Raw genomic sequence first — 114,434 nt, 5'->3', positions numbered from 1 at the left:
TTGCACCCAGTGGCAGGCAGAGGAGGATTGCAATGTTCTTCTTTCAGGAGGGCTTCACCTATCGAAATTTCCTGCTGGACGTCCTCACCATATTCTTCTTCATCGTGTGGTTCTGGCTACTCATTACTGTCGCTTCCGATCTATTCCGACGCCACGACATTTCGGGCTGGGTCAAGGCAATATGGGTGATAGGATGGATAATATTTCCATTCATTTTCATGCTTGCATACCTGATCTTTCAGGGAAGAGGCATGGCGGAGCGTAACATGCAACAAGCTCGGCAGGCGCGCGACGAACTCAGGAGCGCAGTTGGCTTCAGCGCCGCAGATGAAATCGAAAAGCTCGGTCGGCTGAAACAGGCAGGGTCGATCAGCGACGCTGAATTTACACGGCTGCGCGCTCGGCTCGTACAGTAATGCTGCTCGGCCCTTCCTCGCGCTGATATCCTTGCTGTGCTGCGCGCAGCCCCTGTGGCTTGGTCGGCGATCATCGTGATCGCGGTTGACATGCGACTCACACCGGCAGCTTCAACTCCATCAGATCTTTCGCCACCACGATGCGGCCGGAAAAATTCTTCTTCACGTCTTCGGTCCAATTCTCGTCAGTGACCAGCGGGTCGTCCCCGGGGACGAAATGGCTCATCACCAGCACCTTCACTCCCGCAGCCGCCGCGATGCGGCCGACGTCCTCGGTCGTGGTGTGGCTCTCGAGCAGATGCTTCTTCAGCGTTGCTCCGTTCTTCGTCTTCGCGACCAGGCGATCGACGGCAGGCAGATACATGCATTCATGCACCAGCACGTCGGCGCCCCTGGCGAATTCGGCGAGCTGCGGATTGTAGGCGGTATCGCTGGAGAACACGATGGTGCCGTCGGGCGTCTCGAATTTGTAGGCAAAATTGTCGACGATCGGGGGATGCGGCGTGCGGAAGGCCGTGACCGTCACGTCGGATGTTTTCAACACCACACCGTCGTCGCTGATATCTTTCGCGATCAGCAATTTGCGCGGATCGGGCCGGCCTTCATCCTCGATCCGGGTCTCGACGTCGAACTTGTTCAGCTCCCAAAACGCCTTTGTCATCGCCTCGATCCCCCTCGGGCCAAACGAATGGATCGGCGTGGACAGGCCGGCGGCCCAGGCATTGTAGAAGAGATTGCCGTATTCGAGATTGTGATCGGAATGATGGTGGGTGATGAAGATGTATTTGATGGAAGGGATTGGCACGCCCGCATTCACGAGCTGACGGCTTACGCCCATGCCGCAATCGATGACAAACGGCGTGTCGTTGACCACAATGAGGTTGGCAGGATTTGAAGCGCCAACGCCGACGCGCGGGCCGCCTTTGGTGCCCAGAAAGACGATCCGCGTCCGAGGCTTTGTGGCCTGCGCCAGCACAGCCGGTGCGGCAAGTGCGGCGGCGCCGACCAGCGCCAGTTTCAGCGTATTCCGGCGATCGATCATCGATACCTCCCTCGGCCTTTTCTTTAGACTAGCGCGCGTCCGATTTCCGAATCTAGCGGCCTCGCAGCACGCCGTCGAGGATGGGCAGGCCGGCGATGACGGCGGCGGCGATCAGGGCGTAGCAGATGGCGCGGAAGACGCGTTCGCTGGCCTTGCCGAACAGGGAGGCGCCGAACCATACGCCGATGGCGTAGACCGGCCCGACCACGAGCGAGAACTTGATGGAATCGGCGGTGATCAGGCCGGTGAAGAAATAGCTCACGACGGAAAAGAAATCCGAGGCGCCGAAGAACAGCACGATGTTGGCGCGCGCCACCGTGAAACTGATCGGGCGCCCAAGCCAGTAGCCGACGATCGGCGGGCCGCCGGTTTGCGCGAGCCCACTGCAGAAGCCGGAGACGCCGCCGATGCCGATTGAAAGCGCAGCGTGGTCCTTGCCGCGGTAGCGCCAGCCCGACAGCAACAGCACCATCAGCGCAGCGACGAAGCCGGAAATGATCCAGCGCGTGGTCACGGGATCGAGCACGCTGAGAAAATACGTGCCGATTGGCACGCCGACGAGTGCACCGAGTACCATGATCGCGGTGGCCTTGCGGTCGGCGTGCTTCCACGCATTCGGAACCAGCGGCATCGCCGCAACGAAATCGATGATCAGCAGTAGCGCTGCGACCAGGCGGGGCGCGGCGATGCTGCTCGCCAGCGGCATGAAGATCAGCGCGGAGCCGAAACCGGAAAAGCCGCGCGCCGTTCCCGAGACGAAGGCGATGGCACAGATTGCCAGCGCAACGTTGAGGCTGACGTCCGAAGAGATGAGACCGAACGGGCTCATCCCCGGAGAGTGCCGCCGGTCTTCTTCGTGACGTCAGTGACGATCTTGGCTGCCACCGCGTCGATCTCCTGGTCGGTCAGCGTCTTCTCGCGCGGCTGAATGGTGACCGCGATCGCAATCGACTTCTTGTCGTCGTCCATGCCCTTGCCCTCATAGACGTCGAACACGGTGACCTCTGTGATCAGCTTCTTGTCCGCGGCCAGCGCGGCGCGGACGATATCGCCCGCCTTGACGCTGCGGTCGACGATGAAGGCGAAGTCGCGCGACACCGGCTGGAACGCGGAGAGTTCGAGCGCGGGCTTGGCGCGGGTCGGCTTGCGCTTGGCCTCGGGGATGCGGTCGAGGATCACCTCGAACGCGATCATCGGGCCATCGGCGCCGAGCGCCTCCAGCGCGCGCGGATGCAACTCGCCGAAATGACCGAGCACGTTCTGCGGGCCCATCTGGATCGTGCCGGAACGGCCGGGATGCAGCCAGGCCGGGCCGCCGGGCACAATCTGCACCGCCTGCACCGGCGCGCCGGCCGCTGCCAGCACGGCAAAGGCGTCGGCCTTGGCATCGAACGCGTCAGCGGTGGCCGAGCCGGACCAGCTCCGCCCCAGGCCTTCCAACGAGGCGAAGCCGTGGCGCACGCCGGAAGCGGCAACGAACTGGTCTTCCGGCCTGTCGCCCTTGAACACCTGGCCGACCTCGAACAGCGCCACGTCAGGATAGCCGCGGTTGATGTTCGCCTGCGCCGCTGCGACCAGGCCGGGCAAGAGGCTCGGCCGCATGTCCGAGAGGTCGGATGCAATCGGGTTGGCAAGCGCCAGCTCGGCCTGACCACCGCCGAACAATTCCGCCGCGGGTTTTGAGATGAACGACCAGGTTACCGCCTCCACCATGCCCCGCGCGGCCAGCGCGCGCTTGGCGCGGCGGGTGCGGAGCTGGATAGAGGTGAGCACCGGCTTGCGAGGTTCCTCGCCACGATCGAACGGAGTCATCGGCACCTTGTCGACGCCGACGATGCGGACGATCTCCTCGACGATGTCGGCCTTGCCATGCACATCGGTGCGCCAGGACGGCACTGCGATCTTCACCACCGGGCCGGTGCCCGCGACCATGAAGCCGAGATGGGTGAGAATGCGCTTCGTCTCGACCAGCGAGACTTCGATTCCCGCGAGGCGCTTGACCTCGGTCAGCGGGAAATCGATCACGCGGTCGTCGCCGTAGCGATTGCCGACGACGATGCTTTCCGACGGCGCGCCGCCGCACAATTCCATCACTATCTTGGTCGCCAGCTCGAGACCAGGAACCATGAAGGCCGGGTCGACGCCGCGCTCGAAGCGATAGCGCGCATCCGAATTGATGCCGAGCTTGCGCCCGGTCTGCGCGATGTTGATCTCGTTCCACAGCGCCGATTCGATCAGTACGTCGGTGGTGTTCTCGTCGCAGCCGGAGGCCTCACCGCCCATGATGCCCGCGAGCGATTCGACGCCGGCGTCATCGGCAATGACGCACATCGAGGAATCGAGTGTGTAGGTGCGGCCGTCGAGCGCGAGCAGGGTCTCGCCGTCGCGGGCGCGGCGCACCACCAGATTGCCCTTCACCTTCCTGGCGTCAAACACGTGCAGGGGACGCGCACGGTCGAAGGTCATGAAGTTGGTGATATCGACCAGCGCATTGATCGGCCGCAGCCCGATCGAAGCCAGGCGCTTCTGCAGCCATTCCGGCGATGGGCCGTTCTTCACGCCGCGCACCAGCCGCAGCGCGAAACCCGGGCAGAGCGAGGCGTCTTCCACCGTCACCGTGACAGGCGAGGGGAATTCACCCTTGATCGGCTTGATCGCGGGGTCGATGAGCTTGCCCATGTCGGCAGCGGAAAGATCGCGCGCGATCCCGTGCACGCCGGTGCAATCCTGCCGGTTCGGCGTCAGGTTGATCTCGATTGTCGGATCGCCGAGCCCGGCCCATTCGGCATAGCCCTGGCCGACGGGTGCGTCGGCGGGCAATTCGATGATGCCGTCATGATCGTCGGAGATCTCGAGCTCGGCCGCCGAACACAGCATGCCGCGGCTTTCGACGCCCCTGATCGTGCCGACGCCGAGCGTGATGTTCTTGCCGGGAATGAAGGTGCCGGGGGCTGAGAACACGCTGATCAGGCCTGTTCGCGCATTCGGCGCGCCGCAGACCACCTGCACCGGCGCAGCACCGTTGCCGGTGTCGACCATGCAGACCCGCAGACGATCGGCATTCGGATGCTGCTCGGCCGAGATCACCCGCGCAATGGTGAACGGCGCCAGCGCCTTCGCCTTGTCCTCGATGTTCTCGACCTCGAGCCCGATCATGGTGAGCTTGTCGGCGAGCTTTTCCAGGGGCTCGTCGGTGTCGAGATGTTCCTTCAGCCAGGAAAGGGTGAATTTCATGATGCCAACCTGTGATCGCGAAAAACCTCAACCAGACGAAAACGCTCGCACATCAGCATCATGTCTTCGCTGAATTTGCCCTGCCGACCGAAATAGCGGCGGTGCGCGTCCCGCCAATATTGCAGGCTGCGGTCACCTTCACCTTCTTCGTAGGCAAACGCTGCGTCGACCTCGCCAAAACGGCGATAGGTCACCTCGGTTGTTTCGATGACGCAAGCCGGTTCGCCGCGGCCGTCGAGCACGATCCAGCGTTCGCCTGATGTCGAGGTGTTCGGCTCGTCTTCAGTGCTGCAGGTCGCGGTCTTGATGCCTTTCATGACGAGTTCGAGCAATTCGTCGGCAAGCCCGGGGCCGTCGCCAAAGGCGAACGCGCGCAAGCTCCGATATTGCTCGGGCACAGCACTCAGATTCACGTACTCAGCCCTCCCGCGAGCGTCGGGAGATCGAGCGGCTTGAAGCCGTAGTGGCTGAGCCAGCGGACGTCGCTGTCGAACAATTGGCGGAGGTCGCTCATGCCGTATTTCAGCATCGCGATGCGGTCGATGCCCATGCCCCAGGCAAAACCCTGGTAGACGTCGGGGTCGAGGCCGCAGGCGCGCAGCACGTTCGGGTGCACCATGCCGCAGCCCAAAATCTCCAGCCAGTCCTCGCCCTCGCCGAAGCGGATCTCGCCCTTGTCGCGGCGGCACTGGATGTCGACTTCCAGCGACGGCTCGGTGAATGGGAAGAACGACGGCCGGAAGCGCATGTTGATGTGGTCGACCTCGAAGAACGCCTTGCAGAACTCGTGCAGGATCCATTTGAGGTGGCCGAGATGCGACTCCTTGTCGATCACGAGCCCCTCGACCTGGTGGAATTGCGGCGTGTGGGTCGCGTCCGAATCGATGCGATAGGTGCGGCCGGGACAGATCACGCGGATCGGCGGCTTCTGCGTCAGCATCGTGCGCACCTGCACCGGCGAGGTGTGGGTCCGCAACAGCATGCGCGAGCCATCCTCCTTCGGATTGAAGAAGAAGGTGTCGTGCATCTCGCGCGCGGGATGGCCGATCGGGAAGTTCAACTTGGTGAAGTTGTAGTCGTCGGTCTCTATGTCGGGACCTTCGGCGACCGAAAATCCCATGTCGGCGAAGATCGCCGTCAGCTCGTCCCAGACCTGGCTGAGCGGATGGATGCGGCCCGCTTCCGCCGGCGCCTCGCGCAGCGGCAGTGTGACGTCGATGGTCTCAGAGGCAAGCCGGGCATCGAGCGCGGCGGCCTTCAGCACCTCGCGGCGCTCGGCGAGCGCCTGAGTGACCTTGTCCTTGGCAAGGTTGATCGCCGCGCCTTGTGTCTTGCGCTCCTCGGGCGACATCTTGCCAAGGGTGGCAAGCAGCGCCGAGACTGAGCCTTTCTTGCCGAGGGCGGCGACACGCACGGCTTCCAGCGCCGCTTCGTCGCCGGCGTTGGTAATGTCAGCGAGGATTTGCGATTCGAGTTGGGCTAGGTCGGTCATGGCAATCCCTTTTGGCCAGGATACCAAGCCGGCGCTCCCAGCCCGCATGCCCGGACCTAGCCGGGCATGACAATTTCCAGAAACTTCGCAGAAAAGCGACGATGGTTTAGGCCGCGAGCGCGGCCTTGGCCTTCTCGGCGATCGCCTGGAACGCCGCCGGCTCGTGGATCGCGAGATCCGACAGCACCTTGCGGTCGACAACGACGCCCGACTTGGAGAGGCCGTCGATAAAGCGGCTGTAGGTCATGCCGAACGGGCGGACGGCGGCGTTGAGGCGCTGGATCCAGAGCGCGCGGAAGGTCCGCTTCTTGCGCTTGCGGTCGCGGAACGCATATTGGCCGGCCTTCTCGACCGCCTGCTTGGCGACGCGGATGGTGTTCTTGCGGCGGCCGTAATAGCCCTTGGCGGCCTTGTAGACTTTCTTGTGCTTGGCGTGGGCGGTCACACCGCGTTTGACGCGAGACATGACTTAAATCCTTAGATTTCTGAAGTGGTGACGGGGGCCGCGCGGACCGCGGCGAGGTTCAAGCGGCTCGGCTCAAGCGTTCGGCAAGAAGTACTTCTTGATGTTGTCGCCGTCGGTCTTGAACAGCACGCGGGTGCCGCGGAGCTGGCGGATCTGCTTGTTGGTCCGCTTGATCATGCCGTGGCGTTTGCCGCGCTGGGCGTGCATCACCTTGCCGGTACCGGTCACTTTGAAGCGCTTTTTGGCGCCCGATTTGGTCTTCAGCTTGGGCATTTGGCTCTCCTTAAGTGCCAGCACGAAACCGCCCCGCGAGGGGCGCCGGCCGGCTAAAATGCTCGTTAGAGCGTTGAATGTGCTCAGGTTTTTCGCAAATGAAACAACCCGCACAGAACGTCGCCACGGCAGCCCTTGATCAGCCGGGCGGCGAAGGTTGCGCTTATGGCAGAGTAGGGGCGAATTGGCAATCCCGGAACCGCTGCGGGACGCCTGCATCGCTTGGCGACAGACCCGGGTTGCGCTGCGCTCCACCCGGGCTACGGGCTGAACGGAAACGCCCGCCGGATCGGTCCGGCGGGCGTTTTCTTTCACCGATCGAAAATTCGCCTCAGCGCGGCGCCAGCACCATCACGACCTGGCGGCCTTCGAACTTCGCGTCCTGCTCGACCTTGGCGTATTGCGCGACGTCGGCCTTGACCTTGTCCAACAGTTTGGTGCCGATTTCCTGGTGCGCCATTTCACGACCGCGGTAGCGCAAGGTGATCTTGACCTTGTCGCCCTCCTCAAAGAAGCGCTGCATCGCGCGCATCTTCACGTCGTAGTCGTGATCGTCGATCATCGGACGGAGCTTGATCTCCTTGATCTCGACGATCTTCTGTTTCTTGCGGGCTTCGGCGGCTTTCTTCTGCGCAGAATATTTGTACTTCCCGTAGTCCATGATCTTGCAGACCGGGGGACTCGTATTCGGCGAAATCTCGACCAGGTCCATACCGGCTTCCATGGCCATCTTGATGGCCACCATGGTTTCCACGGTGCCTATATTGGTACCGTTCTGGTCGATTAGCTGGATCTGCGCGTTGCGGATTTCATCGTTGGTGCGCGGCCCGTCTTTGGCGACAGCGGGCGGGGCTCTATTGGGACGGCGAATGGGTAACTCTCCAAAGTTGTGAAGGAAGGCGATATTTTGAAGCAATACTTGGCAACGGGCAAGCGTGCTCGCAAGTTGCATCCCAAAACCGTCAAATGCGCGGCATTTAGGTCACGCGACAGAGCAGATATTTGGTGAGCGGATACTCTACAAGGAGAGATATGTTCCCTGCTCACGGTTTGCCCGTGTCTATCGAAAACGCACTGATGAGAATGACGATCCCATGACCAGTCCCGCGACTATCGACCAGGAACCAGAGTTCATCGAGGTAGGGAACGGCGCCGAAAGCCGCCGCATTGCGGTGCGTGCGCGCGGAGGTCGCAGCCTTGCGGGCGGTCCTGAGCGTAGTCCTGGGCTGTTCTGGCTCGGCGGCTTCAATTCCGACATGAAGGGCACCAAGGCGGTCGCGCTCGACGCGTGGGCCATGGAACAGGAACGCGCCCTTGTCCGGTTCGATTATTCCGGCCATGGCGAATCCGGCGGCAAGTTCATCGACGGCACCATTGGACGCTGGCTCGAGGAGAGTGTCGCGGTGTTCGCGCAGTTCTGCAGCGGGCCGCAGGTCGTGATCGGCTCCTCGATGGGCGGCTGGATGGCGCTGCTGCTGGCGCGCGAGCTTGCCAGGCGTGCCGACATCAGCGCCTCGCTCGCGGGGATGGTACTGATCGCGCCGGCGCCGGATTTCACCGAAGAGCTGATGTGGAAGGGCTTTTCGCCGGAAATCCGTGCCGAGATCGAGACCAAGGGCGTCTGGCTGCGGCCGTCGCAATATGGCGATAGCCCCTATCCGATCACGCGGGCGCTGATCGAGGAGGGACGCAATCATTTGTTACTCGGGGCCAAGATCGATGTCGGCTGCCCGGTGCGCATCCTGCAGGGCGCGCAGGATCCCGACGTGCCCTGGCAACACGCGTTCACGCTGGCGCATCGGCTGCCGAGCGAGGACGTGGTGCTGACCATGATCCAGGACGGCGACCACCGCCTGTCGCGCCCGCAGGACATCGCCCGCATCATCGCCGCAGTGAAGGAGATGGGGTGAGCGGCCACTCACGCTGTCATCATCCGCGAAGGCGGATGATCCAGTACGCCGCGGCCCATCGATGTATCACGACCGCTGTGGAATACTGGATGCCCCCGCCTGCGCGGGGCATGACAGAAAGAGTGGGGAGAAACGCCATGGAAACAACGTGCTTGCTCCGCGCCTTCTGCGATGCTGTCGAACAGCGGAAGGGCGCTGCATTCGCTGATTTGTTCACGGACGACGGCGTCTATCACGACGTGTTCTATGGCGCGTTCACGGGGCATGCCGCGATCGCTGACATGATCCATGACGTCTTCTATCGCACCGCGACCGATTTCCGCTGGGACATGCATGACCCCGTCAGCGACGGCCGTATGCTGTACGCGCGCTATACGTTCAGCTACCGCTCGACGCTGCCGGAGGCTGGTGGCGCGCGGGCGATGTTCGAGGGCGTTGCGATCATGACCCTTCGCGATGGCCGCATCGCGGAATATCACGAGGTCGCCAACACCGCCCCGGCCTTCCTCGATATGCACTTTGTGCCAGAGCGAATCGCAAAGATCGTCGCCAAGCAGGGCGCCGAGCTGAAGGCGCGCCCCGAGATGGCGCGGCATCTCGCCAACTGAGGCCGTCATTCCGGGGCGCGCGTTAGCGCGAGCCCGGAATCCATCAGGCCGCGGGGTAAGTGGTGAAATGGATTCCGGGCTCGATGCTGCGCATCGCCCCGGAATGACAAGGGGTGAGGACGTTGCGCTGCTCAAGCCGGCGCCGACTTGCGCGCCTGTGGCCGCGTGTTGCCGGCATGAGAGCGCCAGCTCGCGATTTCCGCAAGCTCCGCTTCCGGCCGCTTCACGACCGTCTGACGCCGCCCGAGATAGATATTGCCGCCATCGCCCTCGATGGTGATCCAGTCGCCCGCCAGGACGGGCGACTTGCCGAGCGAGGCGCGTTCGGCCGCCGCGTCGATCATCATGTCGGCGCATCCGACGATGCACGGCTTGCCCATCTGCCGCGCGACCAGCGCGGCATGGGCCGTGCGGGCGCCGACGGCGGTGACGATGCCGGCCGCCACCGCAAAGCCGGCGACATCGGCCGTACTGGTGTCCGGGCGCATCAGGATCACGGGGTCGCCGGCGGAAGCAAGCCGCTGCGCGCTTTCGGAATCGAAGGCGGCGCGCCCCACAGCAATGCCGCCGGAGGCGCCGATGCCGGTGACGACCGGATCCTCCACTGTTGCCAGCGAGACTTCGACCAGCGAGGCGAGGTCGACATCGGCGATGCGGCTGAGCCCCTCCTTCGGCGTGATCAGTCCCTCATGCACGAGGTCGATCGCGATTCTGAGTGCAGCGCGCGGCGTGCGCTTGGCGGAGCGCGTCTGCAGGATCCACAATTTGCCATCCTCGACGGTGAACTCGACGTCCTGGACGTCAGCGAATTCCCGCTCCAGCCGCTTCAGGATGTCGCCGAGCTCGCTCGTGAGCCTCGGCAGCGCGCGGGCGATCGTCGCCTCATTGTCCGGCGTGCGTCGGCCGGACACGACGTCCTCTCCCTGCGCGTCGAGCACCAGGTCGATCATCGGCCGCGCTGTGCCGTTCGAAGGGTCGCGCGAGAAGGCAACGCCCGCGCCCGAAGCGAGCCCGCCATTGCCGAACACCATGGCCTGCACCGTCACGGCAGTGCCCTTCAAATCTTCGAGGTTCTGCAGCCGGCGATAGGTCTGCGCGCGCTCGCTCATCCAGGATTGATAGACGGCGCGCGCCGCGCGTTCGAGCTGCGCTTCCGCATCCTCGAGCCAGCCGTCGTCGCGATCCTCGATCAACGCCTGCTCATCGGCGGCGAGCCGTTCGATCGCCTCGCTGTCGAGCTCGCGGTCGGTCGCAACGCCTTCTTGCGCGGTGAGCTCGGCGATCCGCGCCGCGAATGGCGCAAGGTCGAAGCCGAGCACGGTCTCGGCAAAGCTCTCCAGGAAACGCCGGCGGCAATCCCATGCCAATCGCGGCCGGCCGGTGGCGCGGATCAGGCCGTGCACCGCACGCGAGGTGCAGCCGACATTGAGCACCGTCTCCAGCATCCCGGGCATCGATCGCGCAGCACCGGAGCGCACCGAGACCAATAGCGGATGCCGGTGATCGCCGAAACGCTTGCCGGTGACGCTTTCGAGGAACGCGATGCCTTCCTTCAGCCCGTCGCGCAGCCGCCCGTCCGCGTGCGCGTGCTTGTCGGTGAGGTCAGCGCAGAGTTTGACGGGCAGCACGAAGGCCGGCGGCACCGGCAGGCCGAGCGCCGCCATCCGCGCGAGGTTCGCAGCCTTGGCGCCGATCTCCTCAGTCGGGTGACAGGCGGTCTCGTCGCCGCCGATACGGACGATTTGCATTGTTGCCTCCCCTTCACGCCGCCAGATCGATCATGATGTGCCGCCGCAACAAGTGCCCGAAGCCGGCGAGGCGGTCGGTCGAGCGCTCCACGGCGCGGGCGAGTTCGAGTGTGGACAGCGAGGTCGCGACATCGTGGCCGCCGGTGAACACCAGCGTGGTGATGGTGCGTTCGCATGTGTCGGCGGCGTGCTCGGCGTCGACCAGGCGGACGACGGCAGCGAGCGCATCCTCGGAATCGGCGCGGCGGCCCTCCGGCACTTCGATCGCAGCGGCAAGCCCGCTGGCGGCGGCTTCGGTCGCGGTGATGGCGACCGCGCAGAGTTCGGCGAGCGCCGACACCAGCGACTTGTCGAGGTAGGCAGGCGTAAGCGAGGCGATGAAGGCGGCCTGTTCGAGTTCATCGACGGCTTCTTCGGCGCGGTCGATCAACTGCCCGATGACGGGGCGCGCATCGAGACGGGTGACTTCGCGCCGCGCCTCGAAGGCGAGGCGATCCGCCTTCTGCTCGATATGGCTTGCGCGCGCGGCGAGCGCCTTGCCGTCGGCGGTCTGGTTGGCCTGTAGCGTGGCGACATAACGGGAGATGGCGGCGACGAGGTCATGCGCCAGCCCGACCTGACGCAGCACCATCGCCAGCAGCGCGCTCTCGACCCGCTCCAGCCGCCGCACCAGATCGGCCTCGATCTGGTCACGCACCATCCTGACCGATTGGCCGGCGAGCAGCGCCTCGGTCGAAAGCCGCAGCACGGTCTTGAGGAAATCGATCGCGGCCGCGCGACCGAGCGCCTGGTCGAGCCGCTCACCGAAACCGATGCGGTTCGGCGCGGCATTGCGCACGGCGCCGCCGAGCAGTTCATTGCCGCCGAGTTCGAGGAAGGCGCGGTGGCCGATCCGGTGCCGCGCCGCCCATTCCAGGATCCGCGCGGCGTCGTCCTTGGCGACCCAGCTCCGCAGCAATTTCCGCGCCTTGTTCCAGTCGATCAGGAACACCAGCGCGGCGCCCACCGCGGCCAGGAAATCGTTGCGGTCCGCGGCGCTTTCGCCTTCGAACTGGCCGGTGACGAGGAAGAAGGCGCTGTCCTCGCCAAGGCCATCAGCCGAGTGGCGGTCGAGCCCGCTCCACTTCGCCTCGAACTTGTCGAACAGCGAGATGAAGAATTTCGCGCGCGCCAGATGCACGTCGCTGTAGGTGACGGTGACCGCGTTCTTCCTGACCGCAATCACCAGGACATGCGCGTCGGTGGTGCCGATGTCGTTCTGGATCAGGAGCCGGCCGTCGGACCGCGTCGCCATGGTGTCGAGGCCGGGATGATCGAATTTGAGGCCGCGCGTCTCGTTCAGGCCCTTCATGAAGCTTTCGACCGGCGCGCGGTCCTCGCTGTGCAGGCCGAACACATGGGCGCCGGCAAGAACCTCTTCCGAGCAGCCGGCGGCGAGCTTGTTGAGCGCCTTGTGCAATTCCATCACCAGCCGGTGCAGGCTGGCGCCGGAGTCCTCGCCGACACCGGTCAGCCGTGCGATCCGCGCGAGTTCGATCTCGCTGGATGCATCGAGCAGGCCGGCGGCGCGGATCGAATCGAGCCGTGCATTCGCCTTCTCGCCGTCCGCAGCACTGCCCGTATTCACCGCGCGGATCATGGTCGCGATGTCGTCCTGGATCTCCTTCATCAGCTTTGCGAGCGCGGGTGCACTGAGACGGCTGTCGCCGATCATGTGCGCGCCGCCGACCAAGGAGGCGATGGCCGCCGGCGCGATCCCTGCGGCATGGCTCTCCACGGCAAGCTCGTTGATCGGGTGATCGGGCTGGCGCGCATGTTCGGCGGCGGCCTGCAGCGCGCTCAAGCGGACTTTGATGCGATCGTTGGCGGCGAGGCCTTCGGCCACGAGCGACGGCAAGAGAATATCGGCCTGACCGAGTTCTCTAATGATCTGTGCTTTCATGACACCACCGGGCGCGAGACATCACTACCGTCTCTATGCCTCGCGTCCGCGGCCGTCTCCTTGCGCTAGATCATTCATATGGTTGTCATGTTCGATCTGATGCGACCGCCACATCTTCTCTCGCAGCGGGATTGCTGTTGACCCTCATGGTGAGGAGGCGCGCGAGCGCCGTCTCCGGACGATGCTTCGCATCGCCGGGAGAACCATGAGGCCCGCCGGTGGCCTCATCCTTCGAGACGCGCTTCGCGCTCCTCAGGATGAGGGTTTGGCAACGGGGAAGATGCGCGCCACTCTTCGCGCACGCTGTCATCAGTCTCCGCGCCAAGTGCCTCTGCGGCTCGTGCCGCAAACGTTTCAGGCGCCATCAGTTGCGACAAGGCCCAGACGGCTGCGCCGCGCACCAGCGGGCTTGCGTCGTCGAGCAGGCGCTCGGCCTCGCCGGCCAAAGCGGCATCGTCGGAGTTGCCGATCGCGATCAGAACGTTGCGGACAAAGCGGTTACGGCCGATGCGCTTGACCGGCGATTTCGAAAACAGCGCGCGGAACGCCGCATCGTCGAGCCGCACGAGATCGGCAAGCACTGGGGCGCGCAATTCCTCGCGCGCTGCGAGCTTTGCTTCACGTCCGGCTTGCGCGAACTTGTTCCACGGGCACACCGCGAGGCAATCGTCGCAGCCATAGATGCGGTTGCCGATCGCTTTGCGGAATTCGCGCGGGATCGGGCCCTTGCTCTCGATAGTGAGATAGGAGATGCAGCGCCGCGCATCGAGCTTGTAGGGCGCGGGAAATGCCGCGGTCGGGCAGATGTCCTGGCAGGCGGTGCAGGAGCCGCAATGATCGATGTCGGCGGAATCGCGCGGCAGCTCGCTTGCGGTGAAGATCGCGCCGAGGAACAGCCATGAGCCGAAGTCGCGCGACACCAGGTTGGTGTGCTTGCCCTGCCAGCCGAGACCGGCGGCTTGCGCGAGCGGCTTTTCCATCACGGCTGCGGTGTCGATGAACACCTTCACGTCATCGCCGCTGGCCGCGACCAGCCATCGCGCCAGCGTCTTCAGCCGCTTCTTGATCACGTCGTGATAATCATCGCCCTGCGCGTAGGCGGAGATCGCGCCGCGCTCGCGGTGCTTCAGGATATCGAGCGGATTCTGGTCCGGCCCGTAATTGACGCCGAGTATGATGATCGAGCGCACGCCGGGCCAGAGCACGCGCGGATCGCTGCGGCGCTCAGGATGCGCCGCAAGCCAATCCATGTCGCCATGGCCGCCCAAGTCGAGGAACTCGCGGAAATATTTGGCCGCGCCGCCGATCGCGCCGGGATCGGTCACGCCGATGCAGTCGAAACCGAGCGCGCGGGCTTCGTGTTCGAGCGCGGATTTGAGATCGGCCGGTGAAAGCTTGGGCTGTGGGGTCAGAAGTCGAGGTCCACATAGGTCCGCGACGCCGGCACGCCCGCCAGCCACTCGCTGAGCAGCGGGCGGAACGACGGGCGGGATTTCACCCGCGCGTACCACGCCTTTGCTGCGTCGTCCTCGCTCCATGGCACGTCGCCCAGATAGTCGATCGCCGAAAGATGCGCCGCGGCGGCGAGATCCGCGTAAGTGAGCCGGTCGCCGGCGAGATAGTTCCGCGTCCGCGCCAGCCAGCCGATATAGGTCAGATGATAGCGCACATTGGCCTTGCCCGCGCGCAGCACCTCCGCATTCGGGGCGCCTCCGCCGTCTTCCTCGCTCATGAAGCGCTTGTAGATGCGCTCGGTCACCAGCGGATTGGAGGCCTCCTCGAAGAACTTGTCGTTGAACCACGACATCAGCCGGCGCACCTCGACGCGTTCGGCCATCGAGGTCGGCATCAGGCGCCGGTCGCCGGCATTCAGCCCATGCGCCTCGTCGAGATATTCGGCGATCACGCCGACACCGGGAACCGGCGGGAAACCCTCGGCGATCAAGGTCGGCGTCGTTGCCGCCGGATTGAGCGCCAGATAGGCCTCGCGACGTTCCCAGACCCGTTCCTCCACCAGCCGCAGATCGAGCCCGTATTCGCCAAGCACCAGGCGAATGAAACGGGAATGCGGACAGAACGGATGATGAAACAGCGTGTACATGAAGTCCTTCAGCAGTTCACGGCCTGATCGTGTCGAAGCCGCGGCAGATCAGGGACACTAATTCACGATGCGATTAGATGAAATCGGATCATGGTCCCATGTCTTTGTTTGAGCATGATCTTTTTGCAGAACCGGTCTGCCACTTCTCCGGATCATGCTCTAGCCAATCAGACGAATCAGGCAACCCATGTTTGGCGTTTTTAGCGATTGCAGCAAAACGGGGAATAGGCGAGAAGGACCCCGATTTCTCCAGCAAAAGCAGGCCACATCATGATGACCGATACGTTGCGGGCGGTGATTCTGGGCATAATCGAAGGCGTCACGGAGTTCCTGCCCGTTTCATCGACCGGACATCTCCTGCTGGCGGAACGATTCTTCGGGCTGGGCGAAGGCCCCTTCTGGGATAGCTTCACCGTGCTGATCCAGCTCGGCGCGATCCTTGCCATCGTCGGACTCTATTTCGGCAAATTGTGGCGGGTCGCGCTCGGCATGTTCTCCAATGCCGATGACCGGCGCTTCGTCATCGGCGTGCTGGTCGCGTTCCTGCCGGCCGTCATCGTCGGCCTCATTGCCGGCAAATACATCAAGACCGTTCTGTTCAATCCGTGGGTCGTGTGCTTCTCGCTGATCGTCGGCGGCGCCATCCTGCTGTGGGTCGATCAGCTCGAGCTCAAGCCGCGCGAACATGACGCGACGAGATTCCCGCTGCTGATGTACCTTTGGATCGGCATCGCGCAGTGCATGGCGATGATCCCGGGCGTGTCGCGCTCCGGCGCCTCGATCGTCGCGGCAATGCTGCTCGGCTCCGACAAGCGCGCGGCGGCGGAGTTCTCATTCTTCCTGGCGATCCCGACCATGATCGGCGCCTTCGCCTATGATTTCTACAAGAACCGCGCCGAGATGACGACGGACAATCTATGGATCGTCGCGATCGGATTCGTGGTCTCGCTCATCACCGCTGTGGTCGTGGTGAAGACCTTTCTCTCCTATGTCACCCGCCACGGCTTCACGCTGTTCGCGTGGTGGCGCGTGATCGTCGGCACGCTCGGCCTGATCGCGCTGGCGCTGGGAAGGTAAGGGGCAGGCGGCGGCCGTACGATCTCTCTCTCCGCTTGCTCGGTTCCGCCTCTCCCCTTGTGGGAGAGGCCGGAGCGCATGCAGCGAAGCGGAATGCGATCCGGGTGAGGGGTTTCTCTCAAGGGCCACCGTACTCGCGGAGAGAAACCCCTCACCCGGATTTCCCGCTGGCGCGCGAAATCCGGCCTCTCCCGCAAGGGGAGAGGCGGGAGGTTGCGGCCCGAGCGTCGCGCCGCATCGAGATTTGCGGTTATGCGTGGCGGATCAAGCCTGGGACGGCGGACGATACGCGTTCTTGCGCTCGAATTGGCCGGCCGGGCGGAAGCGCCAGAGATATTGCGGGGCGATTGCTTCCAGCGAATCGGGCGTGATGCCGAGCCCCTCGAAGGTGAGGCCGGCGGCCTTGGCCGCGTCCGATACCACATTGTCCTTGCGCAACAGCTCGACCTGATCCGCCGTGAGCTTCAGCGCGCCCGGTGCGAATTGCAGGAACGCGGCCAGGATCTTGGCGAGGCCGAACGGCAGCGAGACCAGCGCGCGGTCGCGGTCGGTGATATCAAGGATCGTCTCCATGATCTCGCGCATGGTCAGCACTTCCGGGCCGCCCAATTCGTAGGTCGCGCCGGGCTTGGTCTGGCCGTCGACGGCATCGGCCACCGCGGTGGCGACGTCGCCGACAAAGGCGGGCTGCATCTTGGTCAGGCCGCCGCCGACCAGCAGGATCGCCGGCGACATCCGGGCCATCCCCGCGAAACGGTTGGTGAATTGATCCTCCGGCCCGAACACCAGCGACGGGCGCAGGATGGTGGCCGATGGCGAGGCCGCCAGCACCGCCGCTTCACCGGCCGCCTTGGCGCGGGCATAGGCGGAAGCCGAATCGGCGTCGGCGCCGATCGCCGAGACATGCACCACCCGCGCGCCTTCCGCGCTTGCGGCCGCGGCCACCGCCTCGGCGCCCTTGGCCTGGACCGCCTCGAAGGACTGCTCGCCGCTTTCGGTGAGGATGCCGACCAGGTTAACGGCGACGTGCGAATCACGCATCGCGGCGGCCACCGAGGCCGGGTAGCGCAGATTGGCCTGGACGGCGTGGATCTGGCCGACCTTGCCGAGCGGCTGCAGGTGCCCGGCCAGTTCCGGCCGCCGGACGGCGACACGAACGCGGTAATCCCGCTTGCACAGCGCCCGGACCACGTGCCGCCCCAGGAAGCCCGATCCGCCGAAAACCGTGACGAGCGTTTCCAGGTTCGATGCCATGGGTCAGTTCCTGCGGGTCGAAATAGGTGCGATTTGGGGCCTGTTCAGCTGGATGTCGCGATACGCCATCGCGGTCACCCTGTACAGACTATTTGAGTTTCCAATCGTCTATTTGACAAGCGCGCGACCGGTCCTTACTAACCCCGCCACGTGCCCAGGTGGTGGAATTGGTAGACGCGCTGGCTTCAGGTGCCAGTGGCCTCACGGCCGTGAAGGTTCGAGTCCTTTCCTGGGCACCACCCCCCCTTTATCCCAATGGTAAAATTGCTGGTTTGAGCCGCGGAGCCCGTAGCCCGGGTGCAGCGGAACGCGCAACCCGGGACATCTGCGTCCGCGTTCGCAGCGGCCCCGGGTTACGCTGCGCTTCACCCGGGCTACGGTGCTGAGCGGGCCTCCGCACCGCCGCCGAGATGCGCTCGAAAGAACCGAGCACGGTGGGAGGAAGGCGTAGTGGCCGGCCGGCACCACGTGAATCTCGGGCTTGCCTGGCAGGCTGGCGGCGGCATGGATTGAATTCAATTTGCCATCGCTGCGAGACGTTTCTTAAACGTACTGCCTCTACGTTCGCAGGGCAGCGGGAAGCCTCATGACGTGGTTGTTTGTCAGTGCCTGTATTGCAGTCGCGATTTGGTTCGCGAGAAGGGGTCGTCAAAAGGCTGCTGAGCGCGCCGCAGCCGGACTGTTACGCTCGCCGCTGTATTGGACGGCAAGCCTCCTCACGTTCACCCTTCTGGGGCTCGTGATGTACATGGCCCATATTCACCAGCAAGGTCCGATCCCAACCTTCTTCTGGGCCATCGTCGTCCTACTCTTCGCGACCATTCTGCTTATGCGCCGTGCTTTGAAATGGCGTCATCCTATCTGACCTGAGCCGCCCAAACTCGGCGTTCTTCTTGACCTCGGCGTTGTTCGAGGCGCGGCTGGCGCGGTCGACGTTTCGGATCAGCGCGTGGGTGTCGCGGTCGTAGGCAGTCGGCGACCAATACTGCTCGATCTGGACGTTCGGTGGAACGTGCAGGCGATAGGTCTTTGACCCTAGCCCGGGCTCGAATATGCATTTTTGTGCCAGCGTCCATAGGTCAGCGGCGGTGACATTTTTCTCACGTGCCACCTGTGGTAGATTACCATTGCATCCTTGACGGTGCGGACTGAATTTCCGGGACGTGCCGGCGGCAGTCGCTGATCTGTGTCGGGAAGTGGGAATGTCGGAGTCGGGTATCGAGCGCACGGGGCGGCCGACCGATCTCGCTGCCAGCGACATGATCTGGATTCCCGGCGCTACTTTCCGGATGGGCTCCGACAATCATTATCCCGAAGAGGCGCCCAGCCATCGGGTGAGCGTGGACGGCTTCTGGATCGACCGCACGCCGGTGACCAACGGCGCGTTCAAGGCGTATGTCAACGCGACCGGGTACGTCACCACGGCGGAGATTGCACCGAACCCAAAAGATTATCCCGGTGCCCTGCCGAAGATGATCTATGCCGGCTCGCTGGTGTTCTCACCGCCGCGTCGCGTACACGATCTGCGCGACTGGAGCCAGTGGTGGACGTTCATGAAGGGCGCCAACTGGCGGCGACCGTACGGACCTGGAAGCAACATCAAGGACCTGGACGACCATCCAGTGGTGCACGTTTCGTACGCGGACGTGCTCGCCTACGCGAAATGGATAGGCAAGCAGCTTCCCACCGAATCCGAATGGGAGCTTGCCGCGCGCGGCGGTCTGGATGGTGAGGAGTTCGCCTGGGGCAACACGCTGACGCCTGACGGCCGGCACATGGCCAACACCTGGCAAGGCGACTTCCCGGTCCAGAACATCTGCGAAGACGGCTTCCAGCGCACCTCGCCCGTCACGGCATTTCCGCCGAACGGCTACGGCGTCTACGACATGATCGGCAATGTCTGGGAATGGACCGCCGACTGGTGGTCGGCCCGGCACGAAGCCGATAGCGCAAAGCCTTGCTGCGTTCCACACAATCCGCGCGGCAGCCCGGAGCGCACGAGCTTTGATCCAGGTCAACCGAACATCCGCATTCCCCGCAAAGTCTTGAAGGGCGGCTCGCATCTGTGCGCGCCGAACTATTGCCGCCGCTATCGGCCCGCTGCCCGGCATGCCGAACCGGTCGACACGTCGACGAGCCATGTCGGTTTCAGGTGCGTAGTCAGAAATGGGAGTGAACGATGAACTCGGACAAGAAGCAGTCGTTTCTCGATCGCCGCAACTTGCTCTTGAGCGGGACGGCGCTGGTCGCCGCGACGCTGACCTCCGAGGCGCTTGGCCAGGACCAAAAGTCCGCGGCGCCGGCTCCCGCCGCATCGCCACTGCCCGGCGACCGCAAGCCAAACATTCTCGTTATCTTCGGTGACGATATCGGCATAGCGAATATCAGCGCCTATTCCGGCGGTCTCATGGGCTATGAAACGCCCAATATCGACCGGATCGCCCGCGAGGGGATCAGATTCCTTCATTACTATGGCGAACAGTCCTGCACCGCAGGTCGAGCGGCCTTCCTGACCGGGCAGCATGGAATCCGGACCGGACTGACGAAGGTTGGATATCCCGGGGCTCCGATGGGAATGAGCCAGCTTGATCCTTCAGCAGGCGGCCTGCTCAAGCATCTCGGTTACGCGACCGGGCAATTTGGCAAGAATCACGTCGGCGATCGCAACGAAACCTTGCCGACCGTGAATGGCTTCGACGAGTTCTTCGGCAATCTCTACCACCTCAACGCCGAGGAAGAGCCCGAGCTGCCCGACTATCCGAAGGATCCTGCCTACCGCGCCAAATTCGGACCCCGCGGCGTGTTGAGGTGCAGGGCAACTGACCGCGACGATCCGACCGTCGATCCGCGCTTCGGAAGGATCGGCAAGCAGACGATCGAGGATACCGGCGCGCTCACCAAGAAGCGAATGGAGACCATCGACGACGAGACCTCGGCGGCGGCGATCGATTTCATGAAGCGCCAGCAATCAGCAGGGCGGCCCTTCTTCTGCTGGTTCAATTCCACACGCATGCATTTGCGAACGCATGTGCGCGACAGCCATCGCGGGCGCTACGCGCACGGCGACAGCGAGTATGTCGACGGCATGATCGAGCATGACGACACGATCGGGGTCCTGCTCCGCGCGCTCGACGACATGGGCATCGCGAACAACACGATCGTCGTCTACACCAGCGACAATGGACCTCACATGAACACCTGGCCGGATGGCGCCATGACCTGGTTCCGTTCGGAAAAGAACACCAATTGGGAAGGCGCGTTCCGCGTGCCCTGCCTGGTTCGCTGGCCCGGCGTGATCAAGCCCGGAACGGTCACCAACGAGCTCATGAGCCACAACGACTGGATACCGACGCTGTGCGCGATCGCGGGAGAACCCGACATCGTCAACAAGCTGAAAGCCGGCTACACCGCCAACGGCATCGACTACAAGGTGCATCTCGACGGCTACGACCAATCGCAATTCCTCCGCAACGTGAGCGGGACTGCGGCAAACAACAACGGGGTCAAGAGCGCCCGCGACAAATTCTTCTACGCCGACGACGATGGTCTGCTCGTTGCCCTTCGAAAGGGCGACTACAAATATGTCTATGCCGAGCAACGTGCTCCGGGACAGATGCAGGTCTGGGCCGAGCCTTTCACGAAATTGCGCCTGCAGAAGATCTACAACCTGTTCCAGGATCCGTTCGAGCGGGCCGACATCACCTCCAACACCTACTGGGACTGGAATCTCAATCACGTCGGCGCGATCTACGGCGCGATGGACGATGTTTCTCAGTTCATGGTCACATTCAAGGAGTTTCCGCCGCGTTCGTTTCCGCCGAGCTTCGTGCCGACAACGATCATGGAAGACGCAATCGCTGACCTGAAGGCGGCGAGGAGACGAGGTACGGTTGGTACGGGCAACTAGAGCATGATGGCTGCCAATCAACGGCCACGCTTGGCTTGCGCCGAATATTCCGCAAGACGCCGCCACTTCGCGGCGGAATATTGCCGATTGTACTGTGCCACGCCCCAGCCGGCTGCTCCGTCCAGGAAGCCCAGGCGCAGAACGTAGACCTTCAGGAAGGCGGCCAAGCCATGCAAAGGCGCAGCGAACGGGCCTGCGCGGCGGCCGCGGGCATTCATCTGCTCGGCTGCGGCTCGGGAATAGCGGTCGATCTTGTCCTGGGCGTCGGACCAGGATTCGATTGAATCATGCTCGATGGTGACATCGATCCGCTTGATGGGGCCGTCGACGATCAGCCCCTCGTGGACCAGGTCGTCGGAAAATCGGGCCTGTCCGCGCTGGAACAGGCGAACGACATAGTCGGAAGACCAACCTCCGAATCTCAGCGCCTTGCCGCAGAAACGCGATCGCCGGAGCGTCTGGTAGGCGGCAGGTGCGTCCGCCGCGTTGATGGCGCTCCTGATCTGGTCGCCAAATTCCGGCTCGATCCATTCGTCGGCATCAAGCGACAGGACCCAGTCGCCTCGCGCGAGCGCGAGCGCGCGGCTCTTCTGCGGCCCGTATCCCAGCCAATCCGATGTCACCACGACACGTGCGCCGCTTGCGCGGGCGATCTCCACCGTTCGATCCGTGCTGCCGCTGTCGACCACGATGATCTCGTCCGCATCAACCGAACGCAGGCACCGCGCAATGCAGTGCTCTTCGTTCTTGGTGATCACGATCAGGGACAGGCTCGGCATGCGTCATCCCGCAGATGGCTCGGCCTGCGCGGATGCGGCCACCGCGCCACCATTCGTTGTTGGCTTGATCCAGAGGATATCGGTCTGGTCTTCGATGCGACGCAGATCCTTGAGCTCAACCCGGGCAGCCTTGGACGACTTGCCTACGAGCTGATGGGGGACAAATCCGGCTCCGAGCAGCCGATCGATCATCCCCTCGACCGACAGATCGCCGTCGCGGCTCAATTGAGGAGAGTATTCCGTGATGACGACATCGGCGCGCTCGAGCGCCTTCACCGCACCCGCCAGAACCGCGGGCTCAAAGCCTTCCACATCAATCTTCATCAACAAAATTCTGTCCTGCGCCAGCCCAAGGGCTCCGAGCGCGGAATCGACGTCGGTCAACGGGACCACGCGTGAGCCCAGGCCATAGTTCTTGATCAGCGAGTGGCGCCCATTGTTGGACCTTTTGTAACGGTGCAAATGCGCATGCCCGACGGTGGCGCCAACCGCGCAAGGATAGACGACAACCTTGTCGATGTCGTTGATCGTGAGATTGCGATCGAGCAGCCAGGCATTGGTCGCATCCGGTTCAAACGCGACCACGGTGGTGACGGAGGCATGTTGAGCGGCATGCACCGCATGCCAGCCGAGATTGGCGCCGACGTCGACAACGATGCCCTTCGGTTGATCTTGCAGATATGCGCCGATCCAGTCGGTCAATTGCGGTTCAAACCGGCCATATTTCGCGATGTGACGGCCGATGACGTCGCGGCACTGGACGATGAAGCGCAGCTTCGACCCCGCCGCATAGGTCTGGAACGACGTGCCTTGCGGCATCATCCAGGCGAGCAGGAGCTTCATCGATTGGAGTGGTCTAGGTATTCGGGGCATCTAGTCGTTTCTCTCGACGTCGCGACCTCTTCGGGAGGAGATCGTCCGTACAGAGCGGGTAAGCCAAAGTCCAGATGCCGCCAAACGCTTCATCGCCGGCTTCCTGGGCGGGGCAGCTCAGGGGATGTCGGTCCTGCGGAACACGCTGAACTGGAACGACTGCTCCGTGCCCCATGGCGTCGCATGCCGATGCTGCCGCCGATCGGTGAGCTCGAACGCAGGGCCCAGGATCCGGCCGAGGCCCTCCGGGTCGTAGCGCACGACAGGCAATCCGCTGCAGCGTTCCGGTCCGTCCAGCGCGAAGGTGGCGATGATCGCGTGACCTCCGACCTTCAACGCCTGCTTCAAGCGCTTCGCATAGGCAGTGCGGTCGTTCTCCACGGTCAGGAAGTGGAACGTGGCACGATCATGCCAGATGTCGTAGGTCCTTGTCGGCACCCACGTCGTTACGTCATCGACGATCCAATCGACCTTTGCAGCACGGTTCCCAAGACGGGTTCTGGCAATCTGCAGCGAAGCTTCGGATATATCGAGCACGGTAACATCCTCGAAGCCGTTCTCGATGAGGTTATCGACCAAACGTGAAGCACCGCCGCCGATGTCTATGATAGGGGAGGCGCGCGTCGCTCCGACCTGCATGATCAATTCAATTGATGGAGCTGGGCTCTCCTGAAACCAGCTAACTTCGTTCTCGGCCTTTTTGGTATAGACGTCTTGCCAATGGGCGTGTCGATCCTCGCTCTGCATGGGTTTGCTCCGCCGATCCAAGGTTCACGACAGGGCTGTTCCCCCCACCCTCGACCACAAGCATACCTCCACACCATCAGTGTTTACTCCGGCAGCCCTCCTGCGTGAAGCGCGGCGACAGAAACGGCTGGCTCGCGCGTCTTACAGAAAGTCTGTAGCCCGGGTGGAGCGGAGCGCAACCCGGGACATTTGCGCAAGTGGTTGGAACGGCCCCGGGTTACGCTGGCGCTTCACCCGGGCTACGCCCCCAAAGGGATGGCCGGCGGGCTCTCGTCGGTACTGGCTGCGGGCACCGAGGAACTCCGCAAAACCATGGCAAATAGCTCGTTTTATTGCGGTTTGTGGCTGTTCTAGCGCTCGCCTCCTCGCGCTTTGGAGGCTAGTGTCGCGCCTCGAATCGAACTTTTTTGACCTGAGGCACGCTTTCATGACCATCCGCCTGCACCGCGGCGATTTGCCGGATCTGTCCCGCTACAAGGATGCCGTTGCGATCGACACCGAGACCATGGGGCTCAATCCGCATCGCGACCGGCTCTGCGTGGTGCAGATGTCCAATGGCGACGGCACGGCCGACGTCGTGCAGGTGCCGATGGCATCAGCCGATGCGCCGAACCTGAAGGCGCTGCTCGCCAATCCGAACATCCTGAAGATCTTCCACTTCGCGCGGTTCGATCTTGCGGCGCTCTACAATGCCTATGGCGTGATGCCGACGCCGGTCTACTGCACCAAGATCGCTTCCCGCCTCAGCCGCACCTATACCGACCGCCACGGACTGAAGGACTTGGTGCGCGAGGTGCTCAATATCGAACTGTCGAAGCAGCAACAATCGAGCGACTGGGGCGCGCCGGCGCTGAGCGAGGCGCAGCTTGCCTATGCTGCGTCCGACGTGCTGCATCTGCATGCGCTGCGCGAGAAGCTCGATGCGATGCTGGCGCGCGAGGGCCGCACCGAACTGGCGAAAGCCTGTTTCGAATTCCTGCCCACCCGCGCCCGGCTCGATCTCGGCGGCTGGGAAGCCGAAGACATTTTTGCGCATTCCTGAACCTGTCCGAGGCCGGCGCGGACGCCCGAAAGGCGTTCGTCCGCCCCGTTTCGGTCACACTCGTAACGCGAGTGTGCGGCGGCCGCGACGCGACGTCCCGGCTGCGCAATCCGGCGGTCCCGGGTAGAATGATGTAAGCTTTTGCCAGACTTCGCGCCCTTGGAGCAGCGGTGAATTCGATCCAGAGCCCAGCCTATCTAGCCGGCCTCGAGGCGCGCTTTGCCGCCGCCGAGCGCCACAGCCGGATGGTGCGGATCCTGCGCATCGCGGTCCCCGCGGCGGTGGTCCTGTCATTGCTCGCGATCGTCGGGGTGTCGGTCTTCAATCCGTTCCGCATGTTGTTGCCGAAGCTGCCGGTCGACATCGGCAACCTGGTCGTCTCCGGCACCAAGATCACGATGGAATCGCCGCATCTCGCAGGCTTCTCCACCGACCAGCGCCCGTACGAGCTCTGGGCCAAGGCGGCGATCCAGGACCTCACCGACCCCGATCACGTCGAGCTCCAGACCCTGCGCGCAAAGATGCTGATGGAAGACCGCTCCACGATGACCATGGATGCGCGCACCGGCTTCTACGACAGCAAGCAGCAGCTCCTCGACCTGCGCAAGGACATCTTCCTGCAAACGTCGACCGGCTATGAGGCCAAGCTTTCGCAAGCCTTTGTCGATATCAACAAGGGCACGGTGACGTCGGACGAGCATGTCGACGTCAAATTGCTGAACGGCACGCTGACCGCCGACAAGCTCCGGATCTACAACAACGGCGGGGTCGTGCGCTTCGAAGGCAATGTCGTGATGAATTTGATCATGGATAATCCGCCGGCGCAGGCCGAAGCGGAGCCGGCGCCCGCACCTGCACCGCCACCGCCGCAGAAGACGCGCTCGGGCTCAAGCAAATCCGCCAACACGAAATGATCTTCATGAAGCAGTTTTCTTCGCGCGGTGTTGCAGCGGCGGCCTTCGTACTCGCGATGATCGCGCCGGGTTCGGTGCGCGCGCAGAGCGCAGTCTCCGGCGTGCCCAACGCCATGCAGGGCTTTACCCAGAATCGTGACCAGCCGATCCAGATCGAGGCGGCGGCGCTCGAGATGCGCGACAAGAAAAAGGAAGCGACATTCTCGGGCAATGTGAAGGTGGTACAGGGCGACACCACGATGACGTCGAAGACGCTGGTCGTGTTCTATGAATCGAATTCGGGACAGGGCCAAGGCACGCCGCCGCCATCGAACGCCAAAAGCGCAAAATCGGCGCCGATGCAGTCGGCCCAGCCGGGGCCGGGTGGCAGCTCCTCGATCAAGCGGCTGGAGGCCAAGGGCAACGTCGTGGTCACCCAGAAGGATCAGGTCGTCACCGGGGAGACCGCGATCTTCGACACCAAAGCCAATCTCATCACCATGCTCGGCGGCGTCGTGCTGACGCAGTGCAAGAACGTGCTGCGCGGCGACAGGCTGCTGGTGGACATGACGACCGGCGTCTCGCGTGTGGAATCCGACGGCGGCAGGGTGCAGGCGCTGATCCAGCAAGGACAGGGCGGGCAGGGCGGCGGTGGCCAGGGGGGCTGCCCGCCGCAGCCCGGCAGCCCGTCGCCTTCCAGTAAGTCGAAATAAATCAATAGCTTACTGAATATCTTGAGGCGGCGAGGTTGAAGCCGGCGGGGCGAGACTGTATCTAGGCGATGATCCGGAAAAATGGGAACCGGTTTTCCGAACAGAGAGTGGACGTCCGGTGGTGGAACGCGCCTGGGGGTGGGCGAGCGGTTCCGCAGGACAAGGGCATCCACGCATTCAAGGTTCGCGAGCTAATCGATTAGCCCGCGGGCGTAGTCCCCGGGGACACCGTGAAAGGCTGGCGAAGCGGGATGGTGGACATATTCGGCATGTTCCGAAGGCGCCCTGCGAAACGCAGTTCCGGCTTCGCGCGTTCGCGTGAGGACATCACCGCGCTCGACGATTCCTTTGGCGAGATGCTGACAAGCTCCGTCCGGGATACGCCGCCGGGGGCGCGTGCCGCCCCGATGCCTGGCGTGGAACTGCCACATCCGCAACCGGTGCCCGAGCCGCCCAGGGAGGAGAGGCCGCGCCCCCGCGCCGCCAAGCCAGCCAAGACGTCCGCCAAGACCAACGGCGCCAGCGCCCCGCGCCTGATCCGGCGCCCGGGCTATCTGGCTGTGCATAGCGTGGAAAAGAGCTTTGGCAGCCGCCAGGTCGTGCGCGGGGTCAGCATCTATGTGCGCCGCGGCGAGGCGGTCGGCCTGCTCGGCCCCAACGGCGCCGGCAAGACCACGGTGTTCTACATGATTACCGGGCTGATCAAGGCCGATCGCGGCGCCATCGAGCTGGATGGCCATGACGTGACGAAACTGCCGATGTATCAGCGCGCCCGCCTCGGCATCGGCTATCTTCCGCAGGAAGCCTCGATCTTCCGCGGATTGTCGGTCGAGCAGAACATCCGCGCGGTGCTCGAAGTGGTCGAGCCTTCAAGGAAGAAGCGCGAGGCGGAACTCGATGCGCTGCTCGACGAATTCAACATTACGCGGTTGCGAAAGACACCATCGATCGCGCTATCCGGCGGCGAGCGCCGCCGCGTCGAGATCGCCCGCGCACTGGCGACGCGGCCCAATTACATGCTGCTCGACGAGCCATTCGCCGGCATCGACCCGATCGCGGTCGGGGACATCCAGGATCTGGTCCGTCACCTGACCAATCGCGGTATCGGGGTGCTTATTACCGACCACAATGTGCGGGAGACGCTCGGCCTGACCGACCGCGCCTACATCGTTTACGCCGGGGAAATCTTGACGGAAGGCAGCCCGGATGAGATCGTCAACAATCCGGATGTCCGCCGGCTTTACCTTGGCGAAGAATTCCGCCTCTAGCCCTTTTTCCGATCCGTCAAGCCGTGTACATCGGCCTTGGACTAGGCTAAGCAAGAATCGAGCCAACTTCTTTATTGGACCGTTCTTGCCTCCATGGCACTGACCCAGAGATTAGAGTTCCGCCAGTCGCAGTCGCTGGTGATGACGCCGCAGTTGATGCAGGCGATCAAGCTGTTGCAACTGTCCAATCTGGACCTCTCGGCCTTCGTGGAGGAGGAGCTGGAACGGAACCCATTGCTGGATCGCGCCAGCGATGGGCCGGAACCGCCGGTGGCGGGCGAGCCCGCCACGGAGCGGCAGGAGTTTTCCGAGGCTGATGGTTCCAGCTACGGCGACGAAGCCGGTGGCGAGGCGGCGAGTTCCGCCGACGGCTTCGAGCCGAGCCAGGAGGAATGGCTGAACCGCGATCTCGGCAGCCGCGCCGAGATCGAGCAGACGCTCGATACCGGCCTCGAAAACGTCTTCTCCGAAGAGCCGGCGGAGGCTGCCGAACGCGCCGCGAAAGACGCGGCTCCGACCTCCTATACCGAATGGGGCGGCGGCGCCTCGAGCGATGAGGACTACAATCTCGAAGCCTTTGTCGCCGCCGAGCTGACGCTGGCCGACCATCTCGCCGAGCAGCTTGCGGTCGCCTTTACCTCACCGTCCCAGCGTATGATCGGGCAATATCTGATCGACCTCGTCGATGAGGCCGGCTACCTGCCGCCGGATCTCGGACAGGCAGCGGAGCGGCTCGGTGCGCCGCAGCACGAGGTCGATGCAGTGCTCTCGGTGCTGCAGAAATTCGATCCCCCCGGCGTCTGCGCGCGAAACTTGAGCGAGTGCCTGGCGATCCAGCTCCGCGAGCTCGATCGCTACGACCCGGCGATGCAGGCCCTGGTCGAACATCTCGATCTCCTCGCCAAGCGCGATATCGCATCCCTGCGGAAGCTGTGCGGCGTCGACGACGAAGACATCACCGACATGATCGGCGAGATCCGCCGGCTCGATCCGAAGCCGGGCCTGAAGTTCGGCTCGTCGCGGACGCAAACCATGGTGCCGGACGTCTATGTGCGGCCGGGGCCTGATGGCGGCTGGCATGTCGAACTCAATAGCGACACGTTGCCGCGTGTCCTGGTGAACCAGACCTATTATACCGAATTGTCAAAGACGATCCGGAAGGACGGCGACAAGTCCTACTTCACGGATTGCCTGCAGAACGCGACCTGGCTGGTGCGCGCCCTTGATCAGCGCGCCCGCACGATCCTCAAGGTCGCAACCGAGATCGTGCGCCAGCAGGACGGCTTCTTCACCTACGGCGTGGCGCACTTGCGGCCGCTTAATCTCAAAGCCGTGGCGGATGCGATCCAGATGCACGAATCGACGGTGTCGCGTGTGACCGCCAACAAATATATGGCGACCAATCGCGGCACTTTCGAACTCAAGTACTTCTTCACGGCATCGATCGCCTCCGCCGACGGCGGCGAGGCGCATTCGGCCGAAGCCGTCCGTCATCACATCAAGCAGTTGATCGACGCCGAATCGCCGTCCGCGATCCTCTCTGACGATACGATCGTGGAACGATTGCGCGCGTCGGGCATTGATATCGCCCGCCGCACCGTCGCGAAGTATCGCGAAGCGATGCGAATTCCTTCCTCGGTGCAGCGCCGCCGCGACAAACAGAGCATGCTTGGACACGCCCTTTCAGCACCTGCTTCCTCTCCAGACCGGTCGCGCGATACCGCACCGGTGTAATTGCGTTCGCGTTAAATCGCGCTAGTCTTGGTACCCCTCCGAAGCGATCGGGGGTTTCATAAGGCATAGAGGCACGCAATGACCCTTCGAATCTCGGGAAAGAGCATCTCAATCGGCGAGGCGCTTCGCGCACGCGTGAACGAGCGCACCGATGAGGTTCTGAAGAAGTATTTCGACGGCAACTATTCCGGCCATATCACGCTGAGCAAGGACGGCTTCGGCTTCCGCACCGACTGTGCGCTGCACCTGGATTCCGGGATCACGCTGGAAGCGGATTCGAACGCCCCCGACGCCTATGCCAGCGCCGACGCCGCGCTCCTGATGATCGAGAAGCGCCTGCGCCGCTATAAGAGCCGGCTGAAGGACCGCTCGGCCCGCAAGGCCTACGCGGCCTCCGCCGCCCTTGCCGAGCTCAACGGCGTTCCCCTGGATGCGCCAAGCTACGTGATCGAGGCTCCGGCGGAGGGCGAAGGGGAATTCACCGAATACAGTCCCGTGATCATCGCCGAGGCGACCACCTCGCTGAAGCGGCTGTCGGTCAGCGAGGCGGTGCTGGAATTGGACCTGACCGGCGCAGCCTGCCTGGTCTTCCAGCACGGTGGTAGCGGCCGTGTGAACATTATTTACCGCCGCGCGGACGGCAATGTGGGCTGGGTCGATCCCCCCGTGGTTAATCCATAATGGTTATGCCGTTCCGCATTGACGTGCCCTCTGGCCGTCCCTATGGTCCGCGGCCCTTAAGCATAGGCTCAAGGGAACTGGCCGGCAGGAGTTGGCACGGCTCATGCCTTGGAGTAGAAGCCGCCCGATCGGGATCTGGGCCAAAAAGCCGCTTCCCGATTCATCTTCTTGACGCCTGCGCCTGACAACCTATTTCGCAACTTGACGGTTCACTTCACCCTCGGAACGCCCCATGACGATTACCGATCTGGTCGCACCCGAGGCGATTCTCCCGGCGTTGAAAGTCATCAGCAAGAAGCAGGCGCTGCAGGAGCTCGCCGCGCGGGCCGCAACTCTTACGGGGCAGAACGAACGTTCGATCTTCGAGGTATTGCTGCAGCGCGAGAAACTGGGCACCACCGCGGTCGGTTACGGCGTCGCCATTCCCCACGGTAAATTGCCGAAATTGGAAAAGCTGTTCGGCCTGTTCGCGCGCCTGGAGCGCCCGATCGATTTCGAGGCGATGGATGGCCAGCCGGTCGACCTCATCTTCCTCCTGCTTGCCCCCGAAGGCGCCGGCGCCGACCACCTCAAGGCCCTGGCGCGCATCGCCCGCCTGCTACGCGACCAGGACGTCGCCAAGAAGCTGCGTGCTTCCCGCGACGCGCAGGCGATCTACTCGGTACTCGCACTGCCGCCGGCAAGCGCGGCTTAGTCGCTAGCTGCGAAGCGCATACCCGCTTTGGCGGCATTTCGTCGCTCGTGATACAATTGCTGCATGACAAGAACTGAAGCATTGAGGAAGCTGCGAAGCCAGGCGGACGCCATCAAGGCGCTGGGAGCGACGTCGCTCTACCTGTTTGGTTCGACGGCTCGCAACAAAGCCAATGCGAAAAGCGACGTCGACCTGTTTATCGACTACGATCCTCGGGGCCGCTTTAACGCCCTGGATTTGGTGGCCGCCAAGCGGCTACTCGAGGAGAGCCTTGGCGTCGAAGTCGATTTAACCACCCGCAAGGGACTCCATCCGCTCATCCGAAAACAGATCGAAGCCGAGGCGACGCGGGTTTTCTAGATGCCCACGCGCTCCCCTTTGCTGCGGATCCACGACATGCTCGAAAGCATCCGCGGCATCGAGAAGGCGCTGGCCGGAAAAACGATTCGCGATTACGAGCGCTCGTGGTTGCTGCGCTCTGCGGTTGAACGTGGAATAGAGATTATCTCCGAAGCCAGCCGCCATCTCGGCAATGATTTGAAGGCCCAGCACAAGGACGTGCGTTGGAAGGATATCGCCGGCATCGGCAATATTCTGCGGCATGATTACCAGCGGGTTGATGCTGCAATCATCTGGAAAGCCGTCAAAGACGATCTACCGCCGCTCAAGGCGGCGCTGCTTGAGCTCCGGGGGGCCTTGAAATGATGCGGGGGGCGGGTTTGAAAAAAACGCGGGCAGCCCTCGTTGGAGGACATGCCCGCGCATCGAATTCGCTGTAGCGCGTTCAACCAGCCCGCGTCAGGCTGACCGGCGTCAGTGGACGCTGACGGCCTGTAGCTCGTTGCTCCAGGCGTTGGCGACCGCGGCTTCCCGGCTATCGGTCAGCATCATCGGCGTGCCGTCGGCGGCATGGAGCGCGAAGAGTTTGAGGCCCGGCGCAATCTTGGGCGCCTGGGGAAAGAGATCCGGTACATCCTCGGAACGGACCTGCTTCACATAGGCGATATGACCCTCGCCCAGATGGGCCAGCGCCTCCGGTGAGACGCTATCGCGTTCTAACGTCGTACTCACTTCACTCATGGTCTCGACTCCTTTGTCGATTAAGCGGTCGAGTCCGCTCCTCGTTCCATTATTCGTGCTCATTGATCGCGATTGTCTTAATGACCCTTTCAGGTTCCGGCCTGGCCAGGTCGACCGACAACAGCCCGTTCTTCAGATCCGCGCCCAGAACCTGCATCCCCTCCGCCAGCACGAAAGTGCGCTGGAAGTGGCGTGCGGCAATGCCGCGATGGATGTATTGTCGAGCCTTGTCCTCCTGCTGGCGGCCCCGAATCACGAGCTGGTTTTCCTCAACCGTTACATCGAGTTGGTCGCGGGTAAACCCCGCCACCGCCAGCGTGATGCGCAGGCGTTCGGGCTGGCCGTTGGACCGGTCACACCGCTCGATGTTGTATGGAGGATAGCCGTCGGCGCCTTTCACGACGCGATCGAGCGCACGCTCGATTTCGTCGAATCCCAAAAGGAACGGACTGGACAACGTTGGAACACGAGACATCCCAAAGCCCTCTCGAAGCGACTTTGAGGGGCCCTTGCGGCGCCCCATGCAACCGAATAGGCGTCTTGCCCTCGGTCATGAACGAATATGGGGGCGATTCGCGGAGGGTTCAAGCACCTCTGGAATCAGGACTAATCCGCTCGTTGCCAGCCCAAACGCGGTCGTCCCCGGGCATTGCCACCGGGTCCGCGCGAAGCGCGGCCGATGACAGGGTCCGCGATGAACCGGAATCCATTTCTCCGCCACGGTATGCAGCCCGATGGATTCCGGGTTCCCGCTGCGCGGGCCCCGGAATGACGGCGAGGGAGGGCGTCCAAGCCTCAGCCGATTCGCTTCCGGCCATCGGCGGTGAACAGGTGCAATTTGTCGCGGGGGGCGACCGCCCGGATCCGCTGGCCGATGGCGGGGCCGGTCGCGCCGGGAACCCGGACGATGACCTCGCCCGGCGGCAGTTCGCCGGGGTTGGCGGCCACGCCCTGTTCCTCACGCTGGCGGGTGCCGTAGACGAAGGTCTCGGCGCCGACATGCTCGATCGCCTCCACGGTGAGGCCAAGCGCGACGCCGCCGGGGACCGATTCGTTCGCGATCACGAAGTCTTCGGGCCGGATCCCGAGAATGCCGGCCTCGCTGGCACTGATATCGCCGGCGAGCTGCGACCTGAGTTCATCGGAAGCCAGCGGCATCAGGTTCATCGGCGGCGCGCCGATGAAGGCGGCGACGAAGGTGGTCGCCGGCTTCTTGTAGATTTCAAGGGGATTGCCGATCTGCTCGACCAGGCCGCCATTCATCACGACGAGGATATCGGCGAGCGTCATCGCCTCAAGCTGATCGTGGGTGACGTAGATCGAGGTCGTGTTCAGCCGGCGCTGCAATTTGCGGATCTCGACTCGCATCGCGATGCGCAGCTTGGCGTCGAGGTTCGACAGCGGCTCGTCGAACAGGAACACTTTCGGCTGCCGCACGATCGCGCGCCCCATCGCGACGCGCTGTCGCTGGCCGCCGGAGAGCTGCCGCGGCTTGCGGTCGAGCATCGCGGCAAGCTCGAGGATGCGCGCGGCTTCCTCGACGCGCGTCCTGATCTCCGCCTCCGGCATGCGGCGGTTGCGCAGGCCGTAGGCCATGTTGTTGTAGACGCTCATATGCGGATAGAGCGCGTAGTTCTGGAACACCATGGCAATGTCGCGATCGGCGGGCTCGACCTGGTTGACCAGGCGGCCGCCGATGTCGATCTCGCCGCCGGTGATGGTCTCCAGCCCCGCCACCATGCGCAGCAGCGTCGACTTGCCGCAGCCGGACGGGCCGACCAGCACGCAGAACTGGCCGTCGCCGACCTCGAAATCGATGCCCTTGATCGCTTCGAAACCGCCCGGATAGGTCTTGCGGACGTTGCGGAGGGTGACGTTAGCCATGTCGAGCTCCGCGGACGCGAATAGCGAGTAGGGGGAGGCGGGCGAATAGCGAGTAGCGAATAGCGAATAGGAAAGCGAAGGTCGTCAGCTTGCGCGTGCCTCCATTCGCTACTCGCCATTCGCTATTCGCCACTAGCTCCCTCACTTTTCCGTCTCCACCAGTCCGCGCACGAACAGCTTCTGCATCACCACGACCACGAGCACCGGCGGCAACATCGCGAGCACGGCGGTGGCCATCACCACCGGCCATTCGGTCAGTGCATCGGTGGTGGTGATCATCTTGCGGATGCCGATCTGGATCGTCTGCATGTCGTCGCGCGTGGTGATCAACAGCGGCCAGAGATACTGATTCCAGCCGAGGATGAAGAGGATGACGAACAGCGCCGCCATGTTGGTGCGCGACAGCGGCAACAGCGTATCCCAGAAGAACCGCAACGGCCCTGCGCCGTCGATGCGCGACGCCTCGAGCAGCTCCTCGGGGACGGTCATGAAGAACTGGCGGAACAGCAGGGTCGCGGTGGCGGATGCGATCAACGGCAGCGCGAGACCGGCATAGCTGTCGAGCAGGTGCAAGTCGGCGACGGTCTTGTAGGTCGGATAGATCCGCACCTCGACCGGCAGCATCAGCGTGATGAAGATCAGCCAGAACATCGCCATCCGGAACGGAAAGCGGAAATAGACGATCGCATAGGCCGAGATGATCGAGATCGCGATCTTGCCGAATGCGATCAACAGCGCCATCACCAGCGAGTTGAGCAGCATGGTGCCGACCGGCTCGCGGGTCGAGCCGCTCGTGCCGACGAAAATGGTCTGGTAGTAGGTCTGAAGGAAATGTCCGCCCGGCAGGAGCGACATCTGGCCGTTGGCGATAACGGCATTTTCCTGGGTGGACGCAACGATGGCGAGATAGACCGGAAACGCGACGATTGCGATGCCGATCCACAGGATCGCATGCGCGACGTAGCGCTGGATGCCTTCCTGCTCGACCATCAGTAGGTCACCTTGCGCTCGACGAAGCGGAACTGCACCGCTGTCAGTCCGATGACCATGATCATCAGGATCACCGATTGCGCTGCCGAGCTGCCGAGGTTGCCGCCGAGCAGGCCGTCGACATAGACCTTGTACACCATCGTCTCGGTGGCCTTTGCCGGTCCGCCGCGCGTCATCGTGTCGATGATGCCGAACGTGTCGAAGAAGGCGTAGACGATGTTGATGACCAGAAGGAAGAAGATGGTCGGCGACAGCAGCGGGAACGTCACCGTCCAGAACCGGCGCATCGGGCGTGCCCCGTCAATCGCGGCCGCCTCGAACACGCTTCTCGGAATGCTCTGCAGGCCCGCGAGGAAGAACAGGAAATTGTAGGAAATCTGCTTCCAGGCGGCGGCGAGAATGATCAGGAGCGCGGCCTGGTTGCCGTCGAGCAGCGGATTCCAGTCGATGCCCATGCCGCGCAGTCCGCGCGCCAGGATCCCGAGCGAGGGGTGCAGCATGAACACCCAGAGTACGCCGACCACCGGCGGGGCGACGGCATAGGGCCAGATCAGGAGCGTGCGATACAGCGTGCCGCCGCGCAGCGGCTTGTCGGCCATGACAGCCAGCAGCAGCGCAAACGACAGCGACGAGAACGCGATGGCGAAGGAGAACACGAAGGTCCTGACGATCGCCGCCCAATAATCCGGCTGGCTCAGGATGTCCTGGTAGTTCTCGAACCAGACGAAACTGGTCGAGAGCCCGAACGCATCCTGAAGCAGGAAGGATTGCAGCACCGCCTGCGCGGCCGGCCAATAGAAGAAGATCAGGACGATCGCGAGCTGCGGCGCGACCAGCGCAAAAGGCAACAGCTTGGACTGGAAAACCGCCTGCTTCTGCATGACACCCCAAGCGAGGCAGGCCGCATCATGCGGGCCGCCCGATCATCCCCTCAGCGCGTAATTGTAGCCCGGATGGAGCGCAAGCGTAATCCGGGTAGTCGATCCGCGGCGAAACTCTCCGGATTACGCTTCGCTCCATCCGGGCTACGTGGTGTGCGTGCGACGCGAGATCTCAGCGTACAGCGGTTTTTTCAAACTGCCGGAGCATCTGGTTGCCGCGCTCGACGGCGGCATCGAGCGCCTGTTTGGCGGTCTTCTTGCCGGCCAGCGCCTGCTCGATCTCTTCGGCCCAGATGTCGCGGAGCTGCACCATGTTGCCAAGGCGCAGGCCGCGCGAGTTCTCGGTCGGCTCCTTGTTGGTGAGCTCCTTCAGCGGGGTCTCCAGATAAGGCTGATCCTTGTAGAAGCCTTCCGCCTTCGCTTTCTCGTAGGCCGCCTTGGTGATCGGGAGATAACCGGAGGCCTTGTGGATCCCGACCTGGCGGTCGGTGTCGGAGAGGAAGGCCAGGAACTTGGCGACGCCCTTGTATTCCTCGGCCGTCTTGCCACCCATCACCCACAGCGAGGCGCCGCCGATGATCGAATTCTGCGGCGCGCCCTTGGCGTCGCGATAGTAGGGCATCGGCGCGTTGGTCCAGTTGAACTTGGCCTGCGACTTCACATTGCCGAAGAACGCCGACGAGGTCAGGAAGATCGGGCACTCGCCCGAAGTGAAGCGGCCTTCGCCGGTGTTGGTGCGGCCGGAATAGTCGTAGGTCTTGTCCTTCTGCAGCTCGATCAGATTTTCGAGATGCTTGACCTGCAGCGGTCCGTTGAACTGCAGCACGGTGTCAAAGCCGTCGAGCCCGTTGGCCTTGCTGGCCAGCGGCACGTTGTGCCAGGCCGAGAGCTGCTCGAGATTGACCCAGGTCGCCCAGGCGTTGGAGAAACCGCAATTGCTGTAGCCCGCGGCCTTCAGTTTTTTCGCTGCGTCGAACACGTCCGGCCAGGTCTTCGGAATCTCGGCGATATCAGCCTTCTTCAAGGCGTCGAGATTGACCCACATCACCGTCGAGGACGAGTTGAAGGGGAAGGACAGCATCTCGCCTTTCGAAGTTGAGTAGTAGCCGGTGATCGCAGGCAGGTAGCTGCTCGGATCGAATTTCTCGCCGGCCTCCTGCATCAGCTTGTAGACCGGCTTGATCGCGCCGGTTGCCGCCATCATGGTGGCGGTGCCGACCTCGAAGACCTGCATGATGTGGGGCGCGTTGCCGGCGCGGAACGCGGCAATGCCGGCGTTCATCGTATCAGCATAGCCGCCCTTGTAGGTCGGAACGACCTTGTACTCGCTCTGCGATGCATTGAAGTCATTGGCGAGCTTGACCACGACATCGTTGTTGCCGCCGGTCATGGCGTGCCACCACTGGATCTCGGTCACCGCAAATGCCGGCGAAGCGCCGAATGCCAGTGCGACCGCGATTGCTGCTGCAGCGCCGAATTGTCGAAAAGCCATCAAAACCCCTCCCGTTAAGCCGCCATCTCCGTCGGTTGCGCTAGCAGCGCGGAATGACGTGCAAATGACCTATAAGCGAAGATCATGGCGCCGGGGAAGCGGGAGCCGGCGACGGATAAGGCAGAAAGAGCGACCCGGCGAAGGGCAAGCGACCCGTTGCCGCAGCCGCACGTAGCCCGGATGGAGCGAAGCGCAATCCGGGACCTTTACAGCAAGGCGTGAATTTTCCCGGATTGCGCTGCGCTCCATCCGGGCTACGAAGCTGATCTGAACCGATCAGCGCTTCCGCTCGGGCCCGCAGACCACGCCCTTGCCGACCAGCGCCTCGACTTCCGCTTGCGAGTAGCCGAACTCGCCGAGCACCTCAGTGGCGTGCTGGCTGAACTTTGGCGGGGTGCGGCGCAGGCTGGGTTTGGTGCGTTCCAGCCGGATCGGCGAGGCGACGCCCTTGTACCAATCCTTCTCGATGATATCGCCGCGGTAGATCGTGTGCAGGTTGGTCAGTGCCTGGTCGATCTTCTGCACCGGCCCCGCCGGCAGGCCGGCGGCGAGCAGGCGGTTGCACAGCGGCTCGGCCTCAAACTGGCTGAACACCGCGGCAAGCTCCGCGCGCAGCGCGTCGCGGTTGGCGATGCGGTCCTTGTTGCGGGCAAAGCGCGGGTCGGTGCCGAGCTCGGGCTTGCCGATCTCCTTACACAATTTGCGGAAGGTGCCGTCATTGCCGACGCCGATGAAGATGTTGTCGGTCTTGGTCGGGAAGATCGCGTAAGGAACGAGGTTGGGATGCTCGTTGCCGGTGAGACCAGGCGGCTTGCCGTGCATGAAGTAGTTGGCCGTGTGCGGATGCATGATCGCAAGGCCGGTCTCGTACAGCGTGGTCTCGAGGAACTGGCCGAGGCCGGAGCGCTGCCGCTCCGACAGCGCCATCAGGATGCCGATCGTCGCATAGAGCCCGGTGGTGATGTCGACCAGCGGCACGCCGATCCGCATCGGGCCGCTTTCCGGCGAGCCGGTGGCGGCGATCATGCCGGTCATGGCCTGGATGATCGCGTCATAGCCGGGATTGCCGCCGCGCGGGCCGTCGGCGCCGAAGCCGGAGATCCGGCAATGTACCAGCCGCGGAAATTTCGCGCGCAGCACGTCGTTGCCGATGCCCCATTTGTCGAGCGTGCCCGGCTTGAAATTCTCGATCAGGACGTCGGCGCCTTCGAGCAGCTTCATCAGCACCGCACGGCCGCCTTCGGAGGCGAGGTCGAGCCCGATCGAGCGCTTGTTGCGGTTGATGCCGACGAAATAGGCCGCATCCTCCTCATGAAAGGGAGGGCCCCAGTCGCGCACTTCGTCGCCGGCGGGGGGCTCGACCTTGATCACGTCGGCGCCGTGGTCGGCGAGAATCTGGGTGCAATAGGGGCCGCCGAGCACGCGCGTCAAATCGATCACGCGCAGGCCGGCCATCGCGCCTGCGACCGCTTCTGAACTCATGGGAAACCTTCGCTCAAGTCAAACAGATGGAGGGTTTGTCCAGAGCTAGCGGTCTTCGAACGCGGCGGCAATGCCTTATCGCGCGTGGGGGCATGCCGTCACTGATCGCAACGCGAATAGCCCGCCGCAAAAAATCAGCGGGCTATTCCGCCATACAGATTACACCACGTTCAGGCGTACATCGACATTGCCGCGCGTGGCGTTGGAATAGGGACACACCTGGTGGGCCTTTTCCACCAGCGCCTCTGCATCCGCGCGCGAGAGCCCGGGCAGGGAGACGTCGAGCGCGATATCGAGGCCGAAGCCGCCTTCGGAGCGCGGTCCGATGCCGACCGTCGAGGTCACCGCAGCGTCGGCGGGCACCTTCGGGCCGCCCTGCGAGGCCACGAACTTCATCGCGCCGATGAAGCAGGCGGCGTAGCCGGCCGCAAAGAGCTGTTCGGGGTTGTTGCCGGCGCCGCCGCCACCGCCAAGCTCCTTCGGGGTGGTGAGCTTGACGTCGAGCGCACCATCAAGCGTCGCGGAATGGCCGTCGCGGCCGCCAGTGGCCTTGGCGCTGGTCTTGTAGAGCACGTTCACGGACATGGGGTGTCTCCCTCATCAATGGTTTCGACGCCGTTTATATTGCGGACAACTAGATTGCGCACAATATAAAACACATGGCCTCACATTTAATTGTTCGCAATTGAATGTGCGGCGGCACCGGCCCACAATGAACCCAGATTCTGACGAGGCTGAGAAATGGCACGGAAACAGTTGGCGGTCGCGGACCAGCCGCTACGGCTCGACAATCAAATCTGCTTTGCGATCTATTCGGCCGCGCACGCGTTCAACCGCGTCTACAAGCCGCTATTGGACCGGCTGCGCCTGACCTATCCGCAATACCTGGTGATGCTGGTGCTGTGGGAGAAGGATGGCGTTCCGGTCAAGGATATCGGCGAGCGGCTATTCCTGGATTCCGGCACGCTGACGCCGCTGCTCAAGCGGTTGGAAGCCGCGCAGCTCATCAAGCGCACACGCAGCAAGGAAGACGAGCGGCAGGTGCTGATCGCACTCACGCCGCAAGGGCAGGCGCTGAAGGAGAAGGCGAGAGCGGTGCCGCAACAGGTCCTGGCGGCCGCTGCCTGCTCGGTCCCGGAACTATCGGCGATGAAGAACGAGATCGTGGCGCTGCGGGACAGGCTGAATGCGGCGGTGGCGGAGTGAGGGGGGATCAGAGGCGCTTCTTGGCGAACGCGCGGCCGGAATGGGATTTGAGATATTTCTCAAACGCGAGCGCTTTGTATTTATCGGGGAAGGCACAGTACCAGATCAGTTGCCATGGCTTGAACTTGGCGGTGTGCGCGGATCTGCCGGCATTGTGTTCCGGAAAGCGTCGTTTCAAATCCGCAGTGGCACCGATGTACTCCTGGTCCGGAAAGTTGATGCTGCGGATGATGTAGACGTACCACATCGATGTCTACTAGCAGATAGCACCAGCGAAGTTCTCGGCAGCCCGTCTTCGCCCGTTGGGCTTCGCCGGGCACCACGCTTCGCCCTTCGAGCTCCGCGCGGCTGCGCCACGCGTAGCCCGAAGGGCGAAGCGTGGTGGAGCCAGGCGGGATCGAACCGCCGACCTCTTGCATGCCATGCAAGCGCTCTCCCAGCTGAGCTATGGCCCCTTAAGGGATCGCGAGCCGCATCCGACTCGCGGGGAAAGACCCAGAACACAGTTCTGGATCGATCTCAAGTCTCTTCATCGCCTCCGACGTCGCCAATGATGTCGGTGACGTCCTCATCGCCCTCTTCTTCGTCGGCGATGAAGGTGGAATCATCGTCATCATCGTCTTCGAGGGTCTCGTCGATCTCGATATCGTCCTCGGATTCGGGAACGACCGCCTTGACCTTGCCGGTGTTCTCCTCGGCATCGGCCTCCTCGAGCGAGACCAATTCTTCGGCCTCCGCGGGCTCCGGCGTATCGGCAGCGGCGGTGGCCGCAGCGGCGCTGGCGCCTCGAGTAGCGCGCGGCGGCGCCACGGGGGCGATCGGCACGACTTCGCCGGTGTAAGGCGAGATAACCGGGTTCTTGTTCAGATCATAGAACTTCTTGCCCGTGGTCGGGCAAATGCGTTTGGTTCCGAGGTCGGACTTGGCCACGTGGTGATCCCAGGAATTTTCTGAAAAGCGGTGCTTCACTTGGCTAGTTGAGGGGCCGCTGTCAATAGCGGTTTGCGCGCATTTACTCCCGGGTGACGCCGGGGGTTCGATATGTTACCTGCCGCGCCGCGAGAGGACGTGATCTTGGCCCATTCCGACCACCAGAACCCCGAAAAGACCCCCTCCAAGGCCCCCCTGGAGGCCCGCGCGAGCGGTCCCCTGAGCGGCAAGGCCCGCGTCCCCGGCGACAAGTCGATCTCCCACCGGGCCCTGATCCTGGGTGCGCTGGCGGTCGGCCAAAGCCGGATTTCCGGGCTGCTCGAGGGCGAAGATGTGCTCAATACCGCCAAATCGATGCGGGCGCTGGGGGCCGAGGTCGAGCGTACCGGCCCGTTTGCCTGGTCGGTCCGGGGCGTTGGCGTCGGGGGCTTCGCGGAGCCCGCCGGGCCGCTCGATTTTGGCAATTCCGGCACCGGCTGCCGGCTGGTGATGGGAGCGGTTGCGGGCTGTCCGATCACGGCGACCTTTGACGGCGATGCCTCGCTGCGCTCGCGGCCGATGCGGCGGATCCTCGATCCCTTGGAACTGATGGGCGCCAGGGCGGGCGAGATGAGGGAAGGCGGCCGCCTGCCGCTGACGCTGCATGGCGCTCGCAACCCGTTGCCGATCGTCTACAAGACCCCCGTCGCTTCGGCCCAGATCAAGTCCGCGGTGCTGCTGGCGGGACTGGCGGCGCCGGGTGTCACCACAGTGATTGAGCAGGAAGCCAGCCGCGATCACACCGAGCTGATGCTGAAGCATTTTGGCGCACAGCTTACCTCGAGCAAGGAAGGCAGCCACGGCCGCCGGATCGCGCTGACCGGCCAGGGCGAACTGCACGGCGCCGATGTCGTCGTTCCCGCCGATCCCTCCTCGGCGTCGTTCCCGGTCGTGGCGGCGCTGGTCGTTGGCGGCTCCGATATCGTGCTGCCTGACGTCATGACCAATCCGCTGCGCACCGGGCTGTTCACGACGCTGCGCGAGATGGGCGCCTTGATCGAAGAGGATGAGTTGCGCATGGACGGCGGCGAGCCGATGGCGCGGTTGCGCGTGCGCGCTTCCAAATTGCGCGGGGTCGAGGTGCCGCCGGAACGCGCGCCGGCGATGATCGACGAATATCTGGTGCTGGCGGTGGCGGCCGCTTACGCCGAGGGCACCACCATCATGCGCGGCCTGCAGGAATTGCGCGTCAAGGAATCCGATCGCCTCGAAGCCACCGCCGACATGTTGCGTGTCAACGGCGTCAAGGTCGAGATCTCAGGCGACGATTTGATCGTCGAGGGCAAGGGCCATGTGCCCGGCGGCGGCGTGGTCGCCACCCACATGGATCATCGCATCGCGATGTCGGCCCTGGTGATGGGGCTCGCCGCCGACCGGCCGGTGACGATCGACGACACCGCCTTCATCGCCACCAGTTTCCCGGATTTCATTCCGATGATGCGCTCGCTTGGCGCGGAGTTTTCATGAGGCTGACGCTATGGCGGCAGCCCAGCATAAGCCGTGAGGGAGTGGCCGATGCCCCCAAATACCCTCGCTGATGCCGTCGACAGCATTCAGGCTGGTGCGCGGCAGGACGATGTCCTGGCCGAGTTTGTCGATACGTTCGACCTGGCAAGCACCGATGAGCTTCGCTATGCGTCGATTGAACGCGAGCCTAAATTGACCGGTGACGCGAAGCTCGATGCGTTGATTGGTGCGATTGCCGAATATCTCGCCAAGCAACGCAGGCTTGGGCGGGTTCCCGGCTGGGTCTGCGATCCGGCGCGCCGGTTGAAGACACCCTGGTTCACCTCGGCGGACGCTTCGGACGCGATGCGCGAATATCTCACCTTCAGCAGCCCGGGCGAGTTTGCCTCGCGCAATATCTTCACCGAGGAGCGACCGTTGCGGCGCGCCCGCGGTCCTCACTCCACGACTTAGATAGGGCACCATGATCATCGCTATCGATGGACCGGCCGCATCCGGCAAGGGTACGCTGGGAAAACGGCTCGCTGCGCATTATGGCTACCGCCATCTCGACACCGGGGTGATCTATCGCGCGGTGGCAAAGGCGCTGCTCGATGCCGGCGCCGACCTCACCGATGAAGCGCGCGCGATCAAGGCGGCGATGGAGCTCGACCCTGAGAAGTTCGGCCATCCCGAGCTGAAGACGCAACGGATCGGCGATGCCGCTTCCGTGGTATCAGCAATACCCAAGGTGCGCGAGGCGCTGGTCAATTTCCAGCGCCAGTTCGCCGCCGATCCGCCTGGCGTGGTCCTTGACGGCCGCGATATCGGGACCGTGATCTGCCCGAATGCCGATGTGAAGATCTTTGTCGTCGCCGATCCGCGTGTGCGGGCCCGGCGGCGGACGCTGGAGGCCCGCGCGCGCGGCGAGGACGCCGATGAGGCAGCGGTGCTGGCCGATATTCTCAAGCGCGATGAGCGTGACAAGAATCGCGCGGTGGCCCCACTAAAGCCGGCGCCCGATGCGCATACGCTGGACAATTCCAATCTCGATATCGAGGCCGGCGTGCGCGCCGCGATCGACATCGTCGAGGCGGTGCGCGCGGCGCGCGGGCTGGCCTAGATTGTTGTTTGACGCGTTTTCTTCACGCGAACCGGTACCCACTTCGCTCGAAAACGCTACCTAACGCGTCGAGGATTCCTGGTCAGCCAGGCCGGAGAAAGACTGTGCAGCCGAAAAGGTCCGCATCGACGCTGCCGCGCCAGGCATTGCGGCGATGGCATGGCCGAGTGCGAACGCGGCAACGACGGCCAGGGCGATCAGGCTTTTCATGGTCGTTCCCCCTGTCTCTTGGGTGGGCCCCACTATGCGCGGGCTCACTTAAGCCCGGGTTCCACCACAAGCCCTGCCAGATGCCTTTCGCGCAACACGGTCAACAATTGTTCAAATGCAGTCCGGCATTGTTAAGGCTTGTGTCAGCCTTAGAGCCCCGCAAATCGGGCATTTCTGGCTTGCCGAAAATAGCGGTGGATATTATATCAGCAGCGTCCGTGCCGCCATCGACTATGTCGGGGCCGCCCGAGCGGGCCGGCAGCGGGGTATGAGCCCCGGCCGATATTGGAGGAGCGCCCGCTCCATCGGTTCTTGACGTCGATCTTTCGTTTCCGGGCTCGGACATCTACGTCACGTGCATTCTTTCGCAAAACCGGTTTTCCACTTTTGCGGAATGCGCGCCATCAACGTATCGAACATGTGGCTTGCTGCCGGCCCGCTTTTGCGCCCTCGCGCAAGGAGCGGTCGTCAGGATTTGCGGACCTGACACCACATGCGCGGTGCGCCCTTAACCCGAACGGCCGGCAAGACACCCGCATCTGGAGAACATATGGCTTCGAATACTGCTGCTTCCTATAGTCCTACCCGCGACGATTTCGCCGCGATGCTCGATGAATCCTTTGCCGGCGGCAATCTGCAGGAGAGCTCGGTCGTCAAGGGCAAGGTGGTTGCCATCGAAAAGGACATGGCCGTCATCGATGTCGGCCTGAAGACCGAAGGTCGTGTGGCCTTGCGCGAATTCGCCGGCCCCGGCCGCGAAAGCGATCTCAAGGTTGGCGACGAGGTCGAGGTGTTCCTCGACCGCATCGAGAATGCGCTGGGCGAAGCGGTGCTGTCGCGCGACAAGGCGCGGCGTGAGGAGAGCTGGGGCAAGCTCGAGAAGGCGTTCCAGAACAACGAGAAGGTCACCGGCGTCATCTTCAACCAGGTCAAGGGCGGCTTCACCGTCGATCTCGACGGTGCCGTGGCCTTCCTGCCGCGCTCGCAGGTCGATATCCGTCCGATCCGCGACGTCGCGCCGCTGATGAACAACTCGCAGCCGTTCCAGATCCTCAAGATGGACCGTCGCCGCGGCAACATCGTGGTGTCCCGCCGCACCGTGCTCGAAGAAACCCGCGCCGAGCAGCGCCAGGAGCTGGTGCAGAACCTCGAAGAGGGTCAGGTGATCGACGGCGTGGTCAAGAACATCACCGATTACGGTGCGTTCGTGGACCTCGGCGGCATCGACGGCCTGTTGCACGTCACCGATATTGCATGGCGCCGCGTCAATCACCCGACCGAGGTGCTCTCCATCGGCCAGACCGTGAAGGTCAAGATCATCAAGATCAACCACGAGACGCACCGCATTTCGCTCGGCATGAAGCAGCTCCTGGACGATCCGTGGCAGGGCATCGAGGCGAAGTATCCGCTTGGCGCCCGCTTCACCGGCCGCGTCACCAACATCACCGATTACGGCGCGTTCGTCGAGCTCGAGCCGGGCATCGAAGGCCTGATCCACGTCTCCGAGATGTCGTGGACCAAGAAGAACATGCATCCCGGCAAGATCGTCTCCACCTCGCAGGAAGTCGAGGTGCAGGTGCTGGAAGTCGATTCGGTCAAGCGCCGCATTTCGCTCGGCCTCAAGCAGACCATGCGCAACCCCTGGGAAGTCTTCGTCGAGAAGCATCCGGTCGGTTCGGTGGTCGAGGGCGAGGTCAAGAACAAGACCGAGTTCGGCCTGTTCCTGGGTCTCGAAGGCGACGTCGACGGCATGGTGCACCTGTCCGATCTCGACTGGAAGCTTCCGGGCGAGCAGGTGATCGACAACTTCAAGAAGGGCGACCTGGTGAAGGCCGTCGTGCTCGACGTCGATGTCGAGAAGGAGCGCATCTCGCTCGGCGTCAAGCAGCTCGAGGGCGATCCCTTTGCCGAGCCGGGCGACGTCAAGAAGGGCGCGGTCGTGACCTGCGAAGTGCTCGAAGTGAAGGAGAGCGGCGTCGAAGTGAAGATCTCCGGTACCGACTTCACCACCTTCATCAAGCGCTCGGAACTCGCCCGCGACCGCAACGATCAGCGCGCCGAACGTTTCGCCGTCGGCGAGAAGGTCGATGCGCGGGTGATCCAGTTCGACAAGAAGGCCCGCAAGGTGCAGGTCTCGATCAAGGCGCTGGAAGTGGCCGAAGAGAAGGAAGCCATCGCGCAGTACGGCTCCTCGGATTCGGGCGCGACGCTCGGCGACATTCTCGGCACCGCACTCAAGAATCGTGCCAACGAGAAGTGAGCACTTGCTTTCTTCGTCGCATCATCAAGCCCCGGCTTCGGCCGGGGCTTTTTTATCTGGGGCTTGTCCGTAGCCCGGATGGAGCCATCGGGTCGCGCGAACGCACGCCCGATGGCTCCATCCGGGCTACGGCTGCGTATCTCGGCGTATTCCATCCGTGCTACGCTTGTAACTCTATGCCAGCCTTGTTTTCTTCATATTGCACCGCAATTGATGTATTTTGATAACCTCTCCGTCATCCTGTGATTGCAAGAACGCGTTGAGCTCTTTTGGAGATTTTCGATGTCGCTTGATTCAGACGTGATCGTCGATCGTCGCCGGATTCGCCGCAAGCTGACCTTCTGGCGCGTCGCGGCAGCGGTGGTTGCGATCGCGGCCCTTGTCGGCGTCGGCGTGATCGTAGCGGGTGGGCGCGGCTCGCTGACGACGGCGGGATCGATCGCGCGCATCAATATCGAGGGCCTGATCCGCAGCGACCAGGATCGTGTCGAGGCGCTGGAGCGGCTGGAGAAGTCGCAAGCCGCGGCCGTCATCGTCCATATCAATTCGCCGGGCGGCACCACCGCCGGTTCCGAGCAGCTTTACGACGCGCTGACGCGGCTGAAGGCGAAGAAGCCGTTGGTCGTGGTGGTCGAGGGATTGGCGGCGTCCGGCGGTTACATCACCGCGATTGCCGCGGACCACATCGTCGCGCAGCAGAGCTCGCTGGTCGGCTCGATCGGCGTGTTGTTCCAGTTTCCGAATGTCAGCGAGCTCCTGAAAACCGTGGGCGTGAAGGTCGAGGAGATAAAGTCCTCGCCGCTGAAAGCCGCGCCCAACGGCTTCGAGCCGACCAGCCCGGAAGCACGCGCCGCGATCGATGCGCTGGTGAAGGATTCCTATGCCTGGTTCCGCGGCCTCGTGAAGGAGCGACGCGGCATGGATGATGCCCTGCTTGAAAAGGTCGCGGACGGTCGTGTCTTCACCGGCCGGCAGGCGGTGGAATTGAAGCTCATCGATCAGCTCGGCGATGAGAGGGCCGCGGTCGCCTGGCTGGTCCAGGAGAAGAAGATCAAGAGCGAACTGCCGGTGCGCGACTACAAGCTCAATCCGCGCTTCGGCGATCTGACATTCCTACGCACGGCGGCTTCGGCCACGCTCGATGCATTTGGTTTGAGCGCAATAGCGCGCCGCATCGAGCAGACTGGCCTCGCCCAGGCTGTCGATCGGCTCGGCATGGATGGCATGCTGGCGCTTTGGCAGCCTTCGGGGAGCAATTGAGATGCGCACAATCGGTCTTTGGCCGCACTCCCGTATTGCGGGAATCGCGAAAAGCCGGGTTCGGGCCATTTGTCACGGCTCTTCCTTGGCGCCAAAAGTGATTTAGCGTCTTGACAGTTCAAGGCATTTTCACGGAAATGGATATCCGCAAGGTCCCGGGCCACATTCTCGATGATCAAATCCGAACTTGTTCAGCGTATCGCCGAGCACAACCCGCATCTCTACCAGCGGGATGTCGAGAACATCGTCAATGCGATTCTCGATGAGATCGTGGCTGCGCTGGCGCGCGGCGATCGGGTTGAGCTGCGCGGGTTCGGCGCGTTCTCGGTGAAGCATCGTCCGGCGCGGGCCGGCCGCAATCCGCGAACGGGTGCGCATGTGCCGGTCGATCAGAAGAGCGTTCCGTTCTTCAAGACCGGCAAGGAAATGCGCGAGCGCCTGAACCGCGACACCGATGGCAGCGGCGGTAGCTCGCCGGAATCGAGCGCCTGATCTCGCGGAGATCGCTGGCGCATCCGCGTCTCTGGTTGCTATAGATCGGCACGCGATTGTCGGCCGCTGCGAGGGATGGTGATGCGAAAGTTCTTCACGACGCTGCTCGTCATCCTGCTCGGCCTGTTCTTCATCGTCTTCGCCGTTGCGAACCGTCACCTGGTGACGGTTTCATTCGATCCGTTCAATTCGACCACTCCGACGGTGGCGATAACGCTGCCGTTATTCCTCGTGCTCATTATCGTGGCGATCCTGGGCGTGCTCGCGGGCGGCATGGCGACCTGGTTCCGGCAGCATCGCTGGCGCCGCGCGGCGCGGCAGCATGAGGCTGACGCCCGGCAGGCCCGGGCGGAACTGGCCGATCTGCGGGCGACCTTGGCCGCCGCGCAAGCCGAACGGCGTCGCCTCACAGCCCCATCAAATGGCGGTTCATCGGGGGTCGTCGGGCGAGACAAGCAGGGCGCGACGTTGTAGAACCCGCCCCGTCCGTGCCGGAGCTGCCAGTTTCGGCCGTTGCAGCACTCCTGAGAGACCATGTCCCTGCTCGTCAAAATCTGCGGCCTGTCCACGCGCGAGACGCTCGACGTCGCGCTCGAGGCCGGTGCCGACATGGTGGGCTTCGTGTTCTTTCCGCCCTCGCCGCGGCATCTCTCGCTTGAGGCCGCGCGGGAGCTCGCCCGGCAGGCGAAAGGCCGCGCCGTAAAGGTGGCGCTCACCGTCGATGCGGATGACGCCACGCTCGAAAACATCGTCGAGACGCTGCAGCCTGACATCCTGCAACTGCACGGCAAGGAGACGGTGGCGCGCGTGCGCGACATCAAGCAGAGGTTCGGCCTGCAAGTGATGAAGGTACTTGCGGTCGAGACAGCAGCCGATCTTGCACCGCTTGCGGGCTATGCGGCGGTCGCCGACCGCATCCTGTTCGACGCCCGCGCCCCGAAAGGCGCGACGCGGCCAGGCGGCCTCGGTGCAGTGTTCGATTGGCACGTGCTCGAAAAGCTCCAGCTTGAGCTGCCCTTCATGGTCTCAGGCGGGCTGAACGCCGACAATGTCACTGAGGCCGTCCGTGTCACCCGTGCCGGCGGCGTCGATATTTCGTCCGGCGTCGAACGGTCGCCCGGCATCAAAGATCCCGAATTGATCCGTGCCTTCATCCGCGCCGCGCGCGCCACAGACCTTCCTTCACCTCTCCCCGTTCACGGGGAGAGGTCGGATCGCGTCAGCGATCCGGGTGAGGGGGAGCCACCGCGGTCACAGTTCTCACCGAATTTGTGGAGAGAGCCCCTCACCCCGACCCTCTCCCCGCAAGGGCGGGGCGAGGGAGCAGGAACGGCGCCACTAACCGATACAAAGATAGTTCGATGAGCCCAGCACTGCCCAACTCTTTCCGCAGCGGTCCCGACGAGCGCGGGCATTTCGGCATTTTCGGCGGGCGCTTCGTCGCGGAAACACTGATGCCGCTGATCCTCGACCTCGAAAAGGCCTATGCCGAGGCCAAGGGCGATCCGGCATTTCAAAAGGAGATGGACGGCCATCTGAAGCACTATGTCGGCCGGCCGTCGCCGATCTATTTCGCCGAGCGGCTGACCGAGCATCTCGGCGGCGCAAAAATCTATTTCAAGCGCGAGGAGCTCAACCACACCGGCTCGCACAAGGTCAACAATGTGCTCGGCCAGATCATGCTGGCGCGCCGCATGGGCAAGAAGCGCATCATCGCCGAGACCGGCGCCGGCCAGCACGGTGTTGCCACCGCGACGCTATGCGCGCGGTTCGGGCTCGAATGCGTGGTCTACATGGGCGCGGTCGATGTCGCGCGGCAGCAGCCCAACGTGATCCGCATGGAGATGCTGGGCGCCAAGGTGGTCCCGGTACAGTCGGGCGCGCGCACGCTGAAGGATGCGATGAACGATGCGCTGCGCGACTGGGTCACCAATGTGCACAACACGTTCTACTGCATCGGCACGGTGGCCGGCCCGCATCCCTATCCGATGATGGTGCGCGACTTCCAGTCGATCATCGGCATCGAGACGCGCCAGCAATTGCAGGAGGTCGAGGGCCGTCTGCCGGATTCGCTCGTCGCCTGCATCGGCGGCGGCTCCAACGCGATGGGGCTGTTCCATCCCTTCCTCGACGATCCCTCGATCGAGATCTTCGGCGTCGAAGCCGCCGGCCACGGCCTGACGCAACTACATGCGGCGTCGATCGCGGGCGGCCGGCCTGGCGTGCTGCACGGCAACCGTACCTATCTCTTGATGGACGAAGACGGCCAGATCCAGGAAGCGCACTCGATCTCGGCCGGCTTGGACTATCCCGGCATCGGCCCTGAGCACGCCTGGCTGCACGAGACCGGCCGCGTCAACTATCTCTCGGCGACCGACGAAGAGGCGCTGGAAGCCTTCCAATTGCTGTCGCGGCTCGAAGGCATCATCCCGGCGCTGGAGCCCGCGCATGCCATCGCCAAGGTGATGGAGCTCGCGCCGAAGCGGCCCAGGGATCACCTGATGGTGGTCAACCTCTCCGGCCGCGGCGACAAGGACGTGCCGCAAGTCGGCGACATCTTGAAGGGCCGAAACAAGTGACCACCCGTATCGATGCACGTTTTGCCGAGCTCGCGAAGCAGGGCCGCTCCGCCTTTGTCACTTTCGTGATGGCCGGCGATCCGGACCCAGCGACATCGCTCGACATCCTCAAGGCGCTGCCGAAGGCCGGCGCTGATGTCATCGAAATCGGCATGCCCTTCACCGATCCGATGGCGGATGGTCCGTCGATCCAGGCGGCCGGCTTGCGCGCGCTCAAGGGCGGCATGACGCTGAAGAAGACGCTCGAGATGGTGCGCGGCTTCCGCAAGGACGATGACGCCACGCCGCTGGTGCTGATGGGCTATTACAATCCGATCTACATCTACGGCGTCGACAAGTTCCTCGCCGACGCCAAGAGCGCCGGCGTCGATGGCCTGATCATCGTCGACCTGCCGCCGGAGGAGGACACCGAGCTGTGCCTGCCGGCGATGAAGGCCGGCCTCAATTTCATCCGCCTGGCGACGCCGACCACCGACGACAAGCGCCTGCCGGCGGTGCTCGCGAACACTTCGGGTTTCGTCTACTATGTCTCGATCACCGGCATCACCGGCGCCGCGGCGGCGGACGCTACGGCGGTCGGCGAAGCGGTGGCGCGCATCAAGCGGCATACCAAGCTGCCGGTTTGCGTCGGTTTCGGTATCCGCACCCCGGAAGCGGCGCGGGCGATCGCCGGAAGTGCCAACGGGGCGGTGGTCGGCACCGCACTGGTCGATGCCCTGCGCGGCAGCCTCGATGCGGAGGGGCGGGCTACCGCCAGGACCGTGACCGCCGTGGCCGACCTTGCCGCCGCGCTGTCGCAGGGCGTACGGGGCGCCAAACAAGCGGCCGAATAGGCTGCAATCGTGGTTGCAGGGCGGCTTGCCGGGGGTTACCCGGCCCGCCATATATTGACCTAATGCGGAACCGACCGCATTTCGGAGCGAAGCATGAACTGGCTCACCAATGTCGTCCGGCCGAAGATCCGCAGCATCCTGCGGCGCGAGACGCCGGAGAATCTTTGGATCAAGTGCCCGGATTCTGGGCAGCTCGTGTTCTACAAGGACGTCGAGGCCAACCAGTTCGTCATTCCCGGCTCGAACTACCACATGCGCATGGGCGCGGTGGCGCGGCTGAAGTCGATCTTCGACAACGAGACCTGGTTCGACGTGGCGCTGCCCGACGTGACGCCTGACCCACTCAAGTTCCGCGACGAGCGCAAATATGTCGATCGCATCAAGGATGCGCGAGCCAAGACCGCGCTGAACGACGCGATCAAGGTCGGCTACGGCAAGCTCGAAGGCATGGGCGCCGTCATCGCGGTGCAGGATTTCGACTTCATGGGCGGCTCGCTCGGCATGGCCGCCGGTGAAGCGATGGTGCGCGGGCTCGAGCTCGCGGTCGAAAAGAAGTCGCCTTTCATCGTGTTCGCAGCCTCGGGCGGCGCGCGGATGCAGGAAGGCATCCTGTCGCTGATGCAGATGCCGCGCACGACCGTGGGCGTGCAGATGCTGCGCGAGGCCAAGCAGCCCTATATCGTCGTGCTGACCAACCCGACCACCGGCGGCGTCACCGCCTCCTATGCGATGCTGGGCGACGTGCAAATCGCCGAGCCGGGCGCGCTGATCGGCTTCGCCGGCGCGCGCGTGATCGAGCAGACCATCCGCGAGAAATTGCCGGAAGGATTCCAGCGCGCCGAATATCTGCGCGACCACGGCATGGTCGACATGGTCGTGCATCGCCACGACATGCGCGCGACGCTGGCGCGGCTCTGCCGCCTGCTCACCAAATCGCCGCCGCTGCAGGTTGCCTCGAAGCCTGCACCGGAGGTCACGGCACCCACCCAGATCGTCTCGGCACCGGAAACCGTGCCGGCAGCGCCGCACGCGTGAGCGTACCTGCCGCCCAACCATCGCCGCCGCTCGGCGAGTTGGTTGCGCGCCTGTCGGCGTTGCATCCGAAGACGATCGACCTCAGCCTCGATCGCATGCACGGGCTGCTCACACGGCTTGATCATCCCGAGCGCAAGCTGCCGCCGGTGATCCATGTTGCCGGCACCAACGGCAAGGGCTCCACGATCGCCTATTTGCGTGCGATCCTGGAAGCGGCCGGCTTGCGCGTCCATGCCTTCACCTCGCCCTATCTGGTGCGACTGAACGAATGCTATCGCCTTGGCCGCGTCGGTGGCGGCGTGCTGGTCGACGACGACGAATTGCGCTCGGTGCTCGAGCATTGCGAACGCGTCAATGACGGCCAGCCGATCACGATCTTCGAGATCGAGACTGCGGCGGCGTTCTGCCTGTTCGCCACGCATGCGGCCGACGTCACACTGCTCGAGGTCGGTCTCGGCGGCAGGCTGGATTCGACCAATGTGGTCGAGACGCCGCTCGCCTCCGTCATCGCGCCGATCAGCATGGATCACACCGAATTCCTCGGCGATACGCTGACCGCGGTCGCAGGTGAGAAGGCCGCGATCATCAAACGCGGCGTGCCGGTGGTCTGTGCCGAGCAGGCGGCTGATGCGATGTCGGTCGTCGAGGCACAGGCGGCGCGCCGGCGGGCGCCGCTGCATGCGGCCGGACAGCAATGGCATGTCGGGGTCGAGCGTGGCCGGCTGGTCTATCAGGATGATCGCGGCCTGATGGATCTGGCGGCGCCAAGACTGTTCGGTCGTCACCAGTTCGACAATGCCGGGCTTGCGATCGCGACACTACGTGCTGTCGACGCGTTCAAGATCGGGATCGCGGCGTTCGAAGCCGGCATCGTCAATGCCGAATGGCCGGCGCGAATGCAGCGGCTGGCGTCGGGTGAGCTGGTCAATCTGGCGCCGGCGGGCTCGGAGATCTGGCTCGATGGCGGACACAATGCCGAAGGCGGGCGCGTGGCGGCCACTGCGGTCGGCGATCTCGAGGAGCGCGTGTCGCGTCCGCTGGTCGTGATCGCCGGCATGATGGCGAACAAGGATGCATCCGGCTTCCTGGCCAATTTCGCCGGCCTGACGCGCCACATCATCGCGGTCGAGATTCCCGGCCGCCCGGGCGCCATGCCACCGGATCGGCTGGCGGACGCGGCACGTGGGTTCGGGATGCGCGTCGAGATCGCGTCCAGCGTGGAGGCCGCGCTGCAGGCGCTATCGAGCCTCGCCTACGAGGTGTCGCCGCGCATCCTGATCACGGGCTCACTCTATCTCGCCGGCCATGTGCTGGATGTGAACGGCACGCCGCCGGTGTGAAGGCTCCAGCTCCCGTAGCCCGGGTGAAGCGCAGCGTAACCCGGGAAAAGTCTGTCCACGTGGAGAGAACCCCGGATTGTGCTTCGCTCCATCCGGGCTACGATTCTCGAACGGCGTTCGTGCGAATAAAGCAAAACGGCCAGCTATCCGCCGGCCGCTGTCGAAATTATTCCAAGGAAATTACCGGATCAGACCGCAGCGGAAATCCACTGCTGCAGCTTCGCCTTCGGCGCCGCGCCGACCTGGCGCGAGGCCATCTCGCCGCCCTTGAAGATCATCAGGGTCGGGATCGACATCACGCCATATTTGGAAGCCGTCTTCGGGCTCTCGTCGACGTTGAGCTTCACGATCTTGACCTTGTCGCCCATCGAACCGGCGATCTCGTCCAGCGCGGGCGCGATCATTCGGCAGGGGCCACACCATTCGGCCCAGAAATCGACCACGACAGGCCCGGTCGCGTTGAGCACTTCGGCTTCGAAATTGGCGTCAGAAACCTTGCCAACGGACATGGGATACCTCGTTTGGTTGGAAGAAAAGGGCGCGAATGAGTCGCGCCCGGGATCATACGTCAAACCTATGAACGCGCCCCTGCCGGGTCAAGCTCGGTCACGCCAGCATGATGGGATGCCAGCTCCCTGTCCAGCGCGGAGGCGGAAACCTCCATCAATTCAGTACTTTCGGTCCAGAGCAGGGCGGCACGGACGGGGCGTCCGGGATAAAGCTTGCGCAGCACCGCCCGGTATAGCGCGAGCTGCCGGACGTAGGCCCGCGGCGCCTCGGCCGCACTTTTCGGCGGGGCGTGGTTGGTCTTGAAGTCGACGATCAGGATTTCGTCCGGCGTCACCACCAGCCGGTCGATCTGGCCGGACACCAGCGCCGGCGACTGTCCGGGCCGATCCAGCCGGCCGACGATGGAGACTTCCGCCCGGCTGCCAGTGGCGAACACGGCTGCGAAACGGGGATCGGCGATCAGGGCCAGAACGCTTTCGGCCAGCGCCCCACGCTCCTCGACGGTCCAATCCTCGGCGTTGCGCTCAAGATAGGAGAGCGCCGCGCCGGGCCGGCGCTCGGGTGCGATATCCGGCAGCGACTGCAACAGCCGGTGCACCAGCGTGCCGCGCTGGATCGCGCGGGCGCGCTGTAAGAGCTGCACGCCGCTGCGGACGCGGCGGCTGTCGTCGCTGGGGTCGGACGGTCGCAGCCGGCTGTCGGCGGCGAGTTCAGTCGGCGCCGGCCGCTGCAGCCAGGACGGCAGCTCGATCGGCTGCGGCGCCCCCGACACCGCGACGCCGGTCGCAGGATCGGTATCCTCGGGCCGGAAATAGCGCTTCACTAGGCCCGCCGGGGTCTCGATCTCCTGCAAGCCGAGGCCGGAATTGGCGAGGCCCTTGTCGATCAGGTCATACCAGGAGGAAGTCCGGACCCTCTTCATGTTGCCGGGCATGCAGCCGCCAACGATCAATCGATCGGCGGCGCGGGTCATCGCGACATAGAGCAGGCGGCGATATTCGTCCTCGGTCTCCTCCAGCATCGCCTCGCGCGCCTTGGCGACGGGACCTGCATCTTCGGCCTTCCGGCCGGCCCAGACCACGACGCCGGGCGCGTTCGGCGCGCTGTTGCCCTGTGGCAGATGAATCAGCCGCAGGCGCTGCGTGTCCGCGGGCGAGGTCGTGGTGTCCACCAGGAACACGACGGAGGCTTCCAGCCCCTTGGCGCCATGCACGGTCATCACGCGCACCTCGTCGCGCGAAATCTCCATGTCGCGCTTCACCTCCGTGTCGGCCGCGCGGAGCCAGGCCAAAAAGCCCTGCAGCGAGCTGGGTGCCTTGCGCTCATGCGCGAGCGCCAGCTCGAGGAATTCGTCGAGCGCGTCGTTGGCCTCATGGCCGAGCCGCCCCAGGATGCGCGCCCGCCCGCCGTCGCCGCCAAGCAGCCAGGCATAGAAGGCGAACGGGGTCGAATCGGCCAAACGCCGCTCGCATCGCTCGAGCCGTTTCAGCGCGGCCGTGAGGCGCACGTCGGTCGCCGCATGCTGCGCCAGCGCCTGGCGCAGCGATCCCTTGCGCTCCCAGGCCAGCTTGAACAGATCGTCATCATCGAGGCCGAACAGCGGGCTCTTCAGCGCCACCGCCAGCGCCAGGTCGTCCTGCGGCAGCAGCAGCGCGTCCGCAAGGTTCATCAGGTCGATGATCGCGATGTGCTCGGTCAGCTTCAGCCGGTCTGCGCCGGCGACCGGGATATTGGCGTGCTTCAGCGCCTGGATCACCGCGTCGAACGCGTTGCCGCGCCTGCGCACCAGCACCAGGACATCGCCGTAGGTGAGCGGTCGGCGGTTGCCGCGGCTGCCGGTCATGGTGCCGCTTTCCACCAGCCGCCTGATCTCGGCCTGGATGCGCTTCGCCAGCTTCACTTCCGGGCTGGTGATGGAGACGCCGTCGAACGGCGCGCGCCAGCCTTCGATGTCTTGCCTGTCGTCGGCTTGCGCGAGCTCCCAAAGCTCGATCATGCTGGGGCCGGCATCGGCCAGTGCATTGTGCAGCGGATAACCGTTCTCGACCGCATGGATGCTGCGGTAGATCTCCTGCTCGCGGAAGACATGGTCGACCGATTGCAGGATCGTCGGCCCGGAACGGAACGAATAGGTGAAGGAGACCGGATCGAATTTCAGCCCGGCATCCTCGAACTTCTTCTTCAGCTCGCGGCGGCGCAAATCGAATTCATGCGGAGCCGCGCCCTGGAACGAGAAAATCGATTGCTTCTCGTCGCCGACGGCGAACACCGTCCGCACCGCCCCGTCGCGTGCGCCGGCGCCGGAGGTGAATTCGGAGATGATGTGCGCGACGATGTCCCATTGCTTCGGGCTCGTATCCTGCGCCTCGTCGATCAGGACGTGATCGACGCCGCGGTCGAGCTTGTAGTGCACCCAGCCTGAGGAGACGCGGTCGAGCATCTCCAGCGTCTTGTCGATGAGGTCGTCGTAATCGAGCAGGCCGCGCTCGAGCTTTTCGCGCCGGTAGTTCGCAGCCGCCGCGGTCGCGATGTGCAGCAGCGCCTCGGTGCGGTCGCGGATCATCACGGCGCGGCGGCGTTCGATCAGGGGATGGATGCGCTGGCTTTCCGCCTCGAACAGCCGCCCGATGGCGGGATTGTTGTCGAAAAATTTCTTCGTCACCACCGATTTGCGCGGCGTGCGATCGGCGTCCGTGAGGAAGACAGCGAGATAGGCGTCGACCTGCGCGCTGCCGGTGAAGATAAGCGCCTCGCGCAAGCGCGCCGCCTGGTCCTGGTCGGACTTGTTGCCGGTATCGAGGGCGAGCGCAATGTCTTCCCAGCGCGCGCGTGGCAGATAGGGACCATCCAGGATCTCGCGCTCGACATCTTCGATCGAGTCATTCGCGGCAACGCCAAGCGCTTTTGACATCTCTGCGGCGGCCGCTTCCGCGCTGCCTGCGGCATCGGTCCAGGCCATGAAATGATCGCGGCTGAGGCACGCCTCGCGCACCACGTCCTTGAAGGTGACGTCGGCGGCGCTCGCCATCGCCACCATCAACGCGCGCCCGGTCGCGCTGTCGGGATTGCGCGAGGCTTCCAGCAGCACGGCGAGATTGGCGCGCTCCATCATCTCGTTCTGGTCGCGCTCGTCGAGCACGGCAAACCGCGCCGGCACATTGGCCTCGAACGGGAACTGCTGCAGCAGGCGGGTGCAGAGCGCATGGATGGTCTGCACCTTCAGCCCGCCCGGCGTCTCCAGTGCGCAGGCGAACAACTTTCGCGCTTCTCTCCGGAGCCTCATTGTGGGGTGCGCGATGCCGGCTTCGCGGATCGCGGTGTCCAGCGCGGCATCGTCGAGGGTGACCCAATGGCCGAGCGTGGAGAACACCCGCTCGGCCATGTTGGCCGCGGCCGCCTTGGTGAAAGTGATGCACAGGATCTTCTCGGGCGGTGTGCCCTCAAGTAGCAGCCGGATCACGCGCTGCACCAGCACATGGGTCTTGCCCGAGCCGGCATTGGCCGACACGAAAGCGGACGCCTTGGGATCGGACGCGCGCGCCTGCGTGGCGCGTACCGAGTCGGGAATGGGGCGGGGCGCTTTCACCATTCCTCCAATCCCAGGCCGCCGGCCGCGGACCATTCCTTGATGCGGGCGAGGTCGTCATAGGTGCCGTAGCGATTGGCCCACATCGAGAGATTCAGCGAGGTGTAGGCCTGGTTCTCGTCCTCGAACTGGCGGATCAGTTTTTCCAATTCCCGCCGAGCGTGGTCGGCGGCATCGTCGGGCGATTGCGGCGTATCGCCCGGCCTGATCTTCAATTCCAGCGTCCGCTGCTCACCCGGCGGGTTGTTGCCGCTCAGCCTGACATAGGTGAGCTCGCCGACGGATGCGCCCGCCGGAATTCCCTCGAAGCCGCCCTCGCGCAGGATCGCAGCTTCCAGCGTGAGCTGCGGCGACAGTCCCATGCGCACCTGTTTTCCCGTCGGCGGCTGTCCGGTCTTGTAGTCGAGGATCGCGAACGAACCGTCGCGGTCACGCTCGATCCGGTCGGCGCGCGCCGAAAGCGTGAAGGTGCGCGCATGATCGAGGGGGATGCCGATCTCGCCACGGATCTCGGCGGTGATGGCCGCGATACCGCCGCGCCGCGCAGTCTCCCATTCGGCAAACCACGTTGCGATGCGCTGGAAGCGCGGCCACCACAGCGCCCGCGCTTCCGGCCGCTCCATCAGCGGCGCAAAATGCTTGCCGCCGATCTCGCGCAGCGCCCGAAGCGGATCGTCCGGCAGCTCTGCGGCGAAGACTTGCGTGAATTCGCCGAGCGCTGCGTGGATTGCCGAGCCGCGATCGGCCGCCGACAGCGGCATGTCGACGGGATCGAGCGGGTCGAGCCTGAGGATATATCTTGCGTAGATCGTGTAGGGATCGCGCAGCCAGTCCTCGATCGCGGTCACCGACATCTTCAGAGGCCTTGTCGCGAGCGGCGGCTTTGGCGCGGGCTGCGCGATCGGCTCGACCTTGTCCGGCCGGTCGAGCTCGGCGGCGTAATGGACGTATTTCTCGCCTAGTGCTTTCGCGCTCTTCCAGCGCGCCTCGCCTGCGACCGCCTCACACCGGTGCAGGAAGCGCGAGGCCACCGCCGGCGCGCCACCGACCTTTGCCGAGTGGCTGAGGATCACGTCATCAGTGCCGAGCAGTTGCGCGAAGTCATGCGCGGAAAGGCCGATGCGCCGTTCCGGCAGGTCGAGGCCGAGCTCGTGCCGCATCGGCCGGCTGAGCCAGGGATCAATCCGCGGCGCCGGCGGCCAGACGCCTTCGACCAGCCCGCCGAGGATCACGCGATCGGTCTCCGTCAGTCGCGCTTCGAGTTGACCGAAGATGTGCAGTTGCGCGCGCGGCGATTCCGGGCGGCGCACCATGCGGTCGGCGAACGCGGTCTGGAAGACGTCAGGGTAGTCGCCGAGCGGGACCGTCACCCCGCTCAGCTTTCTTGCGCCGACGAGATCATCGAATGCGGATGCGAGCACGGAGCCTGCCTGCTCCTCGAAGGCGACGGCGATGCCGTGCTGATCGCAGGACAATGCGGTGAGAGCCTCGCGATGCCGCAGTGCCAGCTCGGCAAAATCGTAAGGCTTGGACGCGCTGAGGCTTTCGAGCGGTGCAAGCGCCGCCCTCAGCTTTGATATCAGCGACTGCGCCTGGTCGAGCTCGACGTCGCGGAGCCGGGTCCGCCGCTCCAGAGGATGCAGCGATGAAGTCTCGCCGCGGTGGAGCTTGCCGAGTTCGCTGCGGAAACGTTCGAAGTCGCGGGCAAGGCCTTCGCTGCCTGCTTGCGGCCGCGTTCCCCGCAAGAGCGCCAGCTCCAATACTTCGGTTGCGCGCCGGTGTGCGCCGGGCGCGGCATCGAGCCGAAACAGCGGATGTTTCAAGAGCGCGAGCAGTGTCGGCGGCTCCAGCCCCTTGGTCGCGGCTTCCGCGGTGAGGCGGGCGAAAATGCCCGATGGCGTGTCCATCAGCGCTTCACCGCCGGAATCGTCGAATTCGAGATTCCAGCGCGTCAGCGCCGCCATCACCCGCCGCGCCAAAGCACGGTCTGGCGTCACCAGTGCGGCTGATTTGTTGAGATGCCGCGCCTCGCGCATCGCAATCGCAATGGCGAGCGCTTCCATCTCCGGGTTCGGCGCCTCCACCACGGCAATGCTGTTCATGCCGGCGGAAATCTTCTCGGCGATTTCGGGCTGTTCGAGCCGATCATGCCATTGCGCCGTGGCGGTGGATGGCCGCATCGTTTCCGACAGCAGCATCTCGCGCCCGTGTGGTGCCGGTGCGCCCAGAACCTCCACCTCGTCACGCTTGATGCCGAAACGGTCAAGCAGCGCATGCATGGCGAATTGCGGATGGTTCGATGCGGGCGGCGTGGTGAATTTGCCCTTGGCGTCGCGCATGCCGCCGATCGTGTTCCAGGACTCCTCATCAAGATCGGTATCGAGCCCGGGCAGCACCACTGCGCCGTGCGGCAGCTTGGCTACCGCGTGGAGAAACTTGGCCGTCGTCGGCATCGAACCGGTTGAGCCCGCCGCGATCACGGGGCCATTAGATTGCGCAGTCAGTCGCGCGGTTTCGGCCGCGATCAAGAGGTCGCGCCGCGCCGCCGGCTCGATGCGGCCGACCTCGGCGAGATAGGCTGGCCAGGCCTGGCGCGCGATCCGCAGGAAATCCAGCGAATGCTGCCAATATTGGTCGAGCTGGTCGGGGACCAGCTTATCGAGCGCGTTCCACTCGACGCCGCGCGTCACCATGTCGTCCATCAGGCGCGCGAGATCGCCGGCAAGCTGCAGCGTCGATGCGGGGCCCCCGACCACCTGCGGCGCGGTCACCGGGCTCTTGGCCCAGGCCGCCACCAGCCTCGCCAATGTCAGCCGGCGCTCGAGCTCGCCGAGCTTGGGCGGAATCTCCAGCGGCGCTGCGCCGCTGAATTGTTCCGCCTCTTCCGCGAAGGCGAGTTCATCCTCGTCGATGTCGCCAAGCGCAATGATGCGCGGCAGCACGGCGGCATCCCTATCCAGGACGTCGAGGAAGATCTCCCGCGCAAGCCGACCCGCACGCCGCGTCGGCAGATAAAGCGTCGCGTCAGCCAGCTTTTCGGGATTATCGCGCGCGTCGAATCCCGTGACCAGGCGACCGTCCACCAGCGCGGCGATGACGGTACGCAGGAACGGAACGGAGAGGGGAACGCTGAAAACGCGCATGAGCGGCCTGATTCGGGGTCAGGCGCCAATATAAGGGGCGATTGCCAGATGGTCATGCCCGTCCACCCGCTACGCACCGGTCATCACCCGCGAAGGCGGGTGATCCAGTATTCCAGAGGCGGGGGTAATTGAGCCGAGAGGTCGCGGCGTACTGGATGCCCCCGCCTGCGCGGGGCATGACGGCCGGATTGTGGCTGGCTCTATCGAATCAGGCTACGCTTTCCAAAAATGCTTCTTCCGCGGCTTGCACGGCGTCGGGGGTTCCGACATGCATCCAGACACCGTCGAGCCTGAGGCCGAACAGTCGTTCCTGCTCGTTGGCGCGGTCGAACAGCTTGGTCAGCGAGAACTCCCCCGCAGGGGCCTCCGCAAAAATCGACGGCGACATGATCGCGGCGCCGGCATAGACGAACGGCACCACCTGTTGCTCCCGCCGCTTGCGCAGCGCGCCGTCCGGCAGCATGGAATAGTCGCCGCGACCGCCATAGCCGATGCTGTTCGCGGTCGGCGCCATCAAGAGCAGGATATCCATCTTCGCGGGGTCGAAGGTCTCCGCGAGCCGCGCCAGGTTTGGCCGCACGCCGTCGATCCACATCGTGTCGGCGTTGACGTGAAAGAACGGCTCAGGCCCGAGCAGCGGCAACGCCTTTACGACCGCGCCACCGGTGCCCAGCACCTTGTCACGCTCGTCCGAGATGATCACACGCGGCTGCTTCCGCGTCTTGACGTGCTCGATGATCTGGTCCGGCAGATAGTGCACATTGACCACGGCCTCGCTCACGCCGGCAGCGGCAAGCTTGTCCAGGACGTGATCGAGCAACGGCTGGCCCGCCACGCTCACCAGCGGCTTCGGCATATGGTCGGTCAAGGGCCGCATGCGCAGGCCGAGACCGGCAGCGAGGACCATGGCTTTACTGGGGGTGACGGACATTCTTCCGGGCTCTCGAACCGTTCAAATCGTGACGCGCGCCATCCTATCACGCCGATTTGGGGCGCGCATAAGATCGACGCGATAGTCGCCGGACATGACGGCCGTGCGACGGGGAAGAAAACGCGTCAAAAACAACAATCTTCAGGCGTCGGCGGGTTGCGAGCCGCGCTTGGCCGCCTTCTTCTTTTTGTCGCCCTGTTTGAGGAAATTGACCCCGATCTGGTCGCCATTGACCCAGGACAATTCACAGCGGCGATAGGCAAGCCCGGTCGATGACAACAGCAAGAAGAACTCCTTCAGGTGCAGGCCCTCCACCGAGCCCTCGACGGTCAGCTTGGCGCCGGTCTCGGAAACATCCTCCATGGTGCAGTCGCGTCGCCACGTGCCGTCGATCCCCATCATGTGCGCGGGAATGCCGCGTTCGAAGGTGACACGCTCGCCGCGGCGCCGTTCTGTCTTCATCGCCAAACTCAAACCCTCAACCAAGCCGCTCTGCATCCGGAGCGTGTGTCACACTAGGGCGGCTCGGGCTAACAGGGGGTAAATCAGGAAACCGGTGGCGGGACGTGGGCCGCGTACCATTCACGGAGGCCGGCCAGCGCCGGGTGGGCCAGTGAACGAGTGAGGTAAGTCCAGATCCGCGGCTGGTGCTTGAGATAATGCGGCTTGCCGTCCCGCCCGTTGAGCCGCGCGAAGGTCCCGAGCAGACGCGTGTTACGCTGCGCCGACATGATCGCGTAGAGCTCGGCGAAGCTGGCCGCGTCGAAATGCTCCTCGGTGGCCCGCCGCGCCTTGATGTAGCGGGAGAGCAGCGTGAGCTCGAGCTGCTCGGGCACGTCGATCCGCGCGTCCTGCAACAGCGACACCAGATCATAGGTGGCAGGCCCGAGCACGGCGTCCTGGAAGTCGATCAGGCCCAGCCGCAGGATACCTGTACGCTCGCCAAGCCAGATCAGATTGGGCGAGTGGAAGTCGCGCAGCACCCAGGTCCGCGGCGCCGCGGCCGGCTTCTCCAGGAGCGTTCGCCACATCGCAAGAAATTCATCGCGCAGATCCGAGGCGAGGGTGATGCCGCGATCCGGCAAGTACCACTCGATCATCAAGCCCATCTCGACCAGCCAGGCGTCGATGTCGAAGACCGGGATGTCGTAGGTAAGCTGCGGCGTCAGCGGCAGCGCCTCCGGCAGTTTCTCCCGATGCAGGGCCGCCAGCATGTCGGTCGCGGCTTCGTAGCGCTCCGTGATCGGTGCCGGCGGATCGCCCTCGACGATGCCGTCCTTGCCGAAATCCTCGGTGATCAGGAATCCCAGATCGATGTCGGAGTGGCGGATCGCGGGTGCGGAGAAGCCGCGGTCGCGCAGTCCGTTGTCGATCGAGACGAACGGCTTGACGTCCTCGGCGAGATGGACGGCGGCGCTGTAGGACTTGCCGTCATAGATCGGCGGCCCGTCGGGGCGTCGCGGCGAGTTCATCAGGATGACGCTGCCATTGTCGTCGAACAGCCGGGCGTAGGAGCGGGTCGAGGCGTCGCCCGGCATGCGCTCGCGCCGCGCGTCGATGTAGCCGGCATTCTCGAGGAATTGGCGCAGCGCCTTCAGCCGCGTGACGACGGCGGCAGCCTTGCCGTGGCCGGTGATCTCGGCAGCGCGCGCGTTCGATCCCAGTGCCGGCCGGTGACTCAGCGCAATGTCGATGCGGTCCGGCGGCAGGGCATCTGGTGCCCGCTCCGGCCATTCGATCAGCGCCACCGCGCCGTCAGGCAAAGGCGCCAGCCCGATCTCCTCGAGTTCGCTCGCGTCATTGATGCGATAGAGGTCGGCGTGAACAAGCGGGAACGCCGGCAGCTCGTAGCTTTGCGCCAGCGTAAACGTCGGGCTCGGCACTTCCAGCGTATCATCGGTGGCGAGATAGCGGATCAGCGCGCGGGCCGCCGCGGTCTTGCCGGCGCCGAGATCGCCGGAGAGCGCAATGACTTCGCCGGGGCCGATCAACAGCGCGAGATCGGCCATCAGATGCGCGGTCGCGGCCTCATTGGCGAGTGCGACCGAGAATGTGCTGGTGACAATCATTCGGCGGCGTTGCGATGCGCGTTCTGGTCGACCGGGAAGACGCAGGTCACGGTCGTGCCTCTGCCGACGGTCGAATCGACGCGGACCTTGCCACCATGCAGCTCGACGAAGGAGCGCACCAGCGACAGGCCGAGGCCGGCGCCGCGGTGCCGCGAGCCGTGGGAATGGCTCTCGAACCAGTTGAACACCTTGTCCTTGACCTCAGGCGCGATGCCTGGGCCGGTGTCGGTCACCGCGAACACGACACTGTGCTCGGCGCGTCGCGCAGAGATTGTGACCATCCCGTCATGCGGGGAGAAACCGACGGCGTTGGCGAGCAGGTTATAGAGCACCTGCACCACGCGTCGTTCATCGCCGATGAATTCGCCGATATTGGGCTCGATATCGACCTTGAGCGTGATGCGGTCGGTCGCGAGCCGGTCCTGGATGCCTTCGGCCGCGGCCTCGATCGTCTTGCCGATATCGACGGAGCCAAGCTCGAGCGTCATCGCGCCGGCATCGATGGTGGCGAGATCGAGGATGTTGTTGGTGAGCGCGAGCAATGCGTTGGTCGATTTGGTGACGTAGTCGAGATATTCGGCCTGCTTCGTATTGAGCGGTCCGGTCGCGGGATCAGACAGGAAATGCGCAAAGCCGATGATGGTGGTGAGCGGCGCGCGCAGTTCGTAGGACACGTGGTGGACGAAGTCGACCTTCATCTGGTCGGCCGCTTCCAGCGCCTCGTTGCGCTCGCGCAGCGCGCGTTCGACATTCTCGGTGTCGGTGATGTCCTGGAACGTCAGCATGGTCGCGCCGTCCGGCAGCGGCATGGTCATGCAATGCAGCACGCTGCCGTCCTTGCGCTCGAGCTTCAGCGCGACCTGGGCGCGGTTCTCGATCGCGGTGATCGCCTCGCGCAGCGCCCGCCAGACGATCGGATCGTCGAACAGCGGCCGGCACAGCGCTTCCACGGTCTCGATATGCGGCTGCTCGCGCAACGCGTCCGCCGGCAGCCTCCACATCTTCTCGAATACCGGGTTGAACAATTGCACGCGCCCGTTGCTGCCGAACACTGCGACCGCTTCGTTCAGATTGTCGAGGGTCTCGTGCTGGACCCGGATTAGGCCGTCGAAGCGACGCGCCAGATCGAGGCTTTCGGTGACGTTGTCGAAGAGATAGGTGACGCCGCCTTCGAGGTTCGGCGTGGTCACGACGCTGACCGCGCGGCCGTCGGGCAGGAACCAAGTGTAGCTCTCCGATTCGACCGCGCGATAGGCTTCGTGCAGCTTGGCCTTCCAGGCGCGGAAATCCGGCTGCTCCGGCAGTTTGCGGGCGGCGCGCAGCCGGTCGAGGACGCTGGAATCGTCCGGATTGCTATCGAGGAACGCCTGATCGAGGTCCCAGAGGCGGCGATAGGATTCGTTGTAGAAGGCAAGCCGGCGGTCGGCGTCGAACACGGCCACGCCGGAAGAGAGCTGGTCGAGGGTGCGGCGATGCGCTTCCGCCATCCGGGTGAGCGCGGCGCGAAGGGCGGCGACCTCGCTGGCGTCGATGGCGATGCCGGCGCTGCCGCCGGCAAGCTTCATCGCCTGGATGTCATAGATGCGCCGCTCGCCGCCGACCACGATCGGTAGTCGCGCGGCATAGGTCGAATATTCGTGCAGCGCCTTGGCCATCTCAACCCGCTGGTCGTTCTCCAGGAGTTCGAGATGGCGGTGGATCGCATCCGCGATGCTCGCGCCCTCGGTCGCCCGCAAATAGGCCGTGTTGGCATAGCGCAGGTCGTCCTGCGCATTCTTGGCCCAGATCGGCCAGGGTGCGGCGGCGGCGAAATCGCGCAGCAGCTCGGTCTCCTCCTGCAGCATCTTGTGGCGCAGATTGGCTTCGGCCAGCTCGCGACGCAAGCCGCCAAGCTCGCGCATCCGCACGATCGCCTGGCCGCCGATGGCGCGACCCATCGCCTCGATGGCGCGGCCGTTCGCGGTGGTGAGGTTGAGCAGAAAACCCTGGCCGGCCTCGCGCAGCGCGTCGACGGCGTGGTCCATCTGCAGCGCCGGTTCCGGCGGCAGCCAGGTTCCGAACGCCAGCACGCGCTGGGGCGAGTTCTGCGTCGCCTCCTGCGAGGTCAGCAATGCGATGTCACCGCTGATCTCGGGGCGGTTGTCGCCGGCCGCCCAGGAAATCAGGACCTGCGGCTCGGCAAACAGCAGCGCGCGCAGGCGATCGGATTGGGCCTGCAGATCGGCGATCTCGGCGCGCAGGCGTCCCTCGCTCCGGATAGCGCGAGCGCGTGTACGCATCAAGAGGATCGCGGCGACCACGGAAAAGCCGAGCAAGGCAACCGCGGCGGTGAAGAGGACGAATTCCTGGTGATCGAGGTCGAACCACGCCGAGATCACCGGCTCGAACAGCCAGTCGCCAGCGCGCGCCGATCCCGCGGGCAGCGCCAGCGTGGCGGCGAGCCCAAGCAGGCCGTCGCGCGCCAGTGAGGTGCACGACAGCAGGGTTCGACGCATTGCGGCGACCACGCCCGACATAATTTGCCCCAGAACGCACGACTTCGGCCCGGCGTTAGACCCCCGCCGTGCACACGAATCGTAAGAGCATATCCTCAAGCTGACTCAGCGAGTAAGAGTCCAGATCGTGAACGCAAGACACGCTGTGAAAAATGCGGGGCTCAATTCGTGCGCCAGCGCAAATTTTATCCGTATTCGAAGGGCTTATCGCTCGATCAAGTGCCGTAGCCCGGGTGAAGCGTTAGCGTAACCCGGGTCCGCTCGCGGATGTGGACGCAGATGTCCCGGGTTGCGCTGCGCTCCACCCGGGCTACGGCTCGAGCTATCTGCCCGTGGAGCCGAAACCGCCGCTGCCTCGTTCGGTGCTCGGCAGCGCGGTCACCGGAACCAACTGCGCCTGCACGACCGGTGCGATCACCATCTGCGCGATGCGCTCGCCGCGTCGGATGGAAAACGGCGCCTCGCCGTGATTGATCAGGAGGACGTTGATCTCGCCGCGATAGTCGGCGTCGATCGTACCAGGCGAATTCAACACGGTCACGCCATGCTTGGCGGCAAGTCCGGAACGCGGCCGCACCTGCGCCTCGTAGCCCGGTGGCAGCGCGATCGTGAGCCCGGTCGGAACCATCGCGTATTTGCCTGATACGAGCACCAGCGGCGCTTCTTCGGGCACTGCGGCCAACAGATCGAGCCCGGCGGCATCGGCGGTCTGGTAGGCCGGCAGCGGAAGACCTTCGGCATGCGGCAATTGCCTGACGTCGACCTTGATCGTCGCACTCACGATTTTGTCTCCACGGCCTTCGCGATCCGGGCCACCAGTTCGGTCGCGACCTGTTCCTTGGTCATGACCGGCCAGGAATCGACGCTGATATCCGCTCCCTCGCGCGTCAGCAGATGAACGGTGTTGCGGTCGCCACCCATCACGCCGGTGGCCGGTGAAACGTCGTTGGCCACGATCCAGTCGCAGCCCTTGCGGGCGATCTTTGCCTTCGCATTCTCGATCAGATGCTCGGTCTCGGCGGCGAAGCCGATCACCAGCGGCGGGCGGTTGTCCTGCAGCTTGGCGATGGTGGCGAGGATGTCGGGGTTCTCGACCAGTTGCAGCGCCGGCACGCCGGCTGCGGTCTTCTTCAGCTTCTGCTCGCCTTCATTGGCGACCCGCCAGTCGGCGACCGCGGCGGCGAAGATCGCGACATCGACCGGCAGCGCCGCTTCCACCCGGTGCAGCATGTCGCGCGCGGATTCCACAGAGATCACCGACACGCCGGCTGGATCGGCGAGATCGACCGGCCCGGAGACCAGGACGACCTCGGCGCCGGCATCGCGCGCGGCGGCGGCGATGGCAAAGCCCTGCTTGCCCGAGGAGCGGTTGGCGATATAGCGCACCGGATCGATCGCCTCATGCGTCGGCCCTGCGGTGATCAGCACACGCTTGCCCTGAAGCGGGCGCGGATGCGGCGGCCGAAGGATGTGTTCGGCGGCGGCGGCGATTTCGGTCGGCTCGGCCATCCGCCCGACGCCAGCTTCGCCCGCTTCCGCCATCTCGCCGGCATTGGGGCCGACGGTCAGGATGCCGTCGCGGCGGAGCTGCAGCACATTGCGGCGGGTGGCGGCGTTGTTCCACATCAGCGGATTCATCGCCGGGGCCAGCAGGATCGGGCGGTTGGCGGCGAGCAGGATGGCGGAAGCGAGGTCGTTGGCATGGCCATGCGTCATCTTGGCCATCAGATCCGCGGTCGCTGGCGCCACCACGATCAAGTCGCACTCGCGCGCCAGGCGGATGTGGCCGGCATCGAATTCGCTCTCGGGATCGAACAGGTCGGTATAGACGCGCTCATGCGACAGGGCGCTGGCCGCAAGCGGCGTGACGAATTGCTGCGCCGCCTTGGTCAGCACACAGCGGACCTGAATATGGCGCTCCTTGAGCCGTCGAATCAGGTCCAGCGCCTTGTAGGCGGCGATGCCGCCGCCGATGATCAGGGTGACGCGAGCGAGGCCATTGGCCGATGCTACAGCGGCCTGCTGGCGCGCGGAAGCTGCGAGCGGGACCTCGGAGGGCTGCCCCGCAACCACCTCGCCCAAGATGACCCGTACCTCATCCTCGACCGAGCGCCCGTTACGGGCGGCGCGCAGGCGCAGTTCGTCTCGAACGGCGTCATCGAGCTTGCGAATAGTCAGATTGGCCATGGCCGCACCATCGATTTGACAGCAATGCTAGCATCAGACGCTGTCATTGCAATCAGAGATTCCGGACCGCAATCAGGATTCCGATGAAAGTGGCCGCGATGATCCAGAGCGCGACGGTCCGCCAGCGGTTCTTGCGGCCCTCGGTCTGTCCCATCGCTGCGATCGTCTGCGGGGACAGCGTGACGCCCTCGCGCGTCATCTTCTCCAGACTACCCAGCACCGCCACTGCGCGCGAGGCGATGTCGGGCAGATGCGCCAGCACGCGGGCGAGTTCGCCGGCCCCTGACATCGCGCCCTGGATGCGCCCGACCGGTCCGAGATTGCGCTCGATCCATTCGCGCACCACGGGATCGGCGATCTTCCAGATGTCGAGCTTGGGGTCGAAGCCGCGCGCCACGCCTTCGACCACCACCATGGTCTTCTGCAGCAGGATCAATTCGGGGCGCGTCTGCATGTCGAACAGGCCGGTGACCTCGAGCAACAGCGTCAACAGCCGCGCCATCGAGATTTCCTCGGCGGTGCGGTTGTGGATCGGCTCGCCGATGGCGCGGATGGCTTGCGCGAAATTCTCCACCGAGTGATGCCCGGGCACGTAGCCGGCCTCGAAATGCACCTCGGCGACGCGGCGATAGTCGCGGGTGATGAAGCCGAGCAGGATCTCGGCGAGGAAGCGCCGCTCCTTCTGCCCGAGCCGGCCCATGATGCCGAAATCGACCGCCACCAGCCGGCCGGTATCGTCGAGGAACAGATTGCCGGGATGCATGTCGGCGTGGAAGAAGCCGTCGCGCAGCGCGTGGCGCAGGAAGCTCTGGATCACCTTGCGGCCGAGATCGGGCAGGTCGACCTCGGCTTGCTCCAGCCTGATACGGTCGTTCAGCGGGATGCCGTCGATCCATTCCATCGTCAGCACGTTATGGGTGGTGCGGTCCCAGTCCACTGCCGGCACGCGGAAATCCGGATCGTCGTTGGTGTTTTCCGCCATCTCGGAGAGGGCGGCGGCCTCCAGCCGCAGGTCCATCTCCATCGCGACCGAGCGCGACATCGTGTTGATGACCTCGACCAGCCGCAATCGCCGCGCTTCGGCCGAATGCGCTTCCGCCTTGTGTGCGACGAAGAAGAAATCGGAGAGGTCGCGGCGGAAGCGGGAGGCGACGTTCGGCCGCAACACCTTCACGGCCACCTGCCGGCGCACGCCATTACGCTCGATCTCGCCGCGGTGCACCTGCGCGATCGAGGCGGCGGCGACCGGGGGCCCGAGGCTCGCGAAAGCCTGCGCCAACGGGCGTTCCAGCGATTGCGCGATCACGGCTTCCGCTTCGGTCTGGGAGAATGGCGGCAGCCGGTCCTGCAGGCTCTCCAGATCCTTGGCCATCACCACGCCGACCACGTCGGGTCTTGTGGCAAGGAACTGGCCGAGCTTGAGATAGGCCGGCCCAAGCCGCGTCAGCGCGCGCGACAGCCTGGGTCCGGACTTGGCGCCGGGCCGTTCGATCAGGCGGGCCAGCCGCAGCAGAAGCTGCCCCGGTGGCGGCACAAGGGCCGGATCGACGACGCCGAACACGCCCTCGCGTGCGAAGACGTAGGCGGCGCGGGCGAGGCGCGCGATGTGTGTTGTTGCAGAGATCACAAACGCCAGCCCGAATGCAGCGCCACGATGCCGCCCGAGAGAATTTCCCATTTCACGCGCGCAAAGCCGGCGGCAGTGATCATCTCGGCAAAGGCGCTGGGCCGTGGAAACTTGCGGATCGATTCGACGAGATACTGATAGGACTCGGCATCGCCGGTCACGGCGCGGCCGAGCGGCGGGATCACCCTGAACGAGAACAGGTCATAAAGCCGGTCGAGGCCGGGCACGTCGACGGTGGAAAATTCAAGACAGAGGAATCGGCTGCCGGGCCGCAGCACGCGATGGGCCTCGCGCAGCGCGACATCGATCCGCGGCACGTTGCGGATGCCGAATGCGATCGTGTAGGCGTCGAACGAACGGTCCGGAAAGCTCAGCGCCTCGGCATTGCCGGCGACGAAGGAGACCCGGTCGTCGAGATGCTGGGCGCGGGCGCGGTTGCGGCCAACCTCGAGCATGTCGGCATTGATGTCGCAGACGGTGGCGCGGAAACCGGGACCGCCCGCTTTCGCCGCGCGGAACGCGATATCGCCAGTGCCGCCCGCAACATCGAGCAGCGCGAACGGCGCCTCGCTCTTCGGCGGATTGAGCTGGGTGATCATGATGTCCTTCCAGACCCGGTGCAGGCCGATCGACATCAGATCGTTCATCAAGTCATAACGCGACGCTACGCTGTGGAACACCTCGTTCACCAGCGTCTGCTTCTCGCCCAGGGGAACGTCCCTGTAGCCGAAATGGGTGGTTTGGTCCCGCCGATCCATCAACGCACTACCTTAAGGAGCGACCATAGCGCGCCCGCCGCAATGGCGCTATCACGTCAGCACCGCCGCGCACAATCCACCAAACTGGTTGCGGTCTGGCGGATTGTTCGCAAATTGTTAATTTGGCGCGCGGTCGGGCGCAAAACCCCTTACACTTTTTGCCGATCGTGCCCCGTGTGAATGACATTTCCATGCCCGAACTCCCCGAAGTCGAGACCGTCCGCCGCGGCTTGCAGCCGTCCATGGAGGGCGCGAAAATCCTGAAAGCGGAAGCCCGCCGCAAGGACCTGCGGTTTCCCTTTCAGAAAGATTTTGTCGCACGGCTGGAGGGACAGACTGTCGAAGGTCTCGGCCGCCGCGCGAAATATCTGATGGCGGACCTGACCTCGGGCGACGTGCTCTTGATGCATCTGGGCATGTCCGGCTCGTTCCGCGTGCTCAAGGACGACGACAAGATCGCGCCGGGCCATTTTCATTATGAGCGGAATCAGGACCGCGCACACGATCATGTGATCTTCCACATGTCGTCGGGGGCCGCGATCATCTTCAACGATCCGCGCCGCTTCGGCTACATGAAGGTGATCGCGCGCAACGCAATCGAGGACGAGCCGTTGTTGAAGGGCCTCGGCCCCGAGCCGCTCGGCAATGAATTCGATGCCGCGATGCTGGCGCACTCCTGCGCCAACAAGAAGACCAGCCTGAAGGCGGCGCTGCTCGACCAGCGCGTGGTCGCAGGACTCGGCAATATCTATGTCTGCGAAGCGCTGTTTCGCTCGCACCTGTCGCCGCGGCGGCTGGCGGCGACGCTTGCCACGAAGGCCGGACAACGCAAGGGCGTTGCCGGGGGGGAGCCGACGGAGCATGCCAAACGATTGGTCACTGCGATCCACGATGTGCTGAACCAGGCGATCAAGGCCGGCGGCTCATCGTTGCGCGATCATCGCCAGACCAATGGCGAGCTCGGCTATTTCCAGCATTCGTTTCAGGTCTATGATCGCGAAGGCGAGAAGTGCCCGACTCCAGGCTGCGGCGGCACCGTGAAACGCTTCACCCAGAACGGCCGTTCGACCTTCTGGTGCCCGAAATGCCAGAAATAACCAACAACAAGGGGAGCGACGTCATGAGCGACAATTGGCGCGATCGCGCGGCGACAAGTTTCGAATGCGAGAAGCAACCAGCCATCTCCAGCCGCGGCATGGTGGTCAGCAATCATCCGCTGGCCTCAAGCGCGGGCGCCGAGATGCTGGCCGCCGGCGGCAATGCCATCGATGCGGCGATCGCGACATTGTTCACGCTGACCGTGGTCGAGCCGATGATGGTCGGCATCATCGGCGGCGGCATGGCGCATATCCGCCTCGCCGACGGCACGCATCGCTTCATCGACGGCCAGAGCACCGTGCCGCTCGCGGTCCGTCCCGACACTTACAGTTCGAAGCCGGGCGCGGCGCATGACGTGTTCGACACCGTCGGCGAAGAGAATTGCGTCGGCCCGAAGGCGGTTGCAGTGCCGGGTTCGCTGATGGCCTGGTGCGAGACGCTGCGGCGTTTCGGCACCATGAGCCTTGCCGATGTCATGCAGCCCGCGATCAAGCATGCCGCCCGCGGCTATGCCGTGACGCCTTACCTGCACGAATGCATCCGCGAGAGCGCTGCCGACATGCTGAAGGACAAGCCGATTTCGGCGATCTACCTTCCGAACGGCGAACCGCTGAAGATCGGCGAACGCGTGGTGCAGGCCGAATACGCGGAGACCCTGCGGTATATCGCCGAGCATGGTGAAGCCGCGCTCTATCAGGGCTCGCTCGGCGATATCCTTGTCGATTACATGGAGAAGAACGGCGGATATATTCGCCGCGCCGATCTCGCAGCCTACAAGACCGTCGAGCGCCAGCCGATCCGCGCCGATTATCGCGGCTGGGCCATCCTGGGACCACCGCCGCCGGCGGCATCGGGCGTGCATATCGCGGAGATGCTGAATATCCTCGAAGGCTACGACATCGCGAGCCTCGGTTTCGGCACCGCCGAGACGATCCACTATCTCGCCGAAGTGCTGAAGATCGCCTTTGCCGACCGTGCGGCGGCGAGCGGCGATCCCGCCTATGTCAACGTTCCCGTGGAACGGCTGACGTCGAAAGCCTATGCCGAGGAGCGCCGCCGTGCGATCGATCCCAATCGGGCGCAGGCCTGGGGCGCGGGCGTTGCGCAGCTCGAAGGCGCGCATACCACGCATCTGACCGCGGCGGATGCGTTCGGCAACGTGGTCGCGACCACCCAGACCATCAACAATCTATTCGGCGCGAAGATCCTGATCCCGGGCTTAGGTGCCGTCGCGAACAATTACATGCATCTGTTCGATCCGCGTCCCGGCCACGCGCTGTCGCTGGCAGCGGGCAAGCGCGTCACCACTTCGATGTCGCCGATGATGGCCTTGCGCGACGGCAAGCTGAAGTATGCGCTGGGCCTGCCCGGGGGAAAACGCATCTTCCCCAGCGCCATGCAGGCGCTGATCAACCTGATCGACCACGGCATGAGCCTGCAGGAAGCGGTCGAGGCGCCGCGGGTGTGGACCGAGGGCAATGCGCTCGAAGTCGAGCTCGCCGTTCCCGAGAGCGTGCGCGAGAAACTCGCGAGTCTGGGTCACACGGTTGCGCCGGTATCCTCCGTCGCCGGCGGCATGAACGCGATCCAGTTTGAAGAGGATGGTTGCATGCAAGGCGCCGCCTGCTGGCGCGCCGACGGCACGCCGGTCGGGATCGCCGGTGGGCTGGCGCGTGCGGGCGTGAGGTTCAGGCTGGTGTGAGGCGCTCGGTGCGCTCCCTCGCCCCGCTCTTGCGGGGGCGGGACGAGCAGAGCTCGCCCTGAGAGGGTTGGGGTGAGGGGCTGTCTCCGCGAATTCGGTGAGAGATGAGTTCGCGGAGGCAGCCCCTCACCCGGATTGCATCTGCCGATGCAATCCGGCCTCTCCCCGCAAGCGGGGCGAGGCGGGGAGCGAGCGCTATTTCCGCACGCAGATCACGCGCACCACGGCGGCTTTTGCGTCGGACGATGTGCCATTCGCAGTCACGCCATGCGCTTTCAGGAAGTCGCGCACCGTCTCGGCCGGCGCCAGCATCGCCTGCGAGGCAGGTGCCGCGTTCGCGGGGCCGGCGACGACCACCGGCTTCAGCAGCGCGAGTCCGGCGAACTTGCCGTCGGCATCGAGCGCCGCGGCGCCGGAGAAGCCGATCGCGGGCGCCGGTGTCAGGGTGACGTCGCTGCCGATAGGCGTGGCTGTCGCCTTGGCGCTGCTCACGGCGTTGCCGCCGCCCTGGTTCTGCGGATCGGCGATGCCGGTGAGGTCGAGCGCCGGCTTGGCGCCAGTGGCGCCGACATTCAGCGGCTTCAATCCTCGCGCGCCATAGATGTGCAGCAGCGCGAGATCGTGCTCCTTGTCCTCGGCGATCCGGTCGGCATTGCCGTGGCCGCCGATCGTGATCGCGATGCATTCGTCGGTGACCAGCCGGTCGGTGACGATCGCGCCGTCATCGCTGACGATTACGCCGGTGCCGTATTCCACGGTTTTGCGCGGCGGGGGACCGGCAACCTGCGGACCGGTCGGAAACGCGTTGAAGGCGCTCGACATCGCGATCACCACCGGCTCGACGGTATTTTCAGTCGCCTGGTCGTAGAGGATGGTGAGGATGCGGACTTCGTCGCCCTTGAACATGCCGCGGATGTAGAATTTCTTCAGCCCCTGCAGGCCCGAGAGCACGAAGAAGTCCGGCTTGACGACGGTGTAGTCGACGGTCCGTCCCGGCTCCTTCTTCTCGCGTTCGGCAAGTTTTGCGGTGGTCGGGTTCGCCTCTTTGCGGCGCGCCAGCACGACCTGGACGGTCCCCGTCGGCGAGGTCCATTTGGCGCCGTCGACGCCGCTTGCGAGTTGCGGAACCAGTTTGCTGGGAATGCCGAGCCGCGCTCCGGTGCCGGGCTCGGTGACGATCCGCCATCCGACGCTCTCCTGCTTGCGCCGCGCGGTTTCGGCCAGCACGCCGCGCTCCTGCGGGTTCAGCACGCCGGTGGGCTTGCCGCCGCGCGATTTCTGGAATTCCTTGATCGCATTGACCATGCGCTCGCTGACATCGCCCGTGATCGCGCCATTATACTGGCCGACCCAGGCGAGATCGGATTGCAGCGCGAGCCGCTCGGCCTGCGTCATCCCGTTGGCCGTCTCCTCGGGCTTCTGCAGCGCGGGGCGGACCGGCACGGTCGCGACCGTCTTTGGCTTGGCGCCCGCGGTCGCAGGCGGCGTCGTCTGCGCCTGCGCGGTGCCCATTGTCACGACTATCAATGTTGCCGAAAGCATCGATCTCATGACAAATCCGGGAGGTTATTGCGCGGTGGGCCGATTATGCACATCTGCTTGGTCGGCAACAACCGCACCTGGGTTCACGACTCCGACCTCATCCTGAGGAGGCCGCGAAGCGGCCGTCTCGAAGGATGGGCCACGGGCGCGAGCGGGCCTCATGGTTCGCCCGGCGACGCGATAGCATCGTCCGGAAATGCGCGTGCCGCGCTCCTCACCATGAGGGTCTGGCTGTAGCGATAAGGATCTAAGCGACAATGCTGACTGCTGACGAACTCGAACGCTACGCCCGTCACATCGTGCTGCGCGAAGTCGGCGGCCCCGGGCAGGCGGCGCTGAAGGAGGCTTCGGTGCTGGTGATCGGCGCCGGCGGCCTTGGTGCGCCGGCGCTGATGTATCTGGCGGCGGCCGGCGTCGGCACGCTCGGGGTCGTCGATGACGATATCGTGTCGCTCTCCAATCTGCAGCGCCAGGTCATCCATGCGACGCCGGACATCGGCAAACGCAAGGTGGACAGCGCCGCGGAGCAGATCCATGCGCTCAACCCGCATGTCAATTTCGAGGCGCATGCGGTGCGGCTCGACGCTGATAACGTGATGTCGCTGATCGGCGGCTATGATCTGGTGCTCGATGGCTCCGATAATTTCGAGACGCGCTATCTCGTCTCCGATGCCTGCTTCCTCGCCGGCAAGCCGCTGATCACGGCCGCGCTCGGCGTGTTCGACGGCTCGCTGACCACGATCCGCGCGCATGAGAAAAACGCTGCCGGCGAGTTCAATCCGACCTATCGCTGCCTGTTTCCCGAACCTCCGCCGCCCGGCACGGTGCCGGCCTGCGCGGAAGCCGGCGTGATGGGCGCGCTCGCCGGTATCCTGGGCTCGATGATGGCGCTGGAGGCGATCCGCGAAATCGTCGGCTTCGGCGAGGGCCTGGTCGGGCGCCTCTTGATGGTGGATGCGCGCGCGATGCGCTTCGAGACCCTGCGTTACGCGCGCGATCCGGCCAATCCGCTCAACGGTGACAACCCCGTCATCACCGATCTGAGCGCGCATCGCACCTGATTGCGGTCGTTACGTTGTGGCCGGCTTCTCGCTGTCCAGATGTGCCATCTGCTCGGCGGCATAGCGCGTGCCCGAGGCGACATCCGGCGGGAAGGCTTTTGCCAGCGCCGCAAGGTGAGCCTGAGTCAGCGTGACCTTGATCGCGCCAAGTGCTTCGGTGAGACGGTTGCGGGTGCGGGCGCCGACCAGCGGCACGATCTCCTTGCCCTGCGCCGCCACCCAGGCGATTGCGACCTGTGCCGGCGTTGCGCCGATCTCGCTGGCGATCGCGCGCAACGACTCCACGAGCGCGAGATTGGCGTCGAGGTTCGCGCCCTGGAAGCGCGGCGTCATCAGCCGGTAGTCCTTGCCAACCTTGCCGCTGTCCTTCGTCCAGTGGCCGCTGATCAGGCCGCGGGACAGCACGCCATAGGCGGTGATGCCGATGCCGAGCTCGCGGCAGGTCTTGAGGATGTCGCGCTCGATGCCGCGTGCGATCAGCGAATATTCGATCTGGAGATCGACGATCGGGTGCACGGCATGCGCCCGTCGGATCGTGTCGGAGCCGACTTCGGACAGGCCGATATGCCTGATGTAGCCGGCATTCACCATCTCGGCGATGCCGCCGATCGTCTCTTCGATGGGAACGTTGGGATCGAGACGCGCGGGTCGGTAGATGTCGATGTAGTCGGTGCCGAGCCGTTGCAGCGAATAGGCAAGAAAATTCTTGATCGCGGCGGGGCGGCAATCCATCCCTGCGAATTCGCCGCCGGGACCGCGCAACGCACCGAACTTCACGCTGATCTGCGCCTTGTCGCGCGGGCGATCCTTCAGCGCTTCGCGGACCAGCATTTCATTGTGGCCCATGGCGTAGAAGTCGCCGGTGTCGAGCAGCGTGATTCCGGCATCGAGTGCTGCATGGATCGTGGCGATGCTCTCGCCGCGATCGACCGGTCCATAGACCTCCGACATGCCCATGCAGCCGAGACCAAGGGCCGAAACGGTGGGGCCGGTTGAACCGAGTTTGCGTTGTTCCATGTTGGCTCTCCTCGAAAAGCGGCTGTTTGCGCCGCGTGACGAGGGCGGATATGCGTGCTTTCCATTACGCTGATAAGCTGGACAATCCCGAATAGCTTGTTCAGTATATCGAACAATGCAGGATTTCGACCTTCGCGACCTTAAAGCCTTCCTCGCCGTGGCCCGCACGCAGAATTTTCGGCGCGCGGCGCTGGAGCAACGCGTCTCGGTCTCCAGCCTCAGCCAGCGGCTGCGCGACATGGAGGAGCGGCTCGGCGTGCGCCTGATGAACCGCACCACGCGCAGCGTGGCGCTGACCGAGGCTGGCGAACTGTTGCTTGCGCGCGTGGGCCCTGCGATGCGCGACGTCGGCGCGGCGCTCGATCAGGTGCGCGGCTTACGCGGCGTGCCGTCAGGTCGCCTGCGCATCAATGCGCCGCCGCCGGCCATCGACCTGGTGCTGGCGCCGATGGTGGCGCCGTTCCTGGCAAAATATCCGCAAGTCGATCTGGAGATCATCGCCGAGAGCGCGTTCGTCGACATCGTCGCGGAAGGGTTCGATGCCGGCGTGCGCTATGGCGAGCATCTCGCGCAGGACATGATCGCGGTATCGCTTGGGCCGCCGCAACGCTACGCAGTCGTGGCCTCGCGCGACTATGTCGCGCAGCATGGCCGGCCGACGCAGCCAAAGGACCTGCTCGACCATCCCTGTATCCGCACCCGCTTCGGCAGCGGCGCAATGTACGATTGGGAGTTCGAAAAAGCAGGACGCTTGGTCAAGGTGTCGCCGCCGGCCAAGCTGATCGCAACCTATCTCGGCCTTGCGTTGCGGGCCGTCCATGACGGTGTCGGTTATTGGGCCACGTTCGAGGGATACGTGCGCTATGGCGTCAAATCCGGCGCGCTGGTCAGCGTGCTCGACGATTGGTGCGCGCCGTTCCCGGGTCCGTTCCTCTATTATCCGAGCCGCCGCCAACCGCCGCCGGCACTCGCCGCCTTCGTGGCGTTCGTTGCCGACTGGCGCAAGCGGGAGCGGAGGAAAAAAAGCTCGTAGCCCGGATGGAGCGAAGCGCAATCCGGGGCCACTTTGTCCCCGGAAAGACCTATCCCGGATTGCGCTGCGCTCCATCCGGGCTACAGGTGCTACGGGTGCACCACGCTCACAACATGCTCGGCAGCACGCGGTCCGGCGGCTTGTGGTTGTCGAGGAAGGTTCGGATGTTGATGATCACCTTCTCGCCCATCTCGACGCGGCCCTCGATGGTGGCCGAGCCCATATGCGGCAGCAACGTCACCTTGCCTGCCTTGGCGAGCCGCACCAGCTTCGGGTTGACCGCCGGTTCGTGCTCATAGACGTCGAGGCCGGCGCCGCCGATCTCTCCGGCTTCGATCAGCTTGATCAGCGTGTCCTCGTCGATCACCTCGCCGCGCGCAGTGTTGACGATATAGGCATCTTTTCGGATCAACTTCAGCCGCCGCGCGGAAAGCAGGTGGAAGGTTGCAGGCGTATGCGGACAGTTCACCGAGAGGATATCCATCCGCGCCAGCATCTGGTCGAGGCTTTCCCAATAGGTGGCGCCAAGCTCGTCGGCGATGCGCGGGGCCACCGGGCGTCGGTTGTGATAATGGATCTGCAGGCCGAAGGCGCGGGCACGGCGCGCCACCGCCTGGCCGATGCGGCCCATGCCGATGATGCCGAGCCTTTTTCCTCCGATGCGATGGCCGAGCATCCAGGTCGGCGACCAGCCCGGCCAGTGCTTGCCCTCGGTCAGGATCGAGGCGCCTTCGATCATCCGTCGCGGCACCGCGAGGATCAGCGCCATGGTCATGTCGGCGGTATCTTCGGTCAGCACCTTCGGCGTGTTGGTCACGGTGATGCCGCGCGCATGCGCCGCCGCGACGTCGATATTGTCGACGCCGTTGCCGAAATTGGCGATCAGCCGGAGCTTGGACTCGGGCTGGTTGAGAACGTCCTCGCGGATCAGGTCGGTGACGGTCGGCACCAGCACGTCAGCGGTGCGCACGGCTTCCGCGAGCTGCTCCGACGTCATCGGCGTGTCGTCGAGATTGAGCCTGGCGTCGAACAATTCGCGCATCCGGGTCTCGATCGAATCCGGCAGCTTGCGGGTGACGACGACGAGAGGCTTCTTCTTAACCGACATGTCCTGCTCTCATGAGGCTTCGGCCCGTCAAAGGCTTCGCCGTTCAGGCCTCATTAACCCGGTTGTTCGAAACTGCGGTTGCTGCGCGGTCCCGGCGTTTCCTTCACGTTTCCCTGGGTTCCCCGATGCTTGCCTCGGGTTTCCAAGGAAAAGTCGGGCGTTCTGGTTCTAAACGTTCCGTCCTCTCTAGCAGAAGACCGGGCCAACACAAGAACCCCTCGGCAAGACGGGCCGGGGCATTGACGCGCGGCGCAAGGGTCTGGGGTTCTGGGCGTTCACGGGTTCAACTCGCAGAATTTGAGTTGGCGTTCTCGGCAGGAGACGAGTTGATGGCGTTGGGGCGGTTGAGTTGGTTGGCGATGCTGGTCGGGTGCATGCTCGGCACCTCGGTATCCCCAGGACATTCGGCCAAGGATGCAAGCCCAACCACCAGCGGCCTCCCGATACCCCGTTACGTCAGCCTCAAGTCCGATCATGTGAACGTCCGCGCCGGCCCGACCAAGGACAATGACGTCGCCTGGGTCTACACCCGCTCCGGCCTGCCGGTCGAAATCACCGCCGAGTTCGAGAACTGGCGCCGGGTGCGCGATTCCGAAGGCGCCGAAGGCTGGGTCTATCATTCGCTGCTATCGGGTCGCCGCACCGCGGTCGTCACGATGAAGCACAAGGACGATCTGGCCTCGCTCTACGATCGCCCGGACGCGACGAGTGCGGTGGCGGCGCGGCTGCAGGCCGGCGTCATCGCGCAGGTGAGGAAATGCGCCAATAGCTGGTGCCGCGTCACCGGCAACGGCTTCGATGGCTGGATCGAGCAGCAGCGCCTGTGGGGCGTCTACGCCGACGAGAAGGTGGATTAGCCGAATTCCGGCGATGATGCTGTAGGGTGGGCAAAGCGAAGCGCGCCCACCATCGAGAGCACAGACGTTAACGGTGGGCACGGCGCAAACGCGCCTTTGCCCACCCTACGGAATTTCCGCTTGTGTTGAGGTACCGAAGCTCAGCGCTTCTTGCGGAGCCGCACCACCATGTCGATGCGCGCGATCTCGTAGCCTTCCGGGATATCCGGCATCTTGGAGAGCACCAGATGCGGGTCGGGAATGTCGACCAGCTCGTGGTTGTTCTCGAGATAGAAATGGTGGTGCGCGGTGACGTTGGTGTCGAAATAGGTCTTGGTGCCGTCGACGCTGACCTGACGCAGCAGGCCGGCATCGGTGAGCTGGTTCAGCGTGTTGTAGACGGTGGCCAGCGACACCGGAACCTTCGCGAGCGTCGCCTCCTCGTAAAGCATTTCTGCGGTCAGATGGCGGGCGCCCTTGCCGAACAGGAGCCAGCCCAGCGCCATGCGCTGACGGGTCGGCCGAAGGCCTGCCGCCTGCAGCATTTCATTGACGTCATGCCATGGACAACCGGTCAGCGCCGGCTGATGACCGGGGCTGCGGGCGATCTGACCAGCGTCATCGCTCACATGCGGAACTTCGTCGCTCATATGCACTCTAGACACCTAACTCGGGCAATATTCCAAACACTATAAGAAGGAAATCCTTCAGATGCAAGTTCCTCGCAACTAGGGCCGACGCAGGCGGCCCGACCGGAACCCTCTGGGGATGCAGCAATTTAACCCATTCCGGCACTTTGCCGCACCTTCATGCCTATGTTACAGAGCGCGCGGACCACATATGCGAATTCGGTAGAGACGCCGTTCGCGCCCAAGGTAGCGCCGCGTTGCGGGAAATCTTGTCCCGCCGGGGAAACGGTCCGGTTCGTTCGAGAGCGCTTCACCGGGACATTGAGGAGAGTGGAAAGAGGATGCTGGAGCGGCGCAGCGGTTACGAGTACGAGGATTTGCTGGCGTGCGGCAGGGGCGAGATGTTCGGTCCCGGTAATGCCCAGTTGCCGTTGCCGCCGATGCTGATGTTCGACCGCATCAGCGATATCTCCGAGACCGGTGGCGAGTTCGGCAAGGGATTGGTGCGCGCCGAGCTCGATGTGAAGCCGGATCTCTGGTTCTTCGGCTGCCACTTCAAGAACGATCCCGTCATGCCCGGCTGCCTCGGCCTGGATGCGATGTGGCAGATGGTTGGCTTTTACCTCGGCTGGATCGGCGGCGAGGGACGCGGGCGGGCGCTCGGGCTTGGCGAGCTGAAGCTCGCCGGTCAGGTTCTGCCGAATGTGCGCAAGGTTGTGTACAACGTAGATATTAAGCGCGTGATGCGCTCGAAGCTGGTGCTCGGCATTGCCGATGGCTGGCTTTCCATGGACGGCGAGATTATTTATCGCGCGAAGGATTTGAAGGTTGGGCTGTTCAAGCAGGGCACGGCCCCGGCGTGACCGAAACCATCGCACAGAAAACTAACGGCAGGGCGAGGCGATCATGAGGCGGGTTGTCATCACCGGGATGGGCATTGTCTCGTCCATCGGAAACAACACCCAGGAAGTGCTTGCGAGCCTTCACGAGGCGAAGTCCGGGATTACCCGCGCGGAGAAATATGCCGAGCTCGGCTTCCGTTCGCAGGTGCAAGGCGCGCCGACGCTCAAGCCGGCCGAGGTGATCGATCGCCGCGCGATGCGGTTTCTGGCCGATGGTGCGGCATGGAATCACGTGGCGATGGAGCAGGCGATCCGCGATGCCGGGCTCGAGGCGGACGAAGTCTCCAACGAGCGCACCGGAATCATCATGGGTTCGGGCGGGCCGTCGACGCGCACGCTGGTGGAGGCCGCCGACATCGCGCGCACCAAGGGCCCGAAGCGGGTCGGTCCGTTCGCCGTTCCCAAGGGCATGTCGTCGACCGCTTCCGCGACGCTTGCGACCTGGTTCAAGATCAAGGGCGTGAACTATTCGATCTCCTCGGCCTGCGCGACGTCGAACCATTGCATCGGCAATGCCTCCGAGATCATCCAGATGGGCAAGCAGGACGTGATCTTCGCCGGTGGCTGCGAGGAACTCGACTGGACGCTGTCGGTGCTGTTCGACGCCATGGGCGCGATGTCGTCGAAATATAACGACACGCCGGCCACCGCCTCGCGCCCCTACGACATCAACCGCGATGGTTTCGTCATTGCCGGCGGCGCCGGCGTCGTGGTGCTGGAAGAGCTTGAACATGCCAAGGCGCGCGGCGCACGCATCTATGCCGAGATCGTCGGCTACGGCGCGACCTCCGACGGCTACGACATGGTGGCGCCCTCGGGCGAAGGCGCCGAGCGCTGCATGCGCATGGCGCTGTCGACGGTGACGACGCCGATCGACTACATCAATCCGCACGCGACCTCGACGCCGGCCGGCGATCCGCCGGAGATCGAGGCGATCCGCAAAGTGTTCGGCACCGGAGAGAAATGTCCGCCGATCTCGGCGACCAAGGCGCTGACCGGCCACTCGCTTGGCGCCACCGGCGTGCAGGAGGCGATCTATTCGCTCTTGATGATGAACAACGGCTTCATCTGCGAGAGCGCGCATATCACCGAGCTCGATCCCGTCTTCGCCGACATACCGATCGTGCGCAAGCGCATCGATCATGCGAAGCTCGGCACCGTGTTGTCGAATTCCTTCGGCTTCGGCGGCACCAACGCGACGCTGGTGTTCAAGCGGCTGGATGCGTAATCTATTTATCCGTCATGCCCCGCGAAGGCGGGGCATCCAGTATGCCGCGGCCTTTCAGACTGATTGCTAGCGCCTCTGGAATACTGGATCACCCGCTTTCGCGGGTGATGACATCGCGAATAAATGGAGCGGACGGGCAATGCAGGACCTGATGAAAGGCAAGCGCGGACTGATCATGGGCGTTGCCAATGATCACTCGATCGCATGGGGCATCGCCAGGACGCTCCATGCGCAGGGCGCCGAGTTCGCCTTCACCTATCAGGGCGAGGCGCTCGGCAAGCGCGTCAAGCCGCTGGCGCAGTCGCTCGGCGTCGACACCGTGCTGCCCTGCGATGTCGAGGATCTCGCCAGCGTCGATGCGGTGTTCGCAGCCTTGCGCGAGAAATGGGGTCAGCTCGATTTTCTCGTCCATGCTGTCGCCTTCTCCGACAAGAACGAGCTGAAGGGCCGCTATGCGGACACCACGCGCGAGAATTTCTCGCGCACCATGCTGATCTCCTGCTTCTCCTTCACCGAGCTCGCCAAGCGCGCAGCCGAGCTGATGCCGGAAACCGGCGGCGCCATGATCACGCTGACGTTCGGCGGATCGATGCGCGTGATGCCCAATTACAACGTGATGGGGGTTGCGAAGGCGGCGCTGGAAGCCTCCGTGCGCTATCTCGCCGCCGATTTCGGCCCGCGCGCCATCCGCATCAACGCGATTTCAGCGGGTCCGGTGCGCACGCTTGCCGGTTCGGGCATCGGCGATGCACGCGCGATGTTCGCGTTTCAGCAGAAGCATTCACCGCTCGGCCGCGGCGTGACGCTCGATGAGCTCGGCGGGTCCGCACTCTATCTGCTGTCCGATCTCTCCGGTGGCGTCACCGGTGAAGTCCACTACGTCGATTCCGGCTACAACGTGATCTCGATGCCGCGCCCGGAAGACCTGAAGGCGGAGTAGCTCGAAATCGTAGGGTGGGCAAAGCGCAGCGTGCCCACCGTCACGAGCGGAATGCGGATGGTGGGCACGCTGCGCTTTGGCCACCCTACAAGCGCTAACCTGCGGCAATCTTCTCCGCGCGCTGGAACGCCGGGCGCGCGGCGCAGCGCGCGATATAGTCCTCGAAGGACGGCCGTGACGGCACCATCTTGAACAGCCGCACCGCATAATTCAGGCCCGAGCCGACCACGATGTCGGCGGCGGAAAAATCCTCGCCGAGGATCCACGGTCCCTTCTGCAGTTCGGTGTCGAGCACGTCGAACACCTGTGTCGCGCTGCCCCATGCGGCGGTGCTGGTGGGCACCTCGAGCTTGGTGAAGATCTGGATCAGCGCCGGCTCGATGCAGCTCGGCGCGAAGAACAGCCACTGCAGAAACCTTGCCCGCCTCGGATCAGTGACCGCCGGTGCCAACTTCGTTTCCGGATAGCGATCCGCAATATAGGCGCAGATCGCGGCGGCTTCGCCGAGCGCAACATCGCCGTCCTTCAAGGCCGGCACCTTGCCCATCGGATTGATCTTCAGGAACTCCGGCGCCTTCTGTGCGCCGGTCGAAATGTCGGTCAGCACGCGCTCATACGGCAGTCCGGTTTCTTCCATCAGCCACAGGCAGGTGAACGAGCGCGAACGAGGCGACCAATAGAGCTGGATCATGATGCTGAACCTTTCACGGGCGAAGACGCGTTCATCGCTCCGAACGCTTGCATTGGCAACGGCCAATTCTGGGGCGCCCTGAAGGGAAGATTGCTCATGAAGTTCGGCGGTGCAGCGAAGCGGCCGGAGACGATATCGCGCCCCCGGCCGTGTGGTACGGCTGTCGCGTGTGGACTACACGCCGAGCGTGCCTGCCTTTGCGGCCGCGTAGCGGTCGCCGACCGCCTTCCAGTTCACCGTGTTCCACCAGGCCTGCAGATAGTCAGGGCGGCGATTCTGGTAATGCAGATAATAGGCGTGCTCCCAGACGTCGTTGCCGAACAGCGTGCGTTTGCCGTCCATCAGCGGGCTGTCCTGGTTCGGGCGGGTCTCGAGCGCGAGCTTGCCGTCCTTGGTCACCGTGACGAACACCCAGCCCGAACCGAATACGCGTCCACCGGCTGCGTTGAAGTCGGTCCGCAGTTTCTCCATTCCGCCGAGGTCGCGGTCGATCGCGGCGAGCACCTCGCCCTCCGGCTGGCCGCCATTCGGTCCCATGATCTGCCAGAACATGGTGTGGTTGGCGTGGCCGCCGAGATTGTTGCGGACGCCGGTGCGGACGGCTTCCGGCACGTTGTTCAGATTGGCGAGCACATCCGCGACCGGCTTTTCGGCGATCTGCGGATGATCTTTGGCGATCGCGTTGACGTTGTTCACATAGGCCTGGTGATGCTTGTCATGATGGATCTGCATCGTCAGCGCATCGATATGCGGCTCCAGCGCATTGGCGGGATATGGCAGCGGATCCACCTTGAACGGACCGGCAGGCGGCTGGGCCGAGCCTTGCGCGAACGCCATTCGCGGCGAAGTGGCTGCGGCGACGAGACCGGTTGCGGCCATCATCAGGCGGCGGCGGGACAGGAATGACATCGTGACCTCCGGGCTTAAGGAAAGCATGCTGTCTTATTGTAGGCGCAAGACGTGAAGCGGTTCCGACAAAGTACGATCACGATATCGCGGCCAAACCGCACATGGCCATCAGCCACGGTTGATTTGCAAAGCCCCACATAAACTTAGGGCGGCCATCGAGGCCGCCCATTTTTAGTTATTCTATTGTCGTCCGGGCGCTCACTCGCCGGCGGCCTCGCGCGGCGCCGACGCGTCGGGCTTCTGCTTGGCCTCCAGATCCTCGCCGGTCTCCTGGTCGACCGCCTTCATCGACAGCCGCGTCTTGCCGCGGTCGTCGAAGCCGAGCAGCTTGACCTTGACCTTGTCGCCTTCCTTGACGACGTCGGAGGTCTTCTGCACGCGGTTGGATGCGAGCTGGCTGATGTGGACGAGGCCGTCCTTGGCGCCGAAGAAGTTCACGAAGGCGCCGAACTCCATCACCTTGACCACGGTGCCCTCGTAGATCTGGCCGATCTCCGGCTCGGAGGTGATCGACTTGATCCACTTGATCGCAGCCTTCATCGCCTCGCCGTCGTTGGAGGCGACCTTCACGGTGCCGTCGTCCTCGATGTTGATCTTGGCGCCGGTCTTCTCGACGATCTCGCGGATCACCTTGCCGCCGGTACCGATCACTTCGCGGATCTTGTCGGTCGGGATCTTGAAGGTCTCGATGCGCGGCGCGTATTCGCCGAGCTCGGCGCGCGCCGCCGTCAGGGCCTTCGCCATTTCGCCGAGGATGTGGATGCGCCCTTCCTTGGCCTGGCCAAGCGCGACGCGCATGATCTCCTCGGTGATGCCCTCGATCTTGATATCCATCTGCAGCGAGGTGATGCCCTGGTCGGTGCCGGCGACCTTGAAATCCATGTCGCCGAGATGGTCCTCGTCGCCGAGGATGTCCGAGAGCACCGCGAAGCGCTGATCTTCGAGGATCAAGCCCATCGCGATACCGGCGGTCGGCCGCTTCAGAGGCACGCCGGCATCCATCAGCGCCAGCGAGGCGCCGCAGACCGAGGCCATCGACGACGAGCCGTTGGACTCTGTGATTTCAGACACCACGCGCACCGTGTAGGGGAATTCGTGGTGCGGCGGCAGCACGGGATGGATCGCGCGCCAGGCGAGCTTGCCGTGGCCGATCTCGCGACGCTTGGTGCCGCCCAGGCGGCCGGTCTCGCCGACCGAGTAGGGCGGGAAGTTGTAGTGCAGCAGGAACGTCTCCTTGTACGTTCCGGACAGCGCGTCGATGTACTGCTCATCCTCGCCGGTGCCGAGCGTGGTCACGACCATCGCCTGGGTCTCGCCGCGGGTGAACAGCGCCGAGCCGTGGGCGCGCGGCAGCACGCCGACTTCGGCGACGATGTTGCGCACCGTCTTGACGTCGCGGCCGTCGATGCGCTTGCCGGTGTCGAGGATGTTCCAGCGGACGATCTTCGCTTCCAGCTCCTTGAACACGTCGGCGACGCGCAGCTTGTCATATTTTGGCTCCTGCCCTTCCGGGAAGAAGTGCGCTATCACCTTTTCCTTGGCGGCGCCGACTGCGGCATAGCGCTCCTGCTTGATCGGGATCGCATAGGCGGTGCGGAGTTCCTGCTCGATCAGGCCGAGCATGTCCTTCTCGATCGCCGAGTTGTCGATCGCGGTGATCTCGCGCGGCTCCTTCGCGGCCTTCTCGGCGAGCTCGATGATCGCGTTGATGACGGGCTGGAAGTGCCGGTGGCCGAACATCACGGCGCCGAGCATGACGTCTTCGTTCAGCTCCTTGGCTTCCGATTCCACCATCAGCACGGCATCGGCGGTGCCGGCGACGACGAGGTCGAGCTGGGTCTCGTTCATCTCGTCCAGCGTCGGGTTCAGCACATATTCGTCGTTGGCGAAGCCGACGCGGGCCGCTCCAATCGGGCCCTTGAACGGCACGCCGGACAGCGTCAGCGCCGCGGAAGCGGCAACCATCGCCAGAATGTCCGGATCGTTCTCCATGTCATGCGACAGGGTGGTGATGATCACTTGCGTTTCGTTGCGCCAGCCGTCGACGAACAGCGGGCGGATCGGGCGGTCGATCAGGCGGGAGACCAGCGTCTCCTTTTCGGTCGGCCGGCCCTCGCGTTTGAAGTAGCCGCCGGGGATGCGGCCCGCGGCATAGGCCTTCTCCTGGTAGTCGACCGTCAGCGGCAGGAAGTCGACGCCTTCGCGGGGCGTCTTGGCGGCGACGACGGTGGCAAGCACCACGGTCTCGCCATAGGTCGCCACCACGGCGCCGTCGGCCTGTCGGGCGATCTTTCCGGTCTCAAGCTTGAGGGGGCGTCCGCCCCAATCAATCTCCACGGAATGGGTCGTAAACATTTTGGTCTTCTTTCATGGTTTCACGAAAGAGCGGGCCTCCAAAACGCAAAAACCATGCGCAAGATGGCAGGACACTGATCGCAAGCCGTGATCAGTATCCGGCGATCCTGCCATGGTTCTCAAGTTCCGGATGGCGTCCATCCTTTCGTTCATATGGGCATCTTGCCCCGCCCAGCGGCCGGATTGCTGCTAGGCACTTTAGGTTTGAGCATGGTCTTTCCGGAAAACCGGGTCATGCTCCAGGCTTGAACATGAGTGCGTGCGACATGCGGTCGTCACGTTCATGCTCTTGCGCACGATCGTCTCCGAACGGTTGAAACTCCGGTCTCTCGGAAGATCATGCGAAAACGCGCGCTAACGTTGCGCGCGCAGTCTTGAAATCAACGACGAATGTTATGCTTTTCCAGCAATGCCTTGTAACGCGCCTCGTCCTTTTTCTTGATGTAGTCGAGGAGCGAGCGTCGCGTCGACACGAGCTTCAACAGGCCGCGGCGTGAATGGTTGTCCTTGCCGTGGGTCTTGAAGTGCTCGGTGAGGTTGCTGATGCGTTCCGACAGGATCGCGACCTGAACCTCGGGCGAGCCGGTGTCGCCGGCTTTGAGGGCATTCGTCTTGATGACTTCCGCTTTGCGTTCGGCGGTAATCGACATCGTCAAATACTTCCATGGTTGCGAGCCGAACTGGCAGTCAGTCCGGTCAGGTTGAACACGCGCTTGGGGATGATTTCGCCATTGCCAATCTCGGCAAGCGCGAGAAGCCGGCCTGCCACCGTGACATAGACTGTGCCGCTACTATTGGGCGCATCCCGTCCGCGCAACAAAACGGCTTGGCCCCGATGGAGCCTTGCCGCATCCGCCCGTGTGACGGCCAGTGCCGGGATGTCGTCCAGCGCGGTCTCAACGGGCAAAAGCGCGTCGGCGAGGCTGCCCTCGCCAGACGCGGCTCTATTACACAAAGCCTCCAATTCTTCCAGCGGAATCATGTCCCGTTCGGTAAACGGACCGACAACGGTCCGCCTGAGCGCGCAGATATGGCCGAAACAGCCGAGAATCCGCCCCATATCCCGGGCCAAAGCGCGGACATAGGTTCCCTTGCCGCACTCGGCCTCGAACACGGACTGGCCCCCATCCCCATGTTCCACCAGGGTTAATTCGTGAATCTCGACCGGCCGGGGCTGCAATTCGACCGTTTCGCCGTCCCGCGCCAGGTCATAGGCCCGCTCGCCCTGGACCTTGATCGCGGAATATTGCGGGGGAATCTGCTCGATCACGCCAGTGAAGCGCGGCAGCAATTCCTGGATCGATTGGGCCGAGGGGCGGAGTTCGCTGGTCCTGACCACGCGGCCCTCGATGTCGTCGGTGTCGCGTTCCTCGCCCCAGGCCACCGTGAAGCGGTAGCGCTTGCGGCCTTCCATGACGAACGGAACCGTCTTGGTGGCTTCGCCGAGCGCAATCGGCAGCCCGCCCGAGGCGAGCGGGTCGAGCGTGCCGGCGTGTCCGGCGCGCTTGGCCTGGAACAGGCGCTTCAGCACCGCGACGGCATGCGTCGACGTCATGCCGATCGGCTTGTCGAGCACGACCCAGCCATGGACGTCGCGCTTGTCGCGCCGCGGCTGGTTACCCTGCTGCTTCTGTTTCTGGCGCGGATCGTTGTTGACGCGACGCGTCTCGTTGCCGCGCGCGGGCGCCGAAATTTTTTCTTCATCCGCATGCGAATCGACGTCCTGCGATTCGATCACGGGGTTTGCGGTCGTCACGGTCATCTCACTCGTCGTCCGAATCGGGTGCAAGATCACGTTGCACCGCAGGTGTTCTCAGTAATTTCTCGATACGTTCCGCTTCGTCGAATCGGTCGTCGACGCGGAAGCGGATGTCAGGTGCAAATTTCAGGTTAACGCGGTGCGCGATCTCGCCGCGGAGAAATTTCTTGTTGCGGTCGAGCGCAGCAATCACGGTCTCGGTGTCGCGTCCGCCGAGCGGCATCACGTAGATGGTCGCGAGCTTCAGGTCCGGCGACATTCGCACCTCGGGAACGGTGATGATGTGGCCTTGAAGATCCGGATCGTGGACGTCACCATGCGAGAGAATCTCGGCAACCGCATGGCGTACCGTCTCGCCGACGCGCAACTGACGTTGCGAGCCGCCAGCGGCGGAACTCTTCTTCTGATGACGGGGCATTATCTAAAATCCCAAATTATCGCCATCACCCGCAAAAGCGGGTGATCCAGTATTTTGTGCCTAGAATCAATTGCGATACTGGATGCCCCGCCTTCGCGGGGCACGACGGTTCAGCTCGAAATTCCCGCGCTTCGTAAGACTTGGACTTACAGAGAGCGCTGGATCGTTTCGACACGGTAGCATTCGATCACGTCGCCGACACGCATGTCGCCGTAGTTCTCGAACGCCATGCCGCATTCCTGGCCGGCGACGACTTCCTTCACTTCGTCCTTGAAGCGCTTCAGCGTCGACAGCTTGCCTTCATGCACGACGACGTTGTCGCGGATCAGGCGGACATTGGCACCGCGTTCGACCGTACCATCGGTGACGCGGCAACCGGCGACCTTGCCGACCTTGGAGATGTTGAACACCTCCAGGATCTGGGCGTTGCCGAGCATGGTCTCGCGCAGGGTCGGCGCGAGCAGGCCGGACATCGCCTTTTTGATGTCATCCACGAGATCGTAGATGATGTTGTAGTAGCGGATCTCGATGCCGTTGCGCTTGGCGGCGGCGGCCGCCTCCTTGTTGGCGCGCACCGAGAAGCCGATGATCGCGGCGTTGAAGCCTTCCGCCAGCGTGACGTCGGATTCCGAGATGCCGCCGACGCCGGCATGCAGGATGCGGGCGGCGACTTCCTCGGTGCCGAGCTTTTCCAGCGAGCCCAGGATCGCTTCGAGCGAGCCCTGCACGTCGGCCTTCACGATCAGCGGGAATTCCTTGCGGCCCGCGGTCTTGAGCTGCGACATCATCTGCTCGAGCGAGCCGCGCATGCCCGAGATCGATGCGGCGGCGTTCTCGCGCTTCTGGTGCGCGCGATAGCTCGTGACCTGGCGGGCGCGAGCTTCGTTCTCCACCACCGCAAGCCGATCGCCGGCTTCCGGCGGACCGTTGAAACCGAGCACTTCGACCGGCACGGACGGACCGGCCTCGTCGAGATTCTCGCCCTGGTCCGAGATCAGCGCGCGGACGCGGCCCATCTCGGCGCCGGCGACGATGATGTCGCCGACCCTGAGCGTGCCGCGCTGCACCAGCACGGTTGCGACCGGACCACGGCCGCGGTCGAGCTTGGCCTCGATCACGGTGCCTTCGGCCGGACGCTGCGAGTTGGTCTTGAGGTCGAGAAGTTCGGCCTGCAATGCGATCATCTCGAGCAGCCGGTCGAGATTGGTCTTGTTCTTGGCCGAGACTTCGACATCGACGACTTCGCCGCCGAGCGATTCGACCTGCACCTCGTGCTGCAGCAGTTCCGTGCGCACGCGCTCGGGCCGCGCATCCGGCTTGTCGATCTTGTTGATCGCGACGATGATCGGAACCCTGGCGGCCTTGGCGTGATTGATCGCTTCGACCGTCTGCGGCATCACGCCGTCATCGGCCGCGACCACCAGTACCACGATGTCGGTGACCTTGGCGCCGCGCGCGCGCATCGCGGTGAACGCGGCGTGACCGGGCGTGTCGATGAAGGTGATCTTCGTGCCGCTTTCCGGCGACAACACCTGGTAGGCGCCGATATGCTGCGTGATGCCGCCGGCTTCGCCGGAGACCACGTTGGCATGACGAAGTGCGTCGAGCAGCGAAGTCTTGCCGTGGTCGACATGGCCCATGACCGTGACGACGGGCGAACGCGGCTCGGTATCGGTGGAGTCGTCGACGACGTCGAACAGGCCTTCCTCGACGTCGGAGGCGGCCACGCGCTTCACCGTGTGCCCTAGTTCCTCGGCGATCAGTTGCGCGGTGTCGGCATCGATCACGTCGGTGATCTTGTACATCGAGCCCTGCTTCATCAACAACCGGATGACGTCAACCGCGCGCTCGGACATGCGGTTGGCGAGCTCCTGGATGGTGATGGCTTCCGGGATCGTGACTTCGCGGATCAGCTTTTCCTTCGGTTCATTTGACGCATGGCCCTTGAGGCGCTGGGTGCGGCGGCGGAAGGACGCGATCGAGCGTTCGCGCACGTCGTCGGCGTTGAGCGCGGTGACAACCGTCAGGCGGCCACGCTCCTTCTGCGGACCCGGCTTGTGGGTGGTCTTCGGGGCGGCTACGGGGCGCATGGCGCCGCCGGGACCACGGCGGACCTGGCGCGGACCCTCGTCTTCATCGGGCTCTGCGGCGACGCCCGGCGCCTTCGCCGCTGGAGCCGATGCTGGTGTGCGTGCCGGGGTCGCCGACGTGCGTCCCGGGGTCGCAGATGGGCGTCCCGGGGTCGATGGGGTACGGGCTGGAGCCGCCGGCGCCGGTGCAGGGGCTGCTGCGGCCGCTGGCTTGGCTGCTGCGGCTGGCTTCGCTTCGCCCTCGCCAAAGCGCCGCTTGGCCTCGATCTCGGCCTTGCGCTTGGCTTCCTCTTCCTGGCGATGACGTTCCTCTTCGGCCAGCCGACGGGCTTCGGCGGCTTCACGCTCGGCGCGCTCGGCGATTTCGCGGCTGGCGCGGCGCTTGGCTTCCTCTTCGGCCTGCCGGCGCTCTTCGACCTCACGCTGCCGGGCGTCGGCGAGTGCGCTGGCGCGGGCCGAGCGCTCGTCCTCGGTCAGGGAGCGTAGGACCACGCCCGATCCGCCGGCGTTGCGCTGCGATGGGGAAGACCCGCCGGGACGACCGAGCGGCCTGGCGGGCGCCGGCGCGGGCTTGGCCGCCACCGGTTCGGGCGCGTGCGGCTCGGTTCCGGGGCCGTCACCACCGACGCGGCGCTTGCCGCGCTTTTCGACCACAACCTGCTTGCTGCGGCCATGGCTGAAGCTCTGGCGCACGGTGCCCGTCTCGACGCGTGGCTTCAGCGTCAAGGTCTTGCTCGGGACACTCAAAGTCTTGTCGCCAGGGGTTTTGGTATCAACCATTCAGCAGTCCTAATCTCGTTAGCGTTGTGCCTTTTCGCACGCGTCGTCGTCGCAGTTCCAAAAGACCGAAATGACTGTCCTCGGACCCGTCATCCCGCTCCATCTCGTTGTTTGAACATGATCTTTTCGGAAAGCCGGTTTCCCCTCTTCCCGATCATGCTCTAGCTAGAATTTCTGGCCGCATCGGCGGTCTTGTCGTCGTCGGCCATCCGGTATCGGACCAGAAGCTGGCAGCGCGACAGGAACGTCTTGCTCGCCGGGCCCGCGAGCAGGGCAGCATGTATCACATTTGACCGGCCCAGTGCCAAATCCAATTCTGCCGATGTCAGCGCGGTGACGACAGATATTTTCAACGAATCTTCGTCTTTTCCGCCCCTTTGCCGCAGGATCGCGTCCAATTTGCGGACTCCGTCGGGGGCCGCATCGGAAGCATGGATCAGGCTTAGGGGTCTTTCCCGCTGCGACAACGCGTCCTCGACCTTGCCGAAGCCGGAAACGACCCGGCCGGCCTTGGCGGCCATGGCCAGCGCCTCGAGGCTACTGCGAACCAGCAGCACTTCGGTATCATCGGGCAGAGTTGCCGCGACGCGGACGTCGCGCTTGAATCCCCGGCTAAACTGGTGACGCCGGACCGCTTCCGCAACCGTGCGGCGCGAGGCTGAAAGCCAGAGGCCGCGCCCCGGCAGCTTGCGTTTCACATCGGCGATCACCTCGCCGGTGGGGGCGACGACGAAGCGGATCAGCTGGTCGATCGGGCGCACCTCGCGGCTGACCGCGCACATCCGCATGGTCGCGGACTTTTCGGTCCGCGGCCCATGATCCAGATCGGGGTCAGCCATTGCGAGCATGCGCGGGCCATCTCCTTAGGCCGTCGGTTCTTCGGCGGCTTCCGCCTCGGCATTCTGCTTGGCGAGATCAGCCTCGGTGATCCAGCCGGCCTTTACGCGGGCCTGCATGATCATCGCCTCGGCGTCCTCGCGGGAGATATCGATCCCGTCGAGGAACCCGGTATGCTTGGTCTGCTCGCCACCGTCCTTGCGCTCGGTCCAGCCGACCAGATCGTCGGTGGCGCAGCCGGCGAGATCCTCGACGGTCTTGACGTCGTTCTCGCCGAGCTTGACCAGCATCTTCGCGGTTATGCCCGGGACGGTCTTCACGGCATCCTCGACGCCGAGTTCCTTGCGCTTGGCTTCCAGCTCGGCCTCGAGCTGCTCCAGATATTCCTTGGCGCGGTTCTGCAGCTCCGTTGCGGTTTCCTCGTCGAAGCCTTCGATGCCGGCGAGTTCCTTCACATCCACCATCGCCAGTTCCTCGACCGAGGTGAAGCCTTCCGACGCCAGGAGCTGGCCGACGACCTCGTCGACGTTGAGCGCTTCCATGAAGACGCGGGTCGAATTCTCGAAGTCGGCCTGGCGACGCTCGGACTCTTCCTGCTCGGTGAGGATGTCAATATCCCAGCCGGTGAGCTGCGAGGCGAGGCGGACATTCTGGCCGCGGCGGCCGATCGCCAGCGAGAGCTGGTTGTTGGTGTCGGGCACCACGACCTCGATGCGTTCGCGGTCCTCGTCGATCACGACCTTGGCGACTTCGGCCGGCGCCAGCGCGTTGACGACGAAGGTCGCGATGTCGGGCGACCACGGGATGATGTCGATCTTCTCGCCCTGCAATTCGTTGACCACGGCCTGCACGCGCGAGCCGCGCATGCCGACGCAGGCGCCGACCGGATCGACGGACGAATCCCGCGAGATCACGCCGATCTTGGCGCGCGAGCCGGGATCGCGGGCCACTGCCTTGATCTCGACGATACCGTCATAGATCTCCGGCACTTCCTGCGCGAACAGCTTCGCCATGAATTGCGGATGGGTGCGCGACAGGAAGATCTGCGGGCCCCGCGTCTCGCGGCGGACGTCGAAGATATAGGCGCGGACGCGGTCGCCGTTGCGGAACACTTCGCGCGGCAGCATCTCGTCGCGGCGGATGATGGCCTCGCCACGTCCGAGGTCGACGATCACGCTGCCATATTCGACGCGCTTGACGACGCCGTTGACGATGTCGCCGATGCGGTCCTTGAATTCCTGGTATTGCCGGTCGCGCTCGGCCTCGCGCACCTTTTGCACGATCACCTGTTTGGCCGATTGCGCGGCGATGCGGCCGTATTCGAGCGGCGGCAGCGTGTCGGCGATGGTGTCGCCGACACGGGCGCCGGGATTGGCGCGCTGGGCATCGGCCAGCGAAATCTGGTTGGAAGCATTCTCGACCACGTCGACCACCAGCATGTGGCGCGATAGGCGGAGCTCGCCCTTCTTGGGGTCGATCTCGGCGTGGACGTCGGTCTCGCTGCCGTATCGGGCGCGCGCCGCTTTCGCAATGGCGTCCTCCATCGCGGCAATCACGATGCCGCGGTCGATCGATTTTTCGCGCGCGACGGCGTCGGCGATCTGCAGCAGTTCAAGTCGATTGGCGCTGACTGCCATGGCTAGTCTCCTTCGTCAGGCTCGGTCTCGCCCCGGCGCAGCCGTTCGGCGGCGAGGCGGTGTTGTTTCGTGTTCTTCGGAGCCGGTTTCTTGCCGGTCCCTTGCTTCGGCTTATGGCTCTTGCTCGGATCGCTGTTCTTTGCGTGCGCGGGTTGTGGCGGGGCCAGCCCCAATTCGCGGCGCAATTCGCGTTCCTGCGCCTTGCCGCGCCGCATCGATTCGGCGATCAGCTCGTCGGTCAGCACCAGCCTTGCTTCGGCGATGTCTTCCATCGCCAGCAAGACGTCCGCATCTTCACCCTCGCGTGTGTCATCCCGATGTAGGCGCACTGCGTGACCCTCGACACCGTTCAAGGTGCCGCGGAACCGCTTGCGGCCCTGATGCGCCACCGCCATCTCGATCTTGATGAGGTGGCCGGCATAGCGCTCGAAGTCCGAACGTCGCACCAGCGGCCGGTCGATGCCCGGCGACGAGATTTCCAGCCGATAGGCCCGGTCGATGGGATCTGCGATGTCGAGCACCGGCGACAGCGCGCGCGAGATCGCCTCGCAATCCTCGATCTGCATCGAGCCGTCCGGCCGTTCCGCCATGATCTGGACGGTGCAGCCGGCCTCGCCGGTGATTTTGATCCGCACCAGACGGTAGCCCAGCCCCTGCAGGACTGGGGTGGCGACTGCCGACACGCGCGCCGCAGCGCCGGGCTCGACAACGAGCCGCGGCTCGGCGAGCAATTCGGCGTTGACGGAACCAGCGGTTGGATCGGTCATATCCAGGGTCAAAGATACGTCTTGAGCTGTCGGTTCTGTGGGTTAGCCGGCCCTAGACCGGCGTTCGATCATGATACGATCACGCTGATCGGGCCATGATCTTATTTCTCGTGTTTGAGCATGATCCTTGCGGACAACAGGCTTCCGCTGTTCGGGTTCATGCTCTGGTTGCACTACCCAAACCGGACCAGGCTCGGCCTGGTTCGTTCGGGTAATAAAAAAGAGCGGGTCCGGAGGGGCCCACTCTCAATACGGATCGTATGAGAACTTTAAGTCGCTGCCGATATAGCGCTTTTTCCCCGGTCAGGCAAGGGGCGGAGGCCGCGGCCGAGCAAATTTGCGCTATCGGAAAGTTGGGTGCGAATGTCTAACGCTTCGTTCACGAACGCCACCTAGATTGCGCCGCAAAAACCGGCACTGCGGGCCGGTTTGGGTAGGCTTATGACGACGACAGCGACTGCGCTGATCCCTGAACTCGACGAGATCGTCCGTATCGGTGACCCCAGGCGCCGCGCCGAGGCCGCGCGCCGGATCGGCGAATTGTTCCTGCAGGGGGCGGCCAGTTTCAGTACCGACCATGTCGATCTGTTCGATGGCGTCCTGACGAGCCTGGTCCCCCACGCCGAGCGTGCTGCGCGGGCGGAGCTCGCCGAACGCCTGTCGCTGCTATCGAATGCGCCGCGCAGCCTGATCGGGCAGCTTGCGCGCGAGGACGAGATCGCTGTCGCGGGGCCGCTGCTCCGTCGGTCGCCTGTCATCGACGAGCAGGTCCTGGTCGAAATCGCGCGCGCGAAGGGGCAGGAGCATCTGCTTGCGATGGCGGAGCGGCCGAAGCTCTCGACCGATCTGACCGACGTCATCGTCCGCCGCGGCGATCGCGACGTTGTCAGGCGCGCAGCCGGCAATGCCGGTGCCGAATTCTCGACGAGCGGCTATTCGACGCTGATCCGGCGTGCCAGCCAGGACAGCGTGCTGACGCTCGCCGTCGGTCAGCGCGCGGATCTGTCGCCCGAACAGTTGAAGACGCTGGTGGCAGGCTCCGTCGAGATCGTCCGCCGCCGCCTGTTCGACGTGGTCAAGCCGGAGCGGCAGGCCGCGATCAAGCAGGCGATCCGCGAGATCAACGGCATGGGAGAGAAGGTCGACAGCGCGCGCGATTTCGCGCCGGCCCAGCGCACGATCCTCGCGTTGCATCACGCCAATCAATTGAACGAAATCGCGCTGCTCGATTTCGCCAAGTCGTTCAAATACGAGGAATCGGTGTGCGCGCTGGCCGCGATGACCGGTGTCAAGATCGCGACGCTCGATCGCCTGATCACCGGCGAGCGCTACGATCCCATTCTGATCGCCGGCAAGACCATCGGCCTCGAATGGGCCACCGTACGCGCGCTGATCCTGCTTCGGCTCGGCCCCAACCGCGTGCCGTCACCCGCCGACATCGAGAACGCGCGGCTGAACTTCACGCGCCTGATGCCCTCCACCGCCCAGCGCGTCGTGGACTTCTGGAAGACGCGGTAGTCTCTCTCTCATCGTCATTGCGCTTGTGGTGCCGTGGCTTCGCTGCGCTCGCAATGACGGACGCTCAGATTTGAATGCCAGGTGCAAACCACGCCGTCATTCCGGGGCACGCGTAGCGTGAGCCCGGAATCCATTTCGCCGCGTGTGTGTGGCCCGATGGATTCCGGGCTCGCGCTACGCGCGCCCCGGAATGACAAGCGTCAAATTCTGCGAAACCGCAGATACGTCGCCCTGCGTCCCTCGCGCTCGGCTTTGGCGCCGTAGCGCGTCATCGTGTAGTCGGGCCAGGGAGCCTGCCAGTCGGAGGCGCGCTCGGCCAGCCAGGTGAAATCGGACGAGCGCATCAGGTGCCATAGAGTCCAGGCGCAGTAATCGTCGATGTCGCTGACGAAGCGGAATTCGCCACCCGCTTTGAGAATGCGCGCCATTGCGGCAACGGTGGCATCTTGGACAAAGCGGCGCTTCCAGTGCCGTCGCTTCGGCCAGGGATCGGGATGGATCAGGTCGATGCGCCGCATCGATTGCGACGGCGCCCAGGCGAGCAGCTCGGCGGCGTCGCCTGCGAACAGGCGGATGTTGCCGATATTGTGTGCCTCGATCTGGGTCAGGATCTTGGCCATCCCGTTGACATAGGGCTCGCAGCCGACGAAGCCGATATTCGGAAACGCGCGGGCCTCGGCGGCGAGATGTTCGCCGCCGCCAAATCCGATCTCGAGCCTGACATCCTCGATGTTGTCATCGAACAGTTCGATGAGGCTGGCCGGCGCGGGGCTTGCGATGTCGAGCGCGAGATGCGGTAGCAGATGCTCGATCAGGTCGGCCTGATGCGCGCGCAGCTTGTGGCCCTTGCGCCGTCCGAAGAATGAGCCATGCGCATGGGCGTCGCGCTCCTGATCGCGGGAAGGCGTCATCATCGCAGCGTCTGATACAGCCGATAGAGCAGCCGCGCGCGCGGCTCGATCGATGAGATATACATCTGCTCGTAATGGGTATGCGCGCCCTTGCCGTCGACGCCGAGGCCATCGAGCGTCGCCGTATGCAGCGCCGTGAAATTGCCGTCGGAGCCGCCGCCGGTCGAGGTGTCCACGAGGTCGAAGCCGATCTCGGTTGCGAGCCCCTTGGCGTGTTCGTAGAGCGCCGCGCCGGCGTTGGTCTTCTCATAAGGCGGCCGGTTCAATTCGCCGACCACATGCACGCTGACGCCGTCAGTCCGCGATTTCAGATTGAGTATTTTCGGTACCAGCTCTTCGGCATCGGCGGTGGTCGGCACGCGCATGTCGACCTCGGCATAGGCCTCTTCCGCGATCACGTTCGGCTTGGTGCCGCCTTTGACCACGCCGACATTGACGGTGACGCCGCGCGCCAGATCGTTCATCGCCTCCAGCGTCTGGATGATGTTGCCGAGCTCGCGGATCGCGCTGCGGCCGTCCTCGGGCCGCGTACCGGCGTGCGAGGGCACGCCCTTGACGAAGATCTCGAAGCGGGCGACGCCCTTGCGCCCGGTGACGATCTTGCCGCCGTCGCGCGCCGGCTCGGTCACCAGCACATATTTGGCTTTGCGGCCTTCGGCTTCGATCAGCGCCCGCGAGGTCGGGCTGCCGATCTCCTCATCGGAAACGTAGAGCTGGGTCACGCCGAGCGGCGGGCGCGCGCCATTGGCGCAAATTTCCCTGAAGGCGTGGTAGGCGAGATAGGCGCCGCCCTTCATGTCATAGATGCCGGGACCGAAGGCGCTGTCGCCGTCGATACAAAATGGCAGGCGCTGGATGAATCCGAGGGGGTGCACGGTGTCGAGATGGCTCAGCACCAGGATTCCCGGTGCGTCCTGGCCCCAGGCCGACCGCGCGACGAGATGATCGCCGCATCCGTTCTGGCCGGCGATCCGCTCCAGGGTGGCCGGCAGGCTGCGATAGCCTTCGGCGACGAGATCGGCGAGCTTGTTGACCTGTTCGGGCGCTTCTGTCGGCGTCTCGATCTCCACCCAGCGGCGGATGCCGTCGAGAATCTCCGCAGGATTAAAGGATGTCGTTGTCATTGGTGCGCCGGCATCTGGAGCATGATCCGGAAAAGTGGAAACCGGTTTTCCCTCGCGACAAACGCGAAGCGTTTGCGCGGAGATCATGCTCAAACAAAGAGGTGAGATCATGATCCGATTCCGTCTAATCGGATCATGATCTCAGAACGATTGAACCAACGTCATGCGCCCGCACCGGCGGGCGCGTCAATCGCCATGTCGCAGGAATGACGACGCCGATCAGCGCTTGTCGGGGCCTTCGCGGGCGGCGATCTGCTCGACCAGTTCGACGATGCTGCGGCGGAGTTTGGCGTCGGCGATGCGCGTGAAGGCGCGCGTCAGCGCCAGCCCCTCGGAGGTTGCGAGAAAGTCGGAAACGTAACTGGGCGAGGCGCCTTCGCTGAAGCCTTCTGCGGTTGTCGAGCCGCTCGGTCCGCCGTCGAACAGGAACGAGACCGGCACCTGCAGGATCTCGGAAATCTGCTGCAGCCGGCTGGCGCCGACGCGGTTGGTGCCCTTCTCGTATTTCTGAATCTGCTGGAAGGTGAGGCCGAGCTTTTCTCCCAGCTTTTCCTGGCTCATGCCCAACATGATCCGCCGCATGCGGACACGGCTGCCGACATATTTGTCAACAGGATTGGGCGCTTTGGTAGACATCTTCGGACTCTCCTGGAAGGACTACGCGCCCGGCGAATGAGGCAAAACGGGTATGGAGTATGCCCCAGGCGCCGGTATCGTCAAAATCCTGCGGGAGGATCGAGGACGAATGCGGACAATTTGAGCTACTGTGCTGGCAGGATTTCAGTTCGGCTTGGAATTGTAGAATGCGAATGACGCGGTCGTTCTGTCAACTGGTGGAATCACACCAGCGGAATTTTTCCTTGCGCGGGCAACCATCGAGGGCGCGCAGGCGTCAAGAATTGCGCCGGGCAACACGCCGTCCGACCACAAGCAACAATGCGACGAGCAGAATGATCGCAGCGGGCATGTCATTGAAACGTGCATATAGCGTCGGCGGGATGGCAGCCGGCAACCTGGCATCGAGCACGCCTTCGATGCCGAGGCCGAGTTCTGCGACAATCCGTCCCGCCGGATCGATGACCGCGGAGATGCCGGTGTTCGCTGCGCGAACAACGGGCAGGCCCTCCTCGATCGCGCGCAGCCGCGCCTGCTGCAGATGCTGGTAGGGGCCGGTCGAGATTCCAAACCACCCGTCATTGGTGACGTTGATGATCCAGCTTGGCCGGTCGTCGTGAATGTCAATGTCGCCAGGGAAAATCGCCTCGTAGCAGATCAGCGGCAGTGCGCGCGGCGCATTCGGGATGTCAAGCGCATGACGCCGCTGGCCGGCGATGAATCCGCCATGGACCTTGGTGAGCTGCACGAAGCCGAGCTTTTCCATCAGTTCCTGAAATGGCAGATACTCGCCGAACGGCACCAGGTGCAGCTTGTCGTAAACTGACAGCACGCTGCCGTCATGGTCGATGACATAGATCGAATTGTAGGCGCGTGTGATGCGGACGCCCGGCGGCAGATCTGGGGCGCGCACCGAGCCGGTGATCAGCACGGTGCCTTGAGGCAGGAGCTCGGCGATCTCTGCCATCGCGTCGGCCTCGCGCGTCAGGAAAAACGGAAACGCCGATTCCGGCCAGATCAGGATGCTGGCGTCGCGCACGCCCGTGGAGTGCGGGCCGGAAGCGCGATCGGAGAGCGTCAGATATTTCCTCATCACTTCCGCTTTGGCGGCGTAGTTGAATTTGACGTCCTGCTGCAGGTTGGGCTGCATGATGCGCAGCTTGACATTGGCGACCATGGTGGTCGGCAGCCGCGACAGCCGCACCGCGCCGAAAACCAGCATGGCCGCGAGAACGATCAGCGCTATGGCCGGCACCCGCCACAGCTTTCGGTTGGACGATTTGCCATCGATCAGGACGGCCGGACTTGCGAAGATTGCGACGGCAAGGAACGTCATGCCCCAGAGCCCGATCAGCGATGCGGTCTGCGCCAGCGCCAGTGGCTCTGACAGCGCATAGCCGAAGGCGTTCCAGGGAAATCCTGATAGCACATGGCCGCGCAGCCATTCGGCGATGGTCAAGCTCGCTGCCAGCGCCAGCACGCGGAAGCCGTCGGGGGTCCAGAGCAGGCGCGCCAGCGCAAAGCCGAGCGCGGGAAACAGTGCCAGATAGGCGGGCAGGCCGAGTATCGCAAACGGCAGCAGCCAGGCGAAGGTCTGCGCATCGACCAGAAAGGCATAGCCGATCCAATAAAGCCCCGGCACGAAGTAGCCGAGCCCGAACCAATAGCCGGAGATTGCCGCCGCCGGGATGCCGCGCCACTTTCCGGCGCCTGCGCCGTCGATCAGCCAGACCGCGACCGGGAAGGTCAGGAACAGGATCGGCCAGGCGTTGAACGGCGCCATCGCGAGCGAGGACAGGGCGCCGGCGACGAGTGCGATGACGGCGCGCCTCCATCCCCAGGTCAGGATGATCGAAAGCCCGACCGTGCGGAGTTGATCGGAAACCCTCACTGCGGGGCGGCTCCGTCGCCGGAGGGCGGAGGCGCGGTGTCGTTGGCCTGCGGGCTGGCATCGGCCTGAGGGCTGGAATCGGGCGCGGCCTCGCTGCGGCGACGGCTCTCGCGCTCCTTGCGCGGGACGTTGCGTTCCTTGCGCGTCGCGATCCGCACGCGCTTCACCCGCCGCGGATCGGCGTCGAGCACTTCGACCTCGAAATTGCCGGGTCCGGAAATCAACTCGCCGCGCACCGGCACGCGGCCGACAAACGACACCAGATAGCCGCCGAGCGTCTCGACTTCCTCGCCAGCTTCGCCCGTGACGAAGTCTTCGCCGATCACCGAGCGGACATCATCGAGGCTCGCCCGCGCGTCGGCGATGAACGAGTTATCCGGCTGGCGAACGATCGACGGCGGCTCGTCGCTATCGTGCTCGTCGTCGATCTCGCCGACGATTTCCTCGACGAGGTCCTCGATCGTCACCAGCCCGTCGGTGCCGCCATATTCGTCGACCACCAGCGCCAGGTGAATACGGGTGGCCTGCATCTGCACCAGCAGGTCGATCGCGCGCATCGACGGCGGCACATAAAGAAGTTTTCGGATGATGCTCGCTTCGTGAAGCGGCAGCGCGAGATCGACCGCGCGCAGGTCGAGGCCGGCGGGCAGCGGCTTCTTGCGCCGCGTCTTGCCGGTGTCGCTGACGCGCGCCCTTGCGGTCATGAAGGCGAGCAGGTCGCGGATGTGAACCATGCCCTCGGGATCATCGAGGGTTTCGTCGTAGACCACGAGGCGCGAATGCGCGGCGCTTTCGAACTGGCTCATCAATTCGCCGAGCGGGATGTCGCGTTTTACGGCGACGATGTCGGCGCGATGCACCATCACGTCGGCGATACGCCGCTCATGCAGATTGAGGATGTTGCGCAGCATGGTGCGCTCGACGGCGGAAAAGTTCACGTCATCAGGCGTCGACGCATCGAGCACCACCTGCAGGTCGTCGCGAACCGATCCTGCCTTCCAGCCGAACAAGGTGCGGATCGCGCGCAGCAGCCAGCTCTCCGCCGCGGGACGCTGTGCCTCCTCCGTCACCACGGCCGGCAGGTTGCGCACATCGCGCGGATTGTCGTGGGTAGGTTCGGAGTCCGCCATTTCAGTCCATCCGCTCCCGGTCCGCATACGGATCGGGAATGCCGAGTTGCGCGAGGATTTCGCGCTCGAGATTTTCCATTTGCTCGGCGTCGTCGTCGTTTTCGTGGTCGTAGCCGATCAGATGCAGGAAACCGTGCACCGCGAGGTGGCTTAAATGATGGTCGAACGGCTTCTGCTCCTCGTCCGCCTCCCTGCGCGTCGTCTCATAGGCGATTGCGATATCGCCGAGCATGCGCGGGGCGTCGTCCGGCTCCTGAGCGCCCTTTGGCTGCAACGCCGGAAACGACAGCACGTTGGTCGGCTTGTCGATGCCGCGCCAATTGTTGTTCAGCGTCCGGATTCCGGAATCATCCGTCAGCATCACTGCCAGTTCGGCCTCGCCGACATCGGCCTCAGTGATCTCGGCGGCGGCCTCGATGGCGCGATGGATCGCCGCTTCAGCATCAGGCTCGGTCTGCCAGCAATCGGCTGTGACCAGAACCTCAGTAGCGGGGAGAGCGGAAGACACTGTCGTTCCAAAAGTTGTTGTTTCTAGGCGTTCGGGTTGCGGCCGGAACCCGCTTGCGGCAGGTCCGTGAGGCCGGCTGATGACATCAAGATTTGGCGGCGACTTGCCGTTGTGGCAATCCCTCATAGGCCGCGACGATCCGTGCCACCAATTCGTGACGGATCACGTCCTCCGCGGTGAAGCGCACCTGCGCGATGCCCTCGACGCCTTCCAGCAGGCTCACTGCCTCTGCCAGCCCGGAGGCCTGGCCGTGTGGCAAGTCGACCTGCGAGGGGTCGCCAGTGACGATCATGCGGCTGTTCTCGCCGAGCCGCGTCAGGAACATCTTCATCTGCATCGAGGTGGTGTTTTGCGCTTCATCCAGGATGATAACGGCATTGGTCAGCGTGCGGCCGCGCATGAAGGCAAGCGGCGCGATCTCGATTTCGCCGCCCTGCAGCGCGCGCTCGACGACGCGCGCATCCATCAGGTCATAGAGCGCGTCATAGATCGGCCGCAGATAGGGGTCGACCTTCTCGCGGAGATCGCCGGGCAGAAAGCCGAGCCGTTCGCCGGCCTCGACCGCGGGCCGCGACAGGATGATGCGATCGACTTCCTTGCGCTCGAACAATTGCGCGGCATAGGCGACCGCAAGCCAGGTCTTGCCGGTACCGGCAGGCCCGACGCCGAACACCAGCTCGTGCCGCTTCAGCGCGCGGATATAGGAATCCTGCGCGGCGGTGCGTGCCCGCACCGGGCGCTTGCGCAAATTGATGGTCTCGAACGAGGGCTTTGCGGTCTTGGCGTCGAACTCGAACAGCGAGCCCTGCGCGATCACGGCGCGGATCGCGCCTTCGACGTCGCCCTGTGAAAGGTCATGTCCCTGCGTTGCCTGGCCATAAAGCGTCTCCAGCACGCGTCGTGCGGCGTCGCAGCCGTCGCGGGAGCCGGCGATGGTGATCTGGTTGCCGCGGGAATCGACAACGACGCCGAGCCGGCGTTCGACCTGCGCCAGATTCTGGCCATAAGGGCCGACCAGCGCGGAAGCGGCGCGGTTGTCGTCGAAGTCGATGACGACCTGGGTCTCTGGCGGTATCTGCATGTCGCGGTCAGGTTTGCGGCTGGGAGCAAGCGATGGTGAATCCGATGCGCTTTTTGGCAAGGGTTCAGGCTCCAATGGTCGTCTGCGAAAGAGCTGATGACTGAGGCCGCGCATGACGCGGGGCCAGCTCGCCGAGCAGGCTGTAGCGCTCGAGGCTGTCGATTCTGACCGGCAGGACTTTTCCGACGATGTCCAATGATGCCATCACGTGCGCGGGCTGCAGATAGGCAGTGCGGCCGACGATCTGGCCGGGATTGCGCCCGGCGCGTTCGAACAGCACATCGACCGTGGTGCCGATCGTAGCCTTGTTGAAGGCCGATTGCTGGCTGTCGATCAAGTTCTGGAGGCGCTCCAATCGCTCGTCCATCGCTACCGCTGGCACCATCTCCCGCATGTCCGCCGCCGGCGTGCCGGGCCGCGGCGAATATTTGAACGAATAAGCTGCAGCGTACCCTATTTGCGTGACAAGCGCGAGGGTCGCAGAAAAATCTTCCTCTGTTTCGCCGGGGAAGCCGACAATGAAATCCGAAGAAAAAGCAATGTCTTGGCGCGCCGTGCGAAATCGGTCGATGACGCGGCGGTAATCACCGGCGGTATGTTTGCGGTTCATGGCTGCCAAGATTCGGTCCGAACCGGACTGCACCGGCAGGTGCACGAACGGCATCAGCGCCGGCAGGTCCCGATGCGCCTCGATCAGGCTGTCCTCGACGTCGCGGGGATGGCTGGTCGAATAGCGCAGACGCAGCACGCCGGGGATTGCGGCGAGCCGCTCAAGCAATTTGCCGAGCGGCCAGCTCCGTCCATCCGGCCCTTCGCCGTGATAGGCGTTGACGTTCTGCCCGATCAGGGTGATCTCGCGCACGCCGTTGTCGGCAAGCCGCGTCACATCCTCGATGATCCTTGTCACGGGACGCGAGACTTCCGCGCCACGCGTGTAAGGCACGACGCAGAAGGTGCAGAACTTGTCGCAGCCTTCCTGCACGGTGACAAAGGCGGAAATGCCGCGCGAGCGGATCGCATCGGGCTTCGGCGGGGCCAAGAATCCGAACTTGTCCTCGATGGGGAATTCGGTTTCCAGTGCGCGGCCTTCCGCTTTCGCCTGCTTCAGCAGTTGCGGCAGATGGTGGTAGCTCTGCGGACCGACCACAACGTCGACAGTCGGCGCGCGGCGAATGATCTCCTCGCCTTCGGCTTGCGCAACGCAGCCTGCGACCGCAATTTTCACGTCGCGCCCCTGCCGCGCGGCGTCGTCCTTCATTACGCGCAGCCGCCCGAGCTCGGAATAGACCTTTTCCGAGGCCTTCTCGCGGATATGGCAGGTGTTGAGGATCACCAGATCCGCTTCATCGGCGTTTGCCGTCTCGACAAAGCCTTCGCCGGCCAGCGTATCCACCATGCGCTGCGCATCGTAGACATTCATCTGGCAGCCATAGGATTTGATGTGCAGCTTGCGCGGCGGCGTCATGGAACCTGCTTGGGGTGGAAAGGAGCGCCTTCAAGGCGCAGGGCTCAAATATAGCCTAAAGGGAGCAAAATCCAGCGTTGGAGGGCGTCATTCCGGGGCGATGCGTCAGCATCGAACCCGGAATCTCGAGATTCCGGGTCTGGTCCTTCGGACCATCCCGGAATGACGGCTCAGGTTGTTGCGACAATTGCGCCGTTTTCAATCAGCCCGGGCAGTTCCCGCATGTCGGCAAAGGTCATCGTGGCGCCGGCGGCGCGCAGCGCCTCGGCATGGCCGGGTCCGCAATGGCTACCGCCGCAGAAGCCGAGCACCGTCATTCCGGCGGCGCGGGCGGCTGTGATGCCGGGGAGGCTGTCCTCGACCACGAGACAGCGTTCGGGCGCCACCTTCATCTGCCCAGCCGCGAACAGGAAGAGATCGGGCGCCGGCTTGCCGTTCTTGACCTGCAGGGCCGAAAAGATGTTCGGCGCAAATCGTTCGTGGAGGGCAGTGCGGCCAAGGCTGACGCGCATGCGTTGCGGTGAGCCGCTGGACGCCACGCAAACGGGCTGCGCGATCCGGTCGAGCGCGGCGTGAATGTGCGGCACCGCTTGCAGATCGGCCTCAAAGGAACGGAACAGCTCGTCCTGCAATTGCGTATGAAAATCATCTGGAAGGCTGCGGCCGAGTTCGGCCTCGATTTCGAGATTCGCCTGTCGTGTCGAGCGACCGAGGAAACGATCGAACACCTGTTCCGACGTGATCGGATAGCCGTGACGCGTCAGGACCTCGGCATGCGCGCGGCATGAAATGACTTCGCTGTCGACCAGCACGCCGTCGCAGTCGAAGATGATGAGATCGGGAATCTCTTGTTGACGCGTTTTCTTCACGCGAACCGGTATCCACTTCGCTCGAAAACGCTATGTCAGGACTTATCTTCGTCCAGCGGGACGCAATACAGTTCGAGCCGGTGGTCGACCAGCTTGTAGCCGAGCTTGCGGGCGATCTCCGCCTGCAGTTTCTCGATCTCTTCGGACGTGAATTCGATCACCTTGCCGTCGCGCAAATTGATCAGGTGGTCGTGATGGCTGTCGGGCATCTGCTCATAGCGCGCGCGGCCCTCGCGAAAGTCGTGGCGCTCGATGATGCCGGCGTCCTCGAACAGTTTTACGGTGCGGTAGACGGTCGAGATCGAGATCTTGTCGTCGACCGCGACGCAGCGCCGGTAGAGTTCCTCGACGTCAGGATGATCCACGGATTCGGCCAGCACGCGCGCGATGACGCGGCGCTGCTCGGTCATGCGCATGCCGGTCGCGGCGCAGCGCGCCTCGATTCCAGTGTTCTTCATCGCAGACGAGGTTTTCAGCGGAGCCATGTTTCTTCAGCCTGGAGGGCAGGGCAGGACTGTTCTGCCACTGCCCGCATGTTACGACAAGTCACGGCGCATCAGAAGCGCATTCAAATGTTCCCCACCGGGCTGCTTGTAATAGCGTTCACGGCGACCGACGACGGCAAATCCGGCCCGTTCATAGAGCCGTCGTGCCGGCTGGTTATTTTCCTCCACTTCGAGGAAGACAGTGCGCACGCCGCGGCCGGCAAGGTGGCCTAGATGCGTCAGCAACAAATTGCGCGACAGGCCGCGGCCGCGCTGGCTGGAATCGATCGCGATCGACAGGATTTCAGCTTCGTCTGCTCCCATCCGCGACACCGCAAAGCCGATGATCTTGCGCCCGAGCCGCAGCCGATGCACCAGCGTGTTGCGCTCGGCGAGCATTGCCTCGAATTCGCCTTCGCCCCAGCCGCGATGAAACGAGGCGCCATGCAACTGCGCCAGACGCGGTGCGTCGCGCACGGTCGCGGTTTCGACCGCCGGCGTGCCGCGGCCGAACCATTCGGAAAGCCAGGCCATCATGACGCTGTCGGTTGCGCGACGTCGAGCAGCGGATTGGCCGGCGGCTTTGCGTCCGGCGTGCGCAGGTAGAACGGCCGCGCCGGCGCCGCTTCGGGACTGACGGCAGCACCTACCCACGCGACCCAGGTGATGTCGGGCGCGGCCTGGGTATCGATCTTGAACGGTGGCGCCGTCTCCGCCGGCCAGCGGTCGGCGAGGATTTTTGCGGCATTGCCGACCAGATGCGGCGTGCCGAGCTGCGCGGCCTCGATCGCCTCGGCGATCGGTGCCACCTTCGGCTTGACCAGCGGGCTGCCGTCGCCGCTCACCACCTGGAAATAGACATGGTCATGCCGCGCATCGATCGCGGAGATGATCGGATGCTCGCCGTTCTCGGCGACGACAGGCGCGGCATAGGCGGTCAGCGTGGTGACGCCGACGACAGGCTTGCCAGCCGCCAACGCGATGCCGCGCGCCGCCGACAGGCCGACTCGCAGTCCGGTGAAGCTGCCGGGACCGGTGGTGACGGCAATACGATCCAGCGCGGTGAAGGCGATGCCGCTTCCCTTCATCACCCGCGCGATCAGCGGCATCAGCGCTTCGGCGTGCCCGCGCTTCATCGGTTGCGATTCCAGCGCAATCGTCTTGCTCGCGGCGGTGTCGAGCACGGCGGCGGAGCAGGCGTCGAGGGCTGTATCGATGGCGAGAATGATCATGGAGCGAATGGCAATCGGCGAATGGCGAATGGATGGTCAGGCGCGATCCCTATTCGCCATTCGCCACTCACTATTCGCTCTCCTTACATCGGGCGGACTTCGACCACATCGGGGACGAAGTGCCGCAGCAGGTTCTGGATGCCGTGCTGCAGCGTCGCGGTCGAGGACGGGCAGCCGGAGCAGGCGCCCTTCATGTTGAGATAGACGACGCCATCCTTGAAGCCGCGGAAGGTGATGTCGCCGCCATCATTGGCGACCGCGGGCCGCACCCGCGTTTCGATCAGGTCCTTGATCTGCGCGACGGTGTCGGCATCTTCGTCATTGAAGAACTCGTCTTCCTCATCGAGCGAATCGTCGCCATCGACACTGCCGTCGGCGAGCAGCGGCGCGCCCGACATGTAGTGCTCCATGATCGCGCCGAGGATCGCGGGCTTCAGATGCTGCCAGTCGCCGTCGGCCTTGGTCACGGTGACGAAGTCGGAGCCATAGAACACGCCGGTGACGCCGGGCACGGCGAACAGCCGTTCGGCGAGCGGGGAGCGGGTGGCAGCTTCAGGTGTCGCAAATTCCATGGTGCCGCTCGCGAGTACGGTGCGGCCCGGAATGAACTTCAGGGTGGCGGGATTGGGGGTAGCTTCGGTCTGGATGAACATTTGTTTTCTCCGGCGTCGCCGGTTCAAGGCCGGCGCGTGGGGTTCCCTTAGCAGATGGCGACGGCGAACGCACGGATCAAGGCAGGAACCGCCGGTTCCGGCGAGTAATCAAGGGGTTACGACAGCGAATCGATCTCTTCGTCGGTCAGGCCGCCGGGCACGATGGTGACGGGGATCGGGAACTCGCCCATGATCTTGGCCATGGTGGTGATGATCGGACCCGGGCCCTCCGGCCCCGGATTGGCTGCCAGCACCAGGATCGAGATGTCCTCGTCCTTGTCGATGACGTCGAGGACCTGCTCGGTGGGGTCGCCCTCGCGAATCACCCGCTCGGGTGTGATCGCGGCAATGCCGTTGGCCCGCCCGGCGGCGCGGTCGAGCGCCTCGTTCGCCGCTTCCTCGGCCTCCGCGCGCATGATGTCGGCAACCCCGAGCCATTGCTGGTTCTGGTCCTCGGTCTCGATGACGCGCAGCATCACGACGCCGCCGCCGACCCGGATGGCCCAGCGGCTGGCGTAGTAGACGGCGCGGTCCCATTCGGCGCTGTCGTCAACGATGACAAGGCATTTTGGCTTGTGACCAGATTCGTAGCTTCGTCGCTGGGTGGTCATGCATGTCCCGGTGCATTATTGCCAAGCAGACCCATGCTGCCACACCCCCTCTGCTTTTGGGAGAGGGTGTGAGAGCAATCGATGTTGATCGCCTATCGCTGCCGGATGAACCCGACGACGTCTTTCGCGGCTCGCATGGTTTCATCGGCGATCGCGCGGGCCCGGTTGGCGCCGTCGACCAGGATCTGATCGACATGGCCGGGATCGGCGACCAGCCGCTTCATTTCGGCCGCGATTGGCGACAGTTTCGCAACGCAAACGTCCACCAGCGCGTTCTTGAAGCTGGAGAACTGGCCGCCGCCGAAATCCTTCAGCACGGCCTGCTTGCTGACGCCGGCGAGCGCCGCGTAGATGCCGACGAGATTGTCGGCTTCGGGCCGCGCCTCCAGTCCCTTTTCCTCTGATGGCAACGGCTCGGGATCGGTCTTCGCCTTGCGGATCTTCTGCGCGATGGTATCGGCATCGTCGGTGAGGTTGATGCGCGAATTGTCCGAGGGCTCCGACTTCGACATCTTCTTGGTGCCGTCGCGCAGGCTCATCACGCGCGTCGCCGGTCCGGTGATCAGCGGCTCGGGCAGCGGGAAGAACAGGCCGTCGGCAAAGCCGTGGCCGCGGATCGAGTCGCCGAAGTCGTTGTTGAACTTCTGCGCGATGTCGCGTGACAGTTCGAGATGCTGCTTCTGATCCTCACCCACAGGCACATGGGTCGCGCGATAGAGCAGGATGTCGGCCGCCATCAGCACCGGATAGTCGTAGAGACCGACCGACGCGTTCTCGCGGTCCTTGCCGGCCTTCTCCTTGAACTGGGTCATCCGGTTCAGCCAGCCGATGCGCGCGATGCAATTGAAGATCCAGGCAAGCTCGGCATGCTCTGCGATCTGGCTTTGGTTGAAGACGATGTGCTTCTTCGGGTCGATGCCGCTGGCGATGAACGCCGCGGTCACCTCGCGGGTGTTGCGCGTCAGCTCCGCCGGGCCGCCCCAGACGTCCACGCCTTGCGTGATCGCGTGCATGTCGACGACGCAGTAGATGCAGTTGTGCGTCTCCTGCAGCTTGACGAAGTTGACGATGGCGCCGAGGTAATTGCCGAGGTGCAGATTGCCCGTCGGCTGGACGCCTGAAAAAACCCGTTCCACGAACGCCATGGTCTCAATTCCCGGAAAATGCCGCTTTGGCGGGGTCGTTTGCCATTTTGGGGCTATCCGCGCAAGTCAGGCGGCACGGTTTTGCCTGATCGCGGCGACCGCCTGGCGCCAGCCGATCACGCCGAACAGCTTCAGGAACAGGCCGTAGCTCGCCATCGCAGCTAAAATCACCGCGAACAGCAGCACGGCCTGCCCCAGTCCGCGCGATCCTGCGGCCAGCGGCGCAAACTCCTGCAGAAGCCACAGCAGCGCGCCCATGGCGAGCGCCGCCAGACAGATGCGCGGCAGTCGATCGCGGGCCTCGATATCGATCGAGAAGCCGAACGTCGCGCCCCCCTTCCGGATCAAATAGAGCGCGTTGCTCCAGGCTCCGAGCGTGATGCCGGCGGCGATGCCGCGCGTGCCGAAAGAGTGGCGAAGCAGGAACGCTGCGACGATCGCCACCACGATGGCGGTCAGCGCCCCGAAAAGCGGCGTGCGGGTATCCTCGCGCGCGAAGAAGGCCGGTGACAGCGCTTTCACCAGCACATGCGCGGGCAGGCCGAGCGCAAGCCAGGTCAGCGCATGCGCGGTCGCCGTGGCATCGTGCGCGGCAAACGCGCCGTGCTCGAACAGGATCCGCACGACCGGCTCGCTCAATACGATGAGGCCAAGCGTTGCCGGCAGGGCAAGGCCAACAGCCAATTCCAGGCCGCGCGATTCCGCGCGCGCGATGGCGCTTCGGTCGCCGCCGTGCAGGGCGCGCGTCATTTCCGGGATCAGCACCGTGCCCATGGCCACGCCGACGATGCCGAGCGGCAGTTCGATCAGGCGGTTGGCGAAATAGAGCCAGGAGACCGCCGATGGCGATTCGGAGGCGATTACGGCGCCCGCCACCATCAGCCATTGCGGCGCACTGCTTGCGATCATGCCGGGGACGGCCTTGCCGAGAAAGCCGCGCATGTCCTTGTCGAAGGAGATGCGGAGCGGCGTCGCCGCGCGGCCGCCGCGCAGCACGAGGATCGACAATTGCAGCAGTCCCGCAATGCCAACGGTCGCAGCGACGATCATCGCGGCATGCGCCGCATCCCCCCGCCATGTCAGCAGCACCGCCATTACAGCGATCAGCGCGATGTTGAACAGCAGCGGCGAGAATGCGGTCAGCGCAAAGCGTGCTTGCGCATTCATCAGCCCCATCATGACGGTGACGGGTCCCGCGAAGGCGAGATAAGGCAGCATCAGCCGCGCATTGCTCACGGCAAGGTCCAGCGTTTCGCGGCCGACAAATCCCGGCGCCAGCGCCGCGATCACCAGCGGCATCAGGAAGCCGATCAAGACGGAAGCCACGATCAGCGCGGCGCTGATGGTCCCGAGCACGCGGCCGGCGAAGGCCGCGGCGGCCGCAGCGCCTTCGGTCTCGCGCAAGCGCAACCAGGCCGGTATCAGCGCGGCATTCAGCGCGCCTTCGGTCAGGAGCCGCCTGACCACATTGACCATTTGAAAGGCAACCAGGAACGCGTCGGCGACCGCGCCGGCGCCGAGCAGCGCAGCGATGATCGAATCGCGGGCAAAGCCGAGCAGCCGTGACGCCAGCGTTCCCGAGGAGACGGTGAGGAAGGAGCGGATCATATGACTTCTATATAACAGCCACCTGGCTTGCTGGCGCCATGTTGATCTGGTAGGGCGCAGCCTTCGCAATCGCTCGAAGGATGGATAATGGCCGCCGCAAAATATGACGTTCTCGGGATCGGCAACGCGATTTTCGACGTTTTGGTGAGGACCGACGAGGCGTTTCTCAGCCGTCACGGCATGGCCAAGGGCAGCATGGCCCTGATCGACGAGGTCCGCGCCGGCGCGATCTACCAGGACATGGGGCCCGCGACCGAGATGTCCGGGGGCTCGGCAGCCAATACCATCGTCGGCGTCGCCAATTTCGGTGCCCGCGCGGCCTATGTCGGCAAGATCAAGGACGATCAGATCGGTCGCCTCTATGCCCATGACATCCGCGCCGCGGGCGTCGCGTTCGAGACCAGGCCCGCCGCCGATGGTCCCGCCACCGGCTGCTCCTATATCCTGGTGACGCCGGACGGCGAGCGCACCATGAACACCTATCTCGGCGCCGCGCAGGATCTGACGCCGGCCGATATCGATGAAGCGCAGATCGCGGCGTCCCGCATCGTCTATCTCGAAGGCTATCTCTGGGATCCCGCGAGCGCCAAGGAGGCCTTCGTCAAGGCGGCAGGAATCGCGCATGGCGCGGGCCGCCAGGTTGCGCTGACCTTGTCCGATTCGTTTTGCGTCGATCGCTATCGCGACGAATTTCTCGAATTGATGCGCAAAGGCACGGTCGATCTGGTTTTCGCCAATGAAGCCGAGTTGCGCTCGTTGTACCAGACTGCCGATTTCGACAGCGCGCTGAAGCAGTTCCGGGTCGATGCGAAACTTGGCGTCGTCACCCGCAGCGAGAAAGGCTGCGTGGTGGCAGCGAAGGACGGCATCACGGCCGTGCCGGCATTCCCGATCGAGCAACTGGTGGATACGACAGGAGCCGGCGATCTCTTCGCCGCCGGCTTCATGTTCGGCCTCGTCCGCGATGCCGGCTATGAGAATGCCGGACGGCTCGGCGCACTCGCAGCCGCCGAGGTGATCCAGCATATCGGCGCGCGCCCGCAGGCGTCGTTGAAGGAACTGGCGCAGCAGAACCGATTGCCGGTGTAGCTCCGCATTGCGGGCCACTGCTCTCTCCATCGTCATTGCGAGCGGAGCGAAGCAATCCATGCCTCCGCACGTGGCGAGATGGATTGCTTCGCTGCGCTCGCAATGACGGGGTGAGTTCTCACTCAAATGTCAAACAGCTTCTCCGCTGTCATCGTCCGGCTTGACCGGACGATCCAGTATTCCAGAGGCAGTCGTGTTTGAGCCGAGAGGCCGCCGGATGCTGGATGCCCCGCCTGCGCGGGGCATGACGGTGAATGGTAAGGGATGTACGTCCGCATTCTCGCGGCGCTTTGCGTCCGAGCTTTGCTTCACTTTCCACCCTCCTGCATATCAGAGGGCGCAGGGAAAGCCGGGTGCTGGTTGCACCCGTGGGTCCCGTGCAACAAAAAGCACGGGGG

General features: G+C 64.2%; 106 protein-coding genes, 2 tRNA genes and 2 pseudogenes. 40 read left to right on the top strand and 70 right to left on the bottom strand.

Annotated features, from left to right (window positions below; all coding sequences use genetic code 11):
- Positions 1-32: 32 nt before the first annotated feature.
- Positions 33-416, top strand: a complete 384-nt coding sequence (locus OZ411_RS16035) for an SHOCT domain-containing protein (protein ID WP_282528750.1) — start codon at positions 33-35, stop codon at positions 414-416.
- A 97-nt stretch (positions 417-513) separates the two neighbouring features.
- Here the strand turns inward: OZ411_RS16035 and OZ411_RS16030 are convergent, their stop codons facing one another.
- The 8 genes from OZ411_RS16030 to infC all read right to left on the bottom strand — a co-directional run bounded on the left by OZ411_RS16030 (position 514) and on the right by infC (position 7,794).
- Positions 514-1,458, bottom strand: a complete 945-nt coding sequence (locus tag OZ411_RS16030) for an MBL fold metallo-hydrolase (protein ID WP_282528749.1) — start codon at positions 1,456-1,458, stop codon at positions 514-516.
- Between the two features lie 52 nt (positions 1,459-1,510).
- Complete coding sequence (locus OZ411_RS16025; RefSeq protein WP_282528748.1) at positions 1,511-2,287, bottom strand: sulfite exporter TauE/SafE family protein; 777 nt, start codon at positions 2,285-2,287, stop codon at positions 1,511-1,513.
- A complete protein-coding gene (pheT, locus tag OZ411_RS16020) occupies positions 2,284-4,692 on the bottom strand; it encodes a phenylalanine--tRNA ligase subunit beta (RefSeq protein ID WP_282528747.1) in 2,409 nt (802 codons plus the stop codon). The genes OZ411_RS16025 and pheT overlap by 4 nt, the downstream gene beginning before the upstream one ends.
- The gene (locus tag OZ411_RS16015) at positions 4,689-5,099 is read right to left on the bottom strand and encodes an ASCH domain-containing protein (RefSeq protein ID WP_130581654.1); all 411 of its coding nucleotides are present in this window, start codon (positions 5,097-5,099) and stop codon (positions 4,689-4,691) included. Before OZ411_RS16015 ends, pheT begins: the two co-directional genes overlap by 4 nt.
- Positions 5,100-5,101: 2 nt before the next feature.
- The gene (gene pheS / locus OZ411_RS16010) at positions 5,102-6,184 is read right to left on the bottom strand and encodes a phenylalanine--tRNA ligase subunit alpha (protein WP_130581646.1); all 1,083 of its coding nucleotides are present in this window, start codon (positions 6,182-6,184) and stop codon (positions 5,102-5,104) included.
- Positions 6,185-6,290: 106 nt separating this feature from the next.
- Positions 6,291-6,650 carry a 50S ribosomal protein L20 gene (rplT, locus tag OZ411_RS16005; protein ID WP_027581334.1) on the bottom strand — a complete coding sequence of 120 codons (360 nt, stop codon included), beginning with the start codon at positions 6,648-6,650 and terminating at the stop codon, positions 6,291-6,293.
- A gap of 72 nt (positions 6,651-6,722) precedes the next feature.
- On the bottom strand, positions 6,723-6,923 hold the full coding sequence (gene rpmI / locus OZ411_RS16000; protein ID WP_028164829.1) for a 50S ribosomal protein L35: 201 nt from the start codon (positions 6,921-6,923) through the stop codon (positions 6,723-6,725).
- A gap of 331 nt (positions 6,924-7,254) precedes the next feature.
- Positions 7,255-7,794 carry a translation initiation factor IF-3 gene (gene infC / locus OZ411_RS15995; protein WP_130581655.1) on the bottom strand — a complete coding sequence of 180 codons (540 nt, stop codon included), beginning with the start codon at positions 7,792-7,794 and terminating at the stop codon, positions 7,255-7,257.
- Positions 7,795-8,017: 223 nt separating this feature from the next.
- Between infC and OZ411_RS15990 the strand changes: the two genes are divergently transcribed.
- Both OZ411_RS15990 and OZ411_RS15985 read left to right on the top strand, forming a co-directional pair.
- Positions 8,018-8,833: an alpha/beta hydrolase gene (locus OZ411_RS15990; protein WP_282528746.1), complete on the top strand. Its 816-nt coding sequence runs from the start codon at positions 8,018-8,020 to the stop codon at positions 8,831-8,833.
- A 137-nt stretch (positions 8,834-8,970) separates the two neighbouring features.
- On the top strand, positions 8,971-9,441 hold the full coding sequence (locus OZ411_RS15985; RefSeq protein ID WP_130581649.1) for a nuclear transport factor 2 family protein: 471 nt from the start codon (positions 8,971-8,973) through the stop codon (positions 9,439-9,441).
- A 131-nt stretch (positions 9,442-9,572) separates the two neighbouring features.
- Here OZ411_RS15985 and OZ411_RS15980 read toward each other — a convergent pair whose 3' ends face one another.
- The 4 genes from OZ411_RS15980 to OZ411_RS15965 form a co-directional block, all read right to left on the bottom strand.
- Positions 9,573-11,189 (bottom strand): PEP/pyruvate-binding domain-containing protein, encoded by a 1,617-nt coding sequence (locus OZ411_RS15980; RefSeq protein ID WP_282528745.1) that lies wholly within the window; start codon positions 11,187-11,189, stop codon positions 9,573-9,575.
- 13 nt (positions 11,190-11,202) lie between these two features.
- Complete coding sequence (locus OZ411_RS15975; protein ID WP_282528744.1) at positions 11,203-13,131, bottom strand: hypothetical protein; 1,929 nt, start codon at positions 13,129-13,131, stop codon at positions 11,203-11,205.
- Between the two features lie 224 nt (positions 13,132-13,355).
- Positions 13,356-14,591 carry a tRNA epoxyqueuosine(34) reductase QueG gene (gene queG, locus OZ411_RS15970; RefSeq protein WP_282528743.1) on the bottom strand — a complete coding sequence of 412 codons (1,236 nt, stop codon included), beginning with the start codon at positions 14,589-14,591 and terminating at the stop codon, positions 13,356-13,358.
- Positions 14,540-15,232: a glutathione S-transferase family protein gene (locus tag OZ411_RS15965; RefSeq protein WP_028164834.1), complete on the bottom strand. Its 693-nt coding sequence runs from the start codon at positions 15,230-15,232 to the stop codon at positions 14,540-14,542. Before OZ411_RS15965 ends, queG begins: the two co-directional genes overlap by 52 nt.
- A gap of 270 nt (positions 15,233-15,502) precedes the next feature.
- Here OZ411_RS15965 and OZ411_RS15960 point away from each other — a divergent pair, with 270 nt between their 5' ends.
- The gene (locus OZ411_RS15960) at positions 15,503-16,309 is read left to right on the top strand and encodes an undecaprenyl-diphosphate phosphatase (RefSeq protein ID WP_165421360.1); all 807 of its coding nucleotides are present in this window, start codon (positions 15,503-15,505) and stop codon (positions 16,307-16,309) included.
- A 264-nt stretch (positions 16,310-16,573) separates the two neighbouring features.
- Here the strand turns inward: OZ411_RS15960 and OZ411_RS15955 are convergent, their stop codons facing one another.
- A complete protein-coding gene (locus OZ411_RS15955) occupies positions 16,574-17,563 on the bottom strand; it encodes a complex I NDUFA9 subunit family protein (RefSeq protein ID WP_282528742.1) in 990 nt (329 codons plus the stop codon).
- A 152-nt stretch (positions 17,564-17,715) separates the two neighbouring features.
- Between OZ411_RS15955 and OZ411_RS15950 the strand changes: the two genes are divergently transcribed.
- Positions 17,716-17,802, top strand: a tRNA-Leu gene (locus OZ411_RS15950).
- 347 nt (positions 17,803-18,149) lie between these two features.
- Positions 18,150-18,428 (top strand): hypothetical protein, encoded by a 279-nt coding sequence (locus OZ411_RS15945; RefSeq protein ID WP_282528754.1) that lies wholly within the window; start codon positions 18,150-18,152, stop codon positions 18,426-18,428.
- Between the two features lie 15 nt (positions 18,429-18,443).
- On the opposite strand, the pseudogene OZ411_RS15940 reads toward OZ411_RS15945, so the two are convergent.
- Positions 18,444-18,599: pseudogene (locus OZ411_RS15940) on the bottom strand (DUF1214 domain-containing protein); the annotation flags it as partial.
- 166 nt (positions 18,600-18,765) lie between these two features.
- On the opposite strand from OZ411_RS15940, the gene OZ411_RS15935 reads away from it, so the two are divergent.
- Together OZ411_RS15935 and OZ411_RS15930 are read left to right on the top strand one after the other, a co-directional pair.
- Positions 18,766-19,746, top strand: coding sequence for a formylglycine-generating enzyme family protein (locus tag OZ411_RS15935; protein WP_282528741.1), 981 nt, complete (start codon positions 18,766-18,768; stop codon positions 19,744-19,746).
- Positions 19,743-21,470 carry an arylsulfatase gene (locus OZ411_RS15930; RefSeq protein WP_282528740.1) on the top strand — a complete coding sequence of 576 codons (1,728 nt, stop codon included), beginning with the start codon at positions 19,743-19,745 and terminating at the stop codon, positions 21,468-21,470. The genes OZ411_RS15935 and OZ411_RS15930 overlap by 4 nt, the downstream gene beginning before the upstream one ends.
- Positions 21,471-21,487: 17 nt before the next feature.
- Here the strand turns inward: OZ411_RS15930 and OZ411_RS15925 are convergent, their stop codons facing one another.
- The 3 genes from OZ411_RS15925 to OZ411_RS15915 form a co-directional block, all read right to left on the bottom strand.
- Positions 21,488-22,249, bottom strand: a complete 762-nt coding sequence (locus OZ411_RS15925) for a glycosyltransferase family 2 protein (RefSeq protein WP_282528739.1) — start codon at positions 22,247-22,249, stop codon at positions 21,488-21,490.
- 3 nt (positions 22,250-22,252) lie between these two features.
- The gene (locus OZ411_RS15920; RefSeq protein ID WP_282528738.1) at positions 22,253-23,092 is read right to left on the bottom strand and encodes an FkbM family methyltransferase; all 840 of its coding nucleotides are present in this window, start codon (positions 23,090-23,092) and stop codon (positions 22,253-22,255) included.
- A 147-nt stretch (positions 23,093-23,239) separates the two neighbouring features.
- Positions 23,240-23,869 (bottom strand): class I SAM-dependent methyltransferase, encoded by a 630-nt coding sequence (locus OZ411_RS15915; RefSeq protein WP_282528737.1) that lies wholly within the window; start codon positions 23,867-23,869, stop codon positions 23,240-23,242.
- A gap of 427 nt (positions 23,870-24,296) precedes the next feature.
- On the opposite strand from OZ411_RS15915, the gene OZ411_RS15910 reads away from it, so the two are divergent.
- From OZ411_RS15910 to OZ411_RS15870, 9 genes are all read left to right on the top strand, one after another.
- Positions 24,297-24,911: a ribonuclease D gene (locus OZ411_RS15910; RefSeq protein ID WP_130584221.1), complete on the top strand. Its 615-nt coding sequence runs from the start codon at positions 24,297-24,299 to the stop codon at positions 24,909-24,911.
- Between the two features lie 170 nt (positions 24,912-25,081).
- Entirely contained in the window at positions 25,082-25,825 is a 744-nt protein-coding gene (lptC, locus tag OZ411_RS15905; RefSeq protein WP_282528736.1) for an LPS export ABC transporter periplasmic protein LptC, read from the top strand.
- 56 nt (positions 25,826-25,881) lie between these two features.
- Positions 25,882-26,517 (top strand): LptA/OstA family protein, encoded by a 636-nt coding sequence (locus tag OZ411_RS15900; RefSeq protein WP_282528753.1) that lies wholly within the window; start codon positions 25,882-25,884, stop codon positions 26,515-26,517.
- Between the two features lie 251 nt (positions 26,518-26,768).
- On the top strand, positions 26,769-27,785 hold the full coding sequence (lptB, locus tag OZ411_RS15895) for an LPS export ABC transporter ATP-binding protein (RefSeq protein WP_282528735.1): 1,017 nt from the start codon (positions 26,769-26,771) through the stop codon (positions 27,783-27,785).
- A gap of 93 nt (positions 27,786-27,878) precedes the next feature.
- On the top strand, positions 27,879-29,519 hold the full coding sequence (gene rpoN / locus OZ411_RS15890; RefSeq protein ID WP_282528734.1) for an RNA polymerase factor sigma-54: 1,641 nt from the start codon (positions 27,879-27,881) through the stop codon (positions 29,517-29,519).
- 78 nt (positions 29,520-29,597) lie between these two features.
- Positions 29,598-30,200, top strand: coding sequence for a ribosome-associated translation inhibitor RaiA (gene raiA, locus OZ411_RS15885; RefSeq protein WP_282528733.1), 603 nt, complete (start codon positions 29,598-29,600; stop codon positions 30,198-30,200).
- Between the two features lie 232 nt (positions 30,201-30,432).
- Positions 30,433-30,894 carry a PTS IIA-like nitrogen regulatory protein PtsN gene (gene ptsN / locus OZ411_RS15880; RefSeq protein WP_027581007.1) on the top strand — a complete coding sequence of 154 codons (462 nt, stop codon included), beginning with the start codon at positions 30,433-30,435 and terminating at the stop codon, positions 30,892-30,894.
- Positions 30,895-30,957: 63 nt separating this feature from the next.
- Positions 30,958-31,254 (top strand): nucleotidyltransferase family protein, encoded by a 297-nt coding sequence (locus OZ411_RS15875; protein ID WP_282528732.1) that lies wholly within the window; start codon positions 30,958-30,960, stop codon positions 31,252-31,254.
- 36 nt (positions 31,255-31,290) lie between these two features.
- A complete protein-coding gene (locus tag OZ411_RS15870; RefSeq protein ID WP_282528731.1) occupies positions 31,291-31,599 on the top strand; it encodes a HepT-like ribonuclease domain-containing protein in 309 nt (102 codons plus the stop codon).
- 108 nt (positions 31,600-31,707) lie between these two features.
- Here OZ411_RS15870 and OZ411_RS15865 read toward each other — a convergent pair whose 3' ends face one another.
- The 8 genes from OZ411_RS15865 to OZ411_RS15830 form a co-directional block, all read right to left on the bottom strand.
- On the bottom strand, positions 31,708-31,974 hold the full coding sequence (locus OZ411_RS15865) for a DUF1150 domain-containing protein (protein ID WP_028164846.1): 267 nt from the start codon (positions 31,972-31,974) through the stop codon (positions 31,708-31,710).
- Positions 31,975-32,023: 49 nt separating this feature from the next.
- A complete protein-coding gene (locus OZ411_RS15860) occupies positions 32,024-32,449 on the bottom strand; it encodes an Hsp20 family protein (protein WP_130583124.1) in 426 nt (141 codons plus the stop codon).
- A gap of 320 nt (positions 32,450-32,769) precedes the next feature.
- Positions 32,770-33,858 (bottom strand): sn-glycerol-3-phosphate import ATP-binding protein UgpC, encoded by a 1,089-nt coding sequence (locus OZ411_RS15855; protein WP_130583125.1) that lies wholly within the window; start codon positions 33,856-33,858, stop codon positions 32,770-32,772.
- Between the two features lie 141 nt (positions 33,859-33,999).
- Positions 34,000-34,848 (bottom strand): sn-glycerol-3-phosphate ABC transporter permease UgpE, encoded by an 849-nt coding sequence (gene ugpE, locus OZ411_RS15850; protein WP_130583126.1) that lies wholly within the window; start codon positions 34,846-34,848, stop codon positions 34,000-34,002.
- Positions 34,848-35,729: a sn-glycerol-3-phosphate ABC transporter permease UgpA gene (gene ugpA, locus OZ411_RS15845; RefSeq protein ID WP_282528730.1), complete on the bottom strand. Its 882-nt coding sequence runs from the start codon at positions 35,727-35,729 to the stop codon at positions 34,848-34,850. Before ugpA ends, ugpE begins: the two co-directional genes overlap by 1 nt.
- 172 nt (positions 35,730-35,901) lie before the next feature.
- Positions 35,902-37,221, bottom strand: coding sequence for a sn-glycerol-3-phosphate ABC transporter substrate-binding protein UgpB (gene ugpB / locus OZ411_RS15840; RefSeq protein ID WP_282528729.1), 1,320 nt, complete (start codon positions 37,219-37,221; stop codon positions 35,902-35,904).
- A 276-nt stretch (positions 37,222-37,497) separates the two neighbouring features.
- Entirely contained in the window at positions 37,498-38,703 is a 1,206-nt protein-coding gene (locus OZ411_RS15835) for a CaiB/BaiF CoA-transferase family protein (protein ID WP_282528728.1), read from the bottom strand.
- A gap of 159 nt (positions 38,704-38,862) precedes the next feature.
- The gene (locus OZ411_RS15830) at positions 38,863-39,288 is read right to left on the bottom strand and encodes an organic hydroperoxide resistance protein (RefSeq protein ID WP_130583130.1); all 426 of its coding nucleotides are present in this window, start codon (positions 39,286-39,288) and stop codon (positions 38,863-38,865) included.
- Positions 39,289-39,444: 156 nt separating this feature from the next.
- Here OZ411_RS15830 and OZ411_RS15825 point away from each other — a divergent pair, with 156 nt between their 5' ends.
- Positions 39,445-39,909 carry a MarR family transcriptional regulator gene (locus tag OZ411_RS15825; RefSeq protein WP_282528727.1) on the top strand — a complete coding sequence of 155 codons (465 nt, stop codon included), beginning with the start codon at positions 39,445-39,447 and terminating at the stop codon, positions 39,907-39,909.
- A gap of 7 nt (positions 39,910-39,916) precedes the next feature.
- On the opposite strand, the gene OZ411_RS15820 is transcribed toward OZ411_RS15825, so the two are convergent.
- From OZ411_RS15820 to OZ411_RS15810, 3 genes are all read right to left on the bottom strand, one after another.
- Complete coding sequence (locus OZ411_RS15820) at positions 39,917-40,156, bottom strand: GIY-YIG nuclease family protein (RefSeq protein WP_130226708.1); 240 nt, start codon at positions 40,154-40,156, stop codon at positions 39,917-39,919.
- A 132-nt stretch (positions 40,157-40,288) separates the two neighbouring features.
- A tRNA-Ala gene (locus OZ411_RS15815) sits at positions 40,289-40,364 on the bottom strand.
- A gap of 64 nt (positions 40,365-40,428) precedes the next feature.
- Complete coding sequence (locus OZ411_RS15810) at positions 40,429-40,839, bottom strand: TIGR02300 family protein (RefSeq protein WP_130579843.1); 411 nt, start codon at positions 40,837-40,839, stop codon at positions 40,429-40,431.
- A gap of 144 nt (positions 40,840-40,983) precedes the next feature.
- Between OZ411_RS15810 and aroA the strand changes: the two genes are divergently transcribed.
- The 3 genes from aroA to cmk are packed head-to-tail and all read left to right on the top strand — an operon-like array spanning position 40,984 to position 43,447.
- A complete protein-coding gene (gene aroA, locus OZ411_RS15805) occupies positions 40,984-42,345 on the top strand; it encodes a 3-phosphoshikimate 1-carboxyvinyltransferase (RefSeq protein ID WP_282528726.1) in 1,362 nt (453 codons plus the stop codon).
- Positions 42,346-42,393: 48 nt separating this feature from the next.
- Positions 42,394-42,798: a hypothetical protein gene (locus OZ411_RS15800; RefSeq protein ID WP_282528725.1), complete on the top strand. Its 405-nt coding sequence runs from the start codon at positions 42,394-42,396 to the stop codon at positions 42,796-42,798.
- Between the two features lie 10 nt (positions 42,799-42,808).
- On the top strand, positions 42,809-43,447 hold the full coding sequence (gene cmk, locus OZ411_RS15795) for a (d)CMP kinase (RefSeq protein ID WP_130579846.1): 639 nt from the start codon (positions 42,809-42,811) through the stop codon (positions 43,445-43,447).
- Between the two features lie 60 nt (positions 43,448-43,507).
- Here the strand turns inward: cmk and OZ411_RS15790 are convergent, their stop codons facing one another.
- Positions 43,508-43,657: a hypothetical protein gene (locus OZ411_RS15790; RefSeq protein WP_160168987.1), complete on the bottom strand. Its 150-nt coding sequence runs from the start codon at positions 43,655-43,657 to the stop codon at positions 43,508-43,510.
- A 550-nt stretch (positions 43,658-44,207) separates the two neighbouring features.
- Between OZ411_RS15790 and rpsA the strand changes: the two genes are divergently transcribed.
- The 9 genes and pseudogenes from rpsA (at position 44,208) to OZ411_RS15745 (ending at position 53,456) form a co-directional block, all read left to right on the top strand.
- The gene (rpsA, locus tag OZ411_RS15785) at positions 44,208-45,917 is read left to right on the top strand and encodes a 30S ribosomal protein S1 (RefSeq protein ID WP_028167309.1); all 1,710 of its coding nucleotides are present in this window, start codon (positions 44,208-44,210) and stop codon (positions 45,915-45,917) included.
- Between the two features lie 282 nt (positions 45,918-46,199).
- The gene (gene sppA / locus OZ411_RS15780) at positions 46,200-47,177 is read left to right on the top strand and encodes a signal peptide peptidase SppA (RefSeq protein WP_130579847.1); all 978 of its coding nucleotides are present in this window, start codon (positions 46,200-46,202) and stop codon (positions 47,175-47,177) included.
- A 141-nt stretch (positions 47,178-47,318) separates the two neighbouring features.
- Positions 47,319-47,669 carry an integration host factor subunit beta gene (locus tag OZ411_RS15775; protein ID WP_282528752.1) on the top strand — a complete coding sequence of 117 codons (351 nt, stop codon included), beginning with the start codon at positions 47,319-47,321 and terminating at the stop codon, positions 47,667-47,669.
- A gap of 81 nt (positions 47,670-47,750) precedes the next feature.
- Positions 47,751-48,143, top strand: coding sequence for a LapA family protein (locus OZ411_RS15770; RefSeq protein WP_282528724.1), 393 nt, complete (start codon positions 47,751-47,753; stop codon positions 48,141-48,143).
- Between the two features lie 60 nt (positions 48,144-48,203).
- Positions 48,204-48,842 (top strand): annotated as a pseudogene (locus OZ411_RS15765) (phosphoribosylanthranilate isomerase); the annotation flags it as partial.
- A 188-nt stretch (positions 48,843-49,030) separates the two neighbouring features.
- Positions 49,031-50,248, top strand: a complete 1,218-nt coding sequence (gene trpB, locus OZ411_RS15760) for a tryptophan synthase subunit beta (protein ID WP_282528723.1) — start codon at positions 49,031-49,033, stop codon at positions 50,246-50,248.
- A complete protein-coding gene (gene trpA / locus OZ411_RS15755; protein ID WP_282528722.1) occupies positions 50,245-51,081 on the top strand; it encodes a tryptophan synthase subunit alpha in 837 nt (278 codons plus the stop codon). Before trpB ends, trpA begins: the two co-directional genes overlap by 4 nt.
- A 93-nt stretch (positions 51,082-51,174) precedes the next feature.
- Positions 51,175-52,116 (top strand): acetyl-CoA carboxylase, carboxyltransferase subunit beta, encoded by a 942-nt coding sequence (accD, locus tag OZ411_RS15750; RefSeq protein ID WP_282528721.1) that lies wholly within the window; start codon positions 51,175-51,177, stop codon positions 52,114-52,116.
- The gene (locus tag OZ411_RS15745; protein WP_282528720.1) at positions 52,113-53,456 is read left to right on the top strand and encodes a folylpolyglutamate synthase/dihydrofolate synthase family protein; all 1,344 of its coding nucleotides are present in this window, start codon (positions 52,113-52,115) and stop codon (positions 53,454-53,456) included. The genes accD and OZ411_RS15745 overlap by 4 nt, the downstream gene beginning before the upstream one ends.
- Positions 53,457-53,644: 188 nt before the next feature.
- Here OZ411_RS15745 and trxA read toward each other — a convergent pair whose 3' ends face one another.
- The 11 genes from trxA to ubiE all read right to left on the bottom strand — a co-directional run bounded on the left by trxA (position 53,645) and on the right by ubiE (position 70,762).
- The gene (gene trxA, locus OZ411_RS15740; protein WP_282528719.1) at positions 53,645-53,965 is read right to left on the bottom strand and encodes a thioredoxin; all 321 of its coding nucleotides are present in this window, start codon (positions 53,963-53,965) and stop codon (positions 53,645-53,647) included.
- A gap of 65 nt (positions 53,966-54,030) precedes the next feature.
- Entirely contained in the window at positions 54,031-57,555 is a 3,525-nt protein-coding gene (gene addA / locus OZ411_RS15735) for a double-strand break repair helicase AddA (protein WP_282528718.1), read from the bottom strand.
- On the bottom strand, positions 57,549-60,695 hold the full coding sequence (addB, locus tag OZ411_RS15730) for a double-strand break repair protein AddB (protein WP_282528717.1): 3,147 nt from the start codon (positions 60,693-60,695) through the stop codon (positions 57,549-57,551). The genes addA and addB overlap by 7 nt, the downstream gene beginning before the upstream one ends.
- Positions 60,696-60,903: 208 nt before the next feature.
- Positions 60,904-61,626 carry a nucleotidyltransferase family protein gene (locus OZ411_RS15725; RefSeq protein ID WP_282528716.1) on the bottom strand — a complete coding sequence of 241 codons (723 nt, stop codon included), beginning with the start codon at positions 61,624-61,626 and terminating at the stop codon, positions 60,904-60,906.
- A gap of 141 nt (positions 61,627-61,767) precedes the next feature.
- On the bottom strand, positions 61,768-62,094 hold the full coding sequence (locus OZ411_RS15720; RefSeq protein ID WP_282528715.1) for a PilZ domain-containing protein: 327 nt from the start codon (positions 62,092-62,094) through the stop codon (positions 61,768-61,770).
- 77 nt (positions 62,095-62,171) lie between these two features.
- Positions 62,172-63,695, bottom strand: coding sequence for a tRNA (adenosine(37)-N6)-threonylcarbamoyltransferase complex ATPase subunit type 1 TsaE (tsaE, locus tag OZ411_RS15715; RefSeq protein WP_282528714.1), 1,524 nt, complete (start codon positions 63,693-63,695; stop codon positions 62,172-62,174).
- On the bottom strand, positions 63,692-66,211 hold the full coding sequence (locus OZ411_RS15710) for a PAS domain-containing sensor histidine kinase (protein WP_282528713.1): 2,520 nt from the start codon (positions 66,209-66,211) through the stop codon (positions 63,692-63,694). Before OZ411_RS15710 ends, tsaE begins: the two co-directional genes overlap by 4 nt.
- Before the next feature lie 301 nt (positions 66,212-66,512).
- Positions 66,513-66,971 (bottom strand): dUTP diphosphatase, encoded by a 459-nt coding sequence (gene dut, locus OZ411_RS15705; RefSeq protein ID WP_282528712.1) that lies wholly within the window; start codon positions 66,969-66,971, stop codon positions 66,513-66,515.
- Positions 66,968-68,377 (bottom strand): bifunctional phosphopantothenoylcysteine decarboxylase/phosphopantothenate--cysteine ligase CoaBC, encoded by a 1,410-nt coding sequence (gene coaBC, locus OZ411_RS15700; RefSeq protein ID WP_282528711.1) that lies wholly within the window; start codon positions 68,375-68,377, stop codon positions 66,968-66,970. The genes dut and coaBC overlap by 4 nt, the downstream gene beginning before the upstream one ends.
- A 52-nt stretch (positions 68,378-68,429) precedes the next feature.
- Complete coding sequence (gene ubiB / locus OZ411_RS15695) at positions 68,430-70,004, bottom strand: 2-polyprenylphenol 6-hydroxylase (RefSeq protein WP_282528710.1); 1,575 nt, start codon at positions 70,002-70,004, stop codon at positions 68,430-68,432.
- On the bottom strand, positions 70,001-70,762 hold the full coding sequence (gene ubiE, locus OZ411_RS15690) for a bifunctional demethylmenaquinone methyltransferase/2-methoxy-6-polyprenyl-1,4-benzoquinol methylase UbiE (protein ID WP_282528709.1): 762 nt from the start codon (positions 70,760-70,762) through the stop codon (positions 70,001-70,003). Before ubiE ends, ubiB begins: the two co-directional genes overlap by 4 nt.
- Positions 70,763-70,953: 191 nt before the next feature.
- On the opposite strand from ubiE, the gene mutM reads away from it, so the two are divergent.
- Both mutM and ggt read left to right on the top strand, forming a co-directional pair.
- The gene (gene mutM / locus OZ411_RS15685; protein WP_282528708.1) at positions 70,954-71,859 is read left to right on the top strand and encodes a bifunctional DNA-formamidopyrimidine glycosylase/DNA-(apurinic or apyrimidinic site) lyase; all 906 of its coding nucleotides are present in this window, start codon (positions 70,954-70,956) and stop codon (positions 71,857-71,859) included.
- Positions 71,860-71,882: 23 nt separating this feature from the next.
- The gene (gene ggt / locus OZ411_RS15680; protein WP_282528707.1) at positions 71,883-73,562 is read left to right on the top strand and encodes a gamma-glutamyltransferase; all 1,680 of its coding nucleotides are present in this window, start codon (positions 71,883-71,885) and stop codon (positions 73,560-73,562) included.
- Positions 73,563-73,757: 195 nt separating this feature from the next.
- On the opposite strand, the gene OZ411_RS15675 is transcribed toward ggt, so the two are convergent.
- Entirely contained in the window at positions 73,758-75,113 is a 1,356-nt protein-coding gene (locus OZ411_RS15675; protein ID WP_282528706.1) for a serine protease, read from the bottom strand.
- Positions 75,114-75,361: 248 nt separating this feature from the next.
- On the opposite strand from OZ411_RS15675, the gene moeB reads away from it, so the two are divergent.
- On the top strand, positions 75,362-76,165 hold the full coding sequence (gene moeB, locus OZ411_RS15670; protein WP_282528705.1) for a molybdopterin-synthase adenylyltransferase MoeB: 804 nt from the start codon (positions 75,362-75,364) through the stop codon (positions 76,163-76,165).
- A 9-nt stretch (positions 76,166-76,174) separates the two neighbouring features.
- Here moeB and OZ411_RS15665 read toward each other — a convergent pair whose 3' ends face one another.
- Complete coding sequence (locus tag OZ411_RS15665) at positions 76,175-77,182, bottom strand: aldo/keto reductase (RefSeq protein WP_130582847.1); 1,008 nt, start codon at positions 77,180-77,182, stop codon at positions 76,175-76,177.
- Positions 77,183-77,297: 115 nt separating this feature from the next.
- On the opposite strand from OZ411_RS15665, the gene OZ411_RS15660 reads away from it, so the two are divergent.
- Positions 77,298-78,215, top strand: coding sequence for a LysR family transcriptional regulator (locus OZ411_RS15660; RefSeq protein WP_282528704.1), 918 nt, complete (start codon positions 77,298-77,300; stop codon positions 78,213-78,215).
- Positions 78,216-78,321: 106 nt separating this feature from the next.
- Here OZ411_RS15660 and OZ411_RS15655 read toward each other — a convergent pair whose 3' ends face one another.
- Positions 78,322-79,323, bottom strand: coding sequence for a D-glycerate dehydrogenase (locus tag OZ411_RS15655; protein ID WP_282528703.1), 1,002 nt, complete (start codon positions 79,321-79,323; stop codon positions 78,322-78,324).
- Between the two features lie 329 nt (positions 79,324-79,652).
- Here OZ411_RS15655 and OZ411_RS15650 point away from each other — a divergent pair, with 329 nt between their 5' ends.
- Positions 79,653-80,180 carry an SH3 domain-containing protein gene (locus OZ411_RS15650; RefSeq protein WP_028167279.1) on the top strand — a complete coding sequence of 176 codons (528 nt, stop codon included), beginning with the start codon at positions 79,653-79,655 and terminating at the stop codon, positions 80,178-80,180.
- Between the two features lie 140 nt (positions 80,181-80,320).
- On the opposite strand, the gene irrA is transcribed toward OZ411_RS15650, so the two are convergent.
- Positions 80,321-80,809 carry an iron response transcriptional regulator IrrA gene (gene irrA / locus OZ411_RS15645; RefSeq protein ID WP_130582132.1) on the bottom strand — a complete coding sequence of 163 codons (489 nt, stop codon included), beginning with the start codon at positions 80,807-80,809 and terminating at the stop codon, positions 80,321-80,323.
- Between the two features lie 320 nt (positions 80,810-81,129).
- Between irrA and fabA the strand changes: the two genes are divergently transcribed.
- The 3 genes from fabA to fabI all read left to right on the top strand — a co-directional run bounded on the left by fabA (position 81,130) and on the right by fabI (position 83,858).
- Positions 81,130-81,651, top strand: coding sequence for a 3-hydroxyacyl-[acyl-carrier-protein] dehydratase FabA (gene fabA, locus OZ411_RS15640; protein ID WP_130582131.1), 522 nt, complete (start codon positions 81,130-81,132; stop codon positions 81,649-81,651).
- Between the two features lie 43 nt (positions 81,652-81,694).
- Positions 81,695-82,918 (top strand): beta-ketoacyl-ACP synthase I, encoded by a 1,224-nt coding sequence (gene fabB / locus OZ411_RS15635; RefSeq protein WP_282528702.1) that lies wholly within the window; start codon positions 81,695-81,697, stop codon positions 82,916-82,918.
- Between the two features lie 139 nt (positions 82,919-83,057).
- Entirely contained in the window at positions 83,058-83,858 is an 801-nt protein-coding gene (gene fabI, locus OZ411_RS15630) for an enoyl-ACP reductase FabI (RefSeq protein WP_282528701.1), read from the top strand.
- Between the two features lie 94 nt (positions 83,859-83,952).
- Here the strand turns inward: fabI and OZ411_RS15625 are convergent, their stop codons facing one another.
- The 10 genes from OZ411_RS15625 to rimP all read right to left on the bottom strand — a co-directional run bounded on the left by OZ411_RS15625 (position 83,953) and on the right by rimP (position 96,101).
- Positions 83,953-84,549, bottom strand: coding sequence for a glutathione S-transferase family protein (locus OZ411_RS15625; RefSeq protein WP_282528700.1), 597 nt, complete (start codon positions 84,547-84,549; stop codon positions 83,953-83,955).
- Between the two features lie 174 nt (positions 84,550-84,723).
- Entirely contained in the window at positions 84,724-85,458 is a 735-nt protein-coding gene (locus OZ411_RS15620; protein ID WP_282528699.1) for a superoxide dismutase, read from the bottom strand.
- A 198-nt stretch (positions 85,459-85,656) separates the two neighbouring features.
- Entirely contained in the window at positions 85,657-87,813 is a 2,157-nt protein-coding gene (gene pnp / locus OZ411_RS15615) for a polyribonucleotide nucleotidyltransferase (protein ID WP_282528698.1), read from the bottom strand.
- Between the two features lie 380 nt (positions 87,814-88,193).
- Entirely contained in the window at positions 88,194-88,463 is a 270-nt protein-coding gene (gene rpsO / locus OZ411_RS15610) for a 30S ribosomal protein S15 (RefSeq protein ID WP_028168438.1), read from the bottom strand.
- Between the two features lie 2 nt (positions 88,464-88,465).
- Positions 88,466-89,575, bottom strand: a complete 1,110-nt coding sequence (gene truB, locus OZ411_RS15605) for a tRNA pseudouridine(55) synthase TruB (RefSeq protein ID WP_282528697.1) — start codon at positions 89,573-89,575, stop codon at positions 88,466-88,468.
- A gap of 1 nt (position 89,576) precedes the next feature.
- On the bottom strand, positions 89,577-89,990 hold the full coding sequence (gene rbfA, locus OZ411_RS15600) for a 30S ribosome-binding factor RbfA (RefSeq protein WP_027580954.1): 414 nt from the start codon (positions 89,988-89,990) through the stop codon (positions 89,577-89,579).
- Between the two features lie 146 nt (positions 89,991-90,136).
- On the bottom strand, positions 90,137-92,860 hold the full coding sequence (gene infB, locus OZ411_RS15595) for a translation initiation factor IF-2 (protein WP_282528696.1): 2,724 nt from the start codon (positions 92,858-92,860) through the stop codon (positions 90,137-90,139).
- A 161-nt stretch (positions 92,861-93,021) separates the two neighbouring features.
- Entirely contained in the window at positions 93,022-93,708 is a 687-nt protein-coding gene (locus tag OZ411_RS15590) for an RNA-binding protein (RefSeq protein ID WP_282528695.1), read from the bottom strand.
- A gap of 15 nt (positions 93,709-93,723) precedes the next feature.
- Positions 93,724-95,334: a transcription termination factor NusA gene (gene nusA, locus OZ411_RS15585; RefSeq protein ID WP_282528694.1), complete on the bottom strand. Its 1,611-nt coding sequence runs from the start codon at positions 95,332-95,334 to the stop codon at positions 93,724-93,726.
- Positions 95,335-95,336: 2 nt separating this feature from the next.
- Entirely contained in the window at positions 95,337-96,101 is a 765-nt protein-coding gene (gene rimP, locus OZ411_RS15580; protein ID WP_282528693.1) for a ribosome maturation factor RimP, read from the bottom strand.
- Between the two features lie 441 nt (positions 96,102-96,542).
- Here rimP and OZ411_RS15575 point away from each other — a divergent pair, with 441 nt between their 5' ends.
- The gene (locus OZ411_RS15575) at positions 96,543-97,619 is read left to right on the top strand and encodes a DUF2336 domain-containing protein (protein ID WP_130580842.1); all 1,077 of its coding nucleotides are present in this window, start codon (positions 96,543-96,545) and stop codon (positions 97,617-97,619) included.
- Between the two features lie 200 nt (positions 97,620-97,819).
- On the opposite strand, the gene OZ411_RS15570 is transcribed toward OZ411_RS15575, so the two are convergent.
- The 16 genes from OZ411_RS15570 to murJ form a co-directional block, all read right to left on the bottom strand.
- Positions 97,820-98,533 carry a tRNA (guanine(46)-N(7))-methyltransferase TrmB gene (locus OZ411_RS15570; RefSeq protein WP_130580841.1) on the bottom strand — a complete coding sequence of 238 codons (714 nt, stop codon included), beginning with the start codon at positions 98,531-98,533 and terminating at the stop codon, positions 97,820-97,822.
- Positions 98,530-99,654, bottom strand: a complete 1,125-nt coding sequence (locus OZ411_RS15565; RefSeq protein WP_282528692.1) for a M20 family metallopeptidase — start codon at positions 99,652-99,654, stop codon at positions 98,530-98,532. The genes OZ411_RS15570 and OZ411_RS15565 overlap by 4 nt, the downstream gene beginning before the upstream one ends.
- A gap of 219 nt (positions 99,655-99,873) precedes the next feature.
- On the bottom strand, positions 99,874-100,290 hold the full coding sequence (locus OZ411_RS15560) for a helix-turn-helix transcriptional regulator (RefSeq protein WP_130580839.1): 417 nt from the start codon (positions 100,288-100,290) through the stop codon (positions 99,874-99,876).
- A 256-nt stretch (positions 100,291-100,546) separates the two neighbouring features.
- Positions 100,547-102,160: an apolipoprotein N-acyltransferase gene (gene lnt, locus OZ411_RS15555; RefSeq protein WP_282528691.1), complete on the bottom strand. Its 1,614-nt coding sequence runs from the start codon at positions 102,158-102,160 to the stop codon at positions 100,547-100,549.
- Complete coding sequence (locus OZ411_RS15550) at positions 102,157-103,290, bottom strand: hemolysin family protein (RefSeq protein ID WP_165421278.1); 1,134 nt, start codon at positions 103,288-103,290, stop codon at positions 102,157-102,159. Before OZ411_RS15550 ends, lnt begins: the two co-directional genes overlap by 4 nt.
- A 1-nt stretch (position 103,291) precedes the next feature.
- A complete protein-coding gene (gene ybeY / locus OZ411_RS15545; RefSeq protein ID WP_282528690.1) occupies positions 103,292-103,798 on the bottom strand; it encodes an rRNA maturation RNase YbeY in 507 nt (168 codons plus the stop codon).
- A gap of 85 nt (positions 103,799-103,883) precedes the next feature.
- Positions 103,884-104,939, bottom strand: a complete 1,056-nt coding sequence (locus OZ411_RS15540; protein ID WP_282528689.1) for a PhoH family protein — start codon at positions 104,937-104,939, stop codon at positions 103,884-103,886.
- 4 nt (positions 104,940-104,943) lie between these two features.
- Positions 104,944-106,344: a tRNA (N6-isopentenyl adenosine(37)-C2)-methylthiotransferase MiaB gene (gene miaB, locus OZ411_RS15535; RefSeq protein ID WP_282528688.1), complete on the bottom strand. Its 1,401-nt coding sequence runs from the start codon at positions 106,342-106,344 to the stop codon at positions 104,944-104,946.
- A 170-nt stretch (positions 106,345-106,514) separates the two neighbouring features.
- Positions 106,515-107,189, bottom strand: a complete 675-nt coding sequence (locus OZ411_RS15530) for an HAD family hydrolase (protein WP_282528751.1) — start codon at positions 107,187-107,189, stop codon at positions 106,515-106,517.
- Between the two features lie 59 nt (positions 107,190-107,248).
- A complete protein-coding gene (locus OZ411_RS15525) occupies positions 107,249-107,698 on the bottom strand; it encodes a Fur family transcriptional regulator (protein ID WP_028168421.1) in 450 nt (149 codons plus the stop codon).
- A gap of 51 nt (positions 107,699-107,749) precedes the next feature.
- Positions 107,750-108,235 carry a ribosomal protein S18-alanine N-acetyltransferase gene (gene rimI, locus OZ411_RS15520; protein ID WP_282528687.1) on the bottom strand — a complete coding sequence of 162 codons (486 nt, stop codon included), beginning with the start codon at positions 108,233-108,235 and terminating at the stop codon, positions 107,750-107,752.
- Positions 108,232-108,930, bottom strand: a complete 699-nt coding sequence (gene tsaB, locus OZ411_RS15515) for a tRNA (adenosine(37)-N6)-threonylcarbamoyltransferase complex dimerization subunit type 1 TsaB (protein ID WP_282528686.1) — start codon at positions 108,928-108,930, stop codon at positions 108,232-108,234. Before tsaB ends, rimI begins: the two co-directional genes overlap by 4 nt.
- 83 nt (positions 108,931-109,013) lie before the next feature.
- Complete coding sequence (locus OZ411_RS15510; RefSeq protein ID WP_130580832.1) at positions 109,014-109,583, bottom strand: NifU family protein; 570 nt, start codon at positions 109,581-109,583, stop codon at positions 109,014-109,016.
- A gap of 116 nt (positions 109,584-109,699) precedes the next feature.
- Positions 109,700-110,194 carry a universal stress protein gene (locus OZ411_RS15505; RefSeq protein ID WP_028168417.1) on the bottom strand — a complete coding sequence of 165 codons (495 nt, stop codon included), beginning with the start codon at positions 110,192-110,194 and terminating at the stop codon, positions 109,700-109,702.
- Positions 110,195-110,286: 92 nt separating this feature from the next.
- The gene (gene trpS, locus OZ411_RS15500) at positions 110,287-111,339 is read right to left on the bottom strand and encodes a tryptophan--tRNA ligase (protein ID WP_130580830.1); all 1,053 of its coding nucleotides are present in this window, start codon (positions 111,337-111,339) and stop codon (positions 110,287-110,289) included.
- A gap of 66 nt (positions 111,340-111,405) precedes the next feature.
- On the bottom strand, positions 111,406-112,947 hold the full coding sequence (murJ, locus tag OZ411_RS15495; protein WP_282528685.1) for a murein biosynthesis integral membrane protein MurJ: 1,542 nt from the start codon (positions 112,945-112,947) through the stop codon (positions 111,406-111,408).
- 87 nt (positions 112,948-113,034) lie between these two features.
- Between murJ and OZ411_RS15490 the strand changes: the two genes are divergently transcribed.
- Entirely contained in the window at positions 113,035-114,036 is a 1,002-nt protein-coding gene (locus OZ411_RS15490) for an adenosine kinase (protein WP_282528684.1), read from the top strand.
- Positions 114,037-114,434 lie beyond the last annotated feature (398 nt).

Origin of the sequence: Bradyrhizobium sp. Arg237L (genome assembly GCF_029990105.1) — a bacterium.
GTDB lineage: Bacteria > Pseudomonadota > Alphaproteobacteria > Rhizobiales > Xanthobacteraceae > Bradyrhizobium.
Note: the sequence above shows the minus strand (reverse complement) of the source record. Positions and strands in the feature narration are given on the sequence as shown.

Coding starts and splice junctions, on each gene's coding strand:
- OZ411_RS16035 (WP_282528750.1), top strand. CDS start 33: ATGTTCTTCTTTCAGGAGGGCTTCACCTATCGAAATTTCCTGCTGGAC.
- OZ411_RS16030 (WP_282528749.1), bottom strand. CDS start 1,458: ATGATCGATCGCCGGAATACGCTGAAACTGGCGCTGGTCGGCGCCGCC.
- OZ411_RS16025 (WP_282528748.1), bottom strand. CDS start 2,287: ATGAGCCCGTTCGGTCTCATCTCTTCGGACGTCAGCCTCAACGTTGCG.
- pheT (WP_282528747.1), bottom strand. CDS start 4,692: ATGAAATTCACCCTTTCCTGGCTGAAGGAACATCTCGACACCGACGAG.
- pheS (WP_130581646.1), bottom strand. CDS start 6,184: ATGACCGACCTAGCCCAACTCGAATCGCAAATCCTCGCTGACATTACC.
- rplT (WP_027581334.1), bottom strand. CDS start 6,650: ATGTCTCGCGTCAAACGCGGTGTGACCGCCCACGCCAAGCACAAGAAA.
- rpmI (WP_028164829.1), bottom strand. CDS start 6,923: ATGCCCAAGCTGAAGACCAAATCGGGCGCCAAAAAGCGCTTCAAAGTG.
- OZ411_RS15990 (WP_282528746.1), top strand. CDS start 8,018: ATGACCAGTCCCGCGACTATCGACCAGGAACCAGAGTTCATCGAGGTA.
- OZ411_RS15985 (WP_130581649.1), top strand. CDS start 8,971: ATGGAAACAACGTGCTTGCTCCGCGCCTTCTGCGATGCTGTCGAACAG.
- OZ411_RS15980 (WP_282528745.1), bottom strand. CDS start 11,189: ATGCAAATCGTCCGTATCGGCGGCGACGAGACCGCCTGTCACCCGACT.
- OZ411_RS15975 (WP_282528744.1), bottom strand. CDS start 13,131: ATGAAAGCACAGATCATTAGAGAACTCGGTCAGGCCGATATTCTCTTG.
- OZ411_RS15965 (WP_028164834.1), bottom strand. CDS start 15,232: ATGTACACGCTGTTTCATCATCCGTTCTGTCCGCATTCCCGTTTCATT.
- OZ411_RS15960 (WP_165421360.1), top strand. CDS start 15,503: ATGATGACCGATACGTTGCGGGCGGTGATTCTGGGCATAATCGAAGGC.
- OZ411_RS15955 (WP_282528742.1), bottom strand. CDS start 17,563: ATGGCATCGAACCTGGAAACGCTCGTCACGGTTTTCGGCGGATCGGGC.
- OZ411_RS15945 (WP_282528754.1), top strand. CDS start 18,150: ATGACGTGGTTGTTTGTCAGTGCCTGTATTGCAGTCGCGATTTGGTTC.
- OZ411_RS15935 (WP_282528741.1), top strand. CDS start 18,766: ATGTCGGAGTCGGGTATCGAGCGCACGGGGCGGCCGACCGATCTCGCT.
- OZ411_RS15930 (WP_282528740.1), top strand. CDS start 19,743: ATGAACTCGGACAAGAAGCAGTCGTTTCTCGATCGCCGCAACTTGCTC.
- OZ411_RS15925 (WP_282528739.1), bottom strand. CDS start 22,249: ATGCCGAGCCTGTCCCTGATCGTGATCACCAAGAACGAAGAGCACTGC.
- OZ411_RS15920 (WP_282528738.1), bottom strand. CDS start 23,092: ATGAAGCTCCTGCTCGCCTGGATGATGCCGCAAGGCACGTCGTTCCAG.
- OZ411_RS15915 (WP_282528737.1), bottom strand. CDS start 23,869: ATGCAGAGCGAGGATCGACACGCCCATTGGCAAGACGTCTATACCAAA.
- OZ411_RS15910 (WP_130584221.1), top strand. CDS start 24,297: ATGACCATCCGCCTGCACCGCGGCGATTTGCCGGATCTGTCCCGCTAC.
- OZ411_RS15900 (WP_282528753.1), top strand. CDS start 25,882: ATGATCGCGCCGGGTTCGGTGCGCGCGCAGAGCGCAGTCTCCGGCGTG.
- lptB (WP_282528735.1), top strand. CDS start 26,769: ATGGTGGACATATTCGGCATGTTCCGAAGGCGCCCTGCGAAACGCAGT.
- rpoN (WP_282528734.1), top strand. CDS start 27,879: ATGGCACTGACCCAGAGATTAGAGTTCCGCCAGTCGCAGTCGCTGGTG.
- raiA (WP_282528733.1), top strand. CDS start 29,598: ATGACCCTTCGAATCTCGGGAAAGAGCATCTCAATCGGCGAGGCGCTT.
- ptsN (WP_027581007.1), top strand. CDS start 30,433: ATGACGATTACCGATCTGGTCGCACCCGAGGCGATTCTCCCGGCGTTG.
- OZ411_RS15875 (WP_282528732.1), top strand. CDS start 30,958: ATGACAAGAACTGAAGCATTGAGGAAGCTGCGAAGCCAGGCGGACGCC.
- OZ411_RS15870 (WP_282528731.1), top strand. CDS start 31,291: ATGCTCGAAAGCATCCGCGGCATCGAGAAGGCGCTGGCCGGAAAAACG.
- OZ411_RS15865 (WP_028164846.1), bottom strand. CDS start 31,974: ATGAGTGAAGTGAGTACGACGTTAGAACGCGATAGCGTCTCACCGGAG.
- OZ411_RS15860 (WP_130583124.1), bottom strand. CDS start 32,449: ATGTCTCGTGTTCCAACGTTGTCCAGTCCGTTCCTTTTGGGATTCGAC.
- OZ411_RS15855 (WP_130583125.1), bottom strand. CDS start 33,858: ATGGCTAACGTCACCCTCCGCAACGTCCGCAAGACCTATCCGGGCGGT.
- ugpE (WP_130583126.1), bottom strand. CDS start 34,848: ATGGTCGAGCAGGAAGGCATCCAGCGCTACGTCGCGCATGCGATCCTG.
- ugpA (WP_282528730.1), bottom strand. CDS start 35,729: ATGCAGAAGCAGGCGGTTTTCCAGTCCAAGCTGTTGCCTTTTGCGCTG.
- ugpB (WP_282528729.1), bottom strand. CDS start 37,221: ATGGCTTTTCGACAATTCGGCGCTGCAGCAGCAATCGCGGTCGCACTG.
- OZ411_RS15835 (WP_282528728.1), bottom strand. CDS start 38,703: ATGAGTTCAGAAGCGGTCGCAGGCGCGATGGCCGGCCTGCGCGTGATC.
- OZ411_RS15830 (WP_130583130.1), bottom strand. CDS start 39,288: ATGTCCGTGAACGTGCTCTACAAGACCAGCGCCAAGGCCACTGGCGGC.
- OZ411_RS15825 (WP_282528727.1), top strand. CDS start 39,445: ATGGCACGGAAACAGTTGGCGGTCGCGGACCAGCCGCTACGGCTCGAC.
- OZ411_RS15820 (WP_130226708.1), bottom strand. CDS start 40,156: ATGTGGTACGTCTACATCATCCGCAGCATCAACTTTCCGGACCAGGAG.
- OZ411_RS15800 (WP_282528725.1), top strand. CDS start 42,394: ATGCCCCCAAATACCCTCGCTGATGCCGTCGACAGCATTCAGGCTGGT.
- cmk (WP_130579846.1), top strand. CDS start 42,809: ATGATCATCGCTATCGATGGACCGGCCGCATCCGGCAAGGGTACGCTG.
- OZ411_RS15790 (WP_160168987.1), bottom strand. CDS start 43,657: ATGAAAAGCCTGATCGCCCTGGCCGTCGTTGCCGCGTTCGCACTCGGC.
- rpsA (WP_028167309.1), top strand. CDS start 44,208: ATGGCTTCGAATACTGCTGCTTCCTATAGTCCTACCCGCGACGATTTC.
- sppA (WP_130579847.1), top strand. CDS start 46,200: ATGTCGCTTGATTCAGACGTGATCGTCGATCGTCGCCGGATTCGCCGC.
- OZ411_RS15770 (WP_282528724.1), top strand. CDS start 47,751: ATGCGAAAGTTCTTCACGACGCTGCTCGTCATCCTGCTCGGCCTGTTC.
- trpB (WP_282528723.1), top strand. CDS start 49,031: ATGAGCCCAGCACTGCCCAACTCTTTCCGCAGCGGTCCCGACGAGCGC.
- accD (WP_282528721.1), top strand. CDS start 51,175: ATGAACTGGCTCACCAATGTCGTCCGGCCGAAGATCCGCAGCATCCTG.
- trxA (WP_282528719.1), bottom strand. CDS start 53,965: ATGTCCGTTGGCAAGGTTTCTGACGCCAATTTCGAAGCCGAAGTGCTC.
- addA (WP_282528718.1), bottom strand. CDS start 57,555: ATGGTGAAAGCGCCCCGCCCCATTCCCGACTCGGTACGCGCCACGCAG.
- addB (WP_282528717.1), bottom strand. CDS start 60,695: ATGCGCGTTTTCAGCGTTCCCCTCTCCGTTCCGTTCCTGCGTACCGTC.
- OZ411_RS15725 (WP_282528716.1), bottom strand. CDS start 61,626: ATGTCCGTCACCCCCAGTAAAGCCATGGTCCTCGCTGCCGGTCTCGGC.
- tsaE (WP_282528714.1), bottom strand. CDS start 63,695: ATGATTGTCACCAGCACATTCTCGGTCGCACTCGCCAATGAGGCCGCG.
- OZ411_RS15710 (WP_282528713.1), bottom strand. CDS start 66,211: ATGTCGGGCGTGGTCGCCGCAATGCGTCGAACCCTGCTGTCGTGCACC.
- coaBC (WP_282528711.1), bottom strand. CDS start 68,377: ATGGCCAATCTGACTATTCGCAAGCTCGATGACGCCGTTCGAGACGAA.
- ubiE (WP_282528709.1), bottom strand. CDS start 70,762: ATGGATCGGCGGGACCAAACCACCCATTTCGGCTACAGGGACGTTCCC.
- mutM (WP_282528708.1), top strand. CDS start 70,954: ATGCCCGAACTCCCCGAAGTCGAGACCGTCCGCCGCGGCTTGCAGCCG.
- ggt (WP_282528707.1), top strand. CDS start 71,883: ATGAGCGACAATTGGCGCGATCGCGCGGCGACAAGTTTCGAATGCGAG.
- OZ411_RS15675 (WP_282528706.1), bottom strand. CDS start 75,113: ATGAGATCGATGCTTTCGGCAACATTGATAGTCGTGACAATGGGCACC.
- moeB (WP_282528705.1), top strand. CDS start 75,362: ATGCTGACTGCTGACGAACTCGAACGCTACGCCCGTCACATCGTGCTG.
- OZ411_RS15665 (WP_130582847.1), bottom strand. CDS start 77,182: ATGGAACAACGCAAACTCGGTTCAACCGGCCCCACCGTTTCGGCCCTT.
- OZ411_RS15660 (WP_282528704.1), top strand. CDS start 77,298: ATGCAGGATTTCGACCTTCGCGACCTTAAAGCCTTCCTCGCCGTGGCC.
- OZ411_RS15655 (WP_282528703.1), bottom strand. CDS start 79,323: ATGTCGGTTAAGAAGAAGCCTCTCGTCGTCGTCACCCGCAAGCTGCCG.
- OZ411_RS15650 (WP_028167279.1), top strand. CDS start 79,653: ATGGCGTTGGGGCGGTTGAGTTGGTTGGCGATGCTGGTCGGGTGCATG.
- irrA (WP_130582132.1), bottom strand. CDS start 80,809: ATGAGCGACGAAGTTCCGCATGTGAGCGATGACGCTGGTCAGATCGCC.
- fabA (WP_130582131.1), top strand. CDS start 81,130: ATGCTGGAGCGGCGCAGCGGTTACGAGTACGAGGATTTGCTGGCGTGC.
- fabB (WP_282528702.1), top strand. CDS start 81,695: ATGAGGCGGGTTGTCATCACCGGGATGGGCATTGTCTCGTCCATCGGA.
- fabI (WP_282528701.1), top strand. CDS start 83,058: ATGCAGGACCTGATGAAAGGCAAGCGCGGACTGATCATGGGCGTTGCC.
- OZ411_RS15625 (WP_282528700.1), bottom strand. CDS start 84,549: ATGATCCAGCTCTATTGGTCGCCTCGTTCGCGCTCGTTCACCTGCCTG.
- OZ411_RS15620 (WP_282528699.1), bottom strand. CDS start 85,458: ATGTCATTCCTGTCCCGCCGCCGCCTGATGATGGCCGCAACCGGTCTC.
- pnp (WP_282528698.1), bottom strand. CDS start 87,813: ATGTTTACGACCCATTCCGTGGAGATTGATTGGGGCGGACGCCCCCTC.
- rpsO (WP_028168438.1), bottom strand. CDS start 88,463: ATGTCGATTACCGCCGAACGCAAAGCGGAAGTCATCAAGACGAATGCC.
- truB (WP_282528697.1), bottom strand. CDS start 89,575: ATGACCGTGACGACCGCAAACCCCGTGATCGAATCGCAGGACGTCGAT.
- rbfA (WP_027580954.1), bottom strand. CDS start 89,990: ATGCCCCGTCATCAGAAGAAGAGTTCCGCCGCTGGCGGCTCGCAACGT.
- infB (WP_282528696.1), bottom strand. CDS start 92,860: ATGGTTGATACCAAAACCCCTGGCGACAAGACTTTGAGTGTCCCGAGC.
- OZ411_RS15590 (WP_282528695.1), bottom strand. CDS start 93,708: ATGCTCGCAATGGCTGACCCCGATCTGGATCATGGGCCGCGGACCGAA.
- nusA (WP_282528694.1), bottom strand. CDS start 95,334: ATGGCAGTCAGCGCCAATCGACTTGAACTGCTGCAGATCGCCGACGCC.
- rimP (WP_282528693.1), bottom strand. CDS start 96,101: ATGACCGATCCAACCGCTGGTTCCGTCAACGCCGAATTGCTCGCCGAG.
- OZ411_RS15575 (WP_130580842.1), top strand. CDS start 96,543: ATGACGACGACAGCGACTGCGCTGATCCCTGAACTCGACGAGATCGTC.
- OZ411_RS15570 (WP_130580841.1), bottom strand. CDS start 98,533: ATGATGACGCCTTCCCGCGATCAGGAGCGCGACGCCCATGCGCATGGC.
- OZ411_RS15565 (WP_282528692.1), bottom strand. CDS start 99,654: ATGACAACGACATCCTTTAATCCTGCGGAGATTCTCGACGGCATCCGC.
- OZ411_RS15560 (WP_130580839.1), bottom strand. CDS start 100,290: ATGTCTACCAAAGCGCCCAATCCTGTTGACAAATATGTCGGCAGCCGT.
- OZ411_RS15550 (WP_165421278.1), bottom strand. CDS start 103,290: ATGGCGGACTCCGAACCTACCCACGACAATCCGCGCGATGTGCGCAAC.
- miaB (WP_282528688.1), bottom strand. CDS start 106,344: ATGACGCCGCCGCGCAAGCTGCACATCAAATCCTATGGCTGCCAGATG.
- OZ411_RS15525 (WP_028168421.1), bottom strand. CDS start 107,698: ATGGCTCCGCTGAAAACCTCGTCTGCGATGAAGAACACTGGAATCGAG.
- rimI (WP_282528687.1), bottom strand. CDS start 108,235: ATGATGGCCTGGCTTTCCGAATGGTTCGGCCGCGGCACGCCGGCGGTC.
- tsaB (WP_282528686.1), bottom strand. CDS start 108,930: ATGATCATTCTCGCCATCGATACAGCCCTCGACGCCTGCTCCGCCGCC.
- OZ411_RS15510 (WP_130580832.1), bottom strand. CDS start 109,583: ATGTTCATCCAGACCGAAGCTACCCCCAATCCCGCCACCCTGAAGTTC.
- OZ411_RS15505 (WP_028168417.1), bottom strand. CDS start 110,194: ATGACCACCCAGCGACGAAGCTACGAATCTGGTCACAAGCCAAAATGC.
- trpS (WP_130580830.1), bottom strand. CDS start 111,339: ATGGCGTTCGTGGAACGGGTTTTTTCAGGCGTCCAGCCGACGGGCAAT.
- murJ (WP_282528685.1), bottom strand. CDS start 112,947: ATGATCCGCTCCTTCCTCACCGTCTCCTCGGGAACGCTGGCGTCACGG.
- OZ411_RS15490 (WP_282528684.1), top strand. CDS start 113,035: ATGGCCGCCGCAAAATATGACGTTCTCGGGATCGGCAACGCGATTTTC.